88 protein-coding genes (1 of these 88 running past the window's edge) are annotated in these 99,687 nt (G+C 45.0%); 60 read left to right on the top strand and 28 right to left on the bottom strand.

The window, feature by feature from the left end:
- The first annotated feature begins 771 nt into the window (after positions 1 to 771).
- Complete coding sequence (locus tag BLV62_RS13170; protein ID WP_089762347.1) at positions 772 to 2,379, top strand: glycoside hydrolase family 43 protein; 1,608 nt, start codon at positions 772 to 774, stop codon at positions 2,377 to 2,379.
- 78 nt (positions 2,380 to 2,457) lie between these two features.
- Here BLV62_RS13170 and BLV62_RS13165 read toward each other — a convergent pair whose 3' ends face one another.
- A complete protein-coding gene (locus BLV62_RS13165) occupies positions 2,458 to 3,165 on the bottom strand; it encodes a sterol desaturase family protein (protein ID WP_089762345.1) in 708 nt (235 codons plus the stop codon).
- Between the two features lie 241 nt (positions 3,166 to 3,406).
- On the opposite strand from BLV62_RS13165, the gene BLV62_RS13160 reads away from it, so the two are divergent.
- Positions 3,407 to 4,507, top strand: a complete 1,101-nt coding sequence (locus BLV62_RS13160) for an acyltransferase family protein (RefSeq protein WP_089762319.1) — start codon at positions 3,407 to 3,409, stop codon at positions 4,505 to 4,507.
- 301 nt (positions 4,508 to 4,808) lie between these two features.
- The gene (locus BLV62_RS13155; protein WP_089762317.1) at positions 4,809 to 5,243 is read left to right on the top strand and encodes a MarR family winged helix-turn-helix transcriptional regulator; all 435 of its coding nucleotides are present in this window, start codon (positions 4,809 to 4,811) and stop codon (positions 5,241 to 5,243) included.
- Between the two features lie 39 nt (positions 5,244 to 5,282).
- Here the strand turns inward: BLV62_RS13155 and BLV62_RS13150 are convergent, their stop codons facing one another.
- On the bottom strand, positions 5,283 to 6,692 hold the full coding sequence (locus tag BLV62_RS13150; protein ID WP_089762315.1) for a WG repeat-containing protein: 1,410 nt from the start codon (positions 6,690 to 6,692) through the stop codon (positions 5,283 to 5,285).
- Between the two features lie 88 nt (positions 6,693 to 6,780).
- Here BLV62_RS13150 and BLV62_RS13145 point away from each other — a divergent pair, with 88 nt between their 5' ends.
- From BLV62_RS13145 to BLV62_RS13115, 7 genes are all read left to right on the top strand, one after another.
- Positions 6,781 to 7,743, top strand: coding sequence for a DUF5996 family protein (locus tag BLV62_RS13145; RefSeq protein WP_089762344.1), 963 nt, complete (start codon positions 6,781 to 6,783; stop codon positions 7,741 to 7,743).
- A 223-nt stretch (positions 7,744 to 7,966) separates the two neighbouring features.
- The gene (locus BLV62_RS13140) at positions 7,967 to 9,607 is read left to right on the top strand and encodes an AAA family ATPase (RefSeq protein ID WP_089762313.1); all 1,641 of its coding nucleotides are present in this window, start codon (positions 7,967 to 7,969) and stop codon (positions 9,605 to 9,607) included.
- Between the two features lie 10 nt (positions 9,608 to 9,617).
- Positions 9,618 to 10,052, top strand: a complete 435-nt coding sequence (locus BLV62_RS13135) for a hypothetical protein (RefSeq protein ID WP_139170149.1) — start codon at positions 9,618 to 9,620, stop codon at positions 10,050 to 10,052.
- Positions 10,052 to 10,264 carry a DUF2997 domain-containing protein gene (locus BLV62_RS13130; RefSeq protein WP_089762310.1) on the top strand — a complete coding sequence of 71 codons (213 nt, stop codon included), beginning with the start codon at positions 10,052 to 10,054 and terminating at the stop codon, positions 10,262 to 10,264. Before BLV62_RS13135 ends, BLV62_RS13130 begins: the two co-directional genes overlap by 1 nt.
- Position 10,265: 1 nt before the next feature.
- Positions 10,266 to 11,336, top strand: a complete 1,071-nt coding sequence (locus BLV62_RS13125; protein WP_089762308.1) for a ComEA family DNA-binding protein — start codon at positions 10,266 to 10,268, stop codon at positions 11,334 to 11,336.
- 101 nt (positions 11,337 to 11,437) lie between these two features.
- Positions 11,438 to 12,040: a 4Fe-4S single cluster domain-containing protein gene (locus tag BLV62_RS13120; RefSeq protein WP_089762306.1), complete on the top strand. Its 603-nt coding sequence runs from the start codon at positions 11,438 to 11,440 to the stop codon at positions 12,038 to 12,040.
- A gap of 426 nt (positions 12,041 to 12,466) precedes the next feature.
- A complete protein-coding gene (locus BLV62_RS13115) occupies positions 12,467 to 12,790 on the top strand; it encodes a hypothetical protein (RefSeq protein WP_089762305.1) in 324 nt (107 codons plus the stop codon).
- A gap of 61 nt (positions 12,791 to 12,851) precedes the next feature.
- Here the strand turns inward: BLV62_RS13115 and BLV62_RS13110 are convergent, their stop codons facing one another.
- The 3 genes from BLV62_RS13110 to BLV62_RS13100 form a co-directional block, all read right to left on the bottom strand.
- The gene (locus BLV62_RS13110; RefSeq protein ID WP_089762303.1) at positions 12,852 to 13,271 is read right to left on the bottom strand and encodes an SH3 domain-containing protein; all 420 of its coding nucleotides are present in this window, start codon (positions 13,269 to 13,271) and stop codon (positions 12,852 to 12,854) included.
- Between the two features lie 27 nt (positions 13,272 to 13,298).
- Positions 13,299 to 13,790, bottom strand: a complete 492-nt coding sequence (locus BLV62_RS13105) for a BON domain-containing protein (RefSeq protein ID WP_089762301.1) — start codon at positions 13,788 to 13,790, stop codon at positions 13,299 to 13,301.
- A gap of 171 nt (positions 13,791 to 13,961) precedes the next feature.
- Positions 13,962 to 14,510, bottom strand: a complete 549-nt coding sequence (locus BLV62_RS13100; RefSeq protein WP_139170147.1) for a hypothetical protein — start codon at positions 14,508 to 14,510, stop codon at positions 13,962 to 13,964.
- Between the two features lie 232 nt (positions 14,511 to 14,742).
- On the opposite strand from BLV62_RS13100, the gene BLV62_RS13095 reads away from it, so the two are divergent.
- The 4 genes from BLV62_RS13095 (at position 14,743) to BLV62_RS13080 (ending at position 24,206) form a co-directional block, all read left to right on the top strand.
- Positions 14,743 to 17,265 carry a TonB-dependent receptor gene (locus tag BLV62_RS13095; protein WP_139170145.1) on the top strand — a complete coding sequence of 841 codons (2,523 nt, stop codon included), beginning with the start codon at positions 14,743 to 14,745 and terminating at the stop codon, positions 17,263 to 17,265.
- Positions 17,266 to 17,269: 4 nt separating this feature from the next.
- A complete protein-coding gene (locus BLV62_RS13090; protein WP_168927754.1) occupies positions 17,270 to 21,733 on the top strand; it encodes a TonB-dependent receptor plug domain-containing protein in 4,464 nt (1,487 codons plus the stop codon).
- A gap of 99 nt (positions 21,734 to 21,832) precedes the next feature.
- Positions 21,833 to 23,083: an alpha/beta fold hydrolase gene (locus BLV62_RS13085; protein ID WP_089762295.1), complete on the top strand. Its 1,251-nt coding sequence runs from the start codon at positions 21,833 to 21,835 to the stop codon at positions 23,081 to 23,083.
- A gap of 82 nt (positions 23,084 to 23,165) precedes the next feature.
- Positions 23,166 to 24,206 (top strand): sterol desaturase family protein, encoded by a 1,041-nt coding sequence (locus tag BLV62_RS13080; protein WP_089762293.1) that lies wholly within the window; start codon positions 23,166 to 23,168, stop codon positions 24,204 to 24,206.
- Between the two features lie 84 nt (positions 24,207 to 24,290).
- Here the strand turns inward: BLV62_RS13080 and fabF are convergent, their stop codons facing one another.
- The 3 genes from fabF to BLV62_RS13065 form a co-directional block, all read right to left on the bottom strand.
- A complete protein-coding gene (gene fabF, locus BLV62_RS13075) occupies positions 24,291 to 25,532 on the bottom strand; it encodes a beta-ketoacyl-ACP synthase II (protein WP_089762291.1) in 1,242 nt (413 codons plus the stop codon).
- Between the two features lie 12 nt (positions 25,533 to 25,544).
- Positions 25,545 to 26,096, bottom strand: coding sequence for a TetR/AcrR family transcriptional regulator (locus BLV62_RS13070; RefSeq protein WP_089762289.1), 552 nt, complete (start codon positions 26,094 to 26,096; stop codon positions 25,545 to 25,547).
- A 242-nt stretch (positions 26,097 to 26,338) separates the two neighbouring features.
- Positions 26,339 to 29,557, bottom strand: a complete 3,219-nt coding sequence (locus tag BLV62_RS13065; RefSeq protein ID WP_089762288.1) for an AsmA family protein — start codon at positions 29,555 to 29,557, stop codon at positions 26,339 to 26,341.
- A 116-nt stretch (positions 29,558 to 29,673) separates the two neighbouring features.
- On the opposite strand from BLV62_RS13065, the gene BLV62_RS13060 reads away from it, so the two are divergent.
- Entirely contained in the window at positions 29,674 to 30,657 is a 984-nt protein-coding gene (locus BLV62_RS13060) for a glycoside hydrolase family 43 protein (protein ID WP_089762286.1), read from the top strand.
- On the opposite strand, the gene BLV62_RS13055 is transcribed toward BLV62_RS13060, so the two are convergent.
- Positions 30,635 to 31,885 carry an MFS transporter gene (locus BLV62_RS13055; protein WP_089762342.1) on the bottom strand — a complete coding sequence of 417 codons (1,251 nt, stop codon included), beginning with the start codon at positions 31,883 to 31,885 and terminating at the stop codon, positions 30,635 to 30,637. The genes BLV62_RS13060 and BLV62_RS13055 overlap by 23 nt on opposite strands.
- A gap of 112 nt (positions 31,886 to 31,997) precedes the next feature.
- Between BLV62_RS13055 and BLV62_RS13050 the strand changes: the two genes are divergently transcribed.
- A complete protein-coding gene (locus BLV62_RS13050) occupies positions 31,998 to 32,888 on the top strand; it encodes a LysR substrate-binding domain-containing protein (protein ID WP_089762284.1) in 891 nt (296 codons plus the stop codon).
- Between the two features lie 47 nt (positions 32,889 to 32,935).
- Here BLV62_RS13050 and BLV62_RS13045 read toward each other — a convergent pair whose 3' ends face one another.
- The 4 genes from BLV62_RS13045 to BLV62_RS13030 all read right to left on the bottom strand — a co-directional run bounded on the left by BLV62_RS13045 (position 32,936) and on the right by BLV62_RS13030 (position 37,460).
- A complete protein-coding gene (locus tag BLV62_RS13045; protein WP_089762282.1) occupies positions 32,936 to 33,910 on the bottom strand; it encodes a helix-turn-helix transcriptional regulator in 975 nt (324 codons plus the stop codon).
- Between the two features lie 18 nt (positions 33,911 to 33,928).
- Positions 33,929 to 35,038 carry a FecR family protein gene (locus BLV62_RS13040; RefSeq protein WP_089762280.1) on the bottom strand — a complete coding sequence of 370 codons (1,110 nt, stop codon included), beginning with the start codon at positions 35,036 to 35,038 and terminating at the stop codon, positions 33,929 to 33,931.
- Positions 35,039 to 35,078: 40 nt separating this feature from the next.
- Positions 35,079 to 35,636: an RNA polymerase sigma factor gene (locus BLV62_RS13035; RefSeq protein ID WP_089762278.1), complete on the bottom strand. Its 558-nt coding sequence runs from the start codon at positions 35,634 to 35,636 to the stop codon at positions 35,079 to 35,081.
- A 495-nt stretch (positions 35,637 to 36,131) separates the two neighbouring features.
- Positions 36,132 to 37,460 (bottom strand): DEAD/DEAH box helicase, encoded by a 1,329-nt coding sequence (locus BLV62_RS13030; RefSeq protein ID WP_089762276.1) that lies wholly within the window; start codon positions 37,458 to 37,460, stop codon positions 36,132 to 36,134.
- A gap of 162 nt (positions 37,461 to 37,622) precedes the next feature.
- Here BLV62_RS13030 and BLV62_RS13025 point away from each other — a divergent pair, with 162 nt between their 5' ends.
- Positions 37,623 to 38,552, top strand: coding sequence for an NADP-dependent oxidoreductase (locus BLV62_RS13025; protein ID WP_089762273.1), 930 nt, complete (start codon positions 37,623 to 37,625; stop codon positions 38,550 to 38,552).
- Here the strand turns inward: BLV62_RS13025 and BLV62_RS13020 are convergent.
- The gene (locus tag BLV62_RS13020; protein ID WP_089762340.1) at positions 38,549 to 38,950 is read right to left on the bottom strand and encodes a winged helix-turn-helix transcriptional regulator; all 402 of its coding nucleotides are present in this window, start codon (positions 38,948 to 38,950) and stop codon (positions 38,549 to 38,551) included. The two genes, BLV62_RS13025 and BLV62_RS13020, sit on opposite strands and share 4 nt — an antisense overlap.
- Before the next feature lie 95 nt (positions 38,951 to 39,045).
- On the opposite strand from BLV62_RS13020, the gene BLV62_RS13015 reads away from it, so the two are divergent.
- Positions 39,046 to 39,756 carry a DsbA family oxidoreductase gene (locus BLV62_RS13015; RefSeq protein WP_089762339.1) on the top strand — a complete coding sequence of 237 codons (711 nt, stop codon included), beginning with the start codon at positions 39,046 to 39,048 and terminating at the stop codon, positions 39,754 to 39,756.
- Between the two features lie 74 nt (positions 39,757 to 39,830).
- On the opposite strand, the gene BLV62_RS13010 is transcribed toward BLV62_RS13015, so the two are convergent.
- Positions 39,831 to 41,285 carry a sodium:solute symporter gene (locus BLV62_RS13010; protein ID WP_089762271.1) on the bottom strand — a complete coding sequence of 485 codons (1,455 nt, stop codon included), beginning with the start codon at positions 41,283 to 41,285 and terminating at the stop codon, positions 39,831 to 39,833.
- Between the two features lie 207 nt (positions 41,286 to 41,492).
- Between BLV62_RS13010 and BLV62_RS13005 the strand changes: the two genes are divergently transcribed.
- The gene (locus BLV62_RS13005; RefSeq protein ID WP_089762269.1) at positions 41,493 to 42,425 is read left to right on the top strand and encodes a bifunctional helix-turn-helix transcriptional regulator/GNAT family N-acetyltransferase; all 933 of its coding nucleotides are present in this window, start codon (positions 41,493 to 41,495) and stop codon (positions 42,423 to 42,425) included.
- On the opposite strand, the gene BLV62_RS13000 is transcribed toward BLV62_RS13005, so the two are convergent.
- The gene (locus BLV62_RS13000) at positions 42,422 to 42,880 is read right to left on the bottom strand and encodes a DinB family protein (protein ID WP_089762266.1); all 459 of its coding nucleotides are present in this window, start codon (positions 42,878 to 42,880) and stop codon (positions 42,422 to 42,424) included. The two genes, BLV62_RS13005 and BLV62_RS13000, sit on opposite strands and share 4 nt — an antisense overlap.
- A 196-nt stretch (positions 42,881 to 43,076) precedes the next feature.
- Between BLV62_RS13000 and BLV62_RS12995 the strand changes: the two genes are divergently transcribed.
- The 9 genes from BLV62_RS12995 to BLV62_RS12955 all read left to right on the top strand — a co-directional run bounded on the left by BLV62_RS12995 (position 43,077) and on the right by BLV62_RS12955 (position 57,954).
- Complete coding sequence (locus BLV62_RS12995) at positions 43,077 to 44,714, top strand: acyl-CoA carboxylase subunit beta (RefSeq protein ID WP_089762264.1); 1,638 nt, start codon at positions 43,077 to 43,079, stop codon at positions 44,712 to 44,714.
- 50 nt (positions 44,715 to 44,764) lie between these two features.
- On the top strand, positions 44,765 to 45,238 hold the full coding sequence (gene rnhA / locus BLV62_RS12990) for a ribonuclease HI (RefSeq protein ID WP_089762262.1): 474 nt from the start codon (positions 44,765 to 44,767) through the stop codon (positions 45,236 to 45,238).
- Between the two features lie 350 nt (positions 45,239 to 45,588).
- A complete protein-coding gene (locus tag BLV62_RS12985) occupies positions 45,589 to 47,958 on the top strand; it encodes a TonB-dependent receptor (protein ID WP_089762260.1) in 2,370 nt (789 codons plus the stop codon).
- A gap of 27 nt (positions 47,959 to 47,985) precedes the next feature.
- Positions 47,986 to 49,227 (top strand): DUF4374 domain-containing protein, encoded by a 1,242-nt coding sequence (locus tag BLV62_RS12980; RefSeq protein ID WP_089762258.1) that lies wholly within the window; start codon positions 47,986 to 47,988, stop codon positions 49,225 to 49,227.
- A gap of 22 nt (positions 49,228 to 49,249) precedes the next feature.
- Positions 49,250 to 50,479: a PepSY-associated TM helix domain-containing protein gene (locus BLV62_RS12975; RefSeq protein WP_089762256.1), complete on the top strand. Its 1,230-nt coding sequence runs from the start codon at positions 49,250 to 49,252 to the stop codon at positions 50,477 to 50,479.
- Positions 50,480 to 50,731: 252 nt separating this feature from the next.
- The gene (gene aspT, locus BLV62_RS12970) at positions 50,732 to 52,447 is read left to right on the top strand and encodes an aspartate-alanine antiporter (protein ID WP_089762254.1); all 1,716 of its coding nucleotides are present in this window, start codon (positions 50,732 to 50,734) and stop codon (positions 52,445 to 52,447) included.
- 411 nt (positions 52,448 to 52,858) lie between these two features.
- Entirely contained in the window at positions 52,859 to 55,945 is a 3,087-nt protein-coding gene (locus tag BLV62_RS12965) for a SusC/RagA family TonB-linked outer membrane protein (RefSeq protein ID WP_089762253.1), read from the top strand.
- Positions 55,946 to 55,957: 12 nt separating this feature from the next.
- On the top strand, positions 55,958 to 57,448 hold the full coding sequence (locus tag BLV62_RS12960; protein ID WP_211117686.1) for a RagB/SusD family nutrient uptake outer membrane protein: 1,491 nt from the start codon (positions 55,958 to 55,960) through the stop codon (positions 57,446 to 57,448).
- Between the two features lie 116 nt (positions 57,449 to 57,564).
- Entirely contained in the window at positions 57,565 to 57,954 is a 390-nt protein-coding gene (locus BLV62_RS12955; protein WP_089762249.1) for a DUF2750 domain-containing protein, read from the top strand.
- A gap of 419 nt (positions 57,955 to 58,373) precedes the next feature.
- On the opposite strand, the gene BLV62_RS12950 is transcribed toward BLV62_RS12955, so the two are convergent.
- Positions 58,374 to 58,643: a helix-turn-helix domain-containing protein gene (locus BLV62_RS12950; protein WP_089762247.1), complete on the bottom strand. Its 270-nt coding sequence runs from the start codon at positions 58,641 to 58,643 to the stop codon at positions 58,374 to 58,376.
- A gap of 141 nt (positions 58,644 to 58,784) precedes the next feature.
- Between BLV62_RS12950 and BLV62_RS12945 the strand changes: the two genes are divergently transcribed.
- Complete coding sequence (locus tag BLV62_RS12945; protein ID WP_089762245.1) at positions 58,785 to 59,747, top strand: IS1595 family transposase; 963 nt, start codon at positions 58,785 to 58,787, stop codon at positions 59,745 to 59,747.
- A 70-nt stretch (positions 59,748 to 59,817) separates the two neighbouring features.
- Entirely contained in the window at positions 59,818 to 60,036 is a 219-nt protein-coding gene (locus BLV62_RS12940) for a hypothetical protein (protein ID WP_089762244.1), read from the top strand.
- Here BLV62_RS12940 and BLV62_RS12935 read toward each other — a convergent pair.
- Complete coding sequence (locus BLV62_RS12935) at positions 60,033 to 60,380, bottom strand: hypothetical protein (RefSeq protein ID WP_089762242.1); 348 nt, start codon at positions 60,378 to 60,380, stop codon at positions 60,033 to 60,035. The two genes, BLV62_RS12940 and BLV62_RS12935, sit on opposite strands and share 4 nt — an antisense overlap.
- Before the next feature lie 73 nt (positions 60,381 to 60,453).
- Here BLV62_RS12935 and BLV62_RS28315 point away from each other — a divergent pair, with 73 nt between their 5' ends.
- Positions 60,454 to 60,630 (top strand): hypothetical protein, encoded by a 177-nt coding sequence (locus tag BLV62_RS28315; RefSeq protein ID WP_168927753.1) that lies wholly within the window; start codon positions 60,454 to 60,456, stop codon positions 60,628 to 60,630.
- Positions 60,631 to 60,649: 19 nt separating this feature from the next.
- Here BLV62_RS28315 and BLV62_RS12930 read toward each other — a convergent pair whose 3' ends face one another.
- Both BLV62_RS12930 and BLV62_RS28310 read right to left on the bottom strand, forming a co-directional pair.
- Positions 60,650 to 61,534: a tetratricopeptide repeat protein gene (locus BLV62_RS12930; RefSeq protein ID WP_089762241.1), complete on the bottom strand. Its 885-nt coding sequence runs from the start codon at positions 61,532 to 61,534 to the stop codon at positions 60,650 to 60,652.
- Between the two features lie 3 nt (positions 61,535 to 61,537).
- The gene (locus BLV62_RS28310; protein WP_168927752.1) at positions 61,538 to 61,705 is read right to left on the bottom strand and encodes a hypothetical protein; all 168 of its coding nucleotides are present in this window, start codon (positions 61,703 to 61,705) and stop codon (positions 61,538 to 61,540) included.
- A gap of 85 nt (positions 61,706 to 61,790) precedes the next feature.
- Here BLV62_RS28310 and BLV62_RS12925 point away from each other — a divergent pair, with 85 nt between their 5' ends.
- The 24 genes from BLV62_RS12925 (at position 61,791) to BLV62_RS12805 (ending at position 89,305) form a co-directional block, all read left to right on the top strand.
- Positions 61,791 to 62,012 (top strand): helix-turn-helix domain-containing protein, encoded by a 222-nt coding sequence (locus BLV62_RS12925; protein ID WP_089762239.1) that lies wholly within the window; start codon positions 61,791 to 61,793, stop codon positions 62,010 to 62,012.
- Positions 62,013 to 62,164: 152 nt separating this feature from the next.
- Complete coding sequence (locus tag BLV62_RS28305; protein WP_168927751.1) at positions 62,165 to 62,323, top strand: hypothetical protein; 159 nt, start codon at positions 62,165 to 62,167, stop codon at positions 62,321 to 62,323.
- Complete coding sequence (locus BLV62_RS12920; protein ID WP_089762238.1) at positions 62,323 to 62,859, top strand: GNAT family N-acetyltransferase; 537 nt, start codon at positions 62,323 to 62,325, stop codon at positions 62,857 to 62,859. The genes BLV62_RS28305 and BLV62_RS12920 overlap by 1 nt, the downstream gene beginning before the upstream one ends.
- Before the next feature lie 343 nt (positions 62,860 to 63,202).
- Positions 63,203 to 64,933: a tellurite resistance TerB C-terminal domain-containing protein gene (locus BLV62_RS12915; RefSeq protein WP_089762236.1), complete on the top strand. Its 1,731-nt coding sequence runs from the start codon at positions 63,203 to 63,205 to the stop codon at positions 64,931 to 64,933.
- Positions 64,927 to 66,237 (top strand): ATP-binding protein, encoded by a 1,311-nt coding sequence (locus tag BLV62_RS12910; protein ID WP_089762234.1) that lies wholly within the window; start codon positions 64,927 to 64,929, stop codon positions 66,235 to 66,237. The genes BLV62_RS12915 and BLV62_RS12910 overlap by 7 nt, the downstream gene beginning before the upstream one ends.
- Positions 66,237 to 68,351 (top strand): DEAD/DEAH box helicase, encoded by a 2,115-nt coding sequence (locus tag BLV62_RS12905; RefSeq protein ID WP_089762232.1) that lies wholly within the window; start codon positions 66,237 to 66,239, stop codon positions 68,349 to 68,351. Before BLV62_RS12910 ends, BLV62_RS12905 begins: the two co-directional genes overlap by 1 nt.
- Before the next feature lie 86 nt (positions 68,352 to 68,437).
- Positions 68,438 to 69,013, top strand: a complete 576-nt coding sequence (locus BLV62_RS12900) for a TerD family protein (protein ID WP_089762230.1) — start codon at positions 68,438 to 68,440, stop codon at positions 69,011 to 69,013.
- Positions 69,014 to 69,036: 23 nt separating this feature from the next.
- Positions 69,037 to 69,720 carry a TerD family protein gene (locus BLV62_RS12895; protein WP_089762228.1) on the top strand — a complete coding sequence of 228 codons (684 nt, stop codon included), beginning with the start codon at positions 69,037 to 69,039 and terminating at the stop codon, positions 69,718 to 69,720.
- Positions 69,721 to 69,789: 69 nt separating this feature from the next.
- Positions 69,790 to 70,425 carry a vWA domain-containing protein gene (locus tag BLV62_RS12890; protein WP_089762226.1) on the top strand — a complete coding sequence of 212 codons (636 nt, stop codon included), beginning with the start codon at positions 69,790 to 69,792 and terminating at the stop codon, positions 70,423 to 70,425.
- A 61-nt stretch (positions 70,426 to 70,486) separates the two neighbouring features.
- Positions 70,487 to 71,542 (top strand): TerY-C metal binding domain-containing protein, encoded by a 1,056-nt coding sequence (locus tag BLV62_RS12885; RefSeq protein ID WP_089762224.1) that lies wholly within the window; start codon positions 70,487 to 70,489, stop codon positions 71,540 to 71,542.
- 10 nt (positions 71,543 to 71,552) lie between these two features.
- The gene (locus BLV62_RS12880; RefSeq protein WP_089762222.1) at positions 71,553 to 72,956 is read left to right on the top strand and encodes a PP2C family serine/threonine-protein phosphatase; all 1,404 of its coding nucleotides are present in this window, start codon (positions 71,553 to 71,555) and stop codon (positions 72,954 to 72,956) included.
- Positions 72,957 to 72,973: 17 nt separating this feature from the next.
- The gene (locus tag BLV62_RS12875) at positions 72,974 to 74,482 is read left to right on the top strand and encodes a helix-hairpin-helix domain-containing protein (protein ID WP_089762220.1); all 1,509 of its coding nucleotides are present in this window, start codon (positions 72,974 to 72,976) and stop codon (positions 74,480 to 74,482) included.
- Positions 74,483 to 74,633: 151 nt separating this feature from the next.
- Positions 74,634 to 74,849: a hypothetical protein gene (locus tag BLV62_RS12870; protein WP_089762218.1), complete on the top strand. Its 216-nt coding sequence runs from the start codon at positions 74,634 to 74,636 to the stop codon at positions 74,847 to 74,849.
- A gap of 177 nt (positions 74,850 to 75,026) precedes the next feature.
- Complete coding sequence (locus tag BLV62_RS12865) at positions 75,027 to 78,305, top strand: RHS repeat domain-containing protein (protein WP_139170143.1); 3,279 nt, start codon at positions 75,027 to 75,029, stop codon at positions 78,303 to 78,305.
- Positions 78,306 to 78,334: 29 nt separating this feature from the next.
- Positions 78,335 to 82,636: a DUF6443 domain-containing protein gene (locus BLV62_RS12860; protein WP_089762214.1), complete on the top strand. Its 4,302-nt coding sequence runs from the start codon at positions 78,335 to 78,337 to the stop codon at positions 82,634 to 82,636.
- A gap of 10 nt (positions 82,637 to 82,646) precedes the next feature.
- Positions 82,647 to 83,141, top strand: coding sequence for a hypothetical protein (locus tag BLV62_RS12855; RefSeq protein WP_139170141.1), 495 nt, complete (start codon positions 82,647 to 82,649; stop codon positions 83,139 to 83,141).
- 131 nt (positions 83,142 to 83,272) lie between these two features.
- Entirely contained in the window at positions 83,273 to 84,067 is a 795-nt protein-coding gene (locus tag BLV62_RS12850; RefSeq protein ID WP_089762210.1) for an RHS repeat-associated core domain-containing protein, read from the top strand.
- Between the two features lie 23 nt (positions 84,068 to 84,090).
- Positions 84,091 to 84,612 (top strand): hypothetical protein, encoded by a 522-nt coding sequence (locus tag BLV62_RS12845; protein WP_089762208.1) that lies wholly within the window; start codon positions 84,091 to 84,093, stop codon positions 84,610 to 84,612.
- A 585-nt stretch (positions 84,613 to 85,197) separates the two neighbouring features.
- Positions 85,198 to 85,599, top strand: a complete 402-nt coding sequence (locus BLV62_RS12835) for an SMI1/KNR4 family protein (protein WP_089762204.1) — start codon at positions 85,198 to 85,200, stop codon at positions 85,597 to 85,599.
- Positions 85,600 to 85,778: 179 nt separating this feature from the next.
- The gene (locus BLV62_RS12830; protein WP_139170139.1) at positions 85,779 to 86,237 is read left to right on the top strand and encodes a hypothetical protein; all 459 of its coding nucleotides are present in this window, start codon (positions 85,779 to 85,781) and stop codon (positions 86,235 to 86,237) included.
- 409 nt (positions 86,238 to 86,646) lie between these two features.
- Complete coding sequence (locus BLV62_RS12820) at positions 86,647 to 87,153, top strand: hypothetical protein (RefSeq protein ID WP_089762199.1); 507 nt, start codon at positions 86,647 to 86,649, stop codon at positions 87,151 to 87,153.
- A 345-nt stretch (positions 87,154 to 87,498) separates the two neighbouring features.
- A complete protein-coding gene (locus BLV62_RS12815) occupies positions 87,499 to 88,290 on the top strand; it encodes a hypothetical protein (RefSeq protein WP_089762197.1) in 792 nt (263 codons plus the stop codon).
- Between the two features lie 11 nt (positions 88,291 to 88,301).
- Positions 88,302 to 88,754, top strand: a complete 453-nt coding sequence (locus BLV62_RS28575; protein WP_139170137.1) for a hypothetical protein — start codon at positions 88,302 to 88,304, stop codon at positions 88,752 to 88,754.
- A gap of 23 nt (positions 88,755 to 88,777) precedes the next feature.
- Complete coding sequence (locus BLV62_RS12805; protein WP_089762194.1) at positions 88,778 to 89,305, top strand: hypothetical protein; 528 nt, start codon at positions 88,778 to 88,780, stop codon at positions 89,303 to 89,305.
- A 281-nt stretch (positions 89,306 to 89,586) separates the two neighbouring features.
- On the opposite strand, the gene BLV62_RS28570 is transcribed toward BLV62_RS12805, so the two are convergent.
- Together BLV62_RS28570 and BLV62_RS12795 are read right to left on the bottom strand one after the other, a co-directional pair.
- Positions 89,587 to 89,730: a hypothetical protein gene (locus tag BLV62_RS28570; RefSeq protein ID WP_168927750.1), complete on the bottom strand. Its 144-nt coding sequence runs from the start codon at positions 89,728 to 89,730 to the stop codon at positions 89,587 to 89,589.
- Positions 89,731 to 89,942: 212 nt separating this feature from the next.
- Positions 89,943 to 90,500, bottom strand: coding sequence for a methyltransferase family protein (locus tag BLV62_RS12795; RefSeq protein ID WP_089762190.1), 558 nt, complete (start codon positions 90,498 to 90,500; stop codon positions 89,943 to 89,945).
- An 88-nt stretch (positions 90,501 to 90,588) separates the two neighbouring features.
- On the opposite strand from BLV62_RS12795, the gene trxA reads away from it, so the two are divergent.
- Entirely contained in the window at positions 90,589 to 90,888 is a 300-nt protein-coding gene (gene trxA, locus BLV62_RS12790; RefSeq protein WP_089762188.1) for a thioredoxin, read from the top strand.
- Here trxA and BLV62_RS12785 read toward each other — a convergent pair whose 3' ends face one another.
- From BLV62_RS12785 to fbaA, 4 genes are all read right to left on the bottom strand, one after another.
- Complete coding sequence (locus tag BLV62_RS12785) at positions 90,889 to 92,037, bottom strand: hypothetical protein (protein ID WP_089762186.1); 1,149 nt, start codon at positions 92,035 to 92,037, stop codon at positions 90,889 to 90,891.
- A gap of 4 nt (positions 92,038 to 92,041) precedes the next feature.
- A complete protein-coding gene (smpB, locus tag BLV62_RS12780) occupies positions 92,042 to 92,482 on the bottom strand; it encodes an SsrA-binding protein SmpB (RefSeq protein WP_089762184.1) in 441 nt (146 codons plus the stop codon).
- 97 nt (positions 92,483 to 92,579) lie between these two features.
- Complete coding sequence (gene accD / locus BLV62_RS12775) at positions 92,580 to 93,428, bottom strand: acetyl-CoA carboxylase, carboxyltransferase subunit beta (RefSeq protein WP_089762183.1); 849 nt, start codon at positions 93,426 to 93,428, stop codon at positions 92,580 to 92,582.
- Positions 93,429 to 93,665: 237 nt separating this feature from the next.
- Positions 93,666 to 94,733 carry a class II fructose-bisphosphate aldolase gene (fbaA, locus tag BLV62_RS12770; protein ID WP_089762181.1) on the bottom strand — a complete coding sequence of 356 codons (1,068 nt, stop codon included), beginning with the start codon at positions 94,731 to 94,733 and terminating at the stop codon, positions 93,666 to 93,668.
- Positions 94,734 to 94,867: 134 nt separating this feature from the next.
- On the opposite strand from fbaA, the gene BLV62_RS12765 reads away from it, so the two are divergent.
- Positions 94,868 to 95,680, top strand: coding sequence for an alpha/beta fold hydrolase (locus BLV62_RS12765; RefSeq protein ID WP_089762179.1), 813 nt, complete (start codon positions 94,868 to 94,870; stop codon positions 95,678 to 95,680).
- Here BLV62_RS12765 and BLV62_RS12760 read toward each other — a convergent pair.
- Both BLV62_RS12760 and BLV62_RS12755 read right to left on the bottom strand, forming a co-directional pair.
- Complete coding sequence (locus BLV62_RS12760; protein WP_089762177.1) at positions 95,677 to 96,453, bottom strand: ABC transporter substrate-binding protein; 777 nt, start codon at positions 96,451 to 96,453, stop codon at positions 95,677 to 95,679. The genes BLV62_RS12765 and BLV62_RS12760 overlap by 4 nt on opposite strands.
- 1 nt (position 96,454) lies before the next feature.
- A complete protein-coding gene (locus BLV62_RS12755) occupies positions 96,455 to 97,813 on the bottom strand; it encodes a pyridoxal-phosphate dependent enzyme (RefSeq protein WP_089762175.1) in 1,359 nt (452 codons plus the stop codon).
- A 98-nt stretch (positions 97,814 to 97,911) separates the two neighbouring features.
- Between BLV62_RS12755 and bioD the strand changes: the two genes are divergently transcribed.
- The 3 genes in view from bioD to lpxK are tightly spaced (at most 6 nt apart) and all read left to right on the top strand, a layout consistent with a single transcriptional unit that may run on beyond the window.
- The gene (bioD, locus tag BLV62_RS12750) at positions 97,912 to 98,556 is read left to right on the top strand and encodes a dethiobiotin synthase (protein WP_089762173.1); all 645 of its coding nucleotides are present in this window, start codon (positions 97,912 to 97,914) and stop codon (positions 98,554 to 98,556) included.
- Positions 98,553 to 99,128, top strand: a complete 576-nt coding sequence (locus tag BLV62_RS12745) for a 5-formyltetrahydrofolate cyclo-ligase (RefSeq protein WP_089762171.1) — start codon at positions 98,553 to 98,555, stop codon at positions 99,126 to 99,128. Before bioD ends, BLV62_RS12745 begins: the two co-directional genes overlap by 4 nt.
- 6 nt (positions 99,129 to 99,134) lie before the next feature.
- Positions 99,135 to 99,687, top strand: partial view of a tetraacyldisaccharide 4'-kinase gene (gene lpxK / locus BLV62_RS12740; RefSeq protein ID WP_089762169.1) — the 5' portion only. The gene runs 518 nt beyond the window's last position; the window shows 553 of its 1,071 coding nt (coding positions 1-553); the start codon lies at positions 99,135 to 99,137; its stop codon lies beyond the right edge, outside the window.

The following is a 99,687-nucleotide window of genomic DNA, read 5'->3' as shown; positions in this document are numbered from 1 at the left end:
TATAAAAACATACGGATGTCATAAATAAATAGTTTTCAAAAAATGAGTTACTTATCATTTTTCATGACTTGCATGAATTGTTGAGCAACTTAGATAAGCTTTCTTTGGTTGATACATCGTCGCGAGCTATTCCATCCTCGCATGTATTGAATTCGATCTATAAGTAGGAGAGATAAACCTGGGGTTTGCTTACATATTTACGCAGGTCGATCTCAGTTAACGCTGCTTGAGCCTTGGGATCGCTCGGACTAATCGTAATGAAACCGAACCTGCGCAATTATTTATACGGTGGCAGTGGCCGCGCATTTTTTGCTGTCAAATTTCTGTGTCGTTAGATTAGTCCTGCAACGAATTCCGCTTTCTGTATCCCCCCTTTTAATATACCTTTCGCCTATGACAGGATAACCCCCGGTAAGATAATCCGCGCCAAAATATAGGTTGGAAGTCGATATCACGATAATTATAACCCCCTTGATGCATCGTAAATCTACCGATAAATGGGATAAGCTGGAGCTTAGCGACGCAAGAATGGAAGGCTTACTCATAAATTTTTCTGTTAATAAAACAACTTGGCCTGAAAAAAGATATTTCGATTATGCATTCATCAAACTGGTCTTAAAAAAAATAATTGTAAAAATGACAAGTATTTTTTTTAAGATTGCATTCACTTACCCGGCAGAAAAAACAATTAGTATTTCAACGTTATGAATAATTTCTGGCCGGCGCACTTGTGACAGGAAACAGCCAGCCTGTCGACTAACGATGATAAGCATGATCAATACTAAAAAATTCATCTCTCTTTTATCTCTTGCATTCCTGTCCTTTAACCTCTTCGGCCAACATACCGGGAAATGGGGCGACCAGGGGAATGGAACATATACGAACCCGGTAATACCAGCCGATTTCAGCGATCTCGACGCTATCCGCGTCGGCAACGACTTCTATGCCATTTCTTCTACCATGCAATACTCGCCAGGCATGGCGGTGCTGCATTCAAAAGATCTTGTCAACTGGCAAGTCATAAGTCATGTAGTTAACGACCTTACTAAAATCAGCCCTAACCTCAACTGGGATAAAATGAACAGTTATGGAAGAGGGGTTTGGGCGGGCTCCATACGTTATTACAAAAACAAATTCTGGGTATATTTCGGTACCCCGAACGACGGTTTTTTCATGAGCAGCGCAACCAATCCTGCCGGGCCCTGGTCGCCGCTTCACCAGGTATGGAAGATCTCCGGCTGGGACGACTGCTGCTCTTTCTGTGATGAAGACGGGCAGTTATATTTTATTGCTACCAATTTCGAAAAAGACCCCAGGAATAATAAGAAATATAATATCCATCTTTTCAGGATGTCGGACGATGGAAAAGAGCTGCTGATGGAATCAGACAGTATTGTTCATCAGTCGCCCGGCAGCGAGGCAAACAAGTTGTATAAGATCAACGGGTACTACTACCATCTGTTCAGCGAAGTGAAAGAGGAAGGACGGGTACTCATGATGAAACGTTCCAAAAAACTTCCCGGGCCCTGGGAAATAAGGCAGTTGAACCACGTTAACAAAGCGTTGGATAAAGAACCCAACCAGGGAGGCTTGATGCAGTTGCCGGATGGAAACTGGTATTTCTTTACGCATCACGGGTCCGGCGACTGGGAAGGCCGCGCTGCCAGCCTGCTGCCTGTCACATGGCTGGATGGCTGGCCTGTTATCGGGGAAGTGGGTAAAGACAGCATCGGCTCAATGGTTTGGGCCGGACGTAAACCGATTAACATACCAGGCATAAAGAAAGAGATACAGGCAGATGATAATTTTAATTCATCGAAGCTTCTCCCACAATGGGAATGGAACTACCAGCCAAGAGCCGACAAATGGTCGCTGACCGCGCGTAAGGGATTTTTGAGATTGTATGCTTTCCTACCCCTTAAGCCAACCAGTGGAAATATTCTCATGAAAGCAGGTAATACCATCACCCAGCGAAGCTGGCGTACTTCTTCCAATGAAGTAACTGTTAAAATAGAGATAACGGGAATGTGTAACGGCCAGTATGCAGGCCTGACCCATTTTTCAACCTCCGCTACCAGTTGCATAGGAATAAAGCAGGTAAATAATTCCAGGTATCTGACTTATACCAATAATAACAATGATACGCCTGGAACAAAGATAACGGGCAAGGTTATATGGCTGCGATCCACCTGGGATTTGAAAGGAATGAACACATATTCTTATAGCCTTGATGGTAAATCATTCCTGCCATTCGGTGAATCCAACCAACTTGCCTGGGGAAGTTACCGCGGCGATAGGGTAGGCATCTTCAACTATAATACGGAGTCGGAATGCGGGTTCGTAGACGTTGATTCTTTCCTTTACAGGTATTCAAAATAAACCGAAGGCCCGGCGTACAAAAAACAATTCGTGGTGTTTGGTATGGAAGGTACCCGGCTAAAACGCTACCGGGGTTACTTACAACCCTTCTTTATAGGTTCCGAATACCCGGTCCCAGATACTGGTATAGAACCCGAAATTGGCCGTTATGTCTTGATGATGCCGGTGATGAAAAGCGGAGGTGCCCAACCATTTGGCTGCGATCCTGCCTGTTGAAGTATCCACTCTCAATGGTTCAAAACCCAGGTGTCCCACTATCCCGGAAACGATATTCAGGGCCAGGTAAACAATAATTCCCCAGATATTGAAATCTCCTGCAACCAGCAGTACCAGCCATAGCATACCAAAACCAATGGTTTCTATAGGGTGCAGTATAAACAGGTCGATAGGCGTGGGATCTACCGCCTCGTGGTGCATGCCGTGTATATACCTGTATAATACTGTATGATGTATGGCGTAATGGAAGATATACATTAAAAGATCCATCGCCAGTAACAGGATCAGCACATCTGCAAAAGAGCGCCAGCTCCATCCGAAAGTAATATGGATCAGTTGATGTTTCCATGCCCAGGCGCCTGCATAGGTGATGAGAGAATTGATCAGCACTGTCAACAGCGCCAGTTGCCATTCCTGCCGGCTAACCCGGTGCGGCTCCATGCCATAAGCGCGCCTGATTCGATAACCCAATGCTACAGGTATTAAGAAAACAACGAGGTTTTCTGCAATTATAACCAGGAACAACAATGGAAATGGCAAAGCGACCAACGATTGAAATAAGTCTTCCATCTTACCGGCAAACATAGGGATTTTTCTTTTATAACCCTGGCGGCTCAATTTACCCGGCGATATAGTTTGAACAAATTGGGAACCGCCATACACTCTTTCCAGCCGGCCGGCCGGAAAGAGGCGACGCCCGTTGCCTGAGAACTGATATCATTTTCACATATAGTACTGCTATTGTAACCCTTGTTTCATTTCTTGCGCTTCGTTGATTATTTTAATCGGATCAGCGTCGAAAATCTGCGTTATGGATCAGCATCTGTTACAGTCGCGGCCTCATTTTGAAGCCCTGGATGGCTTAAGAGGACTTGCGGCACTCTCAATTGTCGTATTTCATTTATACGAGTTTATTACTCCCGATTATACGTTAAGCCCTATCGGCCACGGTTACCTGGCGGTAGACTTCTTCTTTTGCCTTTCCGGCTTCGTGATCGGCTATGCATACGACGAACGGGCAATAAAGCTAGGGGCCAGGCAGTTCTTCCTGAACCGTTTGATCAGGCTGCACCCCATGGTGATCTGGGGGAGCGTGATAGGATTGCTGGGCTTTATTTACGATCCCTTTTCCAACGCTGTCACTGAAGCCGGTTGGATAAAAACAACGGCGGCTTTTCTCTGTTCATTGTTGATGCTGCCTTCACCTATACTGCCCGGCCGCGGCGGTGGGCTGTTCCCGCTCAATACTCCCGCCTGGTCTTTATTCCAGGAGTATATCATTAACATCTTCTATGTGCTGGTGCTGCTGAAGCTTCCTAAACGCTGGCTGACCGGCTTTTTCATCGTATCTGCCATCTGGCTTTCATGGGTAGCGCAATACAGGGGATGGATCATTACAGGTTGGGACGCTCCAACATTCTATGATGGTTTTGCCAGGGTAAGCTGTTCTTTTCTTGCTGGCCTGGTGGTATACCGGTTTGGGCTGATCATCCGGCACAGGATAAATTTCCTCTTGATTGCCGCGTTGTTGCTGGGCGTTTTTATATTCCCACACCGGAACAACGATTGGATAACGGAGATGTTTATCGTGTTATTCGTGTTCCCATTGCTGCTGGCGCTGGGTGCAGGGGCCATGGTGCATGGATGGATAAAGGCCTGCTGCGTTTTTATAGGAAGATTATCTTACCCCTTGTATATGACACATATCTGGCTGGTGTGGATCTTCGGGAATTACCTGAATGTTGCCAAGCCGGATAAAACAAGCATGTATACTGTCGCTGCCGGCATCTTTATCGCCTCCTGCCTGTTGGGATATATCGCGCTGAAGTTTTACGACGAGCCTGTGAGAGCCTGGCTCACAAAAAGGCTTACCCGCAGGTTGCAAGCGGAAAAAGTTCCCGCGGGTAAATAGTGAAATTAACTCAATCAACTACCAGACATCGATTGCCTTTTCCCGGAAATTTTTAGCAATAGATGAAAGAATATCATAACCTGCATACAAAAACCGGAATGCCTGTATCACCGTGCCAATGGCCGGTTTGAATCTGCTTTAAGCTGTGCTTTCCCGCTCACTTCCAGGGCCGATAACAGAATTTTATACCTAACTCCAATGGGGGGAGGTTCGCTTTTAAGGCGTCTATATACCAAAAGAGGCATCCTGACTGGCTGGTCAATTAACCCAAACTAATGCCAGCAGGGGAATTTTAGCATTTATGAACAAGCTACAAATCGAAGAATTACCACTACGCAGGCAACTTGCACTCAATCTGGTAAAAACATTTAACTGGGTAACCGAGCATTGGCAACGCTTCTTCGAAGCCTATGGCCTGACTTCCCAGCAGTACAATGTTTTGAAAATTATTGCTGAAGCAGAAAGACCCCTTTCTACATCTGAGATCCTTAACAAAATGGTGGAAAAAAGCGCCGGCGTATCCAGGTTGGTAGACCGACTGGTAATAAAGAACCTCGTGGAGAAAAAAATAAACGCCAGCGACAAACGGCTGATAGATGTTAGTCTTACCCCTACAGGCACGGCATTGCTATATGAAATTGCCGAAAACCTGGAGAAGGTCGACGAAGTATATGCTGTATTGGACGAGGAAGAAGCTGAAACGCTGAACCGGCTCCTGGCAAAGATTTGCCAATAGTTTGCATGCCAAACATAGCGCCATTGTTATGAAGCCTGCTTACCTTTCTTCATACGGGTCCATAATATTTCCTGAAAAATAAAACTTTTTACGCCAGAATTGCGCAGGGTTTACACTTCCTTCAATCGCATTGCTATACACCGGCGGCGCAGCATAATTGACCTTTAGCGCAAGCCTCAGCTTTGTTTTGATACTCCCTTCATATACAGGGCATTTGAGCAGCCAATATTCATTTGGTGGAAGGAAAGTACTACCGTAGCTATTACCACACGAGCTGGAAGGAATATTTTCTATATCCTTCCACTCGTTGGCGGAATTCAGGGCCTGCATGGTGCAATAAAGACAGTAATCCTGCAATGAGAACTTCACAGGCTCCCCCGTAGTATTAAATACATATACATTATAACCCTGGTACACTTGCAGGAATGTATCCTTTTTACTCACGTCAATGACTATACTAAGCTGCTGGCGGGGTACATTGGGTTGTACGATGGGCCTGGACGTATCACCTGGAATATCCCTTCTGCCGTCCTTAGGCTGAACATACATGTAAGACCCGCCCTGGTAATCTATATTGACAGGAGTACACCGGGGCAGGGAGCTGTCCCGCCAGATAATTCTCCCGGTAGTATCAACCAGGGCCAGTTTACCTTTAATTGTTCCTCTTAATATACCTCCTGTAAAACCATTGGGATCATAAGACTCCAGCACGGGTGGCAGGGTCTTCTCATCCTGGTAACGGCCCGCGCCAAAGTGCTGTTTCCCGTTTGCATCGATCACCGACGATTTGCCATCTTCAGTCATTACTTCATAGTAATTGTCGTCCAACGCCGAGATGGCGGCGTAGCGGCCCAATGGCACGATAAACCTTCCCGTAGGATCAGCCAGCCCTGTCAGCCTTCCGGTTTCAACAATAAACCTGTTATTATTTGGGTAGATGCGTTCATACAAGGTATCCAATACCAGGCGGCCGGAAAGATCTATCATCCCTTGCAGGCGCTTTGCACTGCCTATGATCGCACAACCATACTGGTCAAAAGGTTGAGGGTCTGTGAATGGCCTTTTAAATGCTACCTTGCCATCACGCTGAATATAATAGCCTTTGTCGCCCTTGTACGCTACCGCCATACCATTGTGAAACGGCTCCGCAAATTCAAAGACCGGCGGAATTTCATATTTACCGTCGCTGTTGATATACCCATAATAACCATGCTCTCTTACGTTCGCCAAACCTTCAGAAAAATCATTCGCGGCGTAAAAGCGAGGAGCAATAACTATTTTTCCATCCTTATCTATAAATCCTGCTTTATTGTTTTCCCATATTACAAACAGTTGGGGGCCAGTATTATCTTCTTTCCAGATATTGAATTGGGATCCGCGATTTGAGTTACATGCAAACAGCAACCCCGCTATTATGATCAGCAAAAGGGTATGGGAAATAAATTTCATGACAGGCAACAAAGAGTTCCGACGAATTTACAAAACCCTGGCAACCTATTCTTCTTCTTTTTTGTTAATCTATGCAAATGTTACTGCTATGAAGATAAGTATGCCGAAACAAGGACCCTGGCCGGAATTACAATATGATAACTGGAAAGATACACTGGCTACCGTACATCTGTGGACCCAGATCGTTGGCAAGATCAGGTTAAGAAAAATGCCCTGGTTGAATCATTCCTGGCATGTAACGCTGTATGTAACGCCCTGGGGATTAAGTACAGACAGTATGCCCTACCAGGATGGATTATTCAGGATAGAATTCGATTTTATTCACCATGAACTCAATATCCAGACAAGCGCCGGGAATAAAGCGCAGGTTCAGTTAAAACCAATGACGGTGGCCGATTTCTATAAGGAGGTTTTCAGGCAATTGAAAGCATTGGATATTGATGTAGCTATTCACCCGGTACCCAGCGAAATTGAGAATGCAATACCGTTCGACAAAGACACGATCCATCAGTCGTACGACGCAGCCCGGATGCGCAATTTCTGGGAGGCGATCGTAAAGATCCATAATGTATTCACCCGTTTCAGGGCGCATTTCACGGGGAAGGTAAGCCCTGTTCATTTCTTCTGGGGAGCGTTTGACCTGGCGGTTACCCGTTTTTCGGGCAGAAATGCACCTGTACATCCCGGGCAGGCTCCGAATATGCCGGCAAGAGTGATGCAGGAAGCCTATTCAAAAGAAGTGAGCTCCTGCGGCTTCTGGCCAGGCAGCGATCAATTCCCCCATCCGGTTTTCTATGCTTATGCTTATCCCGGTCCTGAAGATTTCAGCCGGCAACCCGTACAGCCCTCCGAAGCTCAATGGAGCAAGGATCTGGGCGAATTCCTCCTGCCTTATGAAGTAGTTCAGCGATCCGCAAACCCTGAACAAACCTTGCTGGATTTTATGCAATCTACCTATGAAGCAGCGGCAAATACCGGGAACTGGGACCGTACGTCGCTGGAATGCGATCTATCCGGATTTGAGACAGCCTACGGTTGTTATAAGGAATGAAAAGAAAGACGGTTTATAAAGAGGCCCGGGGCCGTTGATGATCCAGGTTGCATGTTAGCATATCGGGAAAACTTTTCTTGCAATTAAGTTAACACCGGGAGACAATACCCTTTCATTTAAATTGCAGAAAAATTAATATATATTTACCCTGATTTCCTGTGAGCTTTTAAGGTGAAATAAATACCTGTCGCCAGAATGCCCGGAGTGAATAATAAAACCGATTATGCCTGCTACTGATTTTACTAAAGAACTTGCGGCCTTGATTAAAGCGCGTTTCCCTATCATCTATGTTGTAACCTGGGAAGAAAAGCGGTTTGTTGATACTGTAAAAGCAATGATACAAGATACTTCCCTGTTCTCGAAACCCAGGCCCGTATGGGAATGGACAGTAGTGGACGGCTTCTCCAAGAATAACAGGGTGGAGAAAGGAGATATTAAAACTCCCATGAGAGCCCTGGAGTTTGCAGATGAACTGGAGGAGGACGGCATCCTTATCCTGAAAGACCTGTACGCTCAATTGGCTTTGCCGAACTGCGAACAGAATGTTATCCGCAAACTGAAAGACCTGGTTTGGCGCATCAAGGAAGGCGATTGGTTAAAGACGGTGATCATTACAGGTCATGATAAATTTATACCGGACGCTTTACAAAAAGAGATCCTGATCAAGGAATTCGCTTTGCCAACAGCAGAAGAGATACAGCAAGTGCTGGTAAAGCTGGTGGAACAGAACCGCCAGAATCAACGCCTGCGTTTCGATATCGATTCCAACAATACTATTGCCCGTTTATGTGAGGCGGCCTGCGGGCTAACCCTCAACGAAGCGGAGAATGCTTTCGCGCTGTCGATGGTGAACGACGGCGTGTTGAATGCCACTGATGTCAGCACCATAGCCGAAGAAAAGAAACAGATCATTCACCGCAACGGCTTGCTGGAATTCAGCATGCCGAAGCTGAAGATGGAAGATATAGGCGGGCTCGAAAACCTGAAGAAATGGCTGGAAAAACGCGCTCAAAGCTGGTCTGAACAGGCCCGTAAATATAACATACCTGCGCCCCGCGGCGTATTGATCACCGGTTTGCCCGGTTGCGGTAAAAGTTTGACAGCTAAAACCGTGAGCACTTCATGGAATGTGCCGCTCCTGAGGCTCGACATGGGCGCTGTTTTCAGCGGTCTTGTGGGCAGCAGCGAACGCAATATGCGCACCGTGATCCAGACGGCCGAATCAATGGCCCCCTGCGTACTGTGGATAGATGAAATAGAGAAAGCATTTTCCGGTGTTGGTTCGTCGGGGGATAGTGGAACGGCAACCCGCCTGTTCGGAACTTTCCTCACCTGGATGCAGGAGAAAGAGAAGTTCGTATTCGTGGTAGCTACCGCCAATAACATCGATTTCCTGCCGCCTGAACTGATGCGTAAAGGACGTTTTGATGAGATATTCTTCGTGGATCTCCCAACCCGCGCGGAAAGAAAGATCATTATCGATATTCACCTGAAAAAAAGACTGACCCATCCCGACGTTATCGGCAACCTGAAACTGGACGATAGTTTTATTGATCCACTGGTCGAAAGAACAGAAGGCTTCACCGGCGCGGAAATAGAACAGGTAGTGATCAGCGGCCTGTTTGAAGCCTTTTCCGAAAACCGCGCTATCACGATAGACGATTTTATCACGGCTATTGAAAACACTGTTCCGCTGGTAGTGACGCAGTCAGAAAAGATCCGCGCGATCAGGGAATGGGCGAATGTAAGGGCCGTATCAGCCACGTCCATTAATCATAAGGCCTCCAATGGGCAGGCCGTAAATAACGACCCTAAGAAGCCGGATGAAGAGGCTTCACGGGGTGGAAGAAGTATTGAATTCTAAACTATATTCTATGAGTGTAAGATATCGCGTAACGCCACGTATCAAGATTGCAAGGCCCAAGCCCAGACCTCCCCGTCCGCAGAAGAAAGTATTTACTGTTTCAACAAAAATGACCAGCAGGGAGCTGGTGGTCAAAACCCTGCAAAAGCTGTACAATATAGAGATTAACAGTACCAATGAGGATTTTGAAGTAAAGGTAGACAGCTACCGGTTAGAGTTTGAAATGAGTAAAGATGGATGCTACGACATCCGGTACTCCAGCTTTAACTGGAGCAAGGCTGTAGATGAAATGGCCAAGGAAATTGAATCGGAATACCGCGGGATGTTGCAGGATTACATCTACAATGCTGTTAAAGCAAAGGCAGAAGAAAAAGGACTGGCGCTGGAACAGGAAACTGTGCAGAAGAACCAGGCTATCGTGTTAACCTTTAATTTGAACGGGTAATGGCTTCACAACGCAAACTGGTTATCTCAATAGATAAGGAGGGCAATGTAACCGCGGAAATCAACGGGGTAAAAGGACCGTCCTGCAAAGACTATGAAAAACTGATAGAACAACTGGTAGACGGGATGATCACCGACGAAACCCTGACATCAGAATTCTACGAACAGGAAAATAAGAACGACGACAGCACCAACCTGTCAAATAAGCTATAGTATGTTCATTCAACGGTTAGGAGGCTTATTGATAGGCTTTTTTGTGGGGATGCTGCCCTTTATCAATACACTGGCTGCCTCATTTTTTGCTTTTAATAAGAAGAGAAGAAGAATAGCAGTTTTCTACCTGGTAACTGCCGTTATCAACTTTGGATCTATTGTAGCTTTCAATCATTACGAGAATAAGGAGAAGGCTGCTGATCAGACTTTCATGCAAACATTCCAGGCTAACCTGCTCGAAGTAACAGTAAAAAGTGATGTGTTGATTGATACCCTGGAAATGGAAACCATTTTGAAACAGGTGTTGACCAATACTGCCGACCAGTTAATCCGTAAGGATGCCAGGCTTGAAGATATATTTCAAAATGCCCGCAATGGCCAACTTTCAGGAAGCCCCGAAGCAGCGTTTCATAAATTCAGTGTAGCCGTACAACAGGATTATGCCAGTAAAGCAGCTGCATTAAAGGGCAAAGGCAGGTATAACTTATCATTCGACCGCTCTGCCCTGGACGGTGCGCTGGGTCAGCAGGCGCGGGATTTCCTGAAAGACTATTTGTATAACAGGAAAAGCGTGTTATATGTACTCAGCGTTTGTCTGGTGGTAATCACTTTTTTTACCGGCTGGGTAGGCAGTATCCGGCAGGGATGGGATCTGTTCATTAATTCTTCCAGCAGCATTTCCGGTAATAATAGGGTGAAGGATAATGACCCGCTTTACCGGGCCTTTGAAGCTATTAGTACCGCCACTTCAGGGCCCTTACCCCAACAGGTGGAAGTGAACGAAACACAGGATAATCTGCCGCCCCGCCGGGAAGCAGAACAAGAGGATAGGGGAGCCGCTGGAAAGATAAACGTTAATACAGCAGGAGAAGATGAGTTGATGCAGCTTCGGGGAGTTAACCGGATCCTTGCCAAAAATATTATTGCTGAACGCAATACCGGCGGGTATTTCACCGGTATCGCCGATCTGCAGAAACGTATAGATCTTACTGCTGAACAGGTAGACAGGATAAGGAAGGACCTGGATTTTGAAGCGCCAAAAAGAGGAGGGGGAAGAGTGGTCGAATATTAAACCGAAAATAAAAAAGGCATGTAAATGTTTTAAAGCCCGTTCGCCGGGGTAAAGAAGGAGGGAAGAAAACAGTGAAGGAAGGATCATAGAATTTTAAATAAATGGAATTATATATAAATGAATTCATCCCGGTAACAGCGGTAGAAGGGCCGGGGCTCAGGGCCTGCCTCTGGGTGCAGGGTTGCTCTATCAGGTGTGACGACTGTATGGTGCCTCACACCTGGGACAGGAAGAAAGGTAAAGTGGCCGATACATCAGCATTATTGCAGATACTCCGGGAAACCCCGGGCATTGAGGGGCTTACGGTGTTAGGAGGAGAGCCGATGGACCAGGCGCCTGCATTGTTGCCATTCCTGGAGCAGGTGAAGGCATCAGGACTTTCGTTGATGCTGTTTAGCGGTTATACAAGGGAAGCTATTTTAGCCAGCGGTTGCCCGTATAAAGCAGCCATCATTGACTTATGCGATATCTTTATTGACGGGCCTTATGTAAAGGATTTAACCAGCTTTGACCGCCCCTGGGTGGGCTCCGGCAACCAGCGTATTTTCTTCCAGACAGAGAGATACCGGCATCTGGAGAATAACCTGCATACTATTGAAAATAAAGTGGAGATCCGGATCACAGATGAAGGAGAGATTGCCATTAATGGTATGATGCCTAAAGAGAAGTTTATTGAATTGCAACGTTCATTCAGGAAAATTTAAGTTAGTACTCCTACTATTAACAAGTTTTGGATTTGTCCGAATCCGCTTATTATTATTGAGATTTAACATCAGGCATGCGGTTATTTTGCAGTGATTTTTATTTAGTTGTATAAAAACAGAGGACAAACAGTTCGCAGAGATCCATAAAAAGTTTATTGAGGATTGATGGTTTTATTGGGGAATAATTCTAACTTCAATTTTACGAAAAAGAAATTTTTGACCCCTTTCCTGCCAGCTTTATGACTTTTAGATTTGTTTATTTGGTTACTATTTTTTAACGACTAAACCTCGTATATGAAACTCAACTTTAGATGCAAAGTAGGCTGCCTTGTTGTGTTGCTGGCTGCTGGAATGCATTGTACGTATGCTCAAAATGACATTAAAGAACGATCTGGATCATCAGATAAAAACTATTGTTACAACTCAATGAACCCTGACGATGTGAGAAAAGAAAGGTATGAAGTGAGCATGCTTCCTGTGATGCAGCATCCAACAGAAATTCCGGCAAGTTATAACCAGCAATTCGGGCCGCTGAACAAATCGTCCAAGCCTAGCGATCATCGCAGGGGACCTGTTGTTATGGAGCATAAGTCCGGTTCGCCGATTTTATTGGAACGTGGGGCGATCCTGGGTAAGTGCATTTATTTAAACAGATCATCAAAAGACACGATCACCTTGTATGTAGACATTTACAGCAGGGGATCGTTGATGATGCCGGTAGGATTGAAGTATTCCGGCGAGCAGAATTGAAAAAGAAAAACGGATATAGGTATTGGCCTATATCCGTTTTTTCTTTATGGTTAATGTATGATCAAACCGGTTTCAGGTACTGGGCGTAAGAATAGCCTTCAGCCCCGCCATCTGTGCGGATCAGCCACCATTGCTCATTCATTTTACTGATGAGGGTAACTATTTCTCCATGTGCCGCTTTGCCAACAATAGGCTGGTCGGTACCCGGTCCTTTACGGATATTCAGATTAGATGATTCAGTAACGACTTTCAACTTTGCACCCTCAACTGCGGTAGCCACTTGTATATCCATTACTACATCGCCGGTCAGGAAGTTGGGGTCGATCTTGCCATAGATATTCCATAGCTGATCTTTTACTTCCCCGCTTGGAGCGATGCCGTTAATATGCAATACTCCATCCTGTTCTGCAACCTGCAGGTTGGTAGTTCCTGATGCTTTGGCTGCATCAATTAACTCTTTATATTTTTCCTGTAATGCCATAATCTCGATTTTTTAAGGGGTCTTTATTTATTTAACTTTTAAACCTGATGCATCCACTTTTTTAGGATGTAATGCGTCTAATGCCATTTTCAGGGTTTTCCAGCGCGCTGCTTTTTCTTCGCCGGTTACAGTCAGTACTCCATCTTTTACATCCACTTTCACTCCGGGGAAATCTTTAATAACGTCATTTACCGCAGTTTTTAAAGAATCATCAGCAGTGATGGCTACCGGCGCTGCAGGAGGCGGTGGAGGCGGGGCAACAGAGATATTGTTCGACACGCTTTTTACATCCTTAACAGTTTTGGCGGCGTTTTCAGCAGCGGTCTTTTCTTCTTCTGAATTCACCGTTCCTGAAAGCGTTACAACACCGTCTTTAACGTCCGCAGTCACACCGGGAACAGACGAAATAGCAGTGGTCACACTTGCCTGGATGTCGGAATCTTTGGGTTTGCTCTTACATGAGATCATGAATAATAGCCCGATGGCCAGAATGGAAGTGGTCAGGTGCTTGAGTTTCATAGCTTTACTGAGGTTTTAATATGAAATAATACTGTTTAAGTTAAGTATCTTTTTTCAACCTGCAATAAATCTGCAGTGACTAATTTATTAAATCTCAGCTTCCGGCCATCTTAGATAAAAAAGAAAACCCGGCTGGCTGACTGGCCGGCCGGGTTAAAAACTAAAATGTCTTTACTTCCTGATAAGCATGATACGCATATCGCGCTTAATTTCCTGGTCCGTTGAAGGAAAAGGAAGGATAAGAGGGGTAAGTACAGGAACACTGGTGATATAACGGTCGTTGATCTCATCCAACGGCCATATCTCCGTCAATGTATGCAGGCTGTCTAAGATCAATAGTTGCTTCTCCTGGGAATTAAACTGCCAGAAAATCCGTTCCGTTTTCAATTTATGATTTAGTTCTACGGAAGGGTTATAAACGATAGTACCCGCAGCTGCCGGGAACCATTTGGAAATATCAATAGGCCGGGGAACGGGAGGAGTGGTAAAAACAACATCCACTTTTGTAATACTGCCGGAAAAATCCCGGTTAAATACATAATTCACATTGCCGTGTTGTTGTACGCTATCTAAATTTACCACTGGCCAATCTTCATTCATTTTTATTTGCACATAGGCCGACCAGGATCCGATTACTTTGTCGTCGCTGGGTTTTGATTCTTTCTTACAGGCAAAGGTCAGGGTTGCTACAGCCAAAAGAAACAACTTCCTTTTTTTCATAATGTAGGTTTTAGGTGCTGCAAGGATACTGTATTGTTTCAATAAAACGCTTTTAAAAAAATATTTTTTTTCATTTATGGAATCCCGGAATTCGTGACATCATGCTGTTGAAAAGCCCTGTTGCAGGGTCAACTGAAATCTGGTATCATGGAAAGATTATTTTTATCGGGATAGCATGCCTGGCATATCCATAAACAGAAATACTATATTGCTAAACTCTAAATAGCATACCTTGAAATATCTATTGGCATTTCTATTATTACCTTTTTCTGTTGCAGGCCAGGAACAAAAACCCGTTGAACCGGTAAAATCAGCCGCCTACCGGCGTTTGATCGCTGGCGATACAACCGTAACCCCCGGCCTTCGTACTGCTGTAGATACCTTCCGGCTCAGAATATTTGCAGGCATTGATCAACCCATCAGGCGTATAAGATACCACGGGAATAGTATAGACGTAGACGTTAAGTACCCCCGCCAGCTTCGTTTAAGCGGCAGCTATAACGCCTCGCTTTCCATCAGGCAGGCCGGCAGGCAACCGGCTCTGCAAAAAACGTATGCCCAGGGCCGATCATCGGCCGATGGCCTCAAATGGTTTGGTCCCGCATCGAACGAGGTGTTCAGCTACGGACCCGCGTTGTCTGGCCTTGAATATAATGGCGTACCCAATGCCTACGACAGCAAAGGAGACCTGGTACCGGCCGGACAGGGAAACGGCGTTATGGCGCACCCTTATACGAACAGCGTTTTCAGAACCGCGGTGGCATTTGAACAACAGTTCAACCTGCAGGCCCGTATTATGAACTACAATACCATGGCGCATGAACTGAAACTGGGCTTTACCAATTCAACGGAAAAGACCTATATCAGGCAAAATAATAACCGGAACTATGGATTAACGACGTCTTACGCCGCACGGATAAAATGGCTGCTGCTCTCGCTCAAATACAGCCATGCAGCCGATAGATACGACAACAGTAACAGGAACGGCTTCCTCAACAAAGTATACCAGCAGTCGTTACTCACGCCGCCCAGCTTCGATAACGCAGCAGGCTACCTTGCAGGCTCCCGCCAACGCAGCTACAGCAACCAGGCAGATAATCCCTATTTCCTGCTTGCCGACAACGGCAATTACCTGAACAATACCCACCACCTGGCGAGTTTCACCCTGAAAAGACAGGAATACAGGAAGACCAGGTACTCACTGATTCAAAGCTTTGAAGTGAATAATAGCCGCAGCAGGGAAGGTTTTAAGCCTTACTCCGCCAACTGGCCGGATGGTAAGCTGCTCGACAGGGAAACGAACGATAAAAGCTATGAGATAAACGGGGAACTGGAACAGACGACCAACTACGGAGCTTCCAGGTTTTCCAGCTCTCTGAACGCAAACATGGGACTATCTACCGTTTGGGCAGGCATCCATAACGGCCTCCTGGACTACCGCTACCAGAGAACGGCCACCGAGTCGAGGATCGCATACAATACAAAGTTTAACGCGAACAATTTGAAACTGGTCCTGGATGTTGGAAACAAAACTTACCTGAGCAATACTACCGGTCAGCATTTCTTTTTCCTGCCACAGGGATCCTTAGAGGCCACTCTTCAGCAACTGGCCCCCGGATGGGACCTTGAACTGGGCCTGAGTTATTCGGAAGCGGCTGTGGAACGCGGGATTAACCAAAGCTACGGGTATGCAAACCTTACTACGCTGAGTGTAGACCGCGCAACTGCTTATTTTCCTGTTACGGAGGTGAACAGCTTTGATGGACTGAAGGCAACCCGGCATCGCGATTCAAAGATCAGCCTGGCCCTGAACAGCTTTAAGCTGGGGTTCACCGCCTACCTGTATAATAAAAAAGTGACGGACGATGTAGCGCCGCTGGCGCAGGGAAACCAGTTAAGCCTGGTAAATATCGGCGATCACCGTACCAGGGGGATAGACCTGGCCGTACGGTATGGAAACCAGATGTATCCCGCCGTTTTTTCCATGACCCATGAATTAATGTTCTCTGCCTATAAAACAAAAGTTACCAGGGCAGAAACAGGCTATAACCAGCTTGCTCTCTATGGGTTCAGCGATCTGCATACTGCCTGGATAGAAGGCATGCCTATGAATGTGATAGTGGGAAGCGCCTGGACGCGGGGCGCCGGCGGAGAGCTGATGATCGCAGAGGATGGTTACCCGTTCCCGCAAAAGTCGCTACAGGTGATCGGCGATCCGAATCCTGATTTCATCGTTAAATACGTCAATTCACTGATCTACAAACGTTGGACGCTCAATACCTCGCTGGAATGGAAGAAAGGCGGAGAAAAATGGAACGGCGCACAGGCAATCCTGGATTATTACGGCGTATCAGCCAACAGCGGCGACCAGAGAACGGTGAAAGGCTATGTATTCGACGGCGTGAAAACTGATAACAGCAAGAATACAAAGCCGGTCGATTTTTATGATCCCAAACAGCCGGTATACGAAAACCGATGGACCAGGTACGGCCCCTCAGGCGTGGGAGAAGCCTATATACAGAAGGCCGACTGGCTGAAGATCCGGGATATAAAACTGAGCTACTATTTCACTTTCAGGAAAGGTATCAGCCGGCTGGAAACCGGTGTATACCTGCGCAACCTCCTGCTATGGACGCCTTACAAGGGAGTGGACCCCGAACAGCAGCTGTTTGACCTTCCAGGCAGCCAGGGACTCGACTATTTTAACCTGCCCGCGGTGAAAACCATCGGGTGTAATGTCTCAATTCAATTCTGAAAAAATGATCCGCAATATAATTACCTGCTGTTGTATGCTTTTATTCCTGTTGCCTGTCTCTTATGCCCAGGTAACAGATTACAACCTGATGAAGGAAAAAGTATACCTCCATACAAACCATGTGATCTTTCAACCGGGAGAACCTGTCTTTTATAAGATCTATCTCGTGAACGCACAAACGCAAAAGCCTTCTATGGTCAGCAAAGTAGCTTATGTAGAGATACTGAACCCGGCTGGTAATGTGGTAAAAAAACAGACATATAAGATAGAAGATGGTTATGCTGAAGGGTCGTACGAGATAGGCGTTAATGATGCAGGCGGTATCTACAAGCTGAGAGCCTACACTTCATTGATGAGGAACGAAAGCGATACCGGTTTCTTTACAAAAGAAATTACAGTACAGAAAGTAGTAGCGCCCCGTATCCTGATGAAACTGGAATTTCCACGCAAAGGCTACGGCCCCGGAGATGCAGTTGCAGCTACACTTACCGTCCGCAACCTGGCTGATAAACCGCTGGCTGATCATTCTTTCTCCTTTACTGCTACCATTGCCGGCAAGGCGCTGTTGAAGCAACAGGGGAAAACAGGTAAAGATGGCAAGGCTGAAATACGGTTCCCGTTGCCGACAGACCTGGCCAGCAATGATGGCTTACTGGCTGTAACGCTGACGGAAGATGGTTTTACTGAATCCATCTCCAGGAGTATTCCAATTGTATTGGGGAAGATCGACCTGCAATTGATGCCCGAAGGCGGTACCCTGGTGGCCGGCCTGCCCGCGAATATTGCATTTAAAGCAGTGAATGAATTCGGGAAGCCGGCAGACGTAAGCGGGGCAGTGATCAATAAGAACGGTCAGGCAGTAGCTGTTTTTAACAGCTTCTATGGAGGTATGGGATCATTTGAGTTTACTCCCCAACATGGCGAACAGTATACAGTGAGGATCACCCGGCCTCTCAATATCAGCCAGGTATATGCCTTCCCTGGATTCTCGGACCATGGTGTGGTCATGCACTGGAAAACAGGCGTAGGGCAACCTGCCGTCACGCTTCGGGCAACCGATGCCATGCAGCTTAAGCTGGTAGGAACTATTAAAGGAAAGGAATACTATAGAAAAGATATCTCCGTAGCAAAGGGAGAGCAAACAATAGTTGTAGACCCGGCCAACTTCCCCGCAGGTATTGCCCAGTTCACGCTCGAAACCAGCAATGGTCTGCCTGTGGCCGAACGGTTGCTGTTCCTGAATCCCGGTAAGCTGCTGAAAGTCAGTGTAACGCCGGACAAACAGGTATACCTGCCAAGGGAAAAAGTTGTTTTGAAACTGAAAACAACAGATCAAAACGGTACGCCTGTTCCAGCGAATCTCTCTTTATCTGTAGTGGATGACAAGCTTTGGACTTATATGGACGACAAACAGGATAATATCCTTTCCTGGTTGTTAATGAGTTCGGAACTAAAAGGAAAGATCGACTATCCCACCTTTTACTTCCGGAAAGATGAACCTAAAGCCACGCCGGCATTGGACCTGGTGATGCTTACCAACGGTTACAGGTATTTCGATTATATACCAGAGGTATTGAAAGACGGGAAACTGAAATTCTTCCCTGACGAAAGCCGTACGTTGAGCGGAACAATTGTAAACCGGGAAAAGAAACCGGTGAAAGCGGAAGTCTTGCTGCTAAGATTATCGAACAGGCAACAGGCGTTGAGAGTGGTCACAGGGGCAAACGGCGCCTTCTATTTCCCGGATCTCAACTGGAATGAAAGGTACTATATGATCGCCCGCTCGCTGGAACGGAAGGAAATGGTAAGCATACAGCTGACCATTAACGGGTACGGGCCTAAAGCGCAATATGTAGACAAAGATCAATATGCGCTGCCTATGGGCAAGATGCCTGTCCCTAAAGCAACAGAGCTGGATAAGCTGTTTGAGGCGCCGTCGCCGGGCGATTCCAAAAGCCTCCAGGATGTTGTCGTAGTTGGTTACGGCATAACGAAAAAAGCGAACCTTACAGGATCGGTGGCTATGATCAGATCGACAGATTTAGTATCTGCAGAACTGACTGGCCTGCTTCAGGGGCGGGTTGCAGGATTAGAAGTATCGCCTCTTCAACAGGGAACGCCCGGAGGAGCGATAAGGATAAGAGGCGCTTCAGCCGTCAATAATACGCCGCCGTTAATACTGGTAGATGGCGTACCCTCACTAAATGGGGTAAACGAAATTGACATCAATAATATCAGCTCTATTACCGTATTGAAAGATGCCACCGCCACCGCTATTTACGGTAGCAGGGCAGCCAATGGGGTGATTGTTATTACCACTAAAACCAATGAGCGGGAACGGGTGAAATTTGATCTTGGAAAAAAGAACCTCTATGCTACCATGTTCCTGCCCTGGGATGAATCCAACTATACAGTAGCCCGGCGTTTCTATGCGCCCACCTACGGCACTACCAGAGTAAGCCGGCGGGAAGATTTCAGGGAAAACATCTACTGGAATCCTGTAGTGCAAACAGACGAACAGGGAGAGGCAGTGGTGCAGTTCTACAATTCAGATGCAGCTACCACGTTCCGGGCAATCACGGAAGGCGTTGGCTGGAATGGAACATTGGGCAGCGCTGAAACCACTTATGCCACCCAAAACCAGTTGCAGTTGGATCTGAAAATTCCATATAACCTTTCAGTAGGCGATAAGCCAATGGCGCCACTGACCCTTAAGAATAACAGCTCAGAAGACCTGAAGCTGAATATCGGCGTACGGACTCCCGATATCTTAAACACCGGTAAGTTCGATGCATTTGTTAGCGTGGCGGCCAACAGCAGCAGGCAGGTACTGATCCCGCTGGAAGTAGTAGCCGCGGGGCAGGGCGAGATCGCCGTAACGGTAGCGGATGGCGATAATAAAGAAACCATCGCGCTCCCTGTTAGCGCCATCGAAAAAGGATTCCCGGTGATTCATACCATGGCCGGCGACAGGTCTGTAACCCGTAAATTCAATATTAAAGATCCGGTTCCGGGAAGCATCAGTACCCGGCTGAAAGTATTTACATCGCCGGAAGGACAGCTGCTCGACGGCATAGCCGATATGCTCCGCGAACCTTATGGATGTTTTGAACAAACTTCTTCTATTACCTATCCGAATATCCTCATTCTTAAATACCTGAAAGAAACAAATAAGGCAAACAGGGAAGTGGAATCGCAGGCGCTGGAATATATTGAAAAAGGATACCATCGCTTGCTCAGTTTCGAAACTCCGGTGAATGGCTTCGAATGGTTTGGGCATACACCTCCACATGAGGCCCTTACGGCTTATGGCCTGCTGGAGTTTACAGAAATGAACGCCTTCCTGAATGTAGACAAGAAGATGCTGGCAAGAACAAAAGAATTTTTACTGAGCAGGCGAGATGGAAACGGGGGATTTAACCTGTCGGCAAAAGGATACGACAAGTTTGCATCAGTTCCTAACGCGGTTGCAAATATCTATATCGTGTACGCCTTGTCGCAGGCGGGAATGGGGGCCGAAATAGAAACCGAATACCAGGCTGCCTTAAAGCAGGCAGTAAAAACAGAAGACGCTTACCAGCTGGCCATGATGGCATTGGCTGCCAGTAATATGAAAAAAGTAGCAGATTATGACAGGTTGATGTATATGTTGCAAACACATGAAGAAAAAGGAACTTTAAAGGCAGAAACCTCGGTAGTGAATTCCAGGGATCAGTCATTGAAGCTGGAAACCCAGGCGCTTTATGCATTGGCTTTATGCCGGGCGAAAGAACCCAATATCGGTAAGATCGCTATGGTGATATCCGGTATCCTGGCAGGAAAAAGCTACTACGGTTACGGCAGTACGCAGGCTACGGTGCTGGCCCTGCAGGCGACGATAGAATATATGAAGCTGAAAGGGGCAACAGCTGAAAGCAAGATCACCTGTTCGATAGACGGCAGTTTTGTATCGCCTAAACAGTCTATCGCTTTATCCGGCGGGCAGCATACGTTTAAGGCAGATTATCATGGCAAAGACCCCGGAACGCCTTATTGCCTTGAAGTGGCTTACAGCAGCCTCATACCGGAAAACAGTGACGCGGCGGTATTAAAACTGAATACAACTCTTTCGAACCGCAGCGTTAAGATAGGCGAGACCGTTAGATTAAGCATTGAAGTACAAAACCTGAAGAATGAACTTCAGCCCATGTCGATTGCGAAGATCGCTATTCCTGCCGGGTTGTCGCTGCAGCCATGGCAACTGAAGGAAATTTCGGAACAAAAACAGGTGGCCTATTACGAGCTGTTTGACGGCTACCTGGTGCTATATTGGATGGGCTTTGCACCTAACGAAAAGAAAAAAGTCAACCTGGATCTGAAAGCGGATATCCCCGGCGCCTACCGGTCGAAAGCCAGCAACTGCTACCTGTATTATACGCCTGAACACAAGCACTGGAACGAAGGCAGCAGTATAGAAGTGATCCCTTAGGTACATTGTTGATAAGTTGAAATGAGAGGAAGCCGGCCATCAATTAAAGCCGTTAACTTCCTCTCATTTTAATTATATTAAGTTCAGAATCTATCGGCTATGAAAAAAACATCTTTGTTACTCGTGTTAGTGATCAGCTTCACTACATTGTTTGCCCGGCAGAAAGACACAGTGGCTACCCGTTTCTTTGATCATATCTCCAAACAGCAATGGACCAGCGCCATAAATATGATGGACGCCACGATGCGTCAAAATATCTCCGCGCAGCAGTTGGAAACCATCTGGGGGCAGCTGCAGCAGCAGTATGGTAAATGGAAAAGTTTTGACAAGAACGAAGTAACCAATGTGCAAGGCTACAAGGTTGTTCTGGCAACCAATACTTTCGATCGTGCCAGGATCGTTTTCCGCCTGGCGCTCGATAAGGAAAATAAGATAGCCGGTTTTTTTGTGGATGGGGTTACTCCTAACGCACCAAAGCTGAAGGAAGGAGAGAGTTCTGATTCTGTAAAAACAGAAGGAGGCACTTTGTATGGAACACTGATGGCGCCCCCGGGCGGCGCCAGCTGCCCCGTAATGTTGATCCTCGTCGGTTCAGGACCTATAGACAGGGATGGCGATAACAGTATTGTAAGAGCCTGGGATAGGAAAACATATGCTTTGCTGGCGGAATCGCTGGCCGCTCAAGGTATCGCAACCCTGCGATACGATAAACGCTGGATAGGTCAAAGCCAGCCATTTAGCAAGCCGCATTCGCAGATCACGTTCTCCGACTATAAACAAGACGCCGGCGCTTGGATAAAACATCTCCGCAATAATAAAAGATTCTCTAAAGTGGGGGTACTGGGGCATAGCGAAGGGGGAGTGATAGGCATTATGCTGGCTTCTGCCGAACCGCTGGACAAACTTGTTTTGCTGGCAACGCCTGCAGAATCGGTAGATAAAATAGTGACGGAACAGTTGAAGTCGCGGCTCCCTGATTCTTTATTGCAAACGGTACCGGCTATGTTCAGGCAATTGGCGGCTGGCGGGCGTCCCGAAGTTCCGCAGGTATTGCAATGGCTCTTTAACGATTCCAATTTCGCCATTTGGAGAAGCGCTATGGAAGTAACGCCCTGTGACCTGCTGGCCAAAGTGCAGCATACTCCTGTTTTAATCATCAACGGCACTGCGGATGTGCAGGTGCCGGGCAGGCAGGCGGAGATGTTGCATGAATGCCTGCCATCTTCTGAACTGGTATTGTTAAAAGATGTAACCCACATGTTAAGGCCTTCCCAGGCGCCCCATGGCAGCGATCCTAACCCGCTGGATCCCAATATTTTACCAGCAGTGGCTGCTTTTGTTAAAAAATAACCGGCGCCAGGATTTGTACTTTGTTCGGACAAATTGTATATTTGTTCATACAAAGTATTAGCTAACGAAAAATCTCTGCGTTATGGTTGTTGTACAAACCATTTGGCACGAACTCATTGCCTTCCTGGGTATTTCCCAGATCATTGAGATCTGCAAAACCGGTAATTACAAGGTGTTGTTGACACTGAACGGTATCTTCTCCGCAATTTCGCCTCTTATACCGTTGCTGTTATTGATTGAGATCGGCCGGGCTATCTTTTACAAAAGGTTTAAGATAGAAGACTATAAAATGCCGTTCTTCATTTTTGTGGCCAACCGTTTTATCTCGAGATTCCTTTCTATTGCGGCGGTTGCATTTTGTATAGGCGTACTGGAAAAATATGCGTTGCTTTCTACCAATATGAAATGGTATTGGTTTATTTATGGATACATAGTCTGGGAGTTCTCGCATTTCATTTATCATTACCTGGGGCACAAGGTGAGGATCTTCTGGTGTTTGCATTCTACGCACCATGCGCCGGAATCAATGAACCTTTCCGTTACCTATGCACACTTCTTCCTGGAAGCGCCGTATGCAGATGTAATACGTACCAGCATCTGTATCCTGATGGGCGTAAATCCTCCTTTATTGTTCCTCATCATGTTTATAGATGGTACCTGGGGCGCGTTTATCCATGTGGGTGAGAACCTGATCAAGGATGGCCGCTTGGGCTTCCTGAACAAGATCATACTAACTCCTTCCCATCACCGGGTACACCATGCAAAGAACCCGTTGTATATGGATACCAATTTCTGCAACCTGCTCAATATCTGGGATAAGGTTTTTCATACCTACCAGGACGAAAGAAGGGATATGCATATAGAATACGGTATCAGCCGGGAGGTGAATCCTAATAATTTCTTTGATGTATACTTCGGGGAATTGTATTATTTATGGAAAGATATTGTGAAAGCGCCGGGACTTAAAAACAAGTTGCTCTATATCGTGATGCCTCCGGGCTGGAGCCATACCGGCGATCACAAAACTGCCAAAGTAGTGAAGCAGGCATTTATAGAGGAAGAAAAAGCTGCTATGGCTGCCGCTTCCCAACCTATGCCGGTAGCCGCTTCGGGCGCCGCATAACTACCGGTAAGGTACAAGAGATTTTTAATTGCTGATCTTAAGTGGTCGGGCGCACATAAAAAATATAGGTAGCCGGAAGGCTGCCTATATTTTTTTAAAGATCACTATACCGTTATGTCCGCCGAATCCGAACGTATTGCTCATGGCTACGTTTACAGGTTTTTCTATCGCTGTTTTTAATACGATAGGCATACCTGCCGGTATTTCGGCATCCAGTGTTTCTGTATTGATAGTAGGAGGGATGATGCCATTTTTGATGCTTAATACGCTGGCAATAGCCTCTACAGCGCCGGCTGCACCCAGCAGGTGACCGGTCATTGACTTCGTAGCGCTGATATGCAGGTGACCAGGCGCTGCACCGAATAAAGTACTGATAGCATGGATTTCACTGAGATCGCCAACCGGGGTGGAGGTAGCATGAGCATTCAGGTAATTTACATCTTCTTTGTTCAATCCCGCATCTTTCAACGCAAACTCCATAGCCCGGCGCGCTCCAAGTCCTTCCGGGTGGGTAGCGGTCATATGATATGCATCCGCCGTCATAGCAGCTCCCGCCACTTCTGCGTAGATCTTTGCGCCTCTCGCTTTTGCATGTTCATATTCTTCCAGAATCAATGCGCCCGCACCTTCTCCCATTACAAAACCATCCCTGTTTACATCAAACGGGCGGGAAGCTGTGGCCGGGTCATCATTCCGTGCAGACATCGCCTTCATTGCGCAGAACCCTCCCACGGAAGCGGGAGTGATGGGCGCTTCCGAGCCTCCTGTAACAATCACTTTCGCCTTACCCAAACGGATATACGTTAATGCATCCATAATCGCGGTGTTGGTAGTAGCGCAGGCAGAAACAGTTGTATAGTTGATCCCCATCAGACCATATTGTATGGAGATCATACCCGCCGCCATATTGGTGATCAGCTTAGGTACAAAATAAGGACTGAAACGAGGCTGGTAATTGCCGGTTACATATTCTGTCACCTGCTCTTCAAAGGTAAGCATGCCGCCCTGGCCTGATCCCCATATCACGCCTGAGTCGAAAGGGTCCATCTTTGAAAAATCCAGCCCCGAATCTGTGATCGCCTGTGCAGCCGCTACCAGCGCATATTGCGTGAACGGGTCTGTTTTCCGCAACACTGCTTTATCCAGCCACTGCGATGCATTGAAGTTCTTCAGCTCACAGGCGAAACGTGTCCTGAACAAGCTGGCGTCGAAGTGCTGTATGTTGGCCGCGCCACTTTTCCCGTTTATCAAACTATCCCAGAATTCCTGCAGATTATTGCCAATTGGAGATAAAGCGCCCATCCCGGTGATAACTACTCTTTTCATATGAAATTGATTTTAAGAACGCAGGTCTTCCAGCAACTGCCCGGTGATCTGCCTGAAAATTACTTGTCCTTTGATTCTTGACATTAAGAGGGAGGATTGCAAATTTGTGATGATTAGGAGCGCCCTGGTAGCCGCCGGCCCTGTAAATTTCAGCAGGCCTTTGTTTCTCCCGGCTTCAAGGCAGGCGGTAAGCCAGCTAAGGATATTATCCGACATCTCGCGGACCTTCGCCTGCATGGCAGGTTCCAAAGTTTTGAAGTCGCTTGCCAGGGAGGCCACCAGGCAAATATTCTCATCCCGGCTATATCGCTCAAACACTTCAAACAGCTTCATTATCTGCTCATCTTCCGGCAAAGCCGCCCATTCAGCGGTTTTAACAATAAACCCGCTGATCTCCCGCTCCACCACAGCTATGCCCAGATCCGCCTTCGCGGGGAAATGGTAATGAACTGCTGCATTTTTTATCGACAAGGGAGCCGATATGTCTTTGTAACTGAATGCGTTATATCCCCTGGCCCTAACCAGGCGATCCGCTGTTTCCACTATCTTTTCTTTAGTATCCATTGCGGGGGCTAAGTTACTTACTTATTAGTAAGTAAACAAATGTTTTAGGTTTCACGCAAAGTTGCAAAGGAGGCAAAGAGCGCAAAGGATTTTGTTAAGAGAAATAAGGAAGCAAAGAGAGCGAAGATTAAACTTTGCTCTCTTTGTTTTCCTAAAACCGCTTCGGTCACAATTCTTTGCTTCCTTATTTCTCTTAACAAAATCATTTGCGCTCTTTGCTAACTCTGCGTCTCTGCGTGCCCTCACGCGCCTTTGCGCGCCGCCTTTTTCAACGCGATTTTGTATTTATCGGGTGTACCGCTAACATTGATGCTCATGAACCGCACATTTTTATCCTTGTCCCGGTATTCGATTTCGTCTACCTGGTCTACGTTCACTTCTTCCCGTTTTCTTCCGAATAATGCCTGCCAGCCTACCTGGGTAACCATTTTCATAGGGATACGGAGATAGTAATCCATTTTCAGATCCAGCGACTGGGTGCCGGATACTTCAATGAAGCCAAGAGAGGAGTTGATGTTCATGTTCGGGATCTGCAAGACGCCGTTCTTCAACGTCAGTTTATTGCGGAGGGTATCAAACCTTACCATGCGCAGGTTCTTGTCTTTGAAGTAACCTGCCATCGCCTGCATAGGACCGAAGTCGATAAGTGATCCGTCCCGGATCTCGATGTCGAGCTGCGATTCTGTTTCGCTTAAAACAGGCGTCAGATCTGGGTGCAGGCGTATATAGCTTTTGATCCTGCCGCTTACAATCCCTTTGAGGTTGTTGTTCAGGATAACATCTTGCCCGAAATTATCGAACTTGATCAGCATTTTTGTGATATCCACGTTGCTCAGGTATATGCCATTGCGGAAGTAAAGTTTATTTGGGTCTGCCGCATTTAAAACGCCCCGCATCCCGATGTATCCACCGGCAATGCCAACTCCGAGGGTATCGATCTTTATCTTCTTATCTTCCCGCATGTGGGCAACTGCCTTTACATTTTTCAGCCAGAGCTTTTTATACTTCACCTTGTTTACGGCTACATCCAGCTCAAATGCTGAGAATGGGATCTTAAATATATTGAAGCCCGCTGCATGCAGCGAGTCGTTTTCTTTTACAGTGGTTTTTCTCACGGGCGCATTGGCAGTTGGAGCGTGGTCTGTAAAATCATAGTTCATCAATTCATCAACATCCAGCATATTGGATTTAAAGCGGAAATAGTTGCTGCGTGTAGCCAGCGTATCCTTTTTCCGTTTTCCCGTTGCGTAGCGCATATTCAGATCAAAGTCGGTACGCCCGATCTTTCCTGTGAGGCTGTCGATCACGAGGTATTTATTGTTCCCGTATTTAATACGGCCGCTCACTTTCTCTACCTTGAAGGGGTGTTGTTTCAGGGTACCTGAAATGTTGGCGATCCTGGCATCCATCCGTTTGAAGGTAGTGTCGTATCTGAGGTTGATCTTAGATCGCAGCCATACATTGCTGGCTTTTTCATACCAATAGCCTTGCGGGATAAACTTGCGTCCCCTCGGGCCAATGAGATCATTCACCGCGAGCCGGGGCGCTTTGAAATCGAACGCGATCTCCGTATTCCCTGTTTTGACAGGATCGAACCAGACCTTGTAGTTGATCAGTCGGCCCATCAGCGCGAAACTGCTGCTATCGATATGCCCGCTGAAATTTTGCATACGCAGTGACGAGTCATTGATCACCACGGCTGCGTTAAAATCGTGCAAGGCATGCGGGTACTCCTTAAACCTGGCGTTCAGGTTGGTGATCTTGAAAGTGCCTTTAGGCAAAGGCTTCGGATGTAAAAGTTCATTCACGGAAGTTTCCAGCGCCAGGCCGATATTGAATCCATTGATCACTTCTTTCGACAATACCTGGTGAGAAGAATCAAACTTTATAAACTCATTTAATTTCAGTTGCCTGCTGGCAGCGCTGAACGTTACTGCCACCGGTTTGTCCTGTTTATGGAAAAGAGCGGGGAGGTCGCTGATACTGCCTTTGGCAAAGATATCGGAGCTGCCTATATGAAAACCAACGGAATCAAGTCGCAGTTTGCCCTGCTCCACTTCCGCATGGATGTTCATATTCTTTACAGGCAGGTGATAGCCGGGTATATTAAAGGAAAGATTGCGCACGGTCAGTTCACTTTGCACCCCGTCTTTCAGTTTGGCCAGGTTGGCTTCCGGGATGCGCATATCTACCATCTCCCTGAAATTCATATTCAGCTTGATTTCGCCGGTGATCTGCTCCAGGTCTTTGATCCCCAGGAACTCGCCTATGAACCGCAGGTTCAGTTCGGAGTAGACCTGCATAATGATCTGCGGATCATTGAAGTTCTTCATGATGAAATTGCCTTTAAACGTACCTGTACCGGGGCGGGCGTTGAAATTCAGTATATGCAGTTCTGAGGTTTCAAGATTGTGTGCGGCGCCGTTGGAATAAAATCCTTTAAAGCCTACCTGGTCTACTTTCCGGTCCTTTTCTTTGTTTTGGAAATACACATCCTCGAAGCCGAAATTAACCTCTATCAGGGGCATGGTGTCTTTACTGACAGGCCCTTTCACAATTCCCTGGAAGAAGATACGGCCATCGTGTTTGTACCTGTTGAGCATGGAGGCTACGTCTTCCGGCACGGCTGCCAGCAACAGGTTCATGTCGGGTTTGTCGCCTTTTATTTCCAGGTCTACCGCCTGCTGGCTCAGTTTTCCTTTAACGGCAAGGGAGGCGTCTTCCAGTTTTATATTTCCGTCGGGTATGGTAACAGATCGCTGGCGTTGATCATACACCGCATCAATGTTGAACTTCAGGTGCTTGTTCCTGAATAAACTGGTGTCTTTCATTCCCGTGATATTCAGCTTTAGCTGGCTGTCCATATTCACGGCAATTTTGCTGCTATCCATTGAAAACCCTGCTTTGACCTTGTCTACGAATGTGTTGATCATTAAGCCGGAAGCGGCGTCGTGATAGGTAATATCTATATTTTTAAGAATGATCTTTTTTAGATCGAGGTTCAGCGCTTCAGCAGAATCTGTTGCAGCGGCAGGCCCGGTAGATTTGAACTCATGGGCTTTAATAAGATCCACATCCCCATTGGCGGCACGTAGCATTTGTACATGGCCGTCGGCCAACACGAGTATCCGTACATTATAATGTTGCTGCAACAGGTCGGGCAGGCTGAAACCGATATACAGGCGTTTCAGCTGGTAGAGCGGTTTCCCCTTCATTTGCTTGGTAGCAAAGAATTGTACATCATGCAAGGCGATGGAGATGTAAGGGAAGTTGGCAAATGGCGAAATGCTGCTGTTGCCGATCACCAGTTCTCCGGGAAATTGTTTGTTCAGTTCTTTGACGGCCATCTGTGTGAGCCGTTCCTGTTGGCTGTATAGTATGCCGCCCCCGATCGTTAGCAGGAGTATGAAAATACCTGCAATGACTAATGCGAGGCGTAAGATCTTTTTTCCTTTCTTCATAAATATGGCCCTTTCGATACGTTAAAAATATTAAAAATATCACTGGGGAAATTACCAGTGCTGGCATTGGCGTTATTTTTTGTTTACTTTTAACGATTCATTTTAATAGTAGTTACATGAAAAGATGGATTCCACTGCTGTTATTGGCAGGAAGTACGCAATTTGCAGTTGCTCAGAAGAACAAGAAAAAAGAGTATTCAGGAAACCCCGTATTCCCGGGGTGGTACGCTGATCCGGAAGGCGTGGTATTTGGTAAACAGTACTGGATCTTCCCGACATTTTCTGCCGCTTATGAAAAGCAGGTGTTTTTTGACGCTTTTTCTTCCAACGATCTCACTACCTGGAAGAAACATGAAAGGATACTGGATACCGCTGCTGTTAAATGGGCTAAAAGAGCCATGTGGGCGCCCGCGATCGTAGAAAAGGACCATCGTTATTTCCTCTTTTTCGGCGCCAACGATATCCAGAATAACGAGGAGGTTGGCGGTATCGGCGTTGCCGTGGCAGATAAACCGGGAGGCCCGTACAAAGACTACCTGGGCAAACCGCTGGTAGACAAGATCATTAACAAGGCCCAACCCATTGATCAATACGTGTTCCACGATAGCGACGGAAAATATTACCTGATCTACGGCGGTTGGGGACATTGCAACATAGCGCAGTTAAAACCTGATTTCACCGGCTTTATCCCGTTTGATGATGGAACAACATTTAAAGAGATCACTCCTGAAAAATATGTAGAAGGACCTACCATGTTTATCCGGAATGGCAAATACTATTTTATGTGGTCGGAAGGCGGTTGGGGTGGTCCTGATTACAGCGTAGCTTACGCGATCGCAGATTCCCCGATGGGGCCCTTTAAAAGGATAGGGAAGATATTGCAGCAGGATCCTGCTATTGCTACAGGAGCCGGGCACCATTCTGTTATCAAAGTGCCGAAACAGGATAAATGGTTTATCGTGTATCATCGCCGCCCGCTCACAGAGAAACATGCCAATAGCCGTGAAACCTGCATCGATGTAATGGAATTTGACGAGAATGGATTTATCAAACCGGTGGTTATTACCAGGGAAGGGGTTAAGAGAACACCGATCCGGTAGCCGGTTTGGAAGATGTATCCGCAACGGGCGGGAATTGTTTCTTCCGATAATTAACGAATATGGCTGTAGCCACTGTGCCGCAGATCCCCGCCAGGAAAACCGTCAGGCGCGGACCCAGGTACTGGGCCACTACTCCTGTTAACAGGCTGCCGATAGGGATAATTCCCTGGTAGGCCATGATATAATAACTGATAGCCCTGGCCCTCATGCCCGGCGCTGCATGCGTTTGAATGTAGGTATTGATGGATGCGGTTTGCGCCATCATACCTACACCAGACAATGCCATAAACACCAGCGCCAGCGGCAACCAGCTGGCATAGGCCAGCAGTAATACGCTCAACGAAAATACCAGGCTGGCGGTGATCAGTATCTTCACCATATCTTTCCCCGCTTTCAACCTGGCCATGTAAATGGCAGAAAAGATAGAACCCAATCCAGCTGCACTCTCGAACCAGCTAAACGTTTTCGCATTTCCCTGGAATATTTCTTTTGCAAATAGGGGCATCAGCGTGTTGAAAGGGATAACCAGCAAGCTGCTGGCGGTAAGCATCAGCAATAAAGAAGCTATGTCTTTATTCTCTGACACATAATGAAATCCTTCATTCAATTCACTCCAGATGCTTCTCTCTGATTTCACGATCTCCGGCAGCTGCAGTTTCATAAGGAAGAGAGAAAGCAAGACAGGAAGATAGCTTAAGAAGTTAAGGAGGAAACAGACATCCTCGCCGAAGGCGCTCAGTAAAATACCCGCAAGGGCCGGTCCGGCTATCCTCGCAAAATTGGCCATAGTAGAATTAAGCGCAATAGCATTAGGAAGATCTTCCCTGTCGGTCACCATATCTACCATGAGCGATTGCCGGCAGGTTACGTCAAACGCGTTAATAACTCCCTGCACCAGCGATAAAAAGATGATTGCAGGGATATTATAGTATTTGAAGAGGATCAGTAATGCCAGGGCTAATGCCTGCAACAGCGATACTACCTGGGTTATGATGAGCAGGCGGTAACGGTTATGTCTTTCTATATAACTGCCGGCATAGGGCGATAAAAGCAAAGAGGGGATCAGGCTCACGAAACTTACCACACCCAATAAGAGGGCCGAATTGGTTAACCTGTAAACCAACCAGCAGACGGCTGTTTTCTGCATCCAGGTGCCGATTAGGGAGATGGATTGTCCTGAAAAAAAGAGCCTGAAATTGCGGGATTTCAACGCACGAAAAGCCTCCATATCTAAATATTCTTTATATCTGTCGTTAACACTGGTGCAAAGGTCGGCCAATTTGATATATTTGCTAAATAGATTGTTTTAATCATATTGATTAATAAAAACGATTGATCAAATGGAACTCCGGCAACTGACCTATTTCGCAAAAGCCGCTGAAATGTCGCATTTTACTGAGGCTGCGGCCAGCCTGTATATTACCCAGTCGACCTTATCGCAACAGATCAAACAACTGGAACAGGAGCTGGGCGTACAATTGTTTGATCGTATCGGTAAGCATGTGCAGTTAACGGAGGCAGGGCGGCTCTTTCTTCAACATACCAGGCAGGTGCTGCTGGAAGTGGAAAAAGGGAAGCAGGCCATGCAGGACCTGCAACAGGCCTTAAGAGGAGAATTGCGTATTGGCGTCACTTATGCATTCACTTCTTTATTGCTGCCGGCGTTAACCAGGTTTCCTTTGAAGTACCCGGGTATCTATCTCTCTATCGAATATGGTACAACCAACGACCTGGAAAATAAGCTGAGGGCTTCGGAGCTGGACCTGGTAATGGCTTTTCACCAGAAGGCAAAGTATAACGACCTGGAGGTCCTGGAGCTGTTCCAGTCGCAGATGGTGCTGGCGGTATCGGCCGGCAACCCGCTGGCAAAGGAGAAATCGATAGGGCTGCAGCAACTGAATGGAATGGATCTCATTTTCCCTGCCAGCGGTTTCAGCGCGCGCGATTCGCTGAACGAGGTGCTGGAGCGCAATAAGATCAAGCCGGCGGTGAAGCTGGAGGTTAACGATGTTCATGCTATCCTGAAGCTGGTGGAGAAAGGGCCCTGGGCTACTATCCTGAATGAGCGGGTGTTGCAGGGCTGGAAACGGCTGGTGGGCATTCCTATTGAGGGCAGGGAGTTGCAGCGGCGTGCATATCTTATCTGGCAGCGGGATGTTTACAGGAAAAAGGCGGCTGTTTTGTTTACAGAGGAGTTGCTGAAAGAAGTGAAGGCGGAAAATAAGAAGTGATCACCGGCAACAGCAAGGCGCTGCCGCCGGTTGACCACTTTAAAAAGTTATTGCAAGTTCAGGAAGAAATCGAACAGGCATTGATAGTGTTGCTGAAAGGCGAGTTTCATGGCTTTATAGTTAGCAAATCCTGTGCGGTTAGCTACATAGGTCAACGTATGTTGTTGTTCGGTGAGCAGGCGGAATAGCTGGTCCATTCTTTCCTGGTGGATCAGTTCTTCTACGGTAATGTAGAAGGTGGCCCTGAATGGTTCGTCCAGGAACTCCGGCACTACGTCGAATTTCCTGCATAATGTTTCTTTGCTATGTGCGGCAACGGGGTTTTGGATAATGTAGCGCGCTATCTCATTCAGCTTGGCGATATAGCTTTCGTGCAGCATGATAGGCGCGGGTGTTTCCAGGTAGTGGAGGTAGGTAAGGAAATATTCGTAAGCTTTCCTGTGCAGGTAATGTTCGGCTATTTCGCCAACCAGTTTGCAATTGATGATGCGTTGCATCAGCAGGTAGTTGACGAGGGTGGCGCGATAAGGGTGCCTGGGGGGAGTAAATTCCTGTGTTTCGTTAGAATCAATTGCGGCTTTTGGATTCAGTACCTGGAATAGCGGGTTTCGTTTGATCATCTCATGCAGGTAGATGCTGTCGAAGTTCACATGGAAGTGCATAACGAATTCGCGTTCCGGGAAGAGGTTTACCAGCTTTTCTTCTGCGGGCAGCTTAAGTTTCAGGGGAAAAGCGGGGTTATATTCCTGCAGGCCATTGAGGGAAGCGGGAACATAATCTTTGTCTGACAGCACAGTTGTGAGCCCGGTATCTTCGCTGAGATGAATAAGATGGTAATAGATCTGGAATTCTCGGAAAACGAGTTGCTGATCCAGGATGATCCCGTTCTCGTCAATATCTGTATAGTATTTGGCGTGGGGTATCAATTCTGATTGGAGGTATACTGGTACTTTTTCCAGCGGAACAAATGTTCGGTCTTGCCGCCGGTTGGCGAGCAGGTATTTCTTTTTCATTTGCTTCATGTGATACCTTATGAATGCTTATTTAAAATGTAGGGTGCTGTCTGCACTGAAGTAATAATCGGTTCCGGTCGTTGCTTTTACGCCTTCCAGCAGGAAGCTGAGCGGGGTGCTTTTTTCGAGCAGGGCGCTGAACTTCCTTTTGTTTAGATCCTGGTTATCCAAAACAGCTTTTACTCCGTACCATCTGAAGATGGATTCACAAACTTCATTGAGCGGGGTATCGGAGAAGCTATAAAGTCCTTTTTGCCATCCCAGTTCTACGGTTGCATTAAAGGGTTGCGTGCGCAGAGAGGTGGTTTGTTCATTGAAAATGGCTTGCTGGCCTGGTTTTACCAGCACTTCTTTTTTGCCAGCTTTTACTTTCACTTTACCATCTACCAGGCAAACGCGGATCTTAGAGTTATCATAGCTGTTGATATTGAAACTGGTGCCCAGTACTTCTACCGTGGTATGCGGCAGATGTACGAGGAAGGGTTGACGGGCCTGCGGTGCGATTTTCAGGTAGGCTTCACCGTTGACGGAGATCTCCCTGTTCCGGCCTTCAAATTTTGAGGGGAAGGAGAGGGTAGTGGCGGCGTTGAGGCTGACCAGCGATCCGTCGGGCAGTACTACGTCATATTTTTTGCCTGCCGGTACCTGTAAGGTGTTCTGGCCGGCGGGTAACCTGCTCAGGGTATTTAAATAAAGGATATTGTTTTTATTGCTGATCTGTTGGCCCTGTATGATCAATACGGCATCGGCTGTATCAAGAAGGATAACCGACTTATCTGCCAGTTGGAGGGTGACATGCTTTGCGTAGTTGATAGCTACCGGGGCAGAAGCAGCAGTAGGCCGGGACTTTTTCCAGGGGGCCACCTGCCATATGGCCATGGCAGTAGCGCCAAGTACTGCGGCGGCTATGGCGTATGGAAGCAGTATCTTGTACAGAGGTTTCTTAGGTTTAAAATCAATGACCTCCTTCCAGGGAGCAGGAGGAGCGGGAACCGGAGCGCCTGAAAGCATTTCCCATTTTTCCCTTACAACCGGATCTTCTTCAATCAGATCTTCTAACCATTGATCGTCAGCCGCGGAAATGATTCCCGCCAGCTTCTCTGTCATTAATTTATGTATTTCTTCTGCGCTATTCATGTACACTCTATAAAACCGATTTTTTTAATGGCCGGGGTATTCAGAAAAGCACTTTTTTTAAGGACGCTCTTAAAGCCCTTAGTGCGCTGGCTACCTGTTTTTTTACTGTTTCCTCACTGGTCTGCATTACAGCTGCTATCTCTTTCCTGGTTTTATGTTCCTGGTACGCCAGCCTGAAAGCAAGTGATTGACGTTCCGGCAGCTGGCTGATGGCAATTTCGAGTTGTGCTTTTAATTCATTGTTCTCTAACCTGCTCTGTGGAACGGTATATGCCTCCGGCAATATGATTTCTTTAAGACGTTTGGTGCGGGTAGCATCTTTGGCAATCTTGTTCAAACAACGATTCCGGATACTGATATAAAGAAAATTTTTTAACTCTGCGGAACTGTTAAAATCATTTTTCGCCCCCACATCTTTATGCCAAAAATCAATGAACAGGTCCTGGGCAACTTCCTGGGCTTCGGTTTCATCTTTCAACATAGAATAGGCAGTAACATACAACCAATGACGGTAGGTGTCATAGATATGCTGAAAGGCAGCCAGATCGCCGTCTTTCAGTTGTGCAAGCAATTCATTATCGTTGATAGATGCACTCATGCCAGATTAATTGATGAAAAGCTGCCAGGTGGTATAACCTGAGATGTTAGGGAATTTATATACGCGGTTCAAATAATAAATCGACAACACTCCTGAACTAAATAAGATCGAAAATAAGGTTTGAAATACGGCAGCAGTAACATGGGCATTTTTCCCATACGTCTGGCCCCTAATTATATTCGATTCTGTTGCAGGAACGGTTTTATTATTTGGATGCGGATTTGTTAATGAATTGTTATTCCATTAACCAGCAGGTTTAGTTGCACCACATGACGATACCTTAATGTATTTTTTTTAAATGATAATCCAGCTGAGGATGTCATGAATCCTACCTTCTCCTGTTTGATATGATATTGAAAAAAACGGGACTGGCAAAGCATTTCCACCGCACTATCAGGAAAATTCAATTCGTGTTAAACAGCGTAGTCGGCATCCTCAATACAAGCAATATAACTATTGTTTGCATTCCAACAAGCAAAACTCCGCCATTCATTTTTATCTTTTAGGTTTTCTCTTCTTCGGTTTGCCGTATTTGAGCATCATCTTCTCTTTATGAGAGATTTTTTTATTTGTCTTCAGGTTCTTTGCCTTCTTCTCGTGGAAAGCCGGACCTACATCCGTACGCTTAGGCGCCTTCACCAGCGTGTTACGCATAAACACCTTCGGTTTCTCATCTTCCGTCAGCTCCGTTGATATTTCCAATCCCTCCGGCAACGCCATCTCCGGGATCCGGTAATTCATCAGCTCCTCTATTTTTTCCAGGTACTCCAACTCACTGTCTTTAGTCAGCAGGATAGCAATACCACGTTTGTCCGCTCTCCCGGTCCTGCCTATACGATGTATGTAATTCTCCGGCGTATCCGGCGTATCAAAATTGATCACATGAGATACTTCCGCTATATCCAGGCCCCGGGCAATGATATCCGTTGCGATCAGGAAACGGTAGGCGCCTTCCTGGAACTGTTTTACAGTATTGAAACGATGGTTCTGTTCCTTGTTGGAATGGATAATCCCAACCTGTTGAGGGAAATGTTTTTCCAGTTGTTCATGCAGGTCGTCAGCCAGCTGCTTGGTGCCGGCAAAGATCAGCGTACGCGTCATCTCCGGGTTATCTGCGATCAGCATCTCCAAAAGATTTACTTTGGTATAGAAGTTAGGCACCCGGTAAACTGACTGCTCTATATTTTCCAGCGGGCTTCCGACCGGCGCAGCTTCAATCCTGGTGGGGTTATTAAAATGCGTATCGATGATCTTTTCTACATCTTCTGTCAACGTAGCTGAAAAGAGCAGGTTTTGCCTTCTTTGCGGCAACAGGTCCATAATGTTGGTGAGCTGGGTTCTGAATCCCAGGTTCAGCATCTCATCTACTTCATCAATCACCAGCTGCTTGATAGACTTTACTTTCAGGGCCCCGCTTAAGATAATATCGTACAGGCGTCCGGGAGTGGCTACCAGTATATCCAGTTTATCTTTCACCGCTTCCATCTGCGGGTTCATGTTCACGCCGCCATACACTCCCAATACCGATACGGTCATATAAGGCGTAAGCTTCTTCACTGATTCCACTACCTGCACTACCAGCTCCCTGGTAGGAACCAGTATCAGCACTGTAGGATGTTTCTCTTTGGAAAATTTAAACATACGCAGTATAGGCAACAGGTAGGCAAAGGTTTTACCTGTTCCTGTCTGCGCGATACCGCAAACGTCCTGTCCCGACATGATCACCGAAAAAGCGCGCTTCTGAATGGTGGTAGGCTCTTTCAGTCCAAGTTCGTCGAGGGCATTAAGTAAAGATGTATTTAGGTTTAAATCCCGAAAAGTCATACTGCTGCTATAATTGAAACCGCAAAGGTAAAGAATAAATGCGCTTAACCCACAGGCCGGCTGAAGATATTCTTGCCCGGCAACCTGGCTAAGGCGCGATAGTCACGCGGTTTTGTAGTAACTTCCTTGTGAAATCAGCTCTCAAATAAACCTTACTGGCGTATGAAAAACCTGCATGTTCCTGCTATTTGCGTCCATGAACCCGGAGGACCCGAAAAACTGCTGCTCGAAGAAATTGCCGTTCCCGTACCGGAAAAAGACCAGGTATTGATTAAAATTGTTGCGGCAGGCGTTAACCCGATCGACTGGAAAACAAGGGAAGGGCTGATGCACTATCCCCTGCCTTATATCCCCGGCGTTGAAGCTGCCGGTGTTGTAATGGCAGTGGGCGAAAGCGTTTTTGGGAAGAAGGTGGGAGATGAGGTGTATGGCGCTATCGACGGCGCTTATGCTACCTGCGCTGTGGCGCAGTCTGAACTGCTGTTCAGGAAGCCCGCTATCTGGTCGTTCGAGGAAGCTGCAGCCGCCGGAGGCGCTAAAACCGCCTGGGGTGCGCTGTTTGACGTGGGAGAGCTGAAAAAGGGACAACGCATCCTCATTCATGGCGCAGCGGGCGGAGTAGGGCACTTCGCCGTGCAACTGGCCTATCACGTCGGCGCCTATATTATTGCAACTGCCAGCGAAGCCAATATGGATTTTGTCGCTTCCCTGGGCGCCAACGAAGTAATAGATTATAAAACCGTTCCTTTCGAAACTGCAGTGCAGGAGGTAGATATGGTGCTGGATACGGTAGGAGGCGATACTACCGATCGCTCCCTCAGCGTCATTAAACCCGGCGGCGTCCTGCTTTGCCTGGTACAATACCCCGATTCTGCCAAAGCAGATGAAGCCGGCGTTAACGTTGCCTGGGGCGGCACCAAAACGCTGGTAGCTATGCGGGAGGCGCATAAACTGCTGGAAAAAGGACTGATAAAACCCTATGTGAAAAAGGTATTTCATGGCCTCTATTCCGCCGCAGAAGCGCAGGAATTCAGCAAATATGGCGGTCCCGGCAGGGGAAGGATCGTGCTCCGGGTGAGCGACGACCGTTAACCCACCTCAGTTGATTTGCCCAGCATCTTCCTGCGATGTTGCGTACCCCATTGCTGCAATGCAAGTATCACGCTGTCCAGCGTCGAGGCATAAGGGGTAAGCGTATATTCAACAGATACCGGTTGCGTGTCAAATACCGTCCGCTTCACCAGTTTATGGGTTTCCAGGTCTTTCAGTTCTTTTGATAAGACCTTTGAAGTGATCTTTGGTATGCTGCGTTCTATATCCCTGAAACGTTTATGGCCCCTGCCTATGGCAATGATAATAGGCAATTTCCACTTGCCGCTGATCACATCCAGCGCATCCCGCACCGGCATGATCACTTTATGGCAGTCGGTATGCTGATCCCGTACTTTACAAGGCTCGTGAGGAGCCGATACACTGATATCCTGGTTCATACTGGTTACCTTTTGTAAAGCAGTTACCAAAGAATAACTGCTTACTTTTTGATAGCAAAGATATAACTTTGTATGCAGAACATAAATTCAACAGGATGAAAGTAGAAATTTGGTCAGATATCATGTGCCCTTTCTGCTATATAGGCAAAAGGAGATTTGAAGCGGCCCTGGAACAATTCCCGGGAAAAGACGAGATCACGGTAGAATGGAAAAGTTTCCAGCTGAACCCCAACCTGAAGTCACAGCCCGGAAAGGATGTATATGATTATGTAGCTGAAATGAAAGGCCAGTCCAGGGATTGGTCTGTAGCCATGCACGACCAGCTGGCTCAGACTGCAAGCGAAGTAGGTTTAACGTATAACTTCGATAAAGCGGTGATCGCTAATTCCTTTGATGCGCACCGGATTATCCAGCTGGCGAAGAAGCATGGCCTGGGCGACCAGGCGGAAGAGCGTTTCTTCCACGCGTATTTTACGGAAGGCAAAGATGTCAGCAACCCGGAAGTATTGCAGGAACTGGGCGAATCAATAGGCCTGGAGAAAGAAGAAGTAGCGGAAGTGCTGAGGTCCCGCGACCTGGCGGATGCGGTGAATAAAGACGTATACGAAGCCCAGCAACTGGGGATACGCGGAGTGCCTTTCTTTGTGCTCGACAGGAAATACGGCGTTTCCGGCGCTCAGCCATCCGAAGCCTTTACACAGGCGCTGAACCAGGCGTTCGGCGAATGGAAGTCCGCCCAACCTGCGCTTAAAACCCCTGACGGACTCGATGGCCAGGTATGTACGCCCGACGGTAATTGCAATTAATACAGTTTGCCATAAAAAGAAAAAGGATCTCTACCCGTTGTAGAAGATCCTTTTTCTTTTATCATCTCCGGCAATCAAGCCATTTGTACATCTTTCTTCTTAATTATCAACAATCCCAGGTAAGTGAACAACCCGTTAATGATCAGCAATTCCAGTCCTATCTGGAAATCTCCAAACAATACTGACTGGTATTTGTCAACCACGAAACACAACAACGGGGCCGCCACGCAAACTACCGGCACCCATTTGTCTTCAACCTGGCGTTTGCTCAGTATGCCGAAAGAAAACAAACCTAACAACGGACCGTATGTATAGGCGGCAATTTTCAATATCACACCGATCATACTTGGATTATCGATCCATTCAAACAATAACACAAACAACAGGAAGATAAACGCCATCAGCAGGTGAATGCGCTGGCGTATCTTTTTCTTCTGGGCGTCTGACCAGTCGCTGCGCCGCTGCAATCCCAGGATGTCGATACAGATAGAAGAGGTGAGCGCAGTCATAGCTCCATCCGCACTTGGAAACAGGGCAGAGATCAATGCAATGATAAAGATCACGGAGATCACCGGCGGCATATGCTGTAACGCCAAAGCAGGGAACAGCTTATCGCCGGTTTCTGTTACTCCCTGCGCTGCCCCGAATATATGCAGCAAACCGCCCAGGTAAAGGAATAACCCGATCACGATCACCATGATGAACGCCAGGGAAACCATGTTCTTTTTAGAATCTTTCAGGGTCTTCACCGAAATATTCTTCTGCATCATTTCCTGGTCCATCCCTGTCATGGTAATGGTGATGAAGGCGCCCGCCAATATCTGCTTCACGAAAAACAACTTACTGTCCGGGTCGAAATTAAATACCGTCGTAAGCCCTTTTTCATGCATGGCGGTAAAACTTCCCGCCACGCTCAGGTCCATATGCTTAAGGATGTAAATGGTGCAGATGATCAGCCCTGCCAGCATGCAGGAGGTCTGTAACGTATCCGTATATACGATAGTTTTTACCCCGCCTTCATAGGTGTATAATAAGATCATCAGCAGGATGATCAGGGTCGTGAGCCAGAACGGTACGCCGAAGCTCGACAATATGGCATCCTGCAATATTCTGACTACCAGGTATAAACGGGCCGTTGCGCCCAGCGTCCTGGAAAGAATAAAAAAGGAAGCGCCGGTTTTATACGAATACCGGCCAAAGCGGGTATCCAGGTAATTATAGATAGAGGTCAGGTGCAGCCGGTAATAAAGCGGGATCAGTATATAGGCGATCGTCAGGTAGCCTATAAAATATCCCAGCGTTATCTGCATATAACTGAAGGCTTCTTTTCCCACTGCTCCCGGTACGCTTACAAACGTTACCCCGCTGAGCGAAGTGCCGATCATCCCGAAAGCTACCAGCATCCAGTTACTGTTGCGGTTACCGATAAAGAAAGAATCATTGTTCGAATTGCGGCCCGTATACCAGGCTACAACTAATAAGATGACGAAATAGGCAATGACAAATGAGAATAATAATCCTGGCGACATATTTCTGTTTTAATCAATAACGCTTGGTTGCAAGCACCCTAAAAATTGGTAAGAAACAAAGATAACATCTTCACTCTATGTTTAATTATAAAATAAAAATTATAAACTTCTCATTATCAGGAAGAGAAAATATTTATTTGACGAAGTCAAGTAAAATAGTTGCTTTTGTCAAGTGTTTTGGTAATTTTGCCTGACAAACAATTTCCTATGTCGCCTAACACACAAGTCATCCAGGATATCAGGAGCTTTAACCGCTTTTATACAAAAACCATTGGATTATTAAACCAGCATATCCTGGAGAGTGACCTCTCCCTTTCGGAAGTCCGGGTACTTTATGAAATAGGCCAACAGGCCAGGGCTACTGCGTCCCAGCTGGTAACCAGCCTGCAAATGGATGCAGGGTACCTGAGCCGCATGTTGAAGAAATTTGAAAAGAAAGGTTGGCTGATACGCCAGCAATCCAATATGGATGGTCGCACTTTCTTCATCCAGCTATCGGCGGCCGGGAAAAGATTAATAGCAGGACTTAATGAACGATCCGATAACGAGATACAGCGACTGATCGAGCCGCTGACGGAAGCGCAGCAACTGCAGGTAACAAAAGCCATGCAATCGGTGCAGCAATTGCTGACCGACCCATCATCCCAGGCGTTGCCTGAAGTTACCATCCGGCACAATCTCCTGCCCGGCGATGTAGGATATCTTATCTACTTGCATGGGGTATTATATGCAAAAGAGAGCGGTTATAACCTGGAATTTGAAAGCTACGTTTGCAAGACATTCTATGAGTTCCTGCCGGGATACAACCCCGCGAAAGACAGGATCTTCCTCGCCATCGCCAATGGGCAGATAGTTGGTTCCATTGCTATCGCCGCTTCCTCCAGGCACCTGGTGCAATTGCGCTGGTTCCTGGTACACCCCGACTACCGCGGCCAGGGACTGGGAAAACGCCTGCTGAACGAAGCAATCAGTTTCTGCAAGGAAAAACATTACCAGAAGATCTATCTCCTAACTACCAGCATGCAACAAACTGCCATCACCCTCTATACGAAAACAGGCTTCCGCAAAACAGGCGAGAAATTCCTGAAACAATGGGGGCAGGAGCTGTACGAGCAGCGTTATGATATGGAGTTGGTTTAAGCGTATTTGGCCAGCAGTACAATCTGTCCTAAATGATAGGCGTCGTGCTCCGCTAAGCCCTGCAGGTAATACAAAGCAGGGTGCGAGGTACCGGGGAAGGTATCAAATACTTCCTGCCCGGGGAATTTGCGCAGCGCGTCTGCCATTTTATCAAACGAATGTTCCAGTCGGTGTACCGTGTGTTGCCAGTTTTCTTCACCGCGATTCTCCGGTATATAAAAATCAGGCAGGTCGCCGTCCTGCTCCAGCGGCTCATTGTACATATAACGTTGCGCCCGCTGATGCCAGTAAATAATGTGATTAACTATCTCCCAGATACAATTGGATTCCCCGATCTTTTTAGTTGCCTGGATGGCATTCACCCTGCTTAGGTATTCGCTGAACGTTACGCCGATCCAGGGTTCTCCTTTATACAGGTTTTCAATAGACGTAGCAAGATGCTGGGTTATAGACATGTGCCGGTATTTAAAATTTTAAAAAAGATAGACGTTCTGTTTGTATGGTACTACCCGCCACTGGTCTAAATCTGCATAAAACAGAACAGAAGCAGTGGTATGCTGATAATCCTCTAATTGATGAACTGCTCATTTTTTGTACCAGTAATTTACTGAATTCTTTCCCTTATTTTTAGATAATATAAAACCCATCGTTATGGATCAGCAGCAATTGGAAACAAACAAGAATAAGGATGCCATGAGAATGGCGATCAGTACTATGAAACAACGCCTGGGCGTCATTGAACAGGGAGGAGGAAAGAAAGCCCTTGAAAAGGTCAGGCAACGGGGGAAGTTAACAGCCCGTGAACGTATTGAGCGCCTGATCGACAAAGATTCTGTTTTCACGGAGATCGGCGCATTTGCAGCTTACGATATGTACGAAGAATATGGCGGCTGCCCGGCTGCCGGTACAGTGGGAGGTTTGGGATATGTAAGCGGTCGTCTTTGCGTGATCGTAGCCAATGATATGACTGTAAAGGCCGGCGCCTGGTTCCCTATGACGGGCAAGAAAAATTTACGCTTACAGGAAATTGCTATAGAGAACCATCTGCCCATTATTTACCTGGTAGACAGTGCAGGCGTGTTTTTACCCATGCAGGATGAAATATTCCCCGATAAAGAACATTTCGGAAGGATCTTCAGGAACAATGCCAGGATGAGCGCCATGGGCATTACCCAGATTGCGGCGGTAATGGGAAGTTGCGTAGCGGGCGGAGCTTACCTGCCTATTATGAGCGATGAAGTGTTAATGGTAGAGGGCAACGGTTCTATTTTCCTGGCGGGGCCTTACCTGGTAAAAGCAGCCATCGGAGAGGATATAGATGCAGAAACACTAGGCGGCGCCGTTACCCATACGGAGATTTCGGGTATTGCCGATTATAAATTCAAGACGGATGAAGAATGCCTGGAACGTATCCGGGAAATTGTAGGGAAGATAGGACACAATCCTACTGCGGGTTTCGACCGGGTAACGCCAAAGGAGCCTAAAAAGCCGGTCGCGGAATTAGACAGCGTATTACCGGCAGATAATTCCCGGCCTTATGATATGCTCGAAATAATTGAACGCCTGGTAGATGATTCTGTTTTTGAGCAGTATAAAGAAGACTATGGCAAAAGCATCCTTTGCGGCTACGCCCGGATCGATGGCTGGGCAGTTGGTATTGTTGCCAACCAGCGGAAGATAGTGAAGAATAAAAAAGGAGAAATGCAGATGGGAGGTGTGATATATAACGACAGTGCAGATAAAGCCGCCCGTTTTGTTATGAATTGCAACCAGAAAAAAATTCCTTTGGTCTTCCTGCAGGATGTGACAGGATTCATGGTAGGCAGCCGCAGCGAGCATGCTGGTATCATTAAGGACGGGGCAAAACTCGTGAATGCCGTATCCAATTCCGTAGTGCCCAAGATCACTGTCATCATCGGCAATTCCTATGGCGCCGGCAACTATGCCATGTGCGGCAAAGCCTATGACCCGCGCTTTATTTACGCATGGCCTTCTGCAAAAATAGCCGTGATGGGAGGAGAACAGGCAGCCAAAACATTATTGCAGATACAGGTTGCTTCGCTGAAAGCCAAAGGGCAGGAGATCACGCCCGAAGATGAAGCACGGTTGCTGAAAGAGATCACGGATAAATACAACGCACAAACGACGCCATATTATGCAGCCGCCAGGTTGTGGGTAGACGATATTATAGACCCGCTGGAAACACGCATACGGATCTCGGAAGGCATAAAAGCCGCCAATCATGCCCCCGTTACTGACCAGTTTAATGTAGGCGTATTCCAGGTATAAGCAGCGCGAGTAAAAAAATCCTTTATATTCGCGTTTCTTTATCAAAAAGTATGGCAGAACTGGTAGTATATACAGATGGCGCTTCCCGGGGCAATCCGGGCCCCGGAGGCTATGGCGTAGTTTTAATGTGGGGTTCCCTGCGCAAGGAATTATCACAGGGTTACAGGAAGACAACCAACAACCGTATGGAGTTGCTGGCAGTGATCACCGCACTGGAAGCCCTGAAAAAAGACGGGTTGCAACTTACTATCTGTACCGACAGCAAATACGTGGTAGATAGTATAGAAAAAGGATGGATATGGGGATGGATGAAAACAGGCTTCAAAGGAAAGAAGAACAAAGACCTTTGGATGCGTTTTATTCCATTGTACCGTAAACATAAAATAAAAATGCAGTGGGTGAAAGGACATGCCAGCAATATTTTCAACAACCGCTGCGATGAACTGGCCACACAAGCCGCCGACAGCGGGAACTGGCTGATCGACGAAGGTTTTGAAAACGATATGGACAGTTTATTGAATTAACCCATCCGCTATACTACCAGTTCCGGGGAGCTTTGTTCTGTTATACCCCTTGTTATCTTCTTCCTTATCTAACGCTTACGACTATTTGTAAATTCCTTTTTCCGCAAAGCGGAAAAAATATCGCGCTTTTATTTTCCCGATATCGTAAACGTTTTGTTAAATCCCTTCCTACTTTCGCACCCAGATAGAAACCTATATTTTTCTGATAACTGATCGACCAGGGGATTGTGCTGCCCTGGCCTGTTCACAGCTATTCTGTTAATTAAGTTGAAAACGTATTGTCGTTGCAGTAGGCTGCATTGACCTGCTACTGCTATGCCTTATTCATGTGTTATAAAAGATGATTCAAAATGTACATTAAAAGATCCTTGCTGCTAAGCATTCTATTATCCCTGGCTTTCCTTACCCATGCGCAGTCAGTTGCTACCATCAGCGGGTATTTGAAAGATGCCGCCGGTAATCCTGTACCCGGTGCTTCTGTGAAACTGCAGCATCATAACACGAATGCGATCGCAGATGAGAAAGGATATTTCCGCATCGCATCCGCTCCTCCCGGTAAACATACCTTACATATTACCGCTGTCGGCTTTCAGAAAATAACCCATGAGCTGAACCTGAAAGCGGGCGCCAACCAGGTAGTGAACCTGACATTGGAACAATCCGTGAACGATATTGAAGCTGTATCGGTGATCGGCCGCTCCACTGTTAAAGAAGTAGGCCGACAAGCTTACAACGTCACCGCTATAGATGCAAAGAAATTGTATAATTCCACGCTCGATCTTTCCCACGCGCTCGACCGGGTATCGGGTATCCGCGTAAGAGAGGATGGAGGCTTGGGTTCCCGTATGAACTTTTCACTGAACGGCTTCTCCGGCCGCCAGGTGAAGATATTCCTCGATGGCGTACCTATGGATAATTTCGGTTCTTCTTTCCAGCTGAATAATATCCCTATTAACCTGGCAGAAAGGGTGGAGGTATATAAAGGAGTAGTACCTATCTGGCTGGGATCAGACGCTTTAGGCGGCGCAATTAATATAGTTACCAGCAACAAACAGCATAGTTACCTGGACGTTTCTTATTCCTATGGCTCTTTCAATACCCATCGCTCTACCATCAACGCCGGTTACACTGCCAAATCCGGGTTCACAGTTCAACTGAACGCTTTCCAGAACTATTCCGACAATAACTACCGGGTACGGGTAAACGTAGCTGACCTGGTAACGGGCGAGTATTATCCACGCCAGTGGGTGAGGAGGTTCCATGATACCTACCATAACGAAACAGTGATTGCCAATGTAGGCGTAGTAGGGAAGAAGTATGCAGACAAATTGCTGTTCGGCATCACCATGGGCAAAAGCTACTCGGAGCTGCAAACTGGCGCCAGGATGGTAAGCGTATTCGGCGATATCCACAATCGTGGTACTATTGTGATGCCCAGCGTTAAGTACCAGGTGAAGAATATATTTGTAAAAGGGCTTGATTTCAGCCTAACAGGCAACTACAACCTGGGCAGCGAGCAGCAGATCGACACCGTGAACCGCCGCTATAACTGGTTCCGGCAACACGTGCCCAACAACGGCGCCGAAAGGAACCGTACCATGTATAAGTTCAACAACAATAACGGTATCGGTACCGCTAATCTCAGCTACAAACTGAACGAGCGTCATTCCTTTGCCCTGAACGATGTGTACACAACCTTCAACCGTAAAGGTAAGGACCCGCTCTACCCGAACGATGAAAAATATGATCATCCTAAAACGGTACGCAAGAATGTAATTGGTTTGGGATATAAATACGACTATAACGAAAAATGGAATACCTCGCTTTTTGTAAAGAACTATAGCCAGCATGTGAGTTTTGCTGAGAGCTTCAACCCTACAGGGAACTGGGGAGATGTAGCTTACCGCAAACTAAACAATGATATCAATAAATGGGGATATGGTATTGCTACAACTTATTTTGTAATGCCAGCCCTGCAACTGAAATCATCTTTCGAGAAAAGTTACCGTTTGCCGGAAGCGGAAGAGCTGTTCGGCGATGTGATAGGAAACCTGGATGGCGCGCCGGATCTGAAACCCGAAACCAGCAACAATTTCAACTTTGGCGTAAGTTACCAGGCGCGTATCGCCGCTGCCCATCGTTTGTCTGTAGATGCCAATTTCCTCTACCGGGATGCGAAAGATTTTATCCGGCCACGGTTGAATGCCAATCAAACCAAGCAGGTGAACGGCAACGAAGCAGCGGTTACCAATGCAGGCTTCGACGCCGAAGTAAGATATTCTTTCAAACAGCTCTTTACAGCCGGCGTTAACATGACCTGCCAGAACCTCCGCAACCAGACGAAGTTTGAAGATGGCCAGAAAAACGTAAGCCCGCTGTACCGCGACCGTATTCCTAATATGCCTTACCTGTTCGGGAACGCTGACGCTTCCCTCTTCTTCAAAAACGTACTGAAAAAAGGCAATTCCCTGACCCTGGGTTACAACTTCCTGTATGTACATGAATATTACCTGTCATGGCCCGGCCAGGCAGAGGTGAAACTGACCATCCCGCGGCAGTTCTGCCAGGATGTGAACATCGTGTATAGCCTGGCAAATGGCCGCTACAACGTGGCGTTGGAGTGCAAGAACCTGGTAGATAATAAGCTGTACGACAACTTCAGTTTACAGAAACCCGGTCGTGCTTTCTACGGCAAGTTCAGATATTTTATCAGCAAGTAAGTTTATCAAATTTCAATAAGGATTGTGATGAAAAAATTCAGAAAGATTTTATTCCTGGCAGGCGCTTTAGCAATATTCGGCGCCTCCTGCGATAAGGAAGATGCGATAGAAACCAACGATTTTACAGAGTTCCCTTCTATGGGTTTGCATAAATATGTTATTACGGTTACGCCTATCGGAACCACGGGGATAGCCGATATCCTGCTGACTTCCGACTACCTGGACAGGGGAAGCATTACCACTGCGGGCAATGGTATTGAGCAGGATGGCTCTTACAGGTATTACCTTACGCATAAAGGCAGGTTTTTCAGCCTGTTGTATGGCCAGGGTAATCCCGGCGCCGTAACCACCTACCGGATGAACGCATCCGGCAAACTGGTGAAAACAACAGATTTCCAGACAGAGACGGTACAGGTATTCACTAAGGTGAACGACGAATTGCTGCTGATGAAAGTGCCGAGAAGCGGAACAGAAACGTGTAACCTTTACCGTATAGACGCGCTGAAATCCCGCATAGCAGGCAGCGATAGCATCAACATCGTGAAGCTGGCGGCAAACGGCGAACGCGCCCACTTCACCTGGGCAACCCAGGTAGGCGATAAAGTATTTGCCCCCTATATGAGCATCAAAGGTTGCTGCAGCGATGCTTTTGGCACCGTGTACCCTGATAGTACATGGATTGCCGTATTATCCTACCCGGGACTGAAGCTGGAGAAAGTGATCAGGGATAACCGTACCAGTTACCTGGGCGCGTATTTCAACAATGGACTTGCGGTGACCGATAACGGGGATATCTACGGGTATTCGCCGGCCGCTGCAACCAACAGCAGCAAGTATATTTCTAAGAATCCTTCTGCCATGGTAAGGATACTGAAAGGAACCACGGAATTTGATAAGAGTTATTTCTTCAATGTACAGGAAAAGTCGGGCGGTTATCATATTGCCGCACAAACTTACCTGACCGGCAGCAAATTCCTGCTGGCTATGTACGGTGAGCCCAATGCCTTCCCTGCAACGCGCAAAATGGCCCTGGTAGATGTGGAAACCCAATCTTTCGCCTGGATCAAGGGAATGCCGGATGAGATACTCTCAATTACTGCTCCTTATAACAATAACACGATATCTGAAGATGGTAATACCGGTTTCATAGGATTGAACACTTCCACAGGAAGCTGGGTATACGCCATTGATATTGCTACGGCAACTGCAACAAAAGGATTAACAGTAGAAGGCGGCAAGATCACCGCTATCACCAAAGTGGATTATTAATACCAGTTTAAACAGCAAGAAAATGAATGCCAAGTCAAAACACCCGGCATCGAAGAAGGCAGGTTCCCGTTCACTGTTTTACCGTATCTCGGCCTGGCTGCATCTGTGGCTGGGCTTAGTGTCAGGTATTATTGTAGTGATCATTTGCATAACGGGTTGCATCTACGTTTTTAACGAGGAGATCACCGCCTGGCTGGAGCCGGAAAGTAATATTCCTGTACAGCAGCGGGCGCTGATCCCTCCTTCAAAGATCCTGGAGATCGCGGGTAAAGAATACCCCGGCAAGCAGGTTGGGTATGCGATGTATAGAGAAGGGAGAGCGATCGAAGCCAATATAGGAGGGCGCAGGGGCGGCTCTACCCTGAAACTGAACCCTTATACGGGAGAAGTGATCAAAAAGATCAACCGCAAGGAAGGAGAGGTGAGCTTTTTCCGCTGGATACTGAACGGGCACCGTTTCCTCTGGTTGCCTTTCAAGATAGGTCGTCCTATTATCAATTACAGCACTTTGGTATTTGTTATTACCCTGGTCAGCGGGTTGGTGTTGTGGTGGCCGAAGAAGTGGACGAAGGCAACCCGGAAGCAGAGTTTCAGCATTAAATGGAATGGGAGCGCTAAACGGGTGAACTACGACCTGCACAACGTAGTTGGGTTTTATGCGCTGTTGCTGCTTTTCGCCATTGCGGTAACAGGTATGGTGTATGGGATCGAATGGTGGAGCAAAGGCCTGTATTGGGCTACTTCCGGCGGCAATACCCTGCCTCCTTACAAGGAAACAATGTCCGACTCTACACAACTGGGCAAACACCAGTTAGGCAGTATGGGGCAGAAAGTGGATATCAGCTGGCAAAAAGTGATCAGCGAAAACCCGGCAGCATCGGGGTTTTACGTGGCGTTCCCGGATACGGCCAAACCAAAATCCGGCATCAGCATCATTGCTTATCCTTCCAAAGGGCAATATTATAATAACAAGCGCTATGCATTCGATCAGCATACTCTTGAGCGATTGAAGGGCAACAGGCTTTATGAGCAGGACTATGCGGAAGCTGATTTTGCGGGCAAATTGCGCCGCATGAACTACGATATACACGTGGGAAGCATACTGGGTCTTCCCGGCAAATTCCTGGCTTTCTTCGCCAGCCTGATAGGCGCTACACTGCCGGTTACAGGGTTTATTATCTGGTGGGGTAAAGGCAGGAAAAAGAAAAAACCGGCTGCCCCTGTGCGGAAAGCGGCAGTAAGTACATTGTAATGCCATCAATCGTGATTTTAGGGTACTGTGGGCTTCCACGGTACCTTTTTTATTGGCTGGAAAAACATCTTCGGTGATCCTGCAATCTTTCATGCAAGCAATAATAAAATGGAGAATGTCGTTGTGACTACCCGCATCACATCCCAGTTCAATCCATCACTCTTTTTCTTTAATATCCTCCTCGCTGCTCCCGGAAAGCGAACCAATCCGGCAACTCGGTTGTAATATAAACGCAAACATCAATCTTCGTTTATGCTTCCCTGGTTACTGGAAACACTGCGTAAATTCCCTGAAATAGCTGTAATGCTAACCCTCCTGCTAGGATTCGCCGCCGGCAAGCTCCGTATCAAAGGCTTTACACTGGGTACTGTTACAGGAGTGCTGTTAGTAGGCATTCTTATTGGCAGCTGGCATATCGATATTCCCGGCGAAACCAAATCTATCTTCTTCTTATTCTTCCTTTTCTGTACAGGTTATGGTATAGGACCACAGTTTTTTGCAGGGTTGAAAAAAGATGGATTGCCGATTGCCCTGTTCTCCTTTATTGTTTGTTGCAGCAGTTTGCTTATGTGCTGGGGCATTTCGTCGTTGCTTCATTTGGAAACGGGTACCACGGCAGGATTGATGTCGGGCGCCAACACCTGTTCTGCTATTATCGGCGTAGCGTCTAACACCATCAATGAATTGAAGTTGAGTGACGACGAAAAAAACACCCTCATTAACCAGATACCTGTAGCTTATGCAGTAACGTATATATTCGGAACAGCCGGTACCAGCTGGTTCCTGTCGGTGGTCGGGCCCTGGTTTATGTCGGGAAGCCGGGAGAAGCTGATAGCTGAAACGAGAGAGCTGGAAGCAAAGGTTACAGATCCTGCGGCGGAAGGAGAGGAGAACATCACTAACGCCTATGATCATGTAGCGTTCAGGGCTTACCTGGTAAGTACGGAGCTGACAGGAAGCAATGGCAGATCGGTAGGAGAGATCGAGCAGATATTCCATGAAAAAAAGCGTGGACTATACATCCTGCGGGTTAGAAATGAAGGGAAGGTGAAAGAGGCAGACAGGGATTACATTGTGAAGCCGGGAGATATTATTGCAGTAGGAGGACAGCGTTCTGCGGCTATTGCAACTGAGTCGTTATTAGGCAAAGAAGTAGCGGATGCCGAGCTACTAAACTTCCCTGTACAAACCGTAAGTGTGATCATCTCCAACAAAGCGGCATGGAACAAACCGTTGAGGTCTTTTATGAAGCACCCGGAATTTCACGGCATCAGTATGCGTAAATTAACCCGCTCAGGGATAGAAATGCCCATCAATGGAGGAACAGTATTAAGAAAGGGAGATGTGGTTGAATTGGTAGGCATACAGGAAGAATTGCAAAAAGCGGTGAATGTATTGGGATATAAAGAAAGCGGGGGAATGGAAACAGATATCATTTACCTCTCATTAGGTATAGTGATCGGAACGCTGGTTGGTAGCCTGAGCGTGAGTATAGGAAATGTGCCGGTAGAGTTGAGTACAAGCGGCGGCGCTTTGATCGCAGGACTCTTCTTCGGATGGCTGAGAGGGGCTTATCCCCGTTTCGGGTATATTCCGCCTGCCTCGCAGTGGGTGCTCACCAAGTTAGGGCTGCATATTTTTATTGCGATTGTTGGACTAACGGCAAGTGAAGGATTTTTGCAGGGATTGAAAACAGAAGGACTTACCTTGTTCCTGGCAGGGGTTGTATTAAGCCTTTCACCTATGGTGCTGGCATTGTTCCTGTCGAAGTATGTATTTAAATTTCACCCGGCCATCGGGTTGGGCGCCTGTGCGGGCGCGCATGATGAGTCGGCCCCTTTGCTGGCAGTGCAGGATGCGATCAATAGCAAAGTGCCTGCTTTAGGCTATACTGTTGCTTATGCCGTGGCTAACATAACATTAACTACCTCCGGGGTGATCATCGTACTGCTGATGCACCATGGTTAGGTATCCGTTCATCACATTTTTATTCCTGGAAAAGCCGGCCTGTCCGGCTTTTTGATTTTTCAGCCGGATGAGTTTTTCAACTTTTTTAACAATTATTTTGTTTTTAATATCCAAAGCGTATAGCTTTGCATCCCATTAGTCTATAGAACTAATAGAGTAAAAAGGAAACAACAAATAGAAGCTTATGGAAAAATTGACCCAACCATCATTTATGAACAATATCTGCTGTTGTAGCTAACAGCATTTAGCAAGGCAGATAGTTTCCCCAATATCTGGTTCGTAGTATGTTTCGGAAACTTCGCCTGTTCCGGTTTCAATAACAAATGGGATCAAAGCAACACCGCCTGTTGAAAGAACGGGCAGAAATAGTATTGCCTCGAAAAACCAATATGTCACACTCAACAAACATTTATGTTACAACGTTTAATCCTCTTATTATGGCTATTTAGCCCGGTAGCGGTATTGGCACAATCAAGAACGGTTACGGGTACTGTTTATTCAGCCAACGATAACGGGCCGCTTCCGGGTGCAACCGTTGTGGTTAAAGGAACAACCAATGGTACCGTTAGCGGTGCTGATGGCACCTTTAAGCTGGTTGTCAACGATCCTGCCGCTACTACCCTGGTAGTTAGTTTCATAGGTATGCAAACGCAGGAAGTACCTATCAGCGCATCTCCGTTAAGCATTACATTAAAGTCAGGTGGTAAAGATATTGATGAAGTGGTAGTAGTGGCTTATGGTACTGCTAAAAAGAGTACGATCACCGGTTCGGTATCGCAAATTAAAAGCGAGGAACTGGTGAACCGGCAGGTTTCCAGTGTTTCCAAAGCATTGCAGGGCTTAGCAGCCGGTGTACAAAGCACTTCGGTAAGCGGGCAACCGGGATCCGACGCCACTATCCGTATCCGTGGGGTTGGTTCTATCAACGCTTCCGCTGATCCTTTATACGTGGTAGATGGAGTACCTTATGGCGGTAGCCTGAACGCTATCAGTCCGTACGATATTGAATCCATCTCCGTGCTGAAAGACGCTGCTTCCAGCGCGCTTTACGGTTCCAGGGGCGCCAATGGGGTCATCATCATTACAACCAAAAAAGGTAAAAAACTAGGTAGTACTATAGACGTTCGCGTTAGCCAGGGCTACTCAAAAAGAGCGGTGAAAGACTATGAACGGGTAAGTACCGACCAGTATTTCGAATTGTATTGGGAGGCGATCAGGAACGCCGGGCTGACGAATGGTTTGTCGGCCGCCACTGCCGCAGCGCAGGCCAGCAGCAACCTTGTACGCCGGTTAGGCATCAATCCTTATGGCAGCGCTTTCCCGCAACCTGTAGGTACCGATGGAAAACTGGTTGCAGGGGCCAAACCATTATGGGACGATAACTGGGACGAAGCCATGCAACGCACCGGCCACAGAACAGAAGCGGATCTCAGCATCAGCGGCGCCAGCGAGAAAACAAAGTATTTTATCTCCGGCGGCTACCTCGATGACCAGGGTATCTACCTGGGATCTGGATTTAAAAGATACAACGTTCGCAGCAACCTGGATATCGACGCTAAAAAATGGTTGAAAGTAGGCCTGGGATTAGCCGGTGCACACAGCGAGCAACAGGCTCCTCCTTCAGAAGACAGCCGCAGCGACAACTACGTGAATTACGGACGTCTGATAAGCAATTTCTATCCTATCTACCAGCGCGATCCGAGCGGCAACCTGGTACTCGACGCCAACGGCAACAAAATATTTGATTTTGGAAGCTATCGTCCGAGTGCTGTAAATCCTAATACCAACCTGGTAGCTACTTCAGGGATCGATAAACATAACGTGCTGAGAGACGACATCTCCGCCCGTGTATATGGCGAAGCAACCATCTGGAGAGGACTGAAGTTCAAATCCAGCTATAACGCCGACTACACCGCGCGCCTCACCCACGACTATACGAACCCGACGCTGGGTTTTGATGCCGAAGTAGGCGGTACCGTCGAAAGGGTGAATACACGCACTTTCAGCTGGACGTTTAACAACATCCTCACATACGAAGAGACTTTCAATAACAAACATCATATTAACCTCCTGGCCGGACAGGAAGCATATAAATTCAAAACAACGTTCGGAGACGGGATCAAATCCGGTTTCTCTCTGCCGGGGCTTGAAGAATTTTCTGATGCTTCGCTGATCAAAGACCTGCAAGGGTATACAGATACTTATACCCTGTCGAGCTTCCTCGGAAGGGCAGAATACGATTATCAGGGTAAATACTTTGCATCTGCCTCCATACGCCGGGATGGTTCATCCCGTTTTGCACCAAGCCACCGTTGGGGTACCTTCTGGTCGCTGGGCGCTTCCTGGAAACTTTCGGAAGAAGACTGGCTGAAGAACAGCAGCTGGTTAAACCTGCTCACTTTAAGGGCCAGCTACGGTGCGCAGGGTAACGACAACCTCGGTACAGACGCTTACTACAATTATTACCCGCTGCTGAATGTAAACAGCAACCTGGGTGAAGGCGGTACTTATCGCAGGTATTTGTATAACCCCGACCTGAAATGGGAAACCAACCTCAACTTCAACCTGGGTCTCGACTGGGGTATGTGGCAGAACAGGTTTGGCGGTACGGCAGAATTTTTCATCCGTAAATCAAAAGACCTGCTTTACATCAAACCGCTGGCCCCATCCCTTGGTTATTCTTCCATAGATCAGAACGTAGGCGCCCTGAAAAATACAGGCGTAGACGTTACCCTGCATGGAGTTCCAGTACGCAACAAGAACTTCAGCTGGAGTATTGATCTGAACATGACGCACTACGTTAACAAGATCACTGAGCTGCCGCAGAAAGAGATCATCAGCGGTACCAAGAAACTGATGGTTGGCAAATCTATTTACGACTTCTACATCCGCCAATGGGCAGGGGTTGACAGCGAAACAGGGCTTCCGCTCTGGTACGTCGATAAAGCCGACGGCACCAAAGGTACAACAGGGAACTACGCCGCTGCATCTCAGTACTACAGCGGGTCTTCATTGCCAGATCTGTACGGAGGCCTTACCAATACCTTCAGTTATAAGAATTTCTCCCTGTCGTTCATGTTTGTATACAGCTTAGGCGGTAAAGTACTGGACCAGGATTACCTGTTCCTGTTAGGCACCGGAACCTCGGCAGGTCGCCCGATGTCTACAGAGATGTTAGACCGCTGGACGCCGGACAACAAAAATGCGAATGTACCAAAGATGACTACCATCCAGACAAACTGGACGCAGGTATCAGACCGCTTCCTTTACGATGCAACCTATGCCAGGTTAAAAACACTGAACCTCAGTTATAACCTGCCAAAGTCGCTGATGGAAAGAGCGCATCTCAATAATATTATGGTCTATTTGCAGGGAGAGAACCTCCTGACCTTTTACGGGCACAAAGGAATGGATCCTGAACAGTCAGTAGGCGGAACAACCTATTACCGTTACCCGGCTGTTAAATCAATTTCTGCAGGTATTAATCTGAGTTTCTAAAAAATTACGATCATGAAAAATCATTTTTTCCTCGCTATAGCAGTAGTACTGGTGCTGGCAGCCTGCAACAAAAGCTTCCTGGACACCAAGCCTACCAACGCCGTACCCGACGACCAGGTTTTCAATACCGCAGATAATATTGAAACAGTGCTCAACGGTACCTGGTCCTATATGTTTGAAGAATTCTTCACCTACGCCGTTCCGGGCTATAAATCTATAGACCTGACCAGCGACGCAATGGGAAGCGATGTTGCCGTTACCACTTCTTATGGGCTGAGAGACTCTTACGCCTATACGGAGATGGTAGATAACACGAAGAACAGGGTAAATGCGTTCTGGACTATCTCTTACAAAGTAATAGACAACTGCAATAATATCATAACCAAGATAGACGCGGCATCCGGCGATGCGGAAAAGAAAGCCCGGTTAAAAGGTCAGGCTCTTGCACTGAGAGCTAACTGCTATATACGCCTGGCGTCTTTGTACCAGTTCAATCGCACCGGTACCGAGAAAGCAGTGCCTATCTATACTACGCCATCCGGTCCGGCTTCCGAAGGCAAGCCAAAAGCAACAGTTGCGGAAGTATACGCCCAGGCGATCTCTGATCTTAAACAGGCTATTCCCCTGTTGCAGGGTTATGAAAGAAATCCTTCCCAGAAATGGAAAATTGATGTTAACGTTGCCAACGGCTTATTGGCCAGGGCATACCTTTATAATCGTCAATGGACCGATGCTGTTTCCGCAGCAGTGGCTGCCCGTAAAGGTTATAGCCTGATGTCGGGAGATGATTATAATAAGGGATTCAACGACCTGAGTAACATCGAATGGATCTGGGGACATGGCCAAACGCCTAACCAGAGCAATGCCAGCTATAATTTCCATTACCTGGATGTATCAACCCCGGCATCTTACTACCAGAGCTTCATGGCAGATCCGTTTTTCAAAGACCTGTTCGACAGCTCAGACGTTCGTTTCCGCCTGTTCGACTGGGATACCTTGCCGGACCAGGAAGGTTACCTGCGGTACAAGAAGTTCCGTTTCCGTGACCCCGGCGCTTTAGTAGGCGATCTGGTATTAATGCGGGCGGCAGAAATGTACCTGATCGAAGCAGAAGCCTATGCACAATTAGGCAATACCGGTAAAAGCACAGAAGCCCTAAACACTTTGAGAGCAGCGAGGAATGCGGCGCTTTACCAGGGTGGAGGTAAAATACTGGACACTATTTATGTAGAAAGAAGAAAAGAGCTTTGGGGAGAAGGCTTCTCGTTGTCTGATATTATCCGTACAGGCGGTACCGTAGTGCGTAAACCTTTCTTGTCGTACACCGGTGAAGACAGCATTATTTCAGTGCCCCGTGGCAATGGCTCCTTTATAGAGGTAGCGGCGCAGGGCCATCTGACGCTGCGGCAGCCGGATGGAAAACCATTTACCCCTTACAGTAACTACTACCTGTTTGCCATCCCGATATCCGAGATTCAGAATAATCCGAACCTAAACCAATAAAAAACCAGCAAGGGCTCTACGCAAGTAGGGCCTTTTTTTATTCTGAAGTCTGTTGTTTTTGATTAAATTGCTTCCTGGCAAATAGTTAGCATATTTTAACAAAGGATAAATAATTTATGAAAATAGTATCGCAGAAAGAAGTAGATAATGTTGTAAAGTTATCTCCGGTTGAAAGATATAAATATGCGCTTAAATGGATAGCTGATGGGGAAGTGATCTATACATTGACAGAAGATGGTGAATTTGAGATTTCGGAAGTCGATGGGCACCAGCTTTTCCCCGTCTGGAGTGCACCGGTATTTGCAGAATTGTTTGCAGTGGGCGAATGGGGAAACTGCAAAGTTCAATCATTTACATTAGCCGAGTTCGAATCCGGGATTCTTCCCCTGATCAATGAGAATGATTATTTATTGAATGTATTCCCTGTTAACGGAAGGGCGGGGTTTGTGGTGGAGTTAGATGAATTTTTGGAAGACCTGGATAAGGAGCTGGATTATTATAAATGACGTTTTTTCATTGCAAGCGATCATAGACCAAAGGCATTATATTGATAATCAATTTTTTTACTCCCTTTATTCCCTAATTAATATTATTTTGGTAACTATATACTTGTTAAACTCATATTTTAAATATGGATAAAATACAATAAGAAGTTATGCTATTTAAAAAAGTGTTATCTTTGCAATAATAAAGTCCAAATGCTGCAAACATCTGGACGAGGTTCTAAAAGAATAAATCATATAGAACCTTCAGTTTTGACGCTAAACTTACCAATTTGATAAGACCATCAAGGATGACATTAAACCTTGATGGTTTTTTGTTTTTTTGTTTCATTAATAAAAGTGGGATTTTACGCCCCACGGCCTTCGCCTTCTTCATTTACAAAGGCTTAACGAACCTAGATTTTGATCAGCTACTTCCAGAATCACTGATTTGCAGAATCATTAATACAAATATAGTTTAATTCATTTCCATAAGGCAAAATATCGTTAGGAGTGAGATTTAAGGCTATCATAAGCCTAATAATTGTGGTTATTTGAAGGTTTGATTCGCCTTTTTCAAGTTTTTGTACCTGATTATATTCCATGCCTGCGATTAGGGCTAGTTTCCTTTGACTTAATCCCTGTTTGGTTCTGGCCTCCTTAAATTTGGTAGCTAAAGCGCCTAAAATCTGCTTATCCTGTAGATCATTCATACCTGAAATTTCGGTCAAAGGTATAAATAATTGACGTATAATTATACGTCAATTCAATAAATTTTCGTATATTTGTGTAACAATCGGCTCTAAGACTAGAAAAAATGGTTTTCCCTGAATATTTAAGAAGGGAAACATTGAATGGCTTTAACGAATTTAATTGAGGTTATGCACTGTAACAATTTATTGGATATAGCAGAAACGTTCAGGGATAAGAATGTATGTTTAGATTACTTGGCATCAAAGCGGTGGAATGGTAGTGTGTATTGTGTTTTTTGTGGCTGTAATAATGTCTATACTTTAAAAGGGAAATATAGGCGTTATAAATGCGGAGATTGTCGCAAACAGTTTTCAGCTATTAAGGGAACTATATTTGAAAATAGCCCTATTCATTTGCAGAAATGGTTTATGGCAATTTTCCTGATAACTACTCACAAGAAGGGCATTAGTTCAGTACAGTTAGCAAGTAGTTTAGGAGTTACGCAAAAGACTGCATGGTTTATGGCTCAAAGGATACGTTATGCTTTAAAGATAAAGTCCTTTGATAAAAAACTGGATGGAGTAATTCAGTGTGATGAAACCTTTGTTGGAGGAAAGAATAAGAATCGCCATGCACATAAGAAAGTTGCAAATTCGCAAGGTAGAAGTTTCAAGGATAAAACGCCTGTATTAGGAATGCTGCATACTGGCGGGCATTTGAGATTAGTTGTTATGCCAGATACAGCATCAGCATCTATTCAACCTGCTATAAAGGAACATATTGAAGAAGGCTCAATCATAGTATCAGATGAATGGCACGGATATAATGGGTTAGATAAAAAGTACTTTCATATTGTGATGGATCACCAGCGGAAAGAATTTGTAAGAGGTGCTTTTCACACAAATAGTATGGAAGGTTTTTGGGGATTATTTAAGCGTGGGATTATTGGGGTATATCATTATCTAAGCAGGAAGCATTTGCATAGATATTGTGATGAATTTTCTTATCGATATAACAATAGGGATATACCCAATAGCTATAAGTTTGAAGGGTGTTTAAGTAGTGTGAATTGCAGGTTAACTTATAGTGATTTGATTAGTAAAAATCAACCTGCAATTCAATAAAAGGTTCTTTGAAATATTTAATTCAAAAAATTATGGGATTACCACTATTTAAAAGAGAAATAACCTTGTAATGGCAATGGATAAGAGCAAATTTTATATTTCAATAAATAATAGTGATCCCGATAAAATTATCAATATCGAGTTATCTACAGATCAAAATAAAATATGGATTAAAACAGATAAAGGTACTTTGTATAATACAACTCTCCGTGACATTATTCGCTTTTTAGATGATTATTGGTTTGAGGCTGAAGAAAAAGGGCTTACTAAAAGTATTTCATTGCTCTAAACTTTTTCATCTAAATATCTATAAATTTCTGGTTCCATGTAGTGTTCAATCACAGCATCAGATTCATGGATTATTGTAATTTTATCCATTTCGTCCATCAAAGAATAATGTCGATTAATGTCAATAGTATATCTCAATTTTCTTGTTTGTGTATTGCAAGTGAAAAAAATAACTAAATCCAAATTGAAATCGGGATATAGTTCGATGTATTTTTCACGATATTCTGATTCTATCTCATTAAGGTCATCAACCATATAATTGTAACCAATTATAAACTGTTTGTGATCGGCTAAGGGAACACAATCGAGAAGATGTTGATGATTTTGGTGGTTAAATTTTTCCATTTTGGGTATTTAAGGTTGTAAATGGGTAAATTGCAATAAATTACAAAATAAAACAAATTCATGGTAATTCTTAATGTCTAACAAATCAAAACATACCAAACCTTCCAATACCGATAATAGCGAAAATAAGGACAATTTCTCCTTGTTTGAGGAAGCTATGAAGAAGATAGCCAATGCACCAAAAGAGGACGTAGAAAAGGCTATTAAAGAAGATAAGGAAAATAAGAAGAATAAAAAAAGCCGTTATTAATTTAACGGCTTTTAATAGGTTAGCTACCTTCTTCCCAAACCGCCCAAATTACTAATAAAATAAGCCCCACAATTACTAGAAATATTTTGAGTATTATTCCTCCTTTATGATTAGACTTCGAAATACCATATAAACCAGCAGGAAAGAATGCAAACATCCAGAATACAACATTCCACTGGTTATTATACCATTTTCTTTCTTCATCAGATATATCCCCTACATAATCAGAAGAATGAATTTGTTGTGGTGCAGGTATTCTAGGCTTGGTAATACTTTTCATATTCTCAATCATAACTTTGACTGATTCCAACTCTCCAATCTTATCTGTAACAAAGCCTTCCAAACGTTCCCCTATCTGCTTAACTGTATCTTTAATACTTTCTACTTGTTCCTCCGTTGTTAGCTTTAATCTCTTTGCTTTACTATATCCAGAATAGGAGATTGCTGTTCCGCCTAAAGCCGTCAAACTTCCATAAAGTGATGAACTCTTATTATTTGAACCCGCTGCAATACCACCAGCTATAGCCGAAACAACGCCAGCAGCCATGTTCAAAGCCATTTGTGAACTAGCTTCTTCATTTAGTTTTAACAAGGTCTTACCTTCAATAAGAAGATTCTTTACAACTTCCATGCTTTTGTTTAGTACGGCTTCTTCTATTGAAAGATGTAATTCAGTATCATCTGTTGTCAACTTAGCTTTCTCAAAACAATAGAATACTTCCATCAAGGTTGTTCTTCCTTCAAGTAAAAGGCCATATTTAGAAAAACCTAAACCTAGCCACGCAACGGTATTATTCGGGGATGCTTTTAAAATCGAACTGTATTTTTCTTCTGCTTCATCAAAACGATTTCCTACCAAACTTAGCTTTGCAAAGTCCAGTTCTAACATTAATTCCTGCTCCATAGATTAATTGATTTTAGAAACAGTTCTTACATCGCCATTGGGATATTGGGCTATTGCAATCCTTTTGGCTTCCAGATCAGTGCCAGCTTCTATAATGGGGTAAATGGTACGGGATACGCCGTGATTGTCTTTTATTACAACCATAACCTTGAATTTTTGTGTTTGTGCCATAGATATTGAGGTTTAAAGCACAATATTACAAATGTTGTCTTAAAAGACAACAACTAAGACAGAAAATTATCACAATTTTCTGCCTATGCTGCCGGACGAGGACAAAAAAGTATTTGTAGAAATTGGGAAACGTGTAAAATCTCTTAGGGAATCTAAGGGGTTAAGTCTGCGTCAATTAGCTGCTATATGTGATGTAGATCATGCTAAAATACATGCCCTTGAAGCCGGGAAACTCAATTTTACCTTCTCTACTCTTATCAAGATTGCAAAAGGATTAGAAGCTCATGCAAGCGATTTAATTAAATAATACTTAAATACATAAGTATTTAAAATACAAAATACATTCAATTAAGTTTATGTATTTGTTTATATTTAAGTTTATGTTTCCATTTAAAAATGGTAACTTTGACAAATTGGATAATTATCCTTTAATTTTTAACATTAAAATCTTTAATTTAAATGGCACGACGTATTAAAGAAACGCCTGTGTTGAAAGGGCGTGATGCTGGCAAATTTTTAGCCGAAATTAATAAGGCTAAAAATGTCAAACCTAGTCCAGAGGTTTTGAATGAAATCAAGAAGAATTACGAAAAACTTAAAGATATAGCAACTTTTTAATGGAACTTTCAAATCTCCGGTTAGTTCGTTTAACTCCTGATTCTTTAATTAAGCCTTTTGATTGTGGCGATGACGATCTAAATGATTTTGTTTTAAATGATTCTCTGAACTATTTAAATGAGTTACTTGCTGTAACTTATGTACTTGAAAGCGATACAGAAACTATCGCTTTTTTTAGTTTATTGAATGATAAAATATCATTGCAAGATATAATTAGTAAAAATCAATGGAAAAAGGTGCAAGGAAAAATGCATAATAGAAAGGGTAAACCTTCTAAAAGTTATCCTGCAATGAAAATAGGGAGGCTGGGTGTTTCATCACATAGACAAGGAGAAGGACTGGGTAAAATCATTTTGGATTATATTAAACAACTTTTTATTAGTAACAACCGAACTGGTTGTAAATTCATTACTGTTGACGCTTACAATGTTTCCACTAAATTCTATGAACAAAATGGTTTTAAATTCTTTCCTGCAAAAGAACCTGATAATCACACCAAACTTATGTACTTTGATCTAATAAGTCTTACGTCATAAAAAATCAATAACAATTTTTGATCTTATTTAAAGGCAAACATCATATGATATTTGCCTTTTTGCGTTTTTATAATACCTTATAATTTAAATACTTTTAGCTAAAAAATGGGTTAAACTAGTATATAGTTACCATTATTTTTTATATTGTGTCTTCAGAGCACATTTCATACAAGCTGTGAAGCATTAGTTAAACCCGCAGTTGACCTGGATCCTGTTTGAAATGAATATAAAAAAGTTATCATGATCTTTTATGAAGAACCCCATATGCTGATCAATTGTCGGTATGCCATTTTGTTTTTACTCAATAAATTATGAAAAATATTATTTGAAGTAGCCGTATCCTATGGAAGGTTCGATGTTTACAACCCAGATGTTTGGGAAGGAATGGACTACATACTGCCTTGATCTCGGGTTACAGGCGCGGGGGAATGACTGGCTGCTTAAAACCATGTCACAGGCCTTTGATGCTTTATCTGTTCAGCAAAGGGAAATCCTGGCAGGTGTATGCGCAACTACCGCTTTGCCCGTAACGCAGCGGTGGCGGAACTGGTTATACGAAAATACCCTGGAGCCGTTTGTATCTGACCGGTTGTCTGTATATACCGCCAACGAAATACTATGCAATCTGGCCAGGCTGCGGGAAGAGGAAATACAGGCAATATCGCCGGTTTCAATTCCTGTAATGGCCGATGATAGCATTATAGATATCTCTCAGGAAGGAGGAAGAATTAATTATGAGATAACTGTAACTGAAACAGAACTGGCGCTGTACGAGGAAGAATATAACTGGAGGTTAGGAAATAAATATGGAGCGAAGCTGGGACTATCTGATCAACAGATTGCCCTGCTCAATAAATTTTACGATCCCGAGAATTCCTTTTTATCTGTTGAAGGTTGCTGTATAAGTACCATTAAGCTATACCTGAGTTGCCTGGTTTCGCTGGAGAAGCAGTTTGAAAAGCGCGGCAGCAACATGGAGCAGGAGGTACAGGCTTTTGTAAGGAAATGCGTACCGGCAAGCCGCGGACACACGCAGGAAGGGAGGTACCAGCAACAGCAGGTGGCATCCGCCGTGTACCTGACGCTGTTTAAAAAAGCGGAAAGTGTGATCCGTAACCTGTACCAGCATAAACGAAAGATCAATAGCAACTTTTCCTATTCAGGGTTCGAGCAGCTGTTTGAAGATACGTTTGGTAAAGCGGCGATGGATATCATGATGCTCCGGAAAGAACGGATAGCAGCGCCCGACAGGGAAACAGAACTGCGGTTGAACGAAATGAATCCCACTCGCTGGAAACCGGCTTTTGATACGATTGTAGCTGCATTGACACAGGAAAATTCCGGGGACATAAGCGCGCAGATCGACGAACTGGCGGAACTTAACGTCAATAACCCCGCATATGAACAGGTCTTTTACGAGGCGTCAAGGGCATTTGCGAAATACGACAAATTAACCGCCGTCAGGTTCTACCTGAAATATATATACGCTGACCTGCATTCAGAAAAAATAGACAGTAAACAGCTGCAAAAAACTATACAGAAAAGCTTGTTTTCAACGGCTGCAGAATTGCAGCGCTTCCAGCAGGTGATCGATGAACTTGTCGGTTCAAAGAACCTTGAAAAGGCCCTGGAGAGCGCGCCGGGGATCTATGAAAAACAAAGGAAGAAAATTATCATTGATGAAGAACTGCTGGAAACTGTTAGGATCAACAGCAGTGAAACCATTGCTAAACTTAATGAGATCCTGCAGGAAGACGAACCAGAGGAGGAAATGATCATACAGCTTCCTGTGCAGGTAAATACCGTTCCGGATATGCCTGTCACATTCAGCGCCGATCTGCAGTTGAATGACGATCAGCTGCAATTGATGAAGCTTTTCAGCGAAAATAATTGTACGCTGCCAGCCGACACAGTTACCCACTTTGCGCGTGAACGGCAGCTGTTTAAGAACCGGTTGATCGAAAGTATCAATGACGCCTGCTACGAGCAGCTGGATGATGTGCTGATTGAAGAGATCAACGACGGATATGAAATGAATGCCTTTTACTACCAGAAAATAGTCAACTTATGTTAAATGATATTAAACCAAAAGAAGCGGTAGCAGTCATCAATTCTTTATCAAGCGGCGTGGTACCAAAAATAGGGGTACAACATATTGCTGTTGGCCGCTCCGCAGAGGTAGACGCATTCCTCAAAGCCCTGGAAGACGTGAAGAACGGGCATAGCCTGGTGAAATTCTGGATCGGCGACTTTGGCTCGGGGAAATCGTTTATGCTGCACCTGCTAAATACAGTGGCCTTAAAACAAAAGTTCGTGGTGGCCAATGCAGATTTTACCCCGGAAAAAAGGCTCTATGCAAGTGATGGAAAAGCGTTGGCGCTTTATACCGCGATCATGGACAACGTGGCCATTCAAACAAAACCGGAGGGAGGGGCGCTGGCTGCCTTGCTGGAAAAGTGGATCGAACAAACCATTCAAAAAACAGCCGAAGAACATAATATTCCGCTCTCCAATATACACCAGGCAGATAACCTGCCGCTGGTGCGTAAAAAAATAATGCAAACGATCAACGCCCTTACGGATGTAGGCGGCTTTGATTTCGGACTGGCGCTCAGTAAATATTATGAAGGCTATATATTGGACGATGAACAACTCCGTAAAAATGCTTTGCGCTGGCTGAAAGGCGAATACCGCTCCAAGCTGGAATCCAGGCAGGACCTGGGAGTCAGGGAAATAATCAATGACGCCAACTATTACGATATGCTGAAGAATTTCTGTAAACTGTTTGTCAGCATAGGTTATAGCGGGTTTATGATCAACCTCGACGAAGCCATTAACCTGTATAAGATCTCTACCGGTGTAATGCGGGAGAAGAATTATGAGAAGATACTCTCTATCTATAACGACTGTTTCCAGGGTAAGGTCTCAAACCTGCTGATCAACATTGCCGGGACACGAGAGTTCCTGGAAAATGAACGCAGGGGGTTATTCTCGTACCAGGCGCTTAAAACCAGGCTGGAAAGCAACCAGTTTGAAACAGCCGGGGTGCGCGATTTCAGTCAACCTGTTCTGAAGCTGATGCCGCTCAGCCATACAGAGATCTTTGTATTGCTGCAAAACCTGAAGCAGATCTTTGACTTCAACTATAAGACAAATATCGATGTAACGGCCCTGGATATACAATTGTTTATGGAAGACATGTTTAACAAACCGGGTGCAAAAGAATTCCTGACGCCAAGAGAAGTGATCAGGGGCTTCCTTAACATGTTGAGTATTATGCGTCAGAATCCGGGGCTGGACAAACGCCGGTTTATAGGGGACCTGGAAGTGAAAAATGAGGACCCCGATGTTTCTTTGGTAGATATTGATGAACTGTAATGGGATACGAACTACTTTCTGAGCCGATCCGGAGATATATTAGGGATAAGAAATGGGAGACCCTGCGCCCTATCCAGGATGCGGCTATCAAAAGGATCCTGGGAACTGACGATAATTATATCCTGGCTTCCAAAACCGCTTCAGGTAAAACCGAAGCAGCTTTTTTGCCGGTATTGTCGAAGGTCGACTTCCGGGAACCCGGAGTGCAGGTGCTGTATATCTCCCCGCTGATCGCCCTGATCAACGATCAGTTCCTCCGTTGTGAAGATCTGTGCCGCTATATAGATATTCCCATTACTAAATGGCATGGGGAAGCCAGTCAATCTGCCAAGCAAAAACTCCTGAAGGACCCGGCTGGTATTGTGCTGATCACCCCCGAATCAATAGAAGCGATGCTGCAGCATCATAAGGGTAAAGCCATCACGCTTTTCTCAAATTTGAAGTTTATCATTATCGATGAGATCCATGCCTTCCTGGGTACCGACAGGGGTGGGCACCTTCTGTCGCTCCTGCACCGGATCACCGCCCTGAATACGAGCAACCGTGTACGTATCATCGGGTTATCCGCCACGATCGGCGATAAAAATTTCCAACTGGCGAAGCGGCTAACCGGCAATGCTGAAATAACGAAAGTGCTGGTAGATAAGACGGCTAAGGAAACCCAGGCTATTTTCAGGTATTACCCCGTCGAAACCGAATTTCCAGTACAATTTATAGAGGAACTATACGGCTATACCGGCGACAAGAAGGTACTTATATTCCCAAACAGCAGGGGCGCAGCGGAAGAACTGGCCGTAAAACTTGCAGAAGTGGCGGCCCGTCGGAAGGGACATAAATTCTACTTCTCTCATCATTCTTCCGTTGATAAAGAAATAAGGGAGTATGTAGAATATTTTGCCAAAACCAACCAACACCAGAACTTTTGTATCGCGTGTACGTCTACATTAGAATTGGGGATAGACATTGGCATGGTAGACCTGGTCGTTCAGGTAGATGCTACCGGCAGCGTGGCATCGCTCGTGCAACGTATTGGAAGGAGCGGCCGCCGTGCAGGGCAGGTCAGTCAGCTGTTGATGTACGGAACCAACCAGTGGGAACTGTTGCAGGCTGTGAGTTGCTGGCTGTTGCACCAGGAGAATTTCATAGAACCTGTAAATGGCGAAACCAAACCTTACAACCTCCTGTTTCACCAGGTGCTTTCGCTGCTGAAGGAGACGAACGGTATTTCCAGGGGAAATTTAATGACGCAACTGCAGGCCAACACGGCTTTCGCCAATATAACCGCAGAAGATATGAAAGCATTGCTGGATCACATGATTTCCCAGGATTACATAGAAGACCTGAAACATGAATTGATCATGGGATATGAAGGGGAGAAGATAGCTAACGGGCGGGATTTTTATACGCTGTTCGAGACTCAACCACTCATGGAAGTGCTCCACGACGGCAATGTGATAGGTGAGATCCCTGATTCTCCTGTGATCCGGGAAGATAGCAATATTTACCTTGCCGCTAAGATCTGGAAGATCAAATACGTGGACAGAGATGTAAACAAGATCATTGTCACAAGGGCTAACGATGGGAAAAAGCCATTATTTGCCGGAGGCGGACAGGCTGTACATCCGGAGATCAGGCATAAAATGCTGGCATTACTGAAAGGAGAACTGCCTGCTGATATCCTGGATGAAAACGCGTTGCTTGCCTGCAAGGATCTGCAATATACCTTTATAGAGATCCCGGTAGACGGGAAAGCAATGGAACGTCCGTATATCGTTAAAGAGAAAACATCATTGCTCTATACTTTTACCGGAACAAAGATCAACTTTACTTTAGCCCTGCTTCTGGAAATGGCAGGCGTGAAGGTCGAGTTAAATGAAAGAGAAAGCTGTTTTACCCTGTTCAACGGGCAACGCCAGTATACAGAATTGTTCCGCAGCCTGCTTCCGCTTATTGAGGAGGTACCTGCATATTTGCAGGACAATCGCAAAGGGTCTGGCGGCAAGTTCAGTAGATATCTGCCCATCGACATGCAGGTTTCCCTGCTGTTGGAAAATGCATACGACCTTCCCGGCACTAAAGCCTTCCTTGAACAGGTTTCATTTGTTGGAAAATAGCACATTTATATATGCGCGTAATGATTTATTTGTATATTCAATTTTAGAATAACCTGATATATTGACCCAAGCATAAACTTCAAACAATGGCAATCAACTTACAAAAAGGACAGCGGATCGATATTGGTTTATCAAAGATCAGCCTTGGATTGGGATGGCATCCGAATGAAGGCACAGGGTCCAGTTTCGACCTGGATGCTTCTGCTTTTATGATCAATGAAAACAGGCTGATACCCCGTGAAGAGTTTTTTGTTTTTTATGGAAATACCAATTCGCCCGATGGTGCAGTACATCATAGCGGAGACGATCCTACCGGCGGCAATAGCGAAACGGGCGATGATGAAATCATCTCGGTGGACCTGACGAAAGTAGATCCTGCGGTAAAGGAGATACTTTTTGTGGTAACCATACACGACGCGGCAAGCAGAAGACAAAATTTCGGACAGGTACGTGATTCGTATATCCGTATCGTTGATGACGCCACCGGCCAGGAAATCGCCAAATATGAGCTGGGCGAAGATTTCTCTATCGAAACAGGCGTAGAATTTGGCCGCTTGTATAACCGCAACGGTCAATGGAAATTTGAGGCTTCCGGGATCGGTTATAAAGAAGACCTGGCCTTCTTCCTCGGGCGTTATTTTAAAGGGGAGATCATCAAATAATTTCAACATACAAAAACTATATTATGGCTATCAGTTTAGTAAAGGGTCAAACCATTGACCTGCGCAAAAATGACCAGGGAGAAGAGTTTGATCTCTCTACTGTTACCATCGGTCTGGGTTGGGATGTAAAGAAACAACCGGCAAGCGGTGGTTTTTTAGGTAAATTATTCAGCAGCGGACAAAAGGAAGCAGAATATGATCTTGATGCCATAGCTATGCTGCTCGACGCCAACGGCAAAGTGGCTGACCTGGGCAGAACCGTTACAACGAACGATGGACGATCCATCCGGCTATACGAAGGGGATGTGATCTTCTTCAACTCCATGCGCCATCCTTCCGGTCATATCTGGCTCACGGGCGACAACAGAACAGGAGCCGGCGATGGCGACGATGAACAGATCATCGTTAAATTGGACGAACTGGATCAGCGTTATCAGAAAATACTCTTCCTGGTAACCATTTACCAGGGACGTCAGAATAACCAGCATTTCGGGCTCATCGAAAATGCATTCATCCGGGCGGTAGACAAAAGAGGAAAAGAAATTGCCAAATTCAACCTCTCCGGCGACAGTACCTACAATGGCATGTGTTCTATGACATTCGCAGAGATCTATCGTAAAGACGGTACCTGGAAGTTCAGAGCTATTGGCGAGCCACACCAGTCCGACAGCTTTATAGATGAGTTGAAAAAACGCGTTTACTCCTGATACGGTTCAGTAAACGAATGGTTGTTACCAACCGGATTATATTGTAGTGTAGCTTTCAAAATATAGCAGATGCGCAGATTGCCAGTATATTTTTTATTGGACACTTCCGGTTCTATGTATGGAGAACCGATACAAGCTTTGAATAATGCCCTGAGCGGAATGGTAAACACTCTCCGCCTGGATCCGCATGCCCTGGATTCTGTCTGGCTGAGCATCATAACCTTCGACAGGGAGGTTAAGGAAGTGACGCCGCTTACTGAACTGGTAACTTTTCAATTACCTGAAATTACCTGCCCGCAAAGCGGCCCTACCCATACAGGCAAATGCCTGGAATTCCTGTATGAGAAAGTGAACCAAGATGTCAGGAAAGGATCGCAGGAGCAAAAGGGCGACTGGCGGCCATTATTATTCATTTTTACAGATGGTAAACCCTCAGACCTGAAGCTTTATCATGAGATGATACCCAAAGTAAAGCAGTTGAATTTTGCTACCATTGTAGGTTGTGCAGCAGGTAAATCGGCTGATAATGCGCTGCTTAAAGAGTTAACCGATACGGTAGTGCATCTTGATACTGCCGATAGCGCAACGCTGAAGCAATTCTTCAAATGGGTATCCGATACCATTGAACAGGGCAACAAAAGTATGGGTACTTCTGAAGTGATCGTATTACCGCCGCCTCCCCAGGAACTGAACCTGGTTATCTGACCTGTTAAAGGATGTGGGACCCCAAAATAAACCCAATTACCGCAATTACAATAAATAACCGATGCGCAGACTTCCCATATATTTTTTGATCGATGTTTCGGAATCCATGGTGGGGGAACCCATCATGCAGGTAGAAGAGGGAATGGCACAGATCATCCAGGCCCTGAAAACAGATCCTTACGCCATAGAAACAGTATGGATTTCCGTGATCGTGTTTGCAGGGCAGGCAAAAACATTGGTGCCGCTGCAGGAGATCATTACTTTTTACCCGCCACGCTTTCCCATTGGCGGAGGTACCTCGCTTAGTAAAGGGCTTGGACATCTCATGTACGAAATGAGAAAGAACCAGGTAAAAACAACGTTCGATCGGAAAGGCGATTGGAAACCCATTGTTTTTCTCTTCACAGATGGAGCGCCAACGGACGACACGTCGCCGGCTATACGGGAATGGAAGCAAAACTGGCAAACTGCCGCCAATATGGTGGCTATCTCTTTCGGCGAGGAGGCCAATCTGCACGTATTGCAACAGCTGACCGATAATGTACTGACTTTTAAGAATACCTCCACCCAGGCCTACAAAACATTCTTTAAGTGGGTAACCGACTCCATTAAAACAAATAGTGAGCGCCTGGATAGTAATAAAACCGGTTTTGATATCGATCTCACCAAAGGCAACGGTACGGTGTCAAAAATCGATCTGACAAAACCATTGCAACAGCAATTTACTACAGACAGCAATTTTGTTATACTCAGGGGCAAATGCCAGCAAACAAAGCGGGGATACCTGATGAAATACAGGAGAGCTGTTGAAGAAGCGGCCATCTATGGATTAGACCTGCATAGGTTGTATTACCGGCTGGTAGGCGCCTTCCAGGTGGATAGCTCCTACGATGAGCTCTCAGAAAAGAATGCCATACCTGCCAGGGTAAATACAGAAGAGCTGATAGGCTTCCCAACGTGCCCCTGCTGCGGGAACCAGGTTGCATTTGCCATTTGCAGCTGCGGCGAATTGCATTGCATCGGAGACGAAGAAATATCGACCTGCCCCTGGTGCAATAACGTGGCCAGGTACGGCAGAGGCGACGGCGGAATTGATGTTCAACGCACCCAGGGTTAAGTGTTGAGCGATGGAAGAAACCTATATCCGACAACTACTTGCCGCAAACAATATCTGTGTAACTGAGGGTTTGCAGCAGTTATTCGCATATTTCGTCACCGATCCTGCGAACAAAAATTTGGTAAACCAGATCCTGGAAAATCAAAAAAGACTAATGGACCAATGGGCTTTAAAAATACGGCTTGCAGATCAGGACATGCAGGAAATTGTTTTTCCGAATGCTACAGTGGGCAAGCCTTATGAATACCGGCTAGATATGGCCGCTTTGCAGTGGGAGGACATTGCATTGCTGACCATTGATGGCCTGGAAACTACAGGACTTACCTACGATCCTGCTACTAAAGGTGTTAGCGGTATTCCTGTTATCAGCGGCGATATGCGCCTGGTACTGAAATACCGGCTGAAGAAGGAGGCGGAGGATGTGCCGCCTCATGAAAAAAAGATACGCCTGGTGGTGAACCCGGATCCCCGGTCGCTTTGGAAAAATGTGCCCAGCGATACAACTGATCCCTTTTGGAAAGCTGACGTGGCCTGTATGCAGGAAAGCCTTGGCGCCAAACAAGTAGTGGCTGCATCTAAGCGGGGCCGCTCGCATGCCAATAACGGCGGCTTCAGGGAAGATGATTACCTGGTGAAACATTGGGCGGAAACAGGGTGGTCGCTATTGGCGGTTTCTGATGGGGCCGGAAGCGCACAGTATTCGCGGGAAGGCTCCCGCCTGGCTTGTACATTCATCGCATCTTATTTTGATGAGTGTATGACAGCGGAATGGTTGGCAACTGTAGATAGGTTGATCAAAACCTATAACAACAATTTGCAGGATAAGGCAACCAAAGCCCTCAATAGTTTTATTTATGAAACATTGGGAAACGGGGTTTTGCAAACGCATAAGAAAATCGAGGAGACAGCTGCCAGGTTAAATGCCTCGCTAAACGATTTTCACGCTACTCTCGCTTTTGTGCTGATGAAGCAATATGATTTCGGTTATGCCATTATGAGCTTTTCGGTAGGAGATGGGCCGGTGGGATTACTGGATGAAAAAGAGAAGTCGGTCACCTTGCTCAATTGGCTTGATGTTGGGGAATATGGCGGCGGTACGCGTTTTATTACAATGCCTGAGATATTCAGCAGCGGGCAGTTCTCAAGCCGGTTCAATTTCATACTGATGCCTGGTTTTTCTCACCTCATCCTGATGACGGATGGTATATATGATCCGAAATTTGAAGTGGAGGCCAATCTTACCAGATGGTCGGCCTGGCAACGGTTGATCGCCGACCTGGCAGGTGAAAACGAAGGCAGGCAAAAAGTAACACTGGAAAGAACAGCCGTAGGAACAGAACAGGAACTGGCAGCCTGGCTCGACTTCTGGAGCGTCGGAAACCACGACGACAGAACTTTAATGATTGTATACTGATCCAACTTAATATAACAATGAATATTAAAACGGTATCTTCTGCCATCTATTCCGGTAAATCATATCAATACGTGGATAATGGGGCGCCGCTGCAGGGCGGAATGAAAGATGTCTACTTCAGCCCCGACAGGTCTTATGTAGTGGCCTTTTACAGGTCGGAGCAGGATTTGAATGCAAAAGAGAGATTACGCAAAATTGTTACCGACTATTATAACAGTTTCTTTAACCGCGAGGGCGGGGCATACTATAAAGATCTGTATTGCTGGCCTACCGACATGATCGAAGAAGGTAAAAAAGTAGGTTTGATCGTACCCTGTTACAATGAAAACTTCTTTTTTAAAAAAGGGTATGCCGCCAATGATTTTATTTTAGGAAAGGAGAAAGAGGGAAAGTGGTTTGCTGCACCTAAGTTCAGGAACAAGGCATTTTCCCTGCGCCTGGATGAAAATGAATTGGGTAACTGGTTGAGTTATTTCCAGATCTGCGTAAATATCGCCCGGGGGGTTAAAAGATTGCATGCCGCCGGTTTGGCGCATTCAGATCTTTCTTATAAAAATGTGCTGATAGATCCCATATCCAGGTCGGCTGCCATCATAGATATCGACGGATTGGTCGTACCGGGGCTTTTCCCTCCGGAAGTGATCGGAACGCCAGATTTTATTGCCCCCGAGGTTTTGGCTACCAGGCATCTTGATAAAAGTGATCCCGGTAGAAAACTCCCCAACCGGCTAACAGACCTGCATGCCCTGGCGGTGATGATCTATATGTATCTTTTGCATCGTCATCCTTTGAAAGGAGGCAAAGTACACGACCTGGATACAGAAAAAGATGATTTGCTTTCAATGGGCGAAAAGGCGTTATTTATAGAACACCCGGAAGATGTTTCCAACAGGCCTCAACTGGATCATGTGCACCCTAACGATCTGCCCTGGGCGGATGTAAATAAATTGCCGCTAGCTGTTACCGGCCCATACCTGAAAGAGCTATTCTACAAAGCATTTGTTACCGGTCTGCATCAGCCGGCAGAGCGGCCGCCCGCAGATATGTGGGAGCAGGCGTTGCTGAAAACCACGGATCTCATGCAGCCCTGCGCCAACCCTGCCTGCGAGCAGAAATGGTATGTGTTCGACAATACCAATTCGCCTAAATGTCCTTTCTGTGGTACACCTCACCGGGGTACTCTTCCTGTATTGGATCTCTACTATGAATTTAAACCAACGGTATGGCGGCCGGAAAATCACAGGTTGATGGTATATAACAACCAGTATTTATTTCAGTGGCATGCCAACCGAAATGTGGTACGGAATGAGCGGACATCGGAGGAGCAAAAGATCCCCGTAGGTTATTTTGTATTCCATCAGCAACAATGGGTGTTGGTTAATCAAAGACTTACTTCACTGAAAGATCTGACTGAAGATAAAGAAATACCAATTGGCGGTATGGTAGCATTGACGGATGGAAAGAAATTATTATTGTCCAGGGAGGAAGGAGGTAGAGTTGTGATCGTTACGCTGGCTAACAAATAAAAGTTAGAGCAGCTCTTCCAGTAATATTACTACCCAACTGTGGCAGAGTGTGAATGAATTTGCTCAATTTATGGCGTTATCCCCTTTGGAATCCGGCAGATCAGCGATGGCATGGTTTTATTGCCTGTATAACTAATTAAATCCATTGGTTATGTCAGATGATAAAAAAAAGAACGAAAAGCTCCCGGAAGAGAAGCCTTCTACATCAAATGAGAACAATGCGTTAAACGAACCCGATCCGGAAACACTGGGTCCGGAGCCTCAGGAAAAAATGAAAGGCCCAGTTTCATCTGTGATCAGGAAGATTGCGGAGGAAGGGGATGAGGAAGAGAAAGAGAATGATGAGCCAGAGGAAGAAGGAGCTTGAAATTAAAACCACATTATTTTAGCAGTCGCCGGGTGATACTTTGGCGGCTGTTTTTATTTGAGGCATGCATTAGAAGTTAATTTGTTTGATAATAAGTCAAGATAAGTTTGTTGACTATCCGCGTTTGCAAAAACATCTTTATCGCCGAATGCGAGTGCATTATTGAAATTCGGAAGTATGCCTGTTGGTCCGTCTACTGGCGTTCCCCAGATCAATATTCCTATTTACAATTTTGAGAACAAGGCGAGCGGCCTTAAACTGAATATTTCGCTGGATTACCATGCTGGTGGTATTAAAGTAGGGGAAATTGGATCTAATGTCGGGATTGGATGGGCATTGAATGCTGGTGGAGTTGTATCGAGAATAATGAGAGGCGTTCCTGATGAGCTGAAGAGCATTGGATATATTAATGGACCGGTTGTCTCCTCAATGCTTAGCGAAGGAAACGGACCTGCGGCAGTTCTGGACCGGCCATACGATAAGGTGAATTCCAATAAACTTGATGCGCAGCCTGATATATTTAGTTTTAGTGTCAATGGACGAAGCGGGAGCTTTATGTATGGAAAAAACAATGACTTTCTGATGCTGGAAATGCAAAAAGTTAAAGTTGAGAAGGTTACTGAATCGGTTTATAATCCCGCATTGGGGTTGGGAGATAGTGCTATCACAAAGTTTATATTGACAGATGAATATGGTACTAAATATTTTTTTGAAAGTTATGAGGTAACCCATAATTACGCCTTACAAGGAAGTTCTGCGAGAGATTATGTTTCCTCCTGGTATTTAACCAAACAATTGTCAGCTAGCGGAAAAGATAGTATAGTGTATACTTACGAAAGTTATTCAAATCCCATTTACATTGCTGGTCGAAGTTATTCTATAAAAGAAGGTGTACAGACGCAGGGCGGGCATTCCCATGTTGAAGGCAGTAGTACTCAATCAATGGCTTTGGATGGCAAAAGAATTAAGACTATATCGCTACCCAACGGTGTGCTTATTAATTTTGACTATCGGGCAGAGAACCGGCCGGATCTTGTGATAAACCATTTGCTCGACAAAATATCAATTATTTCCGGCGCTAATAAAAGAGGTTTTATATTAACGCAGGATTTTTCCTTGAATCGGGCTACGTTAAAAAAAGTAACGCCATTTAACGGCGCCCAGGAGATAAAACAACCTCCATACCAGTTTGAGTATGACATTCCATTACCGGATCGTTTGTCGTCGGAGGTAGACCATTGGGGGTATTATAACAATAACACCGGTGATTTGGTACCTCACGAGCTTTTCCCTGAAAAACTGGAAACATTTTACGAACTACCAGGAGGAAATAGGGACACAGATTCGTTAAAGGTATTGGCGGGATCACTTAAAAAGATCATTTACCCAACTGGCGGTTCTACAGTCTTCCAGATGGAGCCCAATCAAGCGTATAGTAATTGGTTGGACCAAAAATTCACAACCACGGTTCCGGGACCGGACAAAGTGAATAAAAATACTTCAGCCTATGTTGCAACCGGAGATCCTTATGGCTCAGACTATGCAACAGTTTCCTATAATGGCTTGTTAAATGTTTCAACGAGCTTTAATATTACTGCTTATACCAGTGGTACATGTAATAGCGGATGTAAAGTGGTATTGGAAATATATACTCCATCTGGCAACTTATGGACTGCCAAGGATTTACCATATTCAAATACTGATGGTATAAATAGCAGTTTTGTACTCACAAACATGGTAAAAGGCAACTACAAATTTGTCTTTTATACTGTTGGATTAACGGGGTTTGCTACCTATTTGAATGTAAATTGGGTGGAAACAGTTGAGCCGCAACCAGTATCTGTTGTTTATGCCCATAAACAACCTTTTGTTGGGGGCTTACGAGTTAAAAAGATCGCGGATTATACAGTTGAAAATTCAGAACCGATAGCAGAAAGAACCTACGAGTATTTGACTGAGGATGGAACCAGGAGTTCCGGGTCATTGGGTGTAACGCCAAAATATTCGTTTTCTGCCTTTTATGGTTATCGGACTGGCGCTTTTTCCGCGATTACCCCCTATGAGGAATATTCGGATAACGGTGTACATAACTATGTTATAAGGTCGTCTAATACGATTAACGACTTAACTTATGTCAATGGCAGTCCTGTTACATACAGTCGAGTGGTCGAAAAACAGAAGAACAATGGTCGGATAGAGCGTTATTTTACCTCTTTTGAAGAGGGAGGGGCAATTGTTACTCAAACCGCTCCTTTTATACCACCTGACTACAAAAAGTGGCAATTAGGACTGCTCTTAAAAGAAATGACCTTCGATAACAATGGCGTTTTGGTTCAAAAGACTGAAAATGAGTACCAGTACCAGGATGATATCTATTTCCACAACCCGGTAAGGATGCAGAATTTTAAATCACTTTCATTACTCCCCGTGAAGTATTATTTTAATACTCTGCCGACTAATTTAACGGAAGATTATTGGAAGTATGCTAATTACCCAATATTTTTCTTATCAAAAGAATTTTACCCGCCGTCTGGAAGAGTAAATCTTGTTAAAACCACAGAGTATAACTATGACAAGCCGGGAAATGTAGTGGCAACCACAACTAATTCTGTATTTGATCCAAATTACTACTATTTAAAAAGTACATGGCGGCTTAACAGCGTAAAGGACACAATAAAAACTAATTTCAGTTATTCTCCCGATTTCATGTCTGTAGGGCAGGATTCTGCTATTTACAAAGGCATGGTACTTAGAAACCTGCTTAACCAGCCAGTAGAACAGGCACAGTTTGTTAACAATCGTCAAATCAGTTGGGTTAAGACAAATTATTATTCTCCTTATACCGGAGTATATCTTCCCAGAACTATCCAGGCCAGAAAGGCAAATGAGCCGATTGAAACAAGGGTTTCATATGGTAAATACGATATTGCCGGTCGTGTACTAAACGTATACAAAGACGATGGTCCTTTAATGTCTTATAAATGGGGCTATAACAATCAATATGTCATAGCGGAATGTAAAAATGCTGATTCTGATGAGTTTTATTACAATGGTTTTGAGGAGGGAGGTACAATTGGCAATGCGAGGACCGGAGCCAGGTTATATTCCGGATCCTTTACAACCAGCGACAAACTTGCCCCAGGCCTTCACGGCAAAACATACAAAATAAGCTATTGGTATTATACAGCCGGTTCCTGGAAATTCAGTGGCGAACTGAATTACACCGGCCAGGTACTATCCGGCACCCTGGATGATATCAGGATATATCCTGACGGCGCCCAAATGACTACCTACACCTATGATCCTTTATTTGGTGTGACTTCTATCTCCGATGTCAGGGATATGCCTACGTATTACGAATATGATATTGCCGGCAGGTTACGCGCAATTAAAGACAAGGATGGTAAGGTATTGAAACTATATGACTACCAATACTTACAGCCAATCACACAATAATATTTATCCATTTTTTGAGACCTTATAGCATGAAGAGGATTTTTGTCTATACCTTAATATTATCAGGCTTCTGGATAGGTAGTTTGGAAACATCATCTGCCCAAAACAGACCTGATGCAACAGTAAAACGTAAAAATGCTACTCCGGTTCCTTTACCTGCCGGCAGTACTCCAAATACCATTAACTATATCCGGACCTGGGAACCCTTAATGCCGAGCAGCGATACATCGGCCATCATTTCGAGCGCCCGGACACCCCAGGAAGTCAGGGAAACTACCCAGTATTTTGATGGATTGGGAAGGTTGATTCAAACAGTGAATAAGCGAAATAGCCCTTCAGGAAAAGACCTGGTTGCACCGGTTGTTTACGACGAATTGGGAAGGGAGCAATTTAAATACCTCCCGTACACGCCAAAGACGGGCAATATAAATGATGGTAAATTCAAGGCAACGCCATTCGTATCTCAACAAACCTTTTACCAGGATACATTGCTTAATCCCGCCGCTGCGGGAGAGAGTATCTATTACAGCCAGGTCGAATTCGATGGTTCTCCGCTAAACAGGCAGGTAGCAACTTATGCGCCAGGCAATAGCTGGGCAAAAACTGGCGGCAATCACCCGGTTAAAGTGGATGAATTAGTAAATACGGCGGCAGATTCTGTCAGGGTTTGGATACAGCAGGCTTCAGGGAGTTTGCCAACAAGTCCCCGCACTTATGAAGCCGGGCAATTGTATAAAACAGTGACTACTTCCGAATCCGGCCAGCAATCTATAGAGTATAAGGATAAAGATGGAAGGGTTATTTTGAAGAAAGTACAATCTGCACCCGCTCCAGGTACGGCTCACGTGGGATGGTTCTGCACCTATTACGTGTATGATGATTGGGGAAATTTGTGTTTTGTTATCCCGCCGTTAGCCGTTCAGGGCTGTATTCAAAACTGGAACCTGTCAGCAGTGGCGCCTGAACTTTGTTTTCAATACCGGTATGATAACCGTAACCGGATGATCATTAAAAAGATTCCCGGTGCTGATTCTACCGAAATGGTTTATGATAAACGCGATAGATTGGTTTTTACCCGTGATGGCAATTATAAAGCAAAAGGAAATTGGCATGTAACGTTCTACGATGAGTTAAACAGGCCGGTAAAGACGGCATTGTATAAAAGCACGGCCACCCGCCAATCTTTGCAGGATCAGATGAATGCCGCTACGCTGGCTACCGGAACCACCGCTTATACTTTCCCCGGCGATGCCGACCTGGTAGTAGGCGTACACAGTAAGCCACTGTACGAAGCCACTAACAGTGTAACACTAATCAACGGGTTTGAGGCGGCCGACGAAATGGAAGCGCGTATAAACACTGCCTTGAACAATGGCCAGGATGTCATAACCGTAAGCAATCCATTGCCTAATTTGCCTGATAACCTGCTGGTGCCCTTAACGTTCACGTTCTACGATAAGTACAATTTTGCGGGCGCACAACCGAGTGTACCAGGCGATTCAGCTAAGCTAAATGCAGGTAACAATCCTTATAAGGAAGCTTTTTCTATAAGCAGCGCCACAAATGGTTTGGTAACAGGCGCCAAGGTCAGGATACTGGATACTGAACAGTGGTTGGTCACTACAAACTATTATAATGATAAAGGCCGTATTGTCCAGGTTATCCAGGATAACGCAGTGGGAGGAAAGGATATCACTACAACACAATACGACTTTTCAGGAAAAGTATTAAGCACTTACTTAAAGCATAATAATCCGCGGTCCGGTACTGTTCCGCAGATTTCGGAACTAACCAGCATGAGCTATGATGCTTCAGGAAGGTTAGCATTTATAAAGAAAAAGCTTAACGACCAGGATAGTCTCGAAAGAGTGATCGCAGTCAACGAGTATGATGAATTGGGGAACCTGAAGGCGGAACGTCTGGGGCTCAGGAACAGTATCCCTATTGAAAGAATCTCTTATGAATACAACCTGCGCGGTTGGCAGAAGAGCATTAACAAAAAGTATTTAAACAACCAGGCTGATACCGCCCACTTCGGGCAGGAGCTGAGTTATGACTATGGGTTTAAAGATACGGTGTTCAATGGGAACATCGCCGGCGTTAGATGGAAGGGCTGGAATGACCCATTGCCACGAGCCTATGGGTATAACTACGACCCTGTGTCTCGTTTAACCCATGCCGAATACAGCCAGCAAAACACCGCAAACAGCGCATGGACAAAAGACAAAATGAACTTCACCGTTGACTGGATCAACTACGACGCCAACGGTAATATCCGTAATATGACCCAATACGGAGTGGACGGAACTGCCAGCCCGTTAATTGACAGGCTGAATTATAGTTATGCCGGTTATAGTAATAAACTGATGTCGGTAGCCGATACCAGTACTGTTACTTCTCCGCTTGGCGACTTCAAAAATGGAACGAATACAGGAGATGATTATGCCTATGATGCTAATGGCAACCTGACGAAAGATCTTAATAAGAACATCACCAGCATTTCCTATAATGTTTTAAACCTGCCATCAGTAATACAAACTACAAAAGGAACGATTGTTTACCAATATGATGCGAATGGAGTGAAGCAACGGAAAACAGTTACCGACAATACCGGGTCATCGCCCAAGGTTACCGTTACTGATTACATTGGGGGAATGGTGTACAAAAACGACAGTCTCGAATTGGTTAGCCATGAGAAAGGCCGGATCAGAACAATTTTCCAGGCTGGGAAACCTGTAGGATACGCATATGATTACTTTGTAAAAGATCACTTAGGCAATACACGGTTAGTGCTGACAGAACAATCTGATTTCAGGATGTATGCGGCAACTATGGAACCCGCCAAAGCGGCAACAGAAACAGCGCTTTTTAGTAACATAGATGAAACCAGAGCGCCGGTTCCTGTGGGCTATCCACAAGATGGTTCTACAGATGAAAACAAGGCTGTAGCCAAGCTTTCAACAGGCGGTAGCGGGAAAAAGATAGGCCCATCCCTGGTACTTCGTGTAATGGCGGGCGACACAATACAGGTTGGAGGCAAAGCGTTTTTCAAATCTAACGGTCCTGCCAAGAAGCCCGGTAACGATATGGCAGAAAATATGCTTGCCGATCTGTCTCAGGCGTTCCTGGGAAGCAGCAAACAATCGTCAGACCATGGCGCAGCCGATTTAGCCGCCGAAACGCCGTTTAATGCTAATTTTTATAACAACGATCTACGGCAGCTAAAAGAGAGAGAGAATTCGAACCAGGATCCATTGAGGCCCCAGGCATATTTGAACTATATTTTGTTTGATGACCAGTTTAAACTGGTGGAGGAAAGCAGCGGCGTAAAACAGGTAAAGAATGAACCAGATCAACTGCAAACCCTTTCTTCCGACCAGATGGTTGTTAAAAAAAGCGGATTTCTGTATGTTTACACCAGTAATGAAAGCGCACAGGATGTGTTCTTTGATAACGTAGTGGTAACCCAGGCAACAGGGCCGGTGTTGGAGGAGACGCATTATTATCCGTTTGGGTTGACGATGGCGGGGATAAGTTCGAATGCGTTGAAGGGAACACAATACTCAAAGAATAGGAAAGAGTTTAACGGGATAGAGCATACGACTGATTTAGATATGAATCAGTATGATGCTTTTTACAGGACACTGGATCCACAGTTGGGAAGATGGTGGCAGATAGATCCTAAGCCTGATTTTAGGAATAGTCCATACTCGGCAATGAATAATAATCCTATAAGATTTAGTGATATGCTGGGAGATACGATTGTGAATAACAATGGGGCTAATGTTTCCTTTACGGTCAATAAAGATAGGACTATAGCTTGGTCTGAAAATGTGAGTGCTGATATTCAGAAAGTGGGTAATGCCATGGCAAAAACGGCCGTGGGGCTTTCAGTATTACAAAAGATGGCTGACGCAACATATGATATAAGCATATCAGTAGATAATACTAAGGTAATTTACACAGATGATAAAGGAAAAGAATATGATCAGCCGGGAGCTGGCAGGAAAGAGACTTTGGGAGTTACCAAAGTAACTGCGGAAAATGGAAAGGTTGAAAGGGCTGATATAAAACTATACAGCAAAGCTTTAGAAGCTGTATCTACTGCACCTGAAGGCAAGATTAAGTATATAACATTGGAAGAAAAAAAGGTACTTACTTCCAAATTCGGTGTTGAAGCAAATATGGGTGCCACTGCCACACACGAGGGAACCCATGCTACTGATAAAGGATCGATGAGATCACTAAAAGCAAATAATCCCGAAGCTTTGCCTCATGCCAATGAGTTCAAATATTATGAGGAATTGAATAAGGAATATATCAGAGATTAAGATGCAAATTATGAAATTTTCACGGAACATTATTTTATTAGTATTTCTTTTAATGAACGCTAATGGGGCTATAGCACAGAGAGTGCATGAAAGTAAGGCTAGGCTGTCAAGAACTGATAGTATCATTATCAGGTATTTATTGGTCAATAATCAATTTCCCGATCTTTCAGCTAATGATACTTCAAATCTTACATCCGAAAGGAACAACATCATTAAGAGAGCTATTTCAGTAAAAAGAGCGTCTGGAAAATATATTGAAGTAATTGGTTTCGGCTCTAATGTTTCCCATAGTCATAACTATATATTATTTGTGAATAATAGTTCCTATAAAATTATTGGTAGCGAAGATCTTGAAAATAATATATTGGAGATGAACAGGTATCTCAAGGAATCAAATATTAAGTTAACCAATAATGAGAGGCTGATATGCTATGATATACTTATAATGAATTCGAGTCAAAGAGAAGAAGGTCCTAAATTGATGAATGATGATATGCCTAATTAGGCACAATATGATTGCATTATCCGCTGGAAGAGACGCATTATTATCCGTTTGGGTTGACGATGGCGGGGATTAGTTCGAGTGCGTTGGTAGGGGGATTATCCGGTGAATCGACTTAAGTATAACGGGAAGAGCTGCAGAGTAAGGAGTTTGGGGATGGTAGTGGGTTGGAGTGGTATGATTATGGAGCGAAGATGTATGATACGCAGGTGGGGAGATGGCATACTGTTGATTCCCTGTCTGAAAAATATGAGCAATATTCTCCTTATGTATATGTCTTAAACAATCCTATTCGTAAATATGATGTGAAAGGACTTTATTACTGGGATGCTGTATTGAGAGGAACTTATATGATTCTTGGTGGTGGCTTAGGTATAGCAGGTGGAGCAGCCGCCGCAGCTACTCCTACAGGTGTAGGGCAGGTGTTTGGAGCTGTCGCAATTCCAACAGGAGCTACATCTGTGGGACTTGGTTTTGCAAAGATCATGGTTGGCTTGCAACCAAATGATGGGCATAAAGCAGATAACATTCCAGGTGGAATTTCTGAAACACTAGGTATGGGTATTGATTATATGTCTGGTAATAAGGCCGCTACAGCAAGAAATGCCGGACAGGTGGTTTATGGTCTTGTTGGTTTGATAACTGGCGGACTACCAAAAACTCAAGCCGATGTGGCTTCATTCATTGGTAATAATACATATATGGGCTTTGATTTTTATAATGCCGGAAAAGAAAATCAATTGCAGCCTATGAACGATTTTGCAAAGGCTGTACAAGCAGTAGGTCAGCCAAAGACAGATAGTGAAACCCCAAAAACTAATAATGGAAATCTAAATAATAAAGTGGATAAACCTACTCCATTTGCGCCCCAAACTCAGAAAAGTTTAAAACCGAAGGTTAATTTTTTTGATAATACCTTTGGAATATAAAATGGGTTTAATTTTATAATATCATGAAGATATTTGAAGTGAAACAGAGGCACCAGGCTGTTAATTCTGCAATGCTTAGTTGGAGCTTTGTTATTCTGACTTACGGACATGTATTATTTTGGGGGGCGTTTTTCAATTGGTCTATTCAGCATTGGCTGTTAGCTGAGATATTAATAATATCAATGATTCCGATTTTTTTGTTAGTATATCCAGATAAAGCCGTCTATAAGATTCTATTTGATGATGATAAACGCATTTGTACTATCTGTTTTTACAGATTACTAATTTTTAAACGTTCTTGTGATTTTAGATATGACGAATTAATGTTTAGATATGTGCCAACAAGATATCTGAGAGGTGTTTTTGTGAATTCATTTCAGATTTTAAAAAGGGGCAGATTGAGATTTGAAATACGACAAAAGTATAATGTTGGTTGGGAGAAAGAAGATATTCTGGAAATGAATAAGTATGTAAAGGGAAATCCTTTAATAAAATATGATACTGATGCTCTTAAACGTAGAGGAGCGCTGCTTTTACCAGAATAGTCTCAATTGTTTGATTAATTCAAAACATAGTTATATGGTTATAAAATAAAGCTAAATTTCTGGAAAAGGCTCTCTGGTATTTAATACTTTTGGGTATAATCCTTTTTTATATTGGTTTTGGAACTTTGCCTCTTAGTAAAAGTTTTCTCTATCTGCTATGTATGATTTTCTTCTTTTCGGGTGTCGCATTTATATTCTATTTAAATAGAAATGAATTGCTGACCGTAAAAATCGTTGATGGTATAGGTGAGTTTTCATTCGTTAATAAATCTTTTTTTAAAAGAGAGGATAGGAAAGTGAGCATTAAACAGATTTTTAGAAAGAATCCAGGAATAACATTTGAGCACAGCTCGTTTTATCCCTAATCACACGAAGGACTTGGTTATGCTGTCGGAGGGAAATCTAAAAAATATATTGATAAATGGATAAAGATTGATAAATGGAAAGAACATTTGAAGATGAGGGATCTTGTTACTAATGGGCGCTTGCGGAAATATATTCGTTAAAGGACATTAGACAATGATCATGAATTAAAAACTCATCCTGCTGCCTATAAGATATGAAAACAAATTGTAAAAATGAAATATGAATGATCTGTTAAAAAAACTTGTTTCAGGCCTTGATCAAAACCCGCCACTTACTGAAGAACAGTTCCATACTATTCTCCGGGATATACCAGTTAATTTCCCTTCGGATTATCTGGCTTACATGAAAGAGTTTAATGGAGGAGAGGGGGTTATAGGCGAGAATGGAAGATACGTGCGTTTTTGGCCTTTTCAGGAATTGTTGGAAGCTAATGAAGACTATGCGGTAGATAAATTTGCTCCCGGTCTTTTTTTTATAGGCTCGGATGGTGGAGATACAGCAATTGGTTTAAAGAAGGAAGAAGGCTTTTTTATTGAAGTACCTTTTATTGGAATGTCCGATGAAGAGGCTGTTGAGAGGGGAGGAACGTTTACAGATCTTTTAATATTCTTGAGTAGGTGAACAGATGAAGCAAAGCAATGGTGTAAAGTAAGTAAGGTGGGAATCTGATCAATTACAGACACGGTTTAGACTAAATAGTTGCCCGAAAAACGGGTTTCTTTATGTTTGCACCGGTCATAAAGGCGCATATTTTGGCAACAACCTGCTTATACAAATGTAAAAACGTTAGACTGGTATTTATGACAAAGCATAAGGTTTGGTTTTTAGTAGTCATGATGTTGATGATCAGCATTTGTTATCGGGTCTATTTGTCAGATCGCTATTCAAATGCTGATGCTAGGATATTGAATCATGTAAAGTTCAAAGGAGAAATCATTTCTTTGAATATATCTGGAAATCATGCTTACGGAATAATTGGGATTGCCGTTTCAACAACCAATAAAAGCGAATATGTAGCTACCGTGCAATCTGTCCAGTTCCCGTATAGTTTAAGTCAAGGGTATGCCGAATTTTATGGCTATGTACCCGTTGAAACAAAGATAGGTTTCAATATTGAGCTTGACTCAGATAAAGGGATTATGAGGATTTATGACAATGGGAGACTGGTTAAGGAAACGAATGTTGCAGTTTCTATGGAAAGAAGAAATATTGAATTTGTCAGGCAGCATTCTAAGTTTAGATTTATTAACCCTAAGTAAACAAAACAGGCACTTTTAGGAACTTGGTATATGAAACCACCAGCATACATCGATGGAGCAAAGGTTATTATGTGGGCTTGGTCCGGATCGCAACCTTTCGGATATGTTGAGATGATCGATAGCCCCCAAAGTGAGGAAGTATACGGACTTGCAATTTGCCAATATGAAAATTCCCATATATTTAATAGATTTAGCTGTGATAGCGACTGGGAAACAGTTCAGGATGGAGTTTATGCAACAGTTGAAGATGCAATTCGACTGTTGCCGGATCAGTACAAGAACATTAAAGCCAATTGGCATTTGTTTGAGACCTCTTGATATATTGGTACCTTTTTACTCCAACCGGTTAGAGCGTGATAGTTCAATGGGTTATTATTTTTCTACAAGATAACATCGATATAACCAATTTATGAGAACTTTTATTTTTCCGTTATTAGGCTTCATTTTGTGTACATGTCTCGCTTGTAAGACTAAGACCGGTCTCACTAATGAAAAGTCTCTGAAAAGATCCGATAACGGGGATGTTAATGAATCCCATGGTAAAATTGTTATTAAATCTAACTCCCTTGTTAAGGTATTATCAACCAACTGGGAGTCGCAAAATCTGAAACCAGCTGATGTAATATATTCTAAATGCATGGAATGGCGACTCTCAAATGAGTCAATTGTTGCAATTTTGAAGCATGGGAAACCTATAAGTATGCGTGATTTCCATTACCTCTATTATGTTTTGCCTTGCGAAGTGAAGGGACTGGTACAAATTGATAGTAGTCAATACAGCTATAGGATAAATGCCGGTTCGTTTTTTACAATTTCGAACAAGGATACCACACTTTACTTTGGATGTAATTCTCCTGAATTTAAAGATAAATTTTTGATGGAAGGGGATAACCCGGATACAGATCAGGGGTTGTAGATTTTTTGAGGTAAATTTTATGGAAAAAACTCAACTATCGATCTATAACAGGTTAAGAATGGAAGATTGATTTGGCTGAAAGGATTCTCGTAAGATATGTGCCAGGTAAATATATTGCATCGCTTATAATATTCTCCCGGTTAGCGCTGGTATATAGGTATTGCGCTGAGCAGCGAATTGTGATGTTGCGAAGCGAATTCGAAAGGTTTCCCTGAATGGAAGTGAAAATTTTGCTCGGTAATGTGCCCGGTATTATTAATTTTATTTGGATTTGCTGCGAGTAAGCAAGAGTTAACAACGCCCTTTCCCGGTAGTAAAGGATTATGGCACTAAACAACAGATCTAATGAAGAAAGCATGTTATAGCATCAAAATGCTATTGATGTGGGTCGTTGCGTTATCTTTCTATCCCATTAACAATGTTAAAGGGATGATAGGAGAACAAAAGGACTCCCTATCCTTTTCTTATGAAATAGTTCAACGTAGGATATTGCCATTTAAACGGATCGATCTGCCAAAGTTTGCTACCAAAAGAAGAGTTATCAGAGCCGGTTCGGATGTTCCCAATACATTAACTGTTTACCGGGAACATACATCGCCATTAAAAATAGCATTTTATCAATACTCGCTAAATTGGTTTGACAATAAAGGGATCAGGGAACTAGAAAAAATTGAACTTGCTGGAAAAGCTTATTTTATTGATTCGATTTTCCGTAATCGGCCTGATAATCGCCCTTTGAGATTAGAAATGTCGGCGATGTATGAATTTAGTTACAATCATAGAGAATTTGTTTCTATTCATTTCGAAAAGACCGACTTTAACGGTACTGGTTTGCAGCCCTGGTATATTTTGTTATGCGAAATAACCGATCCAGGTTTTATTAAACTCTATGGATTGGTAACGTTGAATAACAATGATGAAAGTTATCAGGAGCCGACTTGCATTGGAGATTTTGATTTGGATGGCAGTTTGGAGTTTGCAGAATGGGATAACCTTCAGGGAAATGTTGTAAGGTGTGTTAGCCTGAGAGAGGGGCAACGCCTTTTGCAGCCATATTTTCTAATCCTTTACGAGGCGGAGAAAGGGAATTTTTATATTGACACTACCAATTCTAAATGGTGTTTTCCTCTAAAATAATAGACCCCCTGATGAAAGTTTCTCTGAAATTTATATCATTATATCATCTATGCTGCATATTAGCGCTCATGCTCCTTTATTTCGTTTTTAATGTTTTTTCGGCAGAGATACTTTCTTATCTGGTATGGTTTTATGTTGAGGGATTGTTATTGGGAGTAATTTTCTATCCACTGCTGAAGATGTTGGAAGCAACGTTATCAATCTCGAATTCGGTTAGATGGATCATCGACGGACTGATATGTTTAATGCTGATGAACATTGTCTCATTTATATCGGCCCGTCGTTTTCTTACAATTAATTTAATTATGGATATTAAAGAAGGAATTGGATTTGAAGATAATAATTTGTGGATACATGCTGTATCACTGTTTGGCTTCATGTTAGCTGGTTATTTGGTTTCACGAAATAAACGGCTTACCGCAATGACTGCCTCGCAGCGGCATGAGCATAAGGCGGAACGTTGATAAAAATGGAATTTTGTTATCTTATGAAAAAGATAATTATTGGCATTTTTTTAATTTCAACTACTTGTAATTTAAACTATGCATATAATAGTGGAGGAAAAGATAATAGGTATTTGACCGAATATCGAACTGACAAGTGCCTTTATGATTTATTATCTTCTATCGTTTCCTCTAATGCCGGGTTTTACAGGCCCGGGAAGTATTATTATTCACTGGAGTTTCATCTTTCTGAAGGTCGCAGGTCGTTGTACATTGCTCCTGAAATGTGGGATAACGCCAGAACATTGGATTATAGCGGTTTCATTAACGTGGGAGGGGCTTTGTTTCTCTGCACAGGTGGATTTACGGAGGATTCATTGTTTCACAAAACAACAGCCGTCAAAAAAGTGATGTTGAAATTATCGGAAACTGAGATCGGATCATTGCAGAGTTTTAACGAACCTTCGCTGGAAGGTACGCTTAATATTTGCAAAGGCGCGCCAATAGATCTAAGCGTTTATACTAAAGGAAAAATATCTGGTTATGACATTAAAGAAATGCAAGGCAATTAACCGTTTGGAATCGCACGACTGGTATGACACGAGAAGTCGGAAGCGAAGAAAGTAAAAAGAATTGATGGTTAAATTCGTGGTATGATTACAATGACATTCAAGAACGTTCTGCTATTTGTATTTTTAAAATACTTAGTTTTTTACTCAACTCGGATGATAGAAATGAACGATTATAGGATTTTAAGGGTATGGGAGTTGAGGAGTATAACGGATTGGTACTACTATTTATGGATGGTTATGTTTTTACCCGCCGTAAGCATAATGCTATTTTCTGCTCCTATTTATTTTTCTTTTAGGATAAAGAATATATTTTTATTTGCCTTTGCCGTATTGGCAATTTTTACTGCTGAGTATTTTATGTATGTTTCCATTACCTCAGAAAGGCATATTGATGGGAATGGTATGCTGAATGGAATAATTGGCATTTTATTGTTTATTTTGTTTTTTTATAAGAAGATAGGAAAGATATGTAATATCAGCAAAAGATCAGCCCAAACCTATTAACCAGGTATTTCCCTTGCGGCCTGGCCAAATATCCCCCAGTATGAACATTCACGACTTAAAATAAATATCAATAGCCCGGCTCACAAGCCGCCCCAGCGTTCATATATCACACCGAAATTCACTAACAACTTATTTAATAAATCCAGGGGATCACTCGTTTAGTAGTTTTCATATAGTTGACATACTCATCGCCGAACTGCCCCATCAGCACCTGCTCTTCAATCTGCATCCTGTAAACAAACACCAGGAACACTGGTACAAATACAACGATCAAAGCCAGCCAGTTATTCATGGATAAGCCATAACCTATGAAACTGAGCAAGGACCCCGCATAGGAGGGGTGACGCAGATATTTGTACAGCCCGTCTTTTTTAATATTATGTCCTTCCCTGATCGTTACCATTACTGTAAACAGCCGGCCCAGTTGGGAAACCGCTGCAAATCGCAGTATCATGCCAAGAATAATAACGGCCAGGCCAGCTAAACGGACTGCATTGCCGCCGATAGGCCGGTAGGTAGAATGCCCGATAAAACCGGCAACAACAATACTGGCAATGATAATAATCCACATAAAAGAAAGACTGCCTTTGTCTTTTTGTTGCTGATCAGTATTGCTGCCTCGTAAGAATCTGTTCAATAGGATTTCGGATGCAAGCCATGCCGTATAAACGGCGATAAAAAGCAGGGACATACATAGATTTTGGTTGTGTTCCTAATATAGCTAATATCCGGTACTTCTCAAAAAGTCGTAATTTGTAGTACATCAAAAACGTCAGGAAATGGAAAATTTGCAAGCTATACTACAATCCCCGACTCCCGTGCTTATCGACTGCTATGCTACCTGGTGCGGCCCCTGTAAAATGGTTCCTCCGATTTTGAGAGAAATAAAAGATAAATTAGGGGATAGCTTACGCATCCTGCAGATCGATATAGATAAGAACCAGCAACTGGCCGCCCAATGGCAGATCAGCAGCGTTCCTACGCTGATGCTTTTTAAAGACGGAAAGTTATTGTGGCGCCAGAGCGGGGTAGTACCAGCTCACCAGTTGATCCCTATAGTCAGGGAAAAGATCGCCTGATCAGGGCAGGCTGGTATAAAAACTCTGAAGGTCCCTCAACAGGTTGGCATAAATGGGTTGTATAAACGCAATGAACAGGTCGGCAGGCGGAGGGGGCGGAATATCACGGCCTCCCATCAGCTTCTTATCTTCATCGCTCAATGCCCTTTCATCGCCTTTATAGGTACCAAACTGGTTACGCCAGGTGTAGCTGCCCGGGATACGGTCGGCTCTCAGTACCTTGCCATTATTCGCATCCGTGATCTGGTAGTCCAGCAACCCTTTTGACACAACGGTTTTGGTAGTGATAAACAGAGTGGCCTTTACTGTCTGGTAAATGGTAGTTTCTTTACCGGTAGTGTCTTTGACGGTTTTTACGGGAATATCTTTGGAAACTTCTTTCTGCAGCCTGTCTACATATGTTTCACCGATCACGAAATCAAAGAAGTTCATATCAATAAACTCGTCAGGCCTGATGTTATCCTGCCTGGCATCTTCTTCATCATAAAACTGAACAAAACGGTTTACCTGGCCCTGTTGCAGCTCCCTGATCAGGTAATCCCTGAACTGGTTGGCTGTGAACTGGTAATAGGGAGAACGCACTTCCAGTTTGCTGAGCATTACATTCACCACTCCTCGTTCGTAGGCCTGATCTCTCAATTGTGCAGCATCTTTATAATTGGAAACGAGTTTAAGGGCATTGCTGAATTCATCGAAGGCCTGGCGTGCGCTGTTCTTGTCGCCCTGCCGGAGAAGCGTTACGCCTGCGCTATACCTGGCTTCCGCGGCATTTTCCTGCGCACCGGTAATAGCATTGCGGTAATCTTTGGGTTGAACAAGTTTCAGCGCGGCAGGGGAGCTGTGTATAGCCTGGTAAAGGGCCTGCATGGAATTGTACTCGTTCCTTACAGCTTCCCATTTGAATTGGTTATTGGAGCGCAACAGGTCGCTGACCTTGCTTTCGCTTTCCTGTGCCGCATGTTCGTAGGCCTGCGACAGCAAACGATTGGCTGCATCGTCGTTGGGGCGTTTCTGTAACTTTTTAACAAAGGTGAGCACAGCAGCATGGTACCGCCCCTTGTTGAATAGTTTTTCTCCGGATTTACAGCCAGCCAGAAATACTAAAAGTACAGCGATACATAGTATAGGCCTGAATGGGATCGTTCTCAAGTGGTTATTGTTTGAATTGTCTTTTGAGTTCTCTGTCGGCGTCCCTGGATTTAATAGATTCCCGTTTGTCGTACAGCTTCTTACCCCGTCCCACACCTATCTCCAGCTTAGCCAGACCTTTATCGGAAATGAACAAACGTAACGGGATGATGGTGTATCCTTTTTCCCTTATTTTATTCTCTATTTTCCGGATCTCTCTTTTGTTCAGCAGCAGTTTACGTTCCCTTAACGGGTCGTGGTTGGAGGAGGTGCCATGAGAATACTGCGCAATATGCAGGCTTTTCACGTACAGTTCTCCTTTGTTAAAATAGCAGAATGAATCGTTAAAGCTCACTTTCCCACCGCGGATCGATTTAACCTCGGTACCGAGCAAAACCATGCCTGCCACATATTTATCTTCTATAGCGTATTCGTAATAAGCCGATCTGTTCTTTTGTTCTGCCATAATAATTTGTTGGGATCACAAATGACAAATTACGGATTTAAAAGCCAATATATTGAAATATGGCTTCCAAATCCGTAATCCTTTTTGTTTTGTAATATTAGTTCTTAAACAAGGAAAGTACAGTCGCTAACCTGGTTTTTAATTCTTTTCTGTCCATGATGAAGTCCAGGAACCCATGTTCCAATAGGAACTCGGCGCTCTGGAATCCCGCAGGGAGGTCTTTCTTGATCGTTTCTTTGATGATACGGGGACCTGCAAAACCGATCAGTGCACCCGGCTCGGCGATGTTCAGGTCGCCCAGCATTGCGTAGGAAGCGGTAACGCCACCGGTAGTAGGGTCGGTCATCAGGGAAATAAATGGCAGTTTGGCATCAGCCAGTTGTGTAAGCTTAGCAGATGTCTTCGCCATTTGCATCAGTGAAAAAGCGCTTTCCATCATACGGGCGCCCCCGGATTTGGAAATGATCATCAATGGTTTCCGGTTTGCGATACAGTAGTCGATAGATCTGGCGATCTTTTCTCCAACCACTGAACCCATAGATCCGCCGATGAAACCAAAATCCATACAAGCCACCACGAGGTCATTTCCCAGTACCTTACCTGATCCCACTCTCATGGCATCTGTAAGGCCGGATTTCTTCTGCGCATCCTTCAGCCTTTCTGTATAAGGCTTCAGGTCTTTAAACCCTAAAAAGTCGGTTGGGTAAATATTGGAAAACAGTTCTTCGAACTCTTTATTATCGAATATGATCTCGAAATATTCTGCAGAATTGATACGGTTGTGATAATTACATTTATCACACACATAATAATGCTCCTTTAGATCTTTTACAGTAGTGGTTTTTTTACAGTTAGGACACTTATGCCACAACCCATCAGGTGCTTCTTTCTTTTCACTGGTGGTTGTAGAGATGCCTTGTTTAATTCGCTTAAACCAGCTTGACATATTTCACTATTAGATTAGAAAATAGTTGTGCAAGATACGAATTATAGCATAAAGCCAAAAACATATGGAAAAAAGCTTAAGCATAAACTACCCGAAGTGAAGGTAACTTTAACATTTTCTTGCCGTTATACCCCCAAAAAAGGCAAAAGCCGTTATAGAAAAAGTAATAATATATAAAAAGTTATATAATATATTTCTTTTTCCATAACAGCCTTAACCAATAATCAACCCGGTCGATTATGCGTTCCTGTTGATGCAGTTCAGATCACGGAATGCTTCTTCCAGTCTTTTCACAAAAGTTTCTTCACCTTTACGCAGCCAAACGCGTGGATCGTAGTATTTTTTATTAGGTTTATCTGCTCCTTCCGGGTTACCCAGCTGACCTTGCAGATATTCTTTCTTAGCTTCATAATAATCATGAACGCCTTCCCAGAATGCCCATTGCATATCTGTATCCAGGTTCATTTTGATCACGCCATAACCCAGCGATTCAGCAATCTGGTGCTTAGGAGAACCGCTACCGCCGTGGAATACATAGTAAACCGGCTTAGCTTTGGTGTTGAATTTTTGCTGGATATATTCCTGGCTGTTGTGCAGGATCTCAGGACGCAGCTCTACGTTACCCGGAGAATATACGCCATGTACGTTACCGAAAGCCGCTGCTACCGTGAAACGAGGACCTACTTTTGACAGGATTTCATAAGCATAGGCCACATCTTCAGGCTGAGTGTACAATTTAGAGTTATCCACTCCTGAATTGTCCACACCATCTTCTTCACCGCCGGTTACGCCTAACTCGATCTCGATAGACATACCCAGCTTATTCATTCTTTCGAAATATTTGTGAGAGATCTCGATGTTTTCAGCGATAGGTTCTTCAGACAGGTCTAACATATGAGAGCTGTACAATGGCTGACCGTGCAGTTTGAAGTATTCTTCACCTGCAGTTAACAGGCCATCGATCCATGGGAGCCATTTTTTAGCAGCATGGTCGGTATGCAATACTACCGGAACGCCATAATACTTCGCAACTTCATGTACGTGTTTGGCGCCGGAGATACCTCCAGCAATGTTAGCTTGCAGTTTGTCGTTAGGCATCCCTTTACCGGCAAAGAATTGAGCCCCGCCATTGGAAAACTGAATAATTACCGGTGAATTCACCTTTGCCGCTGTTTCCAGTACCGCATTCACGGAGTTAGTACCTACAACGTTTACTGCAGGCATTGCAAACCCGTTGTCTTTGGCATCGTTATACAGCGCATCCAGCTCTTCGCCGAATAATACGCCAGCTCTGTATTTTCCCATACTCAAAAATGTGTTTTAATTTTTAGGAGAGCAAATATAAGGAGTTAAAAAGAAGATTTATAGCGAAATGTAAGCGCTTATTTATTAATTCTGTCTGGAGAAAAACGTATTTTACTCCATCAATTCAAACCGGAATGAAATTATTACCCATTATCCTGCTCTGTTGCCTGTACTCCGTTTCCTACGCTGGTAAAGGGCTCCGGCCGGCCGACGACTCCTTGCAATACTACCGGTCGTTCGACGGAACCCGCATCCATTACACCATAAAAGGCAAGGGCGAACCTGTGCTGCTCGTTCACGGCTTTATTGTAGACGGCCGCTCATGGGAACAAACTTCTTTATACCAGCAACTCCTCGAAAAGGGTTTCCAGGTAATTACCCTGGATCTGCGCGGTAACGGGGCGTCCGATCATCCGCACGACAGCCTGGCCTACATGAACGACGCGGAAGCAAAAGACATCATGGGACTGGTCACCTACCTGAAACTGCCCGAATACCGGGTTGTTGGATACAGCCGCGGATCCATCATCGTAGCCCGGCTCCTGGTGCTCGACAACCGGATCAGGAGCGCGGTAATGGGAGGGATGGGCACTGCCTTTACAGACCCCAACTGGCCCAGGCGCCAGCAATTCTATGAAGCCCTGGCAGGAAAACCGGTTCCTGAACTGGCCGAAATGGTAAAATACGTGCAGCAATCCGGCCTTGACCAACGGGCGCTTTGCCTCATGCAGTTCGCACAACCAAGCACTTCCCCCGAAGAATTGGGAAAAGTTACCAAACCCGTGCTGGTACTCGGGGGCGACAGGGACCCGGATAATGATACGGGCGGTTCCCTGGCCGCCATGATGCCCGCAGGGATGCACGGCACAGTAACGGGCGATCATAACAGCGTGGTAAAAACCAGGAAGTTTGCCGACTGGGTAGTGAATTTTCTAAAAGACCATTAAGGCGCCAGCAACCGGTTAAAATAAGCAGGCGCCTGCAGCAAACGACTGCCATACCAGGAGAACATTTCCCCGTCTACCAGCCTGATCTCAACCCCTGGTACCTGTTCCTTTAATTCCGCTATATGCTTTTCGCTGAATGGGTAAGGCTCCGATGAAAGCAAAAGCCAGCGGGCTTCCGTGGCCTTTATCTCTGCCGGCGTAACAACCGGGTACCTGGGAAGATGCGCAAACACGTTCCGGATACCGCAACGGGCGAGCATGTCGTTTATAAACGTTCCGCCACCGGCTACCATCCACGGATCGCGCCAGATGAAGTAAACGGCTGAAATACCGGCTTCGGTTTTCTTTATCGTGGAAAATGCTTTTCCAATATTTTCTGTCAGTTGCCGAGCCGCTAATTCCCGGCCTGTTACCTGGCCAATGCCCAGGATCATTTCATATGCGTCTTCCAGCGTTTGTACATCGCTTACCCAAACAGGACATATCTTCATTAACTCATGGATATCGCTTTCCAGGTTTTCTTCCTTATTGGCGATGATGAGATCGGGGGATAATTCTTTCACCTTCTCTATATGTACCTGCTTCGTGCCGCCCACCCGGGGTTTGGTACGGAACCACGTCAACGGATGTACGCAGAATTTGGTAATGCCCGCCACTTCTGTATCCAAACCCAATGTATATAACAATTCGGTTTGCGAGGGCACCAGCGATACAATTCGTTTAGGCGTCCTGTCCAGGTTTATCGTCCTGCCCAACTGATCTCTGAAAACCATATTATCTTCCTAAAGCCTGTATAATATCGTATTTGGTGATGATATGGTGATTGCCGCTATCATCTTTTGTTAATACTGCCCCGTTTTCCCTGTTGATATATACAGTGAGTTTTTCGATCGGCGTTTCCTGGGAAACCAGCGGGAATGCAGGCTGCATGACTTCTTTCACAGCGGCGTCTTTCAGTTGGGTGTTATCAAGAAGTTTATTGAACAGGCCACTTTCGGAAATGGCGCCGATAATATCATTTCCACCCAATACAGGGATATGTTCAATATCGTATTTCTTCATTTTAGCGATCGCTTCACTCACTTTTTCATTGGCGTCGATCGTCACCAGCGGCTGGCCCTTCCGGCCATTGATCACATCTTTAACGGTTTTTACATCCAGGAAACCCCGTTCCATCATCCATTGATCGTTGTACACTTTGCCTACATACCTGCTGCCGTGATCATGGAAAATAACCACTACCACATCCGTAGGTTTCAGGCTGGCTTTCAGCTGTAAAAGCCCTGCCACTGCCGAACCGGCGGAGTAGCCAACAAAAATGCCTTCTTCCTTGGTGATCTTTCGGGCCATGATAGCGGCATCCTTGTCTGTCACTTTCTCAAACGCATCGATCACCGACATATCATAGTTCTCCGGCACAAAATCTTCCCCGATCCCTTCCGTGATATAAGGGTAAACTTCCGTCATGTCGATAATACCCGTATCGTAATATTTTTTAAGCAGGGAGCCATAGCTATCTATTGCCCATACTTTAATATCGGGGTTTTTCTCCTTCAGGTATTTGCCGGTTCCTGTAACCGTTCCGCCTGTGCCGGTGGCAACAACCAGGTGAGTGATCTTGCCTTCCGTTTGTTCCCATATTTCAGGGCCTGTCTGTTCATAATGCGCTTCCCTGTTAGCCAGGTTATCATATTGATTAACATAGAAACTATTTGGTATTTCCCTGGCCAGCCGTTTGGATACAGAGTAGTAGGAGCGCGGATCTTCCGGTTCCACGTTAGTAGGGCATACGATCACTTCTGCGCCAACTGCTTTCAGGATATCTACTTTCTCCTTGGATTGTTTGTCGGTGGTGGTGAAGATACATTTATATCCCCTGACAATGGCTGCCAGCGCAAGGCCCATACCGGTATTGCCCGAAGTGCCTTCAATAATGGTACCTCCCGGCTTCAGCCAGCCGTTTTGTTCCGCCACATCTATCATTTTAACGGCCATCCTGTCTTTAATGGAATTGCCCGGGTTAAAAAACTCTACTTTGGCCAACACAGTGCAGGGAAGGGATGCTGTAACCCTGTGCAACTTAACCATGGGGGTATGTCCTATCGTTTCTAAAATGTTATCACAATATTTCATATATGAATGAGGTTGTACATTACGAATGTAAGTGTTTCCGGTAAGTTTCTTTACGCTCTCTGCCTCCTTTGTGCGTTTGCGAGCTATATTTGTTGTTGATGAGTGAAAGAATATTTATAACCGGCATTGGTACTGGGGTCGGTAAAACCGTTACCGCCGCCTGCATTACGGAGGCTTTGAAGGCCGATTACTGGAAACCCGTGCAAACAGGGTTGCTGGAAGGCGCCGATACAGATACGATTAAGGAACTTTTATCCAATGATGTGTCAGTTTGTCACCCTGAGCTTTGGAAACTGGAACTTCCTGCCTCTCCGCACCTGGCAGCCCGGGAAGAACAGGTGAAGATAGAACCGGGCGCGATTATATCGCGGGCCGCCGACCTTCAGCCGGTTGGCAGGCGCCTGGTAATTGAAGGAGCAGGAGGGTTGATGGTGCCCCTGAATGACGATTATTTTACTGCAGACCTGATACGGGAATTAGGCGCCAAAGCTATAGTGGTGGCCCAGAACTACCTGGGAAGCATTAACCATGCGTTGTTGACGGCCGGTATGCTGAGGCGTTTGGGCATCCATGTCCTGGGATGGGTGTTTACCGGCGATTATCACAGCAATGAAGATGATGTGGTTAAATGGAGCGGCTACCCGAAAATTGGCCGCATTCCCCGGGCGCAGCATGTAGATAAGTCATTTGTTCAGCAACAGGCACAGTTGTTGTCTGCTAACCTGCATAGTTTACTGGCATGACCACTAAAAAGGATATACGAAAACATTTCCTGGAACTAAGACTCAATATGCCTGATGATATATCTGCAGACCTGAACGGCCGCCTGTTGTCGAGGGTTTATACGTTACCGTTGCAGCAGATCAAGTTAGCCCATATTTTCCTGCCTATTTCAGAGAAGAAGGAAGTTAACACCTGGCCGTTGGTGAAATGGTTCAGGGAACATCAGCCGTCCCTTGAATGGGCCATCTCCCGGTCTGACATGAAAACCGGCAGCATGGAGCATTTTCTCTGGAAGCCGGATGCCGTCCTGGTTAAAAACAAATTCGGCATTCCCGAACCGGTTAGCGGCACCGAGGTACAGCCTGCAGATATAGACCTGGTATTTGTGCCCCTGCTGGCATTCGATACCCGCGGATACCGGGTGGGTTATGGGAAAGGAATGTACGACAGGTTCCTGAAGCAATGCAAACCTGGCGTTAAAACCGTTGGTCTGTCTTTTTTTGAACCGGTGCCGGCGATAGAAGACCTGGATGCCTGGGATATTCCCCTGCATACAGTCGTAACGCCGGATAATATTTATCATTTTAAATAAAATAATGTGTTGTCTTACCTGAAAGTTCTATTATACCCTTTTTCACTGCTTTACGGCCTGGTAATGTGGATCAGGAACAGGTTCTATGATAAAGGACTGCTTACGGCAGTGGAATTTGACATACCTATCATTTCTGCCGGCAACCTTTCTGTAGGCGGTACAGGGAAAACCCCGCACGTAGAGTACCTTATCCGGCTGCTGAAAGATCACATGAAAGTAGCGACCCTGAGCCGCGGATATAACAGGCGCACCAGCGGCTATATCCTGGCGGATGAGCATAGTACGGCCGCCGATATAGGCGATGAGCCCATGCAGTTTCATTCAAAATACCCCGATATCAAAGTTTGTGTGGGAGAAGAACGAATGCTGGCGGTGCCGCAATTGCTGAGCGATGAACCCGATACCCAGGTAATACTGCTGGACGATGCCTTCCAGCACCGGTCTATCAAACCGGGGCTCAATATCATGATCACTGATTACAGCCGGCTGTTCACCAGGGATCATGTAGTTCCTTTCGGCCGCCTCCGGGAAGGGAGGATAGGATATCACCGGGCCGACT

It is taken from the genome of Chitinophaga terrae (ex Kim and Jung 2007) (assembly GCF_900107795.1).
Taxonomy (GTDB): Bacteria; Bacteroidota; Bacteroidia; order Chitinophagales; family Chitinophagaceae; genus Chitinophaga; species Chitinophaga terrae.
Note: the sequence above shows the minus strand (reverse complement) of the source record. Positions and strands in the feature narration are given on the sequence as shown.

What these genes read in the sequence shown, in the direction of transcription:
- BLV62_RS13170 (WP_089762347.1), top strand. Translation starts at nt 772, where the DNA reads ATGATCAATACTAAAAAATTCATCTCTCTTTTATCTCTTGCATTCCTG.
- BLV62_RS13165 (WP_089762345.1), bottom strand. Translation starts at nt 3,165, where the DNA reads ATGGAAGACTTATTTCAATCGTTGGTCGCTTTGCCATTTCCATTGTTG.
- BLV62_RS13160 (WP_089762319.1), top strand. Translation starts at nt 3,407, where the DNA reads ATGGATCAGCATCTGTTACAGTCGCGGCCTCATTTTGAAGCCCTGGAT.
- BLV62_RS13155 (WP_089762317.1), top strand. Translation starts at nt 4,809, where the DNA reads ATGAACAAGCTACAAATCGAAGAATTACCACTACGCAGGCAACTTGCA.
- BLV62_RS13150 (WP_089762315.1), bottom strand. Translation starts at nt 6,692, where the DNA reads ATGAAATTTATTTCCCATACCCTTTTGCTGATCATAATAGCGGGGTTG.
- BLV62_RS13145 (WP_089762344.1), top strand. Translation starts at nt 6,781, where the DNA reads ATGAAGATAAGTATGCCGAAACAAGGACCCTGGCCGGAATTACAATAT.
- BLV62_RS13140 (WP_089762313.1), top strand. Translation starts at nt 7,967, where the DNA reads ATGCCTGCTACTGATTTTACTAAAGAACTTGCGGCCTTGATTAAAGCG.
- BLV62_RS13135 (WP_139170149.1), top strand. Translation starts at nt 9,618, where the DNA reads ATGAGTGTAAGATATCGCGTAACGCCACGTATCAAGATTGCAAGGCCC.
- BLV62_RS13130 (WP_089762310.1), top strand. Translation starts at nt 10,052, where the DNA reads ATGGCTTCACAACGCAAACTGGTTATCTCAATAGATAAGGAGGGCAAT.
- BLV62_RS13125 (WP_089762308.1), top strand. Translation starts at nt 10,266, where the DNA reads ATGTTCATTCAACGGTTAGGAGGCTTATTGATAGGCTTTTTTGTGGGG.
- BLV62_RS13120 (WP_089762306.1), top strand. Translation starts at nt 11,438, where the DNA reads ATGGAATTATATATAAATGAATTCATCCCGGTAACAGCGGTAGAAGGG.
- BLV62_RS13115 (WP_089762305.1), top strand. Translation starts at nt 12,467, where the DNA reads ATGAACCCTGACGATGTGAGAAAAGAAAGGTATGAAGTGAGCATGCTT.
- BLV62_RS13110 (WP_089762303.1), bottom strand. Translation starts at nt 13,271, where the DNA reads ATGGCATTACAGGAAAAATATAAAGAGTTAATTGATGCAGCCAAAGCA.
- BLV62_RS13105 (WP_089762301.1), bottom strand. Translation starts at nt 13,790, where the DNA reads ATGAAACTCAAGCACCTGACCACTTCCATTCTGGCCATCGGGCTATTA.
- BLV62_RS13100 (WP_139170147.1), bottom strand. Translation starts at nt 14,510, where the DNA reads ATGAAAAAAAGGAAGTTGTTTCTTTTGGCTGTAGCAACCCTGACCTTT.
- BLV62_RS13090 (WP_168927754.1), top strand. Translation starts at nt 17,270, where the DNA reads ATGATCCGCAATATAATTACCTGCTGTTGTATGCTTTTATTCCTGTTG.
- BLV62_RS13085 (WP_089762295.1), top strand. Translation starts at nt 21,833, where the DNA reads ATGAAAAAAACATCTTTGTTACTCGTGTTAGTGATCAGCTTCACTACA.
- BLV62_RS13080 (WP_089762293.1), top strand. Translation starts at nt 23,166, where the DNA reads ATGGTTGTTGTACAAACCATTTGGCACGAACTCATTGCCTTCCTGGGT.
- fabF (WP_089762291.1), bottom strand. Translation starts at nt 25,532, where the DNA reads ATGAAAAGAGTAGTTATCACCGGGATGGGCGCTTTATCTCCAATTGGC.
- BLV62_RS13070 (WP_089762289.1), bottom strand. Translation starts at nt 26,096, where the DNA reads ATGGATACTAAAGAAAAGATAGTGGAAACAGCGGATCGCCTGGTTAGG.
- BLV62_RS13065 (WP_089762288.1), bottom strand. Translation starts at nt 29,557, where the DNA reads ATGAAGAAAGGAAAAAAGATCTTACGCCTCGCATTAGTCATTGCAGGT.
- BLV62_RS13060 (WP_089762286.1), top strand. Translation starts at nt 29,674, where the DNA reads ATGAAAAGATGGATTCCACTGCTGTTATTGGCAGGAAGTACGCAATTT.
- BLV62_RS13055 (WP_089762342.1), bottom strand. Translation starts at nt 31,885, where the DNA reads ATGGAGGCTTTTCGTGCGTTGAAATCCCGCAATTTCAGGCTCTTTTTT.
- BLV62_RS13050 (WP_089762284.1), top strand. Translation starts at nt 31,998, where the DNA reads ATGGAACTCCGGCAACTGACCTATTTCGCAAAAGCCGCTGAAATGTCG.
- BLV62_RS13045 (WP_089762282.1), bottom strand. Translation starts at nt 33,910, where the DNA reads ATGAAGCAAATGAAAAAGAAATACCTGCTCGCCAACCGGCGGCAAGAC.
- BLV62_RS13040 (WP_089762280.1), bottom strand. Translation starts at nt 35,038, where the DNA reads ATGAATAGCGCAGAAGAAATACATAAATTAATGACAGAGAAGCTGGCG.
- BLV62_RS13035 (WP_089762278.1), bottom strand. Translation starts at nt 35,636, where the DNA reads ATGAGTGCATCTATCAACGATAATGAATTGCTTGCACAACTGAAAGAC.
- BLV62_RS13030 (WP_089762276.1), bottom strand. Translation starts at nt 37,460, where the DNA reads ATGACTTTTCGGGATTTAAACCTAAATACATCTTTACTTAATGCCCTC.
- BLV62_RS13025 (WP_089762273.1), top strand. Translation starts at nt 37,623, where the DNA reads ATGAAAAACCTGCATGTTCCTGCTATTTGCGTCCATGAACCCGGAGGA.
- BLV62_RS13020 (WP_089762340.1), bottom strand. Translation starts at nt 38,950, where the DNA reads ATGAACCAGGATATCAGTGTATCGGCTCCTCACGAGCCTTGTAAAGTA.
- BLV62_RS13015 (WP_089762339.1), top strand. Translation starts at nt 39,046, where the DNA reads ATGAAAGTAGAAATTTGGTCAGATATCATGTGCCCTTTCTGCTATATA.
- BLV62_RS13010 (WP_089762271.1), bottom strand. Translation starts at nt 41,285, where the DNA reads ATGTCGCCAGGATTATTATTCTCATTTGTCATTGCCTATTTCGTCATC.
- BLV62_RS13005 (WP_089762269.1), top strand. Translation starts at nt 41,493, where the DNA reads ATGTCGCCTAACACACAAGTCATCCAGGATATCAGGAGCTTTAACCGC.
- BLV62_RS13000 (WP_089762266.1), bottom strand. Translation starts at nt 42,880, where the DNA reads ATGTCTATAACCCAGCATCTTGCTACGTCTATTGAAAACCTGTATAAA.
- BLV62_RS12995 (WP_089762264.1), top strand. Translation starts at nt 43,077, where the DNA reads ATGGATCAGCAGCAATTGGAAACAAACAAGAATAAGGATGCCATGAGA.
- rnhA (WP_089762262.1), top strand. Translation starts at nt 44,765, where the DNA reads ATGGCAGAACTGGTAGTATATACAGATGGCGCTTCCCGGGGCAATCCG.
- BLV62_RS12985 (WP_089762260.1), top strand. Translation starts at nt 45,589, where the DNA reads ATGTACATTAAAAGATCCTTGCTGCTAAGCATTCTATTATCCCTGGCT.
- BLV62_RS12980 (WP_089762258.1), top strand. Translation starts at nt 47,986, where the DNA reads ATGAAAAAATTCAGAAAGATTTTATTCCTGGCAGGCGCTTTAGCAATA.
- BLV62_RS12975 (WP_089762256.1), top strand. Translation starts at nt 49,250, where the DNA reads ATGAATGCCAAGTCAAAACACCCGGCATCGAAGAAGGCAGGTTCCCGT.
- aspT (WP_089762254.1), top strand. Translation starts at nt 50,732, where the DNA reads ATGCTTCCCTGGTTACTGGAAACACTGCGTAAATTCCCTGAAATAGCT.
- BLV62_RS12965 (WP_089762253.1), top strand. Translation starts at nt 52,859, where the DNA reads ATGTTACAACGTTTAATCCTCTTATTATGGCTATTTAGCCCGGTAGCG.
- BLV62_RS12960 (WP_211117686.1), top strand. Translation starts at nt 55,958, where the DNA reads ATGAAAAATCATTTTTTCCTCGCTATAGCAGTAGTACTGGTGCTGGCA.
- BLV62_RS12955 (WP_089762249.1), top strand. Translation starts at nt 57,565, where the DNA reads ATGAAAATAGTATCGCAGAAAGAAGTAGATAATGTTGTAAAGTTATCT.
- BLV62_RS12950 (WP_089762247.1), bottom strand. Translation starts at nt 58,643, where the DNA reads ATGAATGATCTACAGGATAAGCAGATTTTAGGCGCTTTAGCTACCAAA.
- BLV62_RS12945 (WP_089762245.1), top strand. Translation starts at nt 58,785, where the DNA reads ATGGCTTTAACGAATTTAATTGAGGTTATGCACTGTAACAATTTATTG.
- BLV62_RS12940 (WP_089762244.1), top strand. Translation starts at nt 59,818, where the DNA reads ATGGCAATGGATAAGAGCAAATTTTATATTTCAATAAATAATAGTGAT.
- BLV62_RS12935 (WP_089762242.1), bottom strand. Translation starts at nt 60,380, where the DNA reads ATGGAAAAATTTAACCACCAAAATCATCAACATCTTCTCGATTGTGTT.
- BLV62_RS28315 (WP_168927753.1), top strand. Translation starts at nt 60,454, where the DNA reads ATGTCTAACAAATCAAAACATACCAAACCTTCCAATACCGATAATAGC.
- BLV62_RS12930 (WP_089762241.1), bottom strand. Translation starts at nt 61,534, where the DNA reads ATGGAGCAGGAATTAATGTTAGAACTGGACTTTGCAAAGCTAAGTTTG.
- BLV62_RS28310 (WP_168927752.1), bottom strand. Translation starts at nt 61,705, where the DNA reads ATGGCACAAACACAAAAATTCAAGGTTATGGTTGTAATAAAAGACAAT.
- BLV62_RS12925 (WP_089762239.1), top strand. Translation starts at nt 61,791, where the DNA reads ATGCTGCCGGACGAGGACAAAAAAGTATTTGTAGAAATTGGGAAACGT.
- BLV62_RS28305 (WP_168927751.1), top strand. Translation starts at nt 62,165, where the DNA reads ATGGCACGACGTATTAAAGAAACGCCTGTGTTGAAAGGGCGTGATGCT.
- BLV62_RS12920 (WP_089762238.1), top strand. Translation starts at nt 62,323, where the DNA reads ATGGAACTTTCAAATCTCCGGTTAGTTCGTTTAACTCCTGATTCTTTA.
- BLV62_RS12915 (WP_089762236.1), top strand. Translation starts at nt 63,203, where the DNA reads ATGGAAGGTTCGATGTTTACAACCCAGATGTTTGGGAAGGAATGGACT.
- BLV62_RS12910 (WP_089762234.1), top strand. Translation starts at nt 64,927, where the DNA reads ATGTTAAATGATATTAAACCAAAAGAAGCGGTAGCAGTCATCAATTCT.
- BLV62_RS12905 (WP_089762232.1), top strand. Translation starts at nt 66,237, where the DNA reads ATGGGATACGAACTACTTTCTGAGCCGATCCGGAGATATATTAGGGAT.
- BLV62_RS12900 (WP_089762230.1), top strand. Translation starts at nt 68,438, where the DNA reads ATGGCAATCAACTTACAAAAAGGACAGCGGATCGATATTGGTTTATCA.
- BLV62_RS12895 (WP_089762228.1), top strand. Translation starts at nt 69,037, where the DNA reads ATGGCTATCAGTTTAGTAAAGGGTCAAACCATTGACCTGCGCAAAAAT.
- BLV62_RS12890 (WP_089762226.1), top strand. Translation starts at nt 69,790, where the DNA reads ATGCGCAGATTGCCAGTATATTTTTTATTGGACACTTCCGGTTCTATG.
- BLV62_RS12885 (WP_089762224.1), top strand. Translation starts at nt 70,487, where the DNA reads ATGCGCAGACTTCCCATATATTTTTTGATCGATGTTTCGGAATCCATG.
- BLV62_RS12880 (WP_089762222.1), top strand. Translation starts at nt 71,553, where the DNA reads ATGGAAGAAACCTATATCCGACAACTACTTGCCGCAAACAATATCTGT.
- BLV62_RS12875 (WP_089762220.1), top strand. Translation starts at nt 72,974, where the DNA reads ATGAATATTAAAACGGTATCTTCTGCCATCTATTCCGGTAAATCATAT.
- BLV62_RS12870 (WP_089762218.1), top strand. Translation starts at nt 74,634, where the DNA reads ATGTCAGATGATAAAAAAAAGAACGAAAAGCTCCCGGAAGAGAAGCCT.
- BLV62_RS12865 (WP_139170143.1), top strand. Translation starts at nt 75,027, where the DNA reads ATGCCTGTTGGTCCGTCTACTGGCGTTCCCCAGATCAATATTCCTATT.
- BLV62_RS12860 (WP_089762214.1), top strand. Translation starts at nt 78,335, where the DNA reads ATGAAGAGGATTTTTGTCTATACCTTAATATTATCAGGCTTCTGGATA.
- BLV62_RS12855 (WP_139170141.1), top strand. Translation starts at nt 82,647, where the DNA reads ATGAAATTTTCACGGAACATTATTTTATTAGTATTTCTTTTAATGAAC.
- BLV62_RS12845 (WP_089762208.1), top strand. Translation starts at nt 84,091, where the DNA reads ATGAAGATATTTGAAGTGAAACAGAGGCACCAGGCTGTTAATTCTGCA.
- BLV62_RS12835 (WP_089762204.1), top strand. Translation starts at nt 85,198, where the DNA reads ATGAATGATCTGTTAAAAAAACTTGTTTCAGGCCTTGATCAAAACCCG.
- BLV62_RS12830 (WP_139170139.1), top strand. Translation starts at nt 85,779, where the DNA reads ATGACAAAGCATAAGGTTTGGTTTTTAGTAGTCATGATGTTGATGATC.
- BLV62_RS12820 (WP_089762199.1), top strand. Translation starts at nt 86,647, where the DNA reads ATGAGAACTTTTATTTTTCCGTTATTAGGCTTCATTTTGTGTACATGT.
- BLV62_RS12815 (WP_089762197.1), top strand. Translation starts at nt 87,499, where the DNA reads ATGAAGAAAGCATGTTATAGCATCAAAATGCTATTGATGTGGGTCGTT.
- BLV62_RS28575 (WP_139170137.1), top strand. Translation starts at nt 88,302, where the DNA reads ATGAAAGTTTCTCTGAAATTTATATCATTATATCATCTATGCTGCATA.
- BLV62_RS12805 (WP_089762194.1), top strand. Translation starts at nt 88,778, where the DNA reads ATGAAAAAGATAATTATTGGCATTTTTTTAATTTCAACTACTTGTAAT.
- BLV62_RS28570 (WP_168927750.1), bottom strand. Translation starts at nt 89,730, where the DNA reads ATGCCAATTATTCCATTCAGCATACCATTCCCATCAATATGCCTTTCT.
- BLV62_RS12795 (WP_089762190.1), bottom strand. Translation starts at nt 90,500, where the DNA reads ATGTCCCTGCTTTTTATCGCCGTTTATACGGCATGGCTTGCATCCGAA.
- trxA (WP_089762188.1), top strand. Translation starts at nt 90,589, where the DNA reads ATGGAAAATTTGCAAGCTATACTACAATCCCCGACTCCCGTGCTTATC.
- smpB (WP_089762184.1), bottom strand. Translation starts at nt 92,482, where the DNA reads ATGGCAGAACAAAAGAACAGATCGGCTTATTACGAATACGCTATAGAA.
- accD (WP_089762183.1), bottom strand. Translation starts at nt 93,428, where the DNA reads ATGTCAAGCTGGTTTAAGCGAATTAAACAAGGCATCTCTACAACCACC.
- fbaA (WP_089762181.1), bottom strand. Translation starts at nt 94,733, where the DNA reads ATGGGAAAATACAGAGCTGGCGTATTATTCGGCGAAGAGCTGGATGCG.
- BLV62_RS12765 (WP_089762179.1), top strand. Translation starts at nt 94,868, where the DNA reads ATGAAATTATTACCCATTATCCTGCTCTGTTGCCTGTACTCCGTTTCC.
- BLV62_RS12760 (WP_089762177.1), bottom strand. Translation starts at nt 96,453, where the DNA reads ATGGTTTTCAGAGATCAGTTGGGCAGGACGATAAACCTGGACAGGACG.
- BLV62_RS12755 (WP_089762175.1), bottom strand. Translation starts at nt 97,813, where the DNA reads ATGAAATATTGTGATAACATTTTAGAAACGATAGGACATACCCCCATG.
- bioD (WP_089762173.1), top strand. Translation starts at nt 97,912, where the DNA reads ATGAGTGAAAGAATATTTATAACCGGCATTGGTACTGGGGTCGGTAAA.
- BLV62_RS12745 (WP_089762171.1), top strand. Translation starts at nt 98,553, where the DNA reads ATGACCACTAAAAAGGATATACGAAAACATTTCCTGGAACTAAGACTC.